The organism is Mammaliicoccus sp. N-M50 (assembly GCF_022386995.1).
GTDB classification, from domain to species: Bacteria; Bacillota; Bacilli; order Staphylococcales; family Staphylococcaceae; genus Mammaliicoccus; species Mammaliicoccus sciuri_A.
This window is the reverse complement of sequence record NZ_JAJNJA010000010.1, coordinates 1-115,343: the sequence shown is the minus strand read 5'-3', so window position 1 is coordinate 115,343 and position 115,343 is coordinate 1. Positions and strand designations below refer to the sequence as shown.

At 34.2% G+C, this 115,343-nt stretch carries 109 protein-coding genes, 3 tRNA genes, 1 other RNA gene, 3 riboswitches and 2 other annotated features (1 of these 118 running past the window's edge); of the genes, 58 read left to right on the top strand and 55 right to left on the bottom strand.

The genetic code is table 11. From position 1 onward, the window contains the following. The 5 genes from LQ622_RS13725 to LQ622_RS13705 all read right to left on the bottom strand — a co-directional run. On the bottom strand, nt 1-344 hold the 5' portion of the coding sequence (locus LQ622_RS13725) for a YycH family regulatory protein (protein WP_126476466.1). 979 nt of this gene lie to the left of the window's left edge; only the first 344 of its 1,323 coding nucleotides appear in the window; the start codon lies at nt 342-344; the stop codon falls past the left edge of the window. Further along, complete coding sequence (gene walK / locus LQ622_RS13720; RefSeq protein ID WP_037589684.1) at nt 337-2,178, bottom strand: cell wall metabolism sensor histidine kinase WalK; 1,842 nt, start codon at nt 2,176-2,178, stop codon at nt 337-339. Before walK ends, LQ622_RS13725 begins: the two co-directional genes overlap by 8 nt. A gap of 9 nt (nt 2,179-2,187) precedes the next feature. Further along, complete coding sequence (gene yycF, locus LQ622_RS13715; protein ID WP_025906262.1) at nt 2,188-2,889, bottom strand: response regulator YycF; 702 nt, start codon at nt 2,887-2,889, stop codon at nt 2,188-2,190. 167 nt (nt 2,890-3,056) lie between these two features. Beyond that, a tRNA-Asp gene (locus tag LQ622_RS13710) sits at nt 3,057-3,129 on the bottom strand. Between the two features lie 18 nt (nt 3,130-3,147). Continuing rightward, nucleotides 3,148-3,222, bottom strand: a tRNA-Glu gene (locus LQ622_RS13705). 107 nt (nt 3,223-3,329) lie between these two features. Between LQ622_RS13705 and LQ622_RS13700 the strand changes: the two genes are divergently transcribed. Next, a complete protein-coding gene (locus LQ622_RS13700; protein ID WP_025906261.1) occupies nt 3,330-4,214 on the top strand; it encodes a YitT family protein in 885 nt (294 codons plus the stop codon). Nucleotides 4,215-4,693: 479 nt separating this feature from the next. Here the strand turns inward: LQ622_RS13700 and LQ622_RS13695 are convergent, their stop codons facing one another. From LQ622_RS13695 to hutP, 15 genes are all read right to left on the bottom strand, one after another. Further along, nucleotides 4,694-4,867: a hypothetical protein gene (locus LQ622_RS13695; protein WP_161519710.1), complete on the bottom strand. Its 174-nt coding sequence runs from the start codon at nt 4,865-4,867 to the stop codon at nt 4,694-4,696. A 547-nt stretch (nt 4,868-5,414) separates the two neighbouring features. Further along, nucleotides 5,415-6,701, bottom strand: a complete 1,287-nt coding sequence (locus LQ622_RS13690) for an adenylosuccinate synthase (RefSeq protein ID WP_037589494.1) — start codon at nt 6,699-6,701, stop codon at nt 5,415-5,417. Between the two features lie 285 nt (nt 6,702-6,986). Then, nucleotides 6,987-8,387, bottom strand: a complete 1,401-nt coding sequence (dnaB, locus tag LQ622_RS13685; RefSeq protein WP_025906258.1) for a replicative DNA helicase — start codon at nt 8,385-8,387, stop codon at nt 6,987-6,989. Between the two features lie 99 nt (nt 8,388-8,486). Beyond that, on the bottom strand, nt 8,487-8,933 hold the full coding sequence (rplI, locus tag LQ622_RS13680; protein WP_037589493.1) for a 50S ribosomal protein L9: 447 nt from the start codon (nt 8,931-8,933) through the stop codon (nt 8,487-8,489). Continuing rightward, nucleotides 8,933-10,897, bottom strand: coding sequence for a DHH family phosphoesterase (locus LQ622_RS13675; protein WP_037589491.1), 1,965 nt, complete (start codon nt 10,895-10,897; stop codon nt 8,933-8,935). Before LQ622_RS13675 ends, rplI begins: the two co-directional genes overlap by 1 nt. Nucleotides 10,898-10,911: 14 nt before the next feature. Continuing rightward, the gene (locus tag LQ622_RS13670) at nt 10,912-11,829 is read right to left on the bottom strand and encodes a DUF2232 domain-containing protein (protein WP_232158594.1); all 918 of its coding nucleotides are present in this window, start codon (nt 11,827-11,829) and stop codon (nt 10,912-10,914) included. 81 nt (nt 11,830-11,910) lie between these two features. Further along, a complete protein-coding gene (gene metX / locus LQ622_RS13665; RefSeq protein ID WP_037589503.1) occupies nt 11,911-12,879 on the bottom strand; it encodes a homoserine O-acetyltransferase MetX in 969 nt (322 codons plus the stop codon). Nucleotides 12,880-12,949: 70 nt separating this feature from the next. Beyond that, a riboswitch (SAM riboswitch) is annotated at nt 12,950-13,051 on the bottom strand. 66 nt (nt 13,052-13,117) lie between these two features. Then, entirely contained in the window at nt 13,118-13,444 is a 327-nt protein-coding gene (locus LQ622_RS13660) for an AzlD domain-containing protein (RefSeq protein WP_159315755.1), read from the bottom strand. After that, on the bottom strand, nt 13,441-14,085 hold the full coding sequence (locus LQ622_RS13655) for an AzlC family ABC transporter permease (protein ID WP_049320762.1): 645 nt from the start codon (nt 14,083-14,085) through the stop codon (nt 13,441-13,443). The genes LQ622_RS13660 and LQ622_RS13655 overlap by 4 nt, the downstream gene beginning before the upstream one ends. Before the next feature lie 504 nt (nt 14,086-14,589). Beyond that, nucleotides 14,590-15,105, bottom strand: coding sequence for a YceI family protein (locus tag LQ622_RS13650; RefSeq protein ID WP_025906249.1), 516 nt, complete (start codon nt 15,103-15,105; stop codon nt 14,590-14,592). A gap of 125 nt (nt 15,106-15,230) precedes the next feature. Continuing rightward, the gene (gene serS, locus LQ622_RS13645; RefSeq protein WP_126476377.1) at nt 15,231-16,508 is read right to left on the bottom strand and encodes a serine--tRNA ligase; all 1,278 of its coding nucleotides are present in this window, start codon (nt 16,506-16,508) and stop codon (nt 15,231-15,233) included. Between the two features lie 63 nt (nt 16,509-16,571). Further along, nucleotides 16,572-16,767 (bottom strand) — a binding site (T-box leader). Nucleotides 16,768-16,815: 48 nt separating this feature from the next. After that, complete coding sequence (gene hutI, locus LQ622_RS13640) at nt 16,816-18,057, bottom strand: imidazolonepropionase (protein WP_239763089.1); 1,242 nt, start codon at nt 18,055-18,057, stop codon at nt 16,816-16,818. Further along, nucleotides 18,050-19,717 carry a urocanate hydratase gene (gene hutU / locus LQ622_RS13635; RefSeq protein ID WP_107576684.1) on the bottom strand — a complete coding sequence of 556 codons (1,668 nt, stop codon included), beginning with the start codon at nt 19,715-19,717 and terminating at the stop codon, nt 18,050-18,052. The genes hutI and hutU overlap by 8 nt, the downstream gene beginning before the upstream one ends. Nucleotides 19,718-19,786: 69 nt before the next feature. Further along, nucleotides 19,787-21,271: a histidine ammonia-lyase gene (gene hutH / locus LQ622_RS13630; RefSeq protein WP_037589485.1), complete on the bottom strand. Its 1,485-nt coding sequence runs from the start codon at nt 21,269-21,271 to the stop codon at nt 19,787-19,789. 94 nt (nt 21,272-21,365) lie between these two features. Beyond that, entirely contained in the window at nt 21,366-21,803 is a 438-nt protein-coding gene (gene hutP, locus LQ622_RS13625) for a hut operon transcriptional regulator HutP (RefSeq protein WP_037589484.1), read from the bottom strand. A gap of 222 nt (nt 21,804-22,025) precedes the next feature. Between hutP and LQ622_RS13620 the strand changes: the two genes are divergently transcribed. Then, a complete protein-coding gene (locus LQ622_RS13620; RefSeq protein WP_025906240.1) occupies nt 22,026-22,835 on the top strand; it encodes an NAD(P)H-hydrate dehydratase in 810 nt (269 codons plus the stop codon). A gap of 73 nt (nt 22,836-22,908) precedes the next feature. Here the strand turns inward: LQ622_RS13620 and gyrA are convergent, their stop codons facing one another. The 11 genes from gyrA to dnaA all read right to left on the bottom strand — a co-directional run bounded on the left by gyrA (nt 22,909) and on the right by dnaA (nt 35,523). Beyond that, nucleotides 22,909-25,509, bottom strand: a complete 2,601-nt coding sequence (gyrA, locus tag LQ622_RS13615) for a DNA gyrase subunit A (RefSeq protein WP_126476375.1) — start codon at nt 25,507-25,509, stop codon at nt 22,909-22,911. A 33-nt stretch (nt 25,510-25,542) separates the two neighbouring features. Further along, nucleotides 25,543-27,465 carry a DNA topoisomerase (ATP-hydrolyzing) subunit B gene (gene gyrB / locus LQ622_RS13610; RefSeq protein WP_037589482.1) on the bottom strand — a complete coding sequence of 641 codons (1,923 nt, stop codon included), beginning with the start codon at nt 27,463-27,465 and terminating at the stop codon, nt 25,543-25,545. 22 nt (nt 27,466-27,487) lie between these two features. Beyond that, nucleotides 27,488-28,603, bottom strand: a complete 1,116-nt coding sequence (recF, locus tag LQ622_RS13605) for a DNA replication/repair protein RecF (protein ID WP_037589481.1) — start codon at nt 28,601-28,603, stop codon at nt 27,488-27,490. 3 nt (nt 28,604-28,606) lie between these two features. Further along, on the bottom strand, nt 28,607-28,837 hold the full coding sequence (gene yaaA / locus LQ622_RS13600) for a S4 domain-containing protein YaaA (RefSeq protein ID WP_269750679.1): 231 nt from the start codon (nt 28,835-28,837) through the stop codon (nt 28,607-28,609). Between the two features lie 262 nt (nt 28,838-29,099). Beyond that, nucleotides 29,100-29,513, bottom strand: coding sequence for a disulfide oxidoreductase (locus LQ622_RS13595; protein ID WP_025906234.1), 414 nt, complete (start codon nt 29,511-29,513; stop codon nt 29,100-29,102). A gap of 15 nt (nt 29,514-29,528) precedes the next feature. After that, nucleotides 29,529-30,260, bottom strand: coding sequence for a DsbA family protein (locus LQ622_RS13590; RefSeq protein ID WP_037589479.1), 732 nt, complete (start codon nt 30,258-30,260; stop codon nt 29,529-29,531). 126 nt (nt 30,261-30,386) lie between these two features. After that, nucleotides 30,387-31,631, bottom strand: coding sequence for an ABC transporter permease (locus LQ622_RS13585; RefSeq protein ID WP_239763086.1), 1,245 nt, complete (start codon nt 31,629-31,631; stop codon nt 30,387-30,389). Continuing rightward, on the bottom strand, nt 31,624-32,523 hold the full coding sequence (locus tag LQ622_RS13580; protein ID WP_126476371.1) for an ABC transporter ATP-binding protein: 900 nt from the start codon (nt 32,521-32,523) through the stop codon (nt 31,624-31,626). Before LQ622_RS13580 ends, LQ622_RS13585 begins: the two co-directional genes overlap by 8 nt. Nucleotides 32,524-32,528: 5 nt before the next feature. Continuing rightward, the gene (locus tag LQ622_RS13575; protein WP_025906228.1) at nt 32,529-32,768 is read right to left on the bottom strand and encodes a helix-turn-helix transcriptional regulator; all 240 of its coding nucleotides are present in this window, start codon (nt 32,766-32,768) and stop codon (nt 32,529-32,531) included. Between the two features lie 114 nt (nt 32,769-32,882). Next, nucleotides 32,883-34,016 (bottom strand): DNA polymerase III subunit beta, encoded by a 1,134-nt coding sequence (dnaN, locus tag LQ622_RS13570; RefSeq protein ID WP_037589476.1) that lies wholly within the window; start codon nt 34,014-34,016, stop codon nt 32,883-32,885. 166 nt (nt 34,017-34,182) lie between these two features. Further along, entirely contained in the window at nt 34,183-35,523 is a 1,341-nt protein-coding gene (dnaA, locus tag LQ622_RS13565; RefSeq protein WP_239763084.1) for a chromosomal replication initiator protein DnaA, read from the bottom strand. 551 nt (nt 35,524-36,074) lie between these two features. On the opposite strand from dnaA, the gene rpmH reads away from it, so the two are divergent. From rpmH to LQ622_RS13525, 8 genes are all read left to right on the top strand, one after another. Further along, nucleotides 36,075-36,212, top strand: coding sequence for a 50S ribosomal protein L34 (gene rpmH / locus LQ622_RS13560; RefSeq protein WP_016999186.1), 138 nt, complete (start codon nt 36,075-36,077; stop codon nt 36,210-36,212). Nucleotides 36,213-36,309: 97 nt separating this feature from the next. Further along, a complete protein-coding gene (gene rnpA / locus LQ622_RS13555; protein WP_025906220.1) occupies nt 36,310-36,654 on the top strand; it encodes a ribonuclease P protein component in 345 nt (114 codons plus the stop codon). 29 nt (nt 36,655-36,683) lie between these two features. Further along, a complete protein-coding gene (gene jag / locus LQ622_RS13550; RefSeq protein ID WP_037589473.1) occupies nt 36,684-37,481 on the top strand; it encodes an RNA-binding cell elongation regulator Jag/EloR in 798 nt (265 codons plus the stop codon). Nucleotides 37,482-37,594: 113 nt separating this feature from the next. Beyond that, on the top strand, nt 37,595-38,974 hold the full coding sequence (gene mnmE, locus LQ622_RS13545; RefSeq protein WP_239763082.1) for a tRNA uridine-5-carboxymethylaminomethyl(34) synthesis GTPase MnmE: 1,380 nt from the start codon (nt 37,595-37,597) through the stop codon (nt 38,972-38,974). 15 nt (nt 38,975-38,989) lie between these two features. Then, nucleotides 38,990-40,864: a tRNA uridine-5-carboxymethylaminomethyl(34) synthesis enzyme MnmG gene (mnmG, locus tag LQ622_RS13540; protein WP_048542892.1), complete on the top strand. Its 1,875-nt coding sequence runs from the start codon at nt 38,990-38,992 to the stop codon at nt 40,862-40,864. A gap of 1 nt (nt 40,865) precedes the next feature. Next, the gene (gene rsmG, locus LQ622_RS13535) at nt 40,866-41,585 is read left to right on the top strand and encodes a 16S rRNA (guanine(527)-N(7))-methyltransferase RsmG (RefSeq protein ID WP_126476370.1); all 720 of its coding nucleotides are present in this window, start codon (nt 40,866-40,868) and stop codon (nt 41,583-41,585) included. A 40-nt stretch (nt 41,586-41,625) separates the two neighbouring features. After that, nucleotides 41,626-42,465: a nucleoid occlusion protein gene (gene noc / locus LQ622_RS13530; protein WP_025906213.1), complete on the top strand. Its 840-nt coding sequence runs from the start codon at nt 41,626-41,628 to the stop codon at nt 42,463-42,465. A gap of 150 nt (nt 42,466-42,615) precedes the next feature. Then, on the top strand, nt 42,616-44,070 hold the full coding sequence (locus tag LQ622_RS13525; protein ID WP_126476369.1) for a carbon starvation CstA family protein: 1,455 nt from the start codon (nt 42,616-42,618) through the stop codon (nt 44,068-44,070). A gap of 109 nt (nt 44,071-44,179) precedes the next feature. Here LQ622_RS13525 and LQ622_RS13520 read toward each other — a convergent pair whose 3' ends face one another. Genes LQ622_RS13520 through LQ622_RS13500 form a run of 5 tightly spaced genes read right to left on the bottom strand, consistent with a single transcriptional unit; the run spans nt 44,180 to nt 51,253 of the window. Beyond that, nucleotides 44,180-44,923 (bottom strand): cyclase family protein, encoded by a 744-nt coding sequence (locus tag LQ622_RS13520; protein WP_025906211.1) that lies wholly within the window; start codon nt 44,921-44,923, stop codon nt 44,180-44,182. Nucleotides 44,924-44,939: 16 nt separating this feature from the next. Beyond that, complete coding sequence (gene metE / locus LQ622_RS13515) at nt 44,940-47,189, bottom strand: 5-methyltetrahydropteroyltriglutamate--homocysteine S-methyltransferase (protein ID WP_239763091.1); 2,250 nt, start codon at nt 47,187-47,189, stop codon at nt 44,940-44,942. After that, nucleotides 47,183-49,021, bottom strand: a complete 1,839-nt coding sequence (locus tag LQ622_RS13510; protein WP_037589457.1) for a bifunctional homocysteine S-methyltransferase/methylenetetrahydrofolate reductase — start codon at nt 49,019-49,021, stop codon at nt 47,183-47,185. The genes metE and LQ622_RS13510 overlap by 7 nt, the downstream gene beginning before the upstream one ends. After that, nucleotides 48,978-50,150 carry a cystathionine beta-lyase MetC gene (gene metC, locus LQ622_RS13505; protein ID WP_037589456.1) on the bottom strand — a complete coding sequence of 391 codons (1,173 nt, stop codon included), beginning with the start codon at nt 50,148-50,150 and terminating at the stop codon, nt 48,978-48,980. Before metC ends, LQ622_RS13510 begins: the two co-directional genes overlap by 44 nt. Further along, a complete protein-coding gene (locus tag LQ622_RS13500; RefSeq protein ID WP_037589454.1) occupies nt 50,147-51,253 on the bottom strand; it encodes a PLP-dependent transferase in 1,107 nt (368 codons plus the stop codon). The genes metC and LQ622_RS13500 overlap by 4 nt, the downstream gene beginning before the upstream one ends. Nucleotides 51,254-51,324: 71 nt before the next feature. Then, nucleotides 51,325-51,635 (bottom strand) — a binding site (T-box leader). Nucleotides 51,636-51,815: 180 nt separating this feature from the next. Here LQ622_RS13500 and LQ622_RS13495 point away from each other — a divergent pair. The 7 genes from LQ622_RS13495 (at nt 51,816) to rpsR (ending at nt 56,196) form a co-directional block, all read left to right on the top strand. Then, on the top strand, nt 51,816-52,652 hold the full coding sequence (locus LQ622_RS13495) for a ParB/RepB/Spo0J family partition protein (protein WP_239763080.1): 837 nt from the start codon (nt 51,816-51,818) through the stop codon (nt 52,650-52,652). A 12-nt stretch (nt 52,653-52,664) separates the two neighbouring features. Continuing rightward, complete coding sequence (locus tag LQ622_RS13490; protein ID WP_025906205.1) at nt 52,665-53,549, top strand: mechanosensitive ion channel family protein; 885 nt, start codon at nt 52,665-52,667, stop codon at nt 53,547-53,549. A gap of 23 nt (nt 53,550-53,572) precedes the next feature. Further along, nucleotides 53,573-53,770 (top strand): DUF951 domain-containing protein, encoded by a 198-nt coding sequence (locus LQ622_RS13485; protein WP_025906204.1) that lies wholly within the window; start codon nt 53,573-53,575, stop codon nt 53,768-53,770. Between the two features lie 3 nt (nt 53,771-53,773). Beyond that, nucleotides 53,774-54,874, top strand: a complete 1,101-nt coding sequence (gene ychF, locus LQ622_RS13480; RefSeq protein WP_239763079.1) for a redox-regulated ATPase YchF — start codon at nt 53,774-53,776, stop codon at nt 54,872-54,874. Between the two features lie 171 nt (nt 54,875-55,045). Beyond that, entirely contained in the window at nt 55,046-55,339 is a 294-nt protein-coding gene (rpsF, locus tag LQ622_RS13475; protein WP_025906202.1) for a 30S ribosomal protein S6, read from the top strand. A gap of 27 nt (nt 55,340-55,366) precedes the next feature. Then, the gene (ssb, locus tag LQ622_RS13470) at nt 55,367-55,894 is read left to right on the top strand and encodes a single-stranded DNA-binding protein (protein WP_025906200.1); all 528 of its coding nucleotides are present in this window, start codon (nt 55,367-55,369) and stop codon (nt 55,892-55,894) included. A gap of 59 nt (nt 55,895-55,953) precedes the next feature. Beyond that, entirely contained in the window at nt 55,954-56,196 is a 243-nt protein-coding gene (gene rpsR / locus LQ622_RS13465; RefSeq protein ID WP_037589451.1) for a 30S ribosomal protein S18, read from the top strand. Between the two features lie 96 nt (nt 56,197-56,292). Here rpsR and LQ622_RS13460 read toward each other — a convergent pair whose 3' ends face one another. Beyond that, on the bottom strand, nt 56,293-56,760 hold the full coding sequence (locus LQ622_RS13460; protein ID WP_239775408.1) for a hypothetical protein: 468 nt from the start codon (nt 56,758-56,760) through the stop codon (nt 56,293-56,295). A 330-nt stretch (nt 56,761-57,090) separates the two neighbouring features. Here LQ622_RS13460 and LQ622_RS13455 point away from each other — a divergent pair, with 330 nt between their 5' ends. After that, complete coding sequence (locus tag LQ622_RS13455) at nt 57,091-57,639, top strand: nucleotidyltransferase family protein (RefSeq protein ID WP_239762988.1); 549 nt, start codon at nt 57,091-57,093, stop codon at nt 57,637-57,639. Nucleotides 57,640-57,679: 40 nt separating this feature from the next. Further along, a complete protein-coding gene (locus tag LQ622_RS13450) occupies nt 57,680-58,525 on the top strand; it encodes a DUF2785 domain-containing protein (protein ID WP_239762985.1) in 846 nt (281 codons plus the stop codon). Between the two features lie 121 nt (nt 58,526-58,646). On the opposite strand, the gene coaA is transcribed toward LQ622_RS13450, so the two are convergent. From coaA to LQ622_RS13435, 3 genes are all read right to left on the bottom strand, one after another. Beyond that, nucleotides 58,647-59,549, bottom strand: coding sequence for a type I pantothenate kinase (coaA, locus tag LQ622_RS13445; protein ID WP_037589445.1), 903 nt, complete (start codon nt 59,547-59,549; stop codon nt 58,647-58,649). A 115-nt stretch (nt 59,550-59,664) separates the two neighbouring features. Then, nucleotides 59,665-60,486 carry a YqiA/YcfP family alpha/beta fold hydrolase gene (locus LQ622_RS13440; protein WP_126476349.1) on the bottom strand — a complete coding sequence of 274 codons (822 nt, stop codon included), beginning with the start codon at nt 60,484-60,486 and terminating at the stop codon, nt 59,665-59,667. Between the two features lie 158 nt (nt 60,487-60,644). After that, nucleotides 60,645-61,520, bottom strand: a complete 876-nt coding sequence (locus LQ622_RS13435; RefSeq protein WP_126476348.1) for a hypothetical protein — start codon at nt 61,518-61,520, stop codon at nt 60,645-60,647. Nucleotides 61,521-61,730: 210 nt separating this feature from the next. Between LQ622_RS13435 and LQ622_RS13430 the strand changes: the two genes are divergently transcribed. Next, nucleotides 61,731-63,248 (top strand): DASS family sodium-coupled anion symporter, encoded by a 1,518-nt coding sequence (locus LQ622_RS13430; protein ID WP_037589435.1) that lies wholly within the window; start codon nt 61,731-61,733, stop codon nt 63,246-63,248. 505 nt (nt 63,249-63,753) lie between these two features. Here the strand turns inward: LQ622_RS13430 and LQ622_RS13425 are convergent. Both LQ622_RS13425 and LQ622_RS13420 read right to left on the bottom strand, forming a co-directional pair. Further along, nucleotides 63,754-65,094 (bottom strand): sodium-dependent transporter, encoded by a 1,341-nt coding sequence (locus LQ622_RS13425; RefSeq protein ID WP_204255241.1) that lies wholly within the window; start codon nt 65,092-65,094, stop codon nt 63,754-63,756. A 178-nt stretch (nt 65,095-65,272) separates the two neighbouring features. Continuing rightward, nucleotides 65,273-65,932, bottom strand: coding sequence for a nitroreductase family protein (locus LQ622_RS13420; RefSeq protein ID WP_206166552.1), 660 nt, complete (start codon nt 65,930-65,932; stop codon nt 65,273-65,275). Between the two features lie 100 nt (nt 65,933-66,032). Here LQ622_RS13420 and LQ622_RS13415 point away from each other — a divergent pair, with 100 nt between their 5' ends. After that, nucleotides 66,033-67,073, top strand: a complete 1,041-nt coding sequence (locus LQ622_RS13415; protein WP_239762982.1) for an NAD(P)H-dependent flavin oxidoreductase — start codon at nt 66,033-66,035, stop codon at nt 67,071-67,073. A gap of 28 nt (nt 67,074-67,101) precedes the next feature. Here LQ622_RS13415 and LQ622_RS13410 read toward each other — a convergent pair whose 3' ends face one another. Continuing rightward, complete coding sequence (locus LQ622_RS13410; protein ID WP_037589426.1) at nt 67,102-67,758, bottom strand: GNAT family N-acetyltransferase; 657 nt, start codon at nt 67,756-67,758, stop codon at nt 67,102-67,104. A gap of 137 nt (nt 67,759-67,895) precedes the next feature. Then, on the bottom strand, nt 67,896-69,521 hold the full coding sequence (locus LQ622_RS13405) for a DUF2382 domain-containing protein (protein ID WP_239762979.1): 1,626 nt from the start codon (nt 69,519-69,521) through the stop codon (nt 67,896-67,898). 255 nt (nt 69,522-69,776) lie between these two features. Next, nucleotides 69,777-69,879: riboswitch (purine riboswitch) on the top strand. A gap of 108 nt (nt 69,880-69,987) precedes the next feature. Here LQ622_RS13405 and xpt point away from each other — a divergent pair. From xpt to LQ622_RS13365, 8 genes are all read left to right on the top strand, one after another. After that, nucleotides 69,988-70,563: a xanthine phosphoribosyltransferase gene (gene xpt, locus LQ622_RS13400; RefSeq protein WP_037589423.1), complete on the top strand. Its 576-nt coding sequence runs from the start codon at nt 69,988-69,990 to the stop codon at nt 70,561-70,563. 1 nt (nt 70,564) lies between these two features. Then, a complete protein-coding gene (locus LQ622_RS13395; protein ID WP_037589422.1) occupies nt 70,565-71,833 on the top strand; it encodes a nucleobase:cation symporter-2 family protein in 1,269 nt (422 codons plus the stop codon). Between the two features lie 34 nt (nt 71,834-71,867). Continuing rightward, nucleotides 71,868-73,337: an IMP dehydrogenase gene (guaB, locus tag LQ622_RS13390; protein WP_037589421.1), complete on the top strand. Its 1,470-nt coding sequence runs from the start codon at nt 71,868-71,870 to the stop codon at nt 73,335-73,337. A 19-nt stretch (nt 73,338-73,356) separates the two neighbouring features. After that, complete coding sequence (gene guaA, locus LQ622_RS13385; RefSeq protein ID WP_037589419.1) at nt 73,357-74,901, top strand: glutamine-hydrolyzing GMP synthase; 1,545 nt, start codon at nt 73,357-73,359, stop codon at nt 74,899-74,901. A 311-nt stretch (nt 74,902-75,212) separates the two neighbouring features. Next, nucleotides 75,213-75,734, top strand: coding sequence for a hypothetical protein (locus LQ622_RS13380; protein ID WP_204189003.1), 522 nt, complete (start codon nt 75,213-75,215; stop codon nt 75,732-75,734). A 127-nt stretch (nt 75,735-75,861) separates the two neighbouring features. After that, the gene (locus tag LQ622_RS13375; protein ID WP_037589416.1) at nt 75,862-76,182 is read left to right on the top strand and encodes an antibiotic biosynthesis monooxygenase family protein; all 321 of its coding nucleotides are present in this window, start codon (nt 75,862-75,864) and stop codon (nt 76,180-76,182) included. 190 nt (nt 76,183-76,372) lie between these two features. Next, nucleotides 76,373-76,729 carry a hypothetical protein gene (locus tag LQ622_RS13370; RefSeq protein WP_239762976.1) on the top strand — a complete coding sequence of 119 codons (357 nt, stop codon included), beginning with the start codon at nt 76,373-76,375 and terminating at the stop codon, nt 76,727-76,729. Nucleotides 76,730-76,735: 6 nt separating this feature from the next. Then, nucleotides 76,736-77,155, top strand: coding sequence for a hypothetical protein (locus LQ622_RS13365; RefSeq protein WP_239762973.1), 420 nt, complete (start codon nt 76,736-76,738; stop codon nt 77,153-77,155). Between the two features lie 49 nt (nt 77,156-77,204). Here the strand turns inward: LQ622_RS13365 and LQ622_RS13360 are convergent, their stop codons facing one another. After that, on the bottom strand, nt 77,205-77,786 hold the full coding sequence (locus tag LQ622_RS13360) for an alpha/beta hydrolase (protein WP_239775405.1): 582 nt from the start codon (nt 77,784-77,786) through the stop codon (nt 77,205-77,207). Between the two features lie 36 nt (nt 77,787-77,822). On the opposite strand from LQ622_RS13360, the gene LQ622_RS13355 reads away from it, so the two are divergent. Both LQ622_RS13355 and LQ622_RS13350 read left to right on the top strand, forming a co-directional pair. Continuing rightward, a complete protein-coding gene (locus LQ622_RS13355) occupies nt 77,823-78,785 on the top strand; it encodes a VOC family protein (protein WP_037589398.1) in 963 nt (320 codons plus the stop codon). A gap of 106 nt (nt 78,786-78,891) precedes the next feature. Then, nucleotides 78,892-79,251: a hypothetical protein gene (locus LQ622_RS13350; protein ID WP_037589397.1), complete on the top strand. Its 360-nt coding sequence runs from the start codon at nt 78,892-78,894 to the stop codon at nt 79,249-79,251. 403 nt (nt 79,252-79,654) lie between these two features. Here the strand turns inward: LQ622_RS13350 and LQ622_RS13345 are convergent, their stop codons facing one another. Beyond that, nucleotides 79,655-79,999: a nuclear transport factor 2 family protein gene (locus LQ622_RS13345; protein ID WP_239762965.1), complete on the bottom strand. Its 345-nt coding sequence runs from the start codon at nt 79,997-79,999 to the stop codon at nt 79,655-79,657. Between the two features lie 142 nt (nt 80,000-80,141). Between LQ622_RS13345 and LQ622_RS13340 the strand changes: the two genes are divergently transcribed. Both LQ622_RS13340 and LQ622_RS13335 read left to right on the top strand, forming a co-directional pair. Further along, complete coding sequence (locus tag LQ622_RS13340; protein WP_126476332.1) at nt 80,142-80,324, top strand: hypothetical protein; 183 nt, start codon at nt 80,142-80,144, stop codon at nt 80,322-80,324. Between the two features lie 184 nt (nt 80,325-80,508). Further along, nucleotides 80,509-81,081 (top strand): helix-turn-helix domain-containing protein, encoded by a 573-nt coding sequence (locus tag LQ622_RS13335; protein ID WP_239762962.1) that lies wholly within the window; start codon nt 80,509-80,511, stop codon nt 81,079-81,081. Nucleotides 81,082-81,130: 49 nt separating this feature from the next. Here the strand turns inward: LQ622_RS13335 and LQ622_RS13330 are convergent, their stop codons facing one another. Beyond that, nucleotides 81,131-81,607 (bottom strand): SRPBCC family protein, encoded by a 477-nt coding sequence (locus tag LQ622_RS13330; protein WP_239762960.1) that lies wholly within the window; start codon nt 81,605-81,607, stop codon nt 81,131-81,133. A 170-nt stretch (nt 81,608-81,777) separates the two neighbouring features. Here LQ622_RS13330 and LQ622_RS13325 point away from each other — a divergent pair, with 170 nt between their 5' ends. Genes LQ622_RS13325 through LQ622_RS13315 form a run of 3 tightly spaced genes read left to right on the top strand, consistent with a single transcriptional unit; the run spans nt 81,778 to nt 83,442 of the window. Beyond that, complete coding sequence (locus LQ622_RS13325) at nt 81,778-82,101, top strand: PadR family transcriptional regulator (protein ID WP_025906145.1); 324 nt, start codon at nt 81,778-81,780, stop codon at nt 82,099-82,101. Then, a complete protein-coding gene (locus LQ622_RS13320; protein ID WP_232174547.1) occupies nt 82,094-82,654 on the top strand; it encodes a DUF1700 domain-containing protein in 561 nt (186 codons plus the stop codon). The genes LQ622_RS13325 and LQ622_RS13320 overlap by 8 nt, the downstream gene beginning before the upstream one ends. Then, entirely contained in the window at nt 82,651-83,442 is a 792-nt protein-coding gene (locus LQ622_RS13315) for a DUF4097 family beta strand repeat-containing protein (protein ID WP_239762957.1), read from the top strand. Before LQ622_RS13320 ends, LQ622_RS13315 begins: the two co-directional genes overlap by 4 nt. A gap of 50 nt (nt 83,443-83,492) precedes the next feature. Here LQ622_RS13315 and LQ622_RS13310 read toward each other — a convergent pair whose 3' ends face one another. After that, on the bottom strand, nt 83,493-83,837 hold the full coding sequence (locus tag LQ622_RS13310) for a helix-turn-helix domain-containing protein (RefSeq protein WP_224658833.1): 345 nt from the start codon (nt 83,835-83,837) through the stop codon (nt 83,493-83,495). Nucleotides 83,838-83,966: 129 nt separating this feature from the next. After that, nucleotides 83,967-84,066, top strand: a riboswitch (guanidine-I (ykkC/yxkD leader). Nucleotides 84,067-84,114: 48 nt separating this feature from the next. Here LQ622_RS13310 and LQ622_RS13305 point away from each other — a divergent pair. Then, nucleotides 84,115-84,438 carry a DMT family transporter gene (locus tag LQ622_RS13305; RefSeq protein WP_025906137.1) on the top strand — a complete coding sequence of 108 codons (324 nt, stop codon included), beginning with the start codon at nt 84,115-84,117 and terminating at the stop codon, nt 84,436-84,438. Nucleotide 84,439: 1 nt separating this feature from the next. Further along, nucleotides 84,440-84,754, top strand: a complete 315-nt coding sequence (locus LQ622_RS13300) for a DMT family transporter (protein ID WP_037589390.1) — start codon at nt 84,440-84,442, stop codon at nt 84,752-84,754. 12 nt (nt 84,755-84,766) lie between these two features. Here LQ622_RS13300 and LQ622_RS13295 read toward each other — a convergent pair whose 3' ends face one another. Next, nucleotides 84,767-85,219, bottom strand: coding sequence for a GNAT family N-acetyltransferase (locus tag LQ622_RS13295; RefSeq protein WP_037589389.1), 453 nt, complete (start codon nt 85,217-85,219; stop codon nt 84,767-84,769). Between the two features lie 85 nt (nt 85,220-85,304). Between LQ622_RS13295 and LQ622_RS13290 the strand changes: the two genes are divergently transcribed. From LQ622_RS13290 to LQ622_RS13280, 3 genes are all read left to right on the top strand, one after another. Then, complete coding sequence (locus LQ622_RS13290) at nt 85,305-86,201, top strand: TIGR01777 family oxidoreductase (RefSeq protein ID WP_107576834.1); 897 nt, start codon at nt 85,305-85,307, stop codon at nt 86,199-86,201. A gap of 136 nt (nt 86,202-86,337) precedes the next feature. After that, entirely contained in the window at nt 86,338-87,543 is a 1,206-nt protein-coding gene (gene rocD, locus LQ622_RS13285; RefSeq protein ID WP_239775403.1) for an ornithine--oxo-acid transaminase, read from the top strand. Between the two features lie 117 nt (nt 87,544-87,660). After that, nucleotides 87,661-88,731 (top strand): NAD/NADP octopine/nopaline dehydrogenase family protein, encoded by a 1,071-nt coding sequence (locus LQ622_RS13280; RefSeq protein WP_206166539.1) that lies wholly within the window; start codon nt 87,661-87,663, stop codon nt 88,729-88,731. Nucleotides 88,732-88,774: 43 nt separating this feature from the next. Here LQ622_RS13280 and LQ622_RS13275 read toward each other — a convergent pair whose 3' ends face one another. Continuing rightward, nucleotides 88,775-89,935: an MFS transporter gene (locus LQ622_RS13275; RefSeq protein ID WP_239762952.1), complete on the bottom strand. Its 1,161-nt coding sequence runs from the start codon at nt 89,933-89,935 to the stop codon at nt 88,775-88,777. Between the two features lie 128 nt (nt 89,936-90,063). On the opposite strand from LQ622_RS13275, the gene LQ622_RS13270 reads away from it, so the two are divergent. Both LQ622_RS13270 and LQ622_RS13265 read left to right on the top strand, forming a co-directional pair. Next, a complete protein-coding gene (locus LQ622_RS13270) occupies nt 90,064-90,822 on the top strand; it encodes a nucleotidyltransferase domain-containing protein (RefSeq protein ID WP_239762948.1) in 759 nt (252 codons plus the stop codon). 122 nt (nt 90,823-90,944) lie between these two features. Next, entirely contained in the window at nt 90,945-91,874 is a 930-nt protein-coding gene (locus LQ622_RS13265) for a VOC family protein (RefSeq protein ID WP_239762945.1), read from the top strand. Between the two features lie 471 nt (nt 91,875-92,345). Here the strand turns inward: LQ622_RS13265 and LQ622_RS13260 are convergent, their stop codons facing one another. The 4 genes from LQ622_RS13260 to gltC all read right to left on the bottom strand — a co-directional run bounded on the left by LQ622_RS13260 (nt 92,346) and on the right by gltC (nt 95,804). Beyond that, nucleotides 92,346-93,104, bottom strand: coding sequence for a YibE/F family protein (locus tag LQ622_RS13260; RefSeq protein ID WP_048540293.1), 759 nt, complete (start codon nt 93,102-93,104; stop codon nt 92,346-92,348). After that, on the bottom strand, nt 93,104-94,219 hold the full coding sequence (locus LQ622_RS13255; RefSeq protein ID WP_239762942.1) for a YibE/F family protein: 1,116 nt from the start codon (nt 94,217-94,219) through the stop codon (nt 93,104-93,106). The genes LQ622_RS13260 and LQ622_RS13255 overlap by 1 nt, the downstream gene beginning before the upstream one ends. Before the next feature lie 69 nt (nt 94,220-94,288). Then, complete coding sequence (locus LQ622_RS13250) at nt 94,289-94,900, bottom strand: DNA-3-methyladenine glycosylase (RefSeq protein ID WP_239762939.1); 612 nt, start codon at nt 94,898-94,900, stop codon at nt 94,289-94,291. 16 nt (nt 94,901-94,916) lie between these two features. Continuing rightward, the gene (gene gltC, locus LQ622_RS13245) at nt 94,917-95,804 is read right to left on the bottom strand and encodes a glutamate biosynthesis transcriptional regulator GltC (protein WP_037589378.1); all 888 of its coding nucleotides are present in this window, start codon (nt 95,802-95,804) and stop codon (nt 94,917-94,919) included. 142 nt (nt 95,805-95,946) lie between these two features. Between gltC and gltB the strand changes: the two genes are divergently transcribed. The 6 genes from gltB to LQ622_RS13215 all read left to right on the top strand — a co-directional run bounded on the left by gltB (nt 95,947) and on the right by LQ622_RS13215 (nt 105,684). Further along, nucleotides 95,947-100,440: a glutamate synthase large subunit gene (gene gltB / locus LQ622_RS13240; protein ID WP_239762936.1), complete on the top strand. Its 4,494-nt coding sequence runs from the start codon at nt 95,947-95,949 to the stop codon at nt 100,438-100,440. Between the two features lie 15 nt (nt 100,441-100,455). After that, complete coding sequence (locus LQ622_RS13235) at nt 100,456-101,913, top strand: glutamate synthase subunit beta (RefSeq protein ID WP_037589376.1); 1,458 nt, start codon at nt 100,456-100,458, stop codon at nt 101,911-101,913. Between the two features lie 60 nt (nt 101,914-101,973). Continuing rightward, nucleotides 101,974-102,066 (top strand) — tRNA-Ser (locus tag LQ622_RS13230). Between the two features lie 676 nt (nt 102,067-102,742). After that, the gene (locus LQ622_RS13225) at nt 102,743-103,666 is read left to right on the top strand and encodes a S66 peptidase family protein (protein WP_232194051.1); all 924 of its coding nucleotides are present in this window, start codon (nt 102,743-102,745) and stop codon (nt 103,664-103,666) included. Nucleotides 103,667-103,678: 12 nt separating this feature from the next. Then, nucleotides 103,679-104,779: a dipeptide epimerase gene (locus LQ622_RS13220; RefSeq protein WP_159315717.1), complete on the top strand. Its 1,101-nt coding sequence runs from the start codon at nt 103,679-103,681 to the stop codon at nt 104,777-104,779. Next, nucleotides 104,776-105,684: a C40 family peptidase gene (locus LQ622_RS13215; protein WP_239775401.1), complete on the top strand. Its 909-nt coding sequence runs from the start codon at nt 104,776-104,778 to the stop codon at nt 105,682-105,684. The genes LQ622_RS13220 and LQ622_RS13215 overlap by 4 nt, the downstream gene beginning before the upstream one ends. Here the strand turns inward: LQ622_RS13215 and LQ622_RS13210 are convergent. Then, on the bottom strand, nt 105,673-106,419 hold the full coding sequence (locus LQ622_RS13210; protein WP_037590594.1) for a serine hydrolase: 747 nt from the start codon (nt 106,417-106,419) through the stop codon (nt 105,673-105,675). The two genes, LQ622_RS13215 and LQ622_RS13210, sit on opposite strands and share 12 nt — an antisense overlap. A 119-nt stretch (nt 106,420-106,538) precedes the next feature. Between LQ622_RS13210 and treP the strand changes: the two genes are divergently transcribed. From treP to LQ622_RS13165, 9 genes are all read left to right on the top strand, one after another. After that, a complete protein-coding gene (gene treP, locus LQ622_RS13205) occupies nt 106,539-107,975 on the top strand; it encodes a PTS system trehalose-specific EIIBC component (protein WP_239740232.1) in 1,437 nt (478 codons plus the stop codon). A gap of 29 nt (nt 107,976-108,004) precedes the next feature. Further along, the gene (gene treC, locus LQ622_RS13200) at nt 108,005-109,648 is read left to right on the top strand and encodes an alpha,alpha-phosphotrehalase (protein WP_204188997.1); all 1,644 of its coding nucleotides are present in this window, start codon (nt 108,005-108,007) and stop codon (nt 109,646-109,648) included. A 28-nt stretch (nt 109,649-109,676) separates the two neighbouring features. Then, nucleotides 109,677-110,405 (top strand): trehalose operon repressor, encoded by a 729-nt coding sequence (gene treR / locus LQ622_RS13195; protein ID WP_107576850.1) that lies wholly within the window; start codon nt 109,677-109,679, stop codon nt 110,403-110,405. A 54-nt stretch (nt 110,406-110,459) separates the two neighbouring features. After that, an RNA gene (gene ffs, locus LQ622_RS13190) (signal recognition particle sRNA large type) lies at nt 110,460-110,728 on the top strand. Nucleotides 110,729-110,819: 91 nt separating this feature from the next. After that, entirely contained in the window at nt 110,820-111,356 is a 537-nt protein-coding gene (locus tag LQ622_RS13185) for a GNAT family N-acetyltransferase (RefSeq protein ID WP_239762926.1), read from the top strand. Nucleotides 111,357-111,425: 69 nt separating this feature from the next. Beyond that, nucleotides 111,426-113,117, top strand: a complete 1,692-nt coding sequence (dnaX, locus tag LQ622_RS13180) for a DNA polymerase III subunit gamma/tau (protein WP_204258843.1) — start codon at nt 111,426-111,428, stop codon at nt 113,115-113,117. A 91-nt stretch (nt 113,118-113,208) separates the two neighbouring features. Beyond that, nucleotides 113,209-113,529, top strand: coding sequence for a YbaB/EbfC family nucleoid-associated protein (locus LQ622_RS13175; protein ID WP_025906093.1), 321 nt, complete (start codon nt 113,209-113,211; stop codon nt 113,527-113,529). 2 nt (nt 113,530-113,531) lie between these two features. Beyond that, nucleotides 113,532-114,128, top strand: coding sequence for a recombination mediator RecR (gene recR / locus LQ622_RS13170; RefSeq protein WP_025906091.1), 597 nt, complete (start codon nt 113,532-113,534; stop codon nt 114,126-114,128). A gap of 81 nt (nt 114,129-114,209) precedes the next feature. Then, nucleotides 114,210-115,058: a patatin-like phospholipase family protein gene (locus tag LQ622_RS13165; protein ID WP_078354892.1), complete on the top strand. Its 849-nt coding sequence runs from the start codon at nt 114,210-114,212 to the stop codon at nt 115,056-115,058. The last annotated feature ends 285 nt before the right edge of the window (nt 115,059-115,343 follow it).

Genomic DNA, 115,343 nt, shown 5'->3' with positions numbered 1-115,343 from the left:
GTATATCGTTCAGATAAATCTTCAAGTTGAACGACTGACTCACTGCTTAGAATATCAACTTTCTTCACTTCTTTACTCAACAATTGGTCAGTAATCTTCTTGATGTCTTTCACGTTAGACGTCCCTTTCACGTCCGTGCCATTTCGATTAATCATTCTAAAAGGCATAATCACACTATCAATAGGCTTACTAATTTTAGGTCCAATAGAAGGTGTTTCTGTATTCACATCTGTTTCTAAATCTGTCAGTTCAGGTGTAAATGTCCATACGCGGTATGTCATAAACACACTGATAAGCACAAGGATTATGAGGATAGCAGATTTAATCAGTTCTCTATTACGCATCCCAATCACCAAACTCATCTTCCATGACTTCACATGGCAATGTTATATAGATGGATGTACCTTGACCTTCTTTACTGCTCGCCCATATTCTACCTTTATGTGCTTCTACGATTTCTTTAGTGATGGCTAAACCTAAACCTGTACCACCCATTTTACGTGCTCTCGCTTTATCTACTCTGTAGAAACGATCAAAGATTTTATCTACTTTATTCACTGGAATACCGATACCATTATCTTTAATTTGTATTGTCATTCGGTTATATAAAGTATTTTGTTTCACATGAAACTCTACACGTTTATGAGATTCTTGTGAGTATTTAATCGCATTTGTAATGACGTTATCAAACACTTGTGTCATCTTATCTGGATCAATTTCAACGAATAAACCTTTAACAGGTATATCTCTAATGAATGTCACGTTCTTACCTTGCGACATTTCGTGTCTGTTAATGATTTTGTTAATAAACATATTAAAATCAATCAATTCAGAGTTCATTTGATCGCTTGAACTATCCATTTTAGAAAGTTGTAATAAGTCATTCACAAGACGAATCATACGGTCTGTTTCTTCACGTGTAACATTTAAGAATGTCGGTGCAACTTCAGGATCACGCCAAGCACCTTCTTCTAATGCTTCTATATAACTTCTCATAGATGTTAATGGTGTACGCAATTCATGTGAAACATTCGCAACGAATTCGCGACGTTCATTTTCTAAAATGTGCTGCTCTGTAACGTCATGTAATACGGCAATATAGCCATTGATAAAGCCTGTATCTTGAATAATTGTACTGAAGTTAACACGCGCAATAATGCCTTCTTCACTATTAATATCAATAATGAAACTATCATTATTCTCTTGTAAGTCATCTAATGAATAATCATCATCAATATTTAGAATATCTAATATATGTTTCGCTTCTACATCGGCACGTTCTAGACCTAACATTTTAAGCGCCATTTCATTAATAATACGTACGCGACCACGTCTATCCGTGGCAAGGACACCATCGCTCATATGCGTGATAACCGAGTCTAGACGACGCTTTTCACTTTCCGTATTCGCTTGTGCTTCTTGTACACGTTTAGATAAGTTATTAAATGACAGCGCAAGTTCACCGATTTCGTCATTTCCGTATATCTTAACGCGCTGCGTATAGTTACCTTTAGACATCTCTAACGTTTGGTTACGCATGTCTGATATAGGTTTCGTAATTGTTCTCGCGATGAAGAAACCGAGCACGATTGTAATCAATAATGAGATTGCTGTACCGATGATGAAGATTTGGTTAATGTTGTTTAACTGCTCGTAAACAGAATCAATATCTGATTCAACATATATATCTCCGACAACTTCACCTTCGTATTCAACAGGTTTATTTTTGATCCATACTCTATTACTATCGGATGAATCATTTTTTAATACGATTTTATCATTAGCTTTTCCTAATGATAACGCCTTTTGTACAGAGCTATCGTTTACTTTTTGATTGACGGTATTTTGATTCGTAGCTTTAGATGTCGCCACAATAATTTGATCTTGATCAATAAACTTAATCTCATCAATTTCAGTTCTATTGGCATAATCATCTAATATATTTTGTATTTCTTTTTGGAAGTTCCGATTTGGATCTTCTGAGTTGTACGTTTTCTTTATGTTGTAATTAATCTGTTTCACGTGTTGTTCAATATTTGTCTTGAAGTTACGTGTCAGTTCTTTCTCAAGACTATTTGTAAAATATAATCCAATAATTTGCATACCAATAATGATTAATAAAACATAAATAACGACAAGTTTAATGTGTAAGGACTGAAACTTCTTTAGCCAATTCATAATATCAGCCTACTCTTGTGTTTGTAGGAAATAACCCACACCTCTACGCGTCACAATATATTCTGGATGTGATGCATCGTCTTCGATTTTCTCACGTAGACGACGTATCGTAACATCGACTGTACGTACATCTCCAAAATAATCATAACCCCATACAGTTTGGAGTAAGTGTTCACGCGTCATAACTTGTCCAATATGTTTTGCTAAATAATGAAACAATTCAAATTCACGGTGTGTCAATTCGATATCGACACCACGTTTTTTAATTGAATATGCATCAGGGTATACCGTAATATCTTTAATGACGATTTCATTTGTTTCTTCGTCTTCTGTTTGTGTTGGTTGAGAATAATGTCTACGTAAGTTTGCTTTTACACGCGCGATTAATTCACGTGTTGAAAAAGGCTTCGTCACATAATCATCTGCACCTAACTCTAACCCTAGAACTTTATCAATTTCTGAGTCTTTAGCTGTTAACATAATGATTGGCATTTCAAATTTCTTACGAACTTCTCTACATACTTCCATACCATCTCTACCAGGAAGCATAATATCTAATAATACGATGTCTGGTTCTTCTGCATATATCAAATCTACTGCGTCATTACCGTCATATGCGCAATAAACATCATAACCTTCTTTTTTTAAATTAAATTCAAGTATATCTGCAATTGGTTTTTCATCATCAACGACTACTATTTTTCTAGCCATACATTTACCTCATTTCTTTTTGAAAATAAGTATCTCTAAGCACACAATTGTGCATGATATCCTATACTATAATTTAACACTATTTGTCTATTAATTCTATTGTTTGACGTTAATCTATGATTGAACAACAAAAAAATGCTTATCGTTATTACGATAAGCATTAAAAGCGGTCCCGACGGGAATCGAACCCGCGATCTCCTGCGTGACAGGCAGGCATGTTAACCGCTACACCACGGGACCTTATGTATAAAATTGAGATGGTGACCCCTACGGGATTCGAACCCGTGTTACCGCCGTGAAAGGGCGGTGTCTTAACCGCTTGACCAAGGGGCCTCTGTTTAACACAAGATTGATTATAGCATGACTAATATACAGAAGACAAGATTTTATTTTAAATTTTTTATATAATAAATATAGAAGTACTAAAAAGGGATGATAATATGGAACAAGCACAAGTTATTAGAAAAGGACATCGTAAATTACGTAAAGGAGAAATCCTCAAACGATTCATATTTATCACCATCGGCAGTATATTAATGGGGGTAGGGTTAGAATTATTTTTAGTTCCTAACAATTTACTAGATGGTGGCATTGTCGGTATCGCAATTATTTTGAGTCATCTCACCAATTTAAAGCTTGGATTATTTATCTTTCTACTAAATATTCCGTTTTTCTTTTTAGGATACAAGCAGATTGGTAAGACATTCACGATTTCTACAATTTACGCAATTACAATATTATCTATTACAACAGCCTACTTACATCATTTTGATCCTTTTATTAAAGAAGCATTTTTAGTAACAATCTTTGGAGGCGCAATTATTGGTTTAGGCGTAGGTCTCGTAATACGATATGGCGGATCTTTAGACGGATCTGAAATCAGTGCTATCTTAATCAGCAGTAAAGCACCATTTTCAGTAGGCGAAATCGTCATGTTGATTAACTTCTTCATATTTACAGCTGCAGGATTTGTATTCAATTGGGAATCAGCGATGTTTTCCGTTATTGCTTATTTTATAGCTGCTAAAATGATTGACGTAACCGTTCAAGGATTTGATGAATCAAAAGCCGTATGGATCATTAGCGATACATATAGAGATATCGGAGAAGCCATCAATGACCGACTCGGTAGAGGTGTGACATATCTGAATGGAGAAGGCGCATATACAGGCGAAGATAAAAAAGTCGTATTCTGTGTCATCACACGATTAGAAGAATCCAAACTAAAAGATATCGTAACAGAAATAGATAACACCGCATTCCTATCAATCGGTGACGTGAGCGAAGTAAAAGGCGGACGATTTAAGAAAAGAGAAATACATTAATCAATCACAGTAACATGCATAAGAATTTATGATTTCAAAGTACAGATAGACGTCTATGATTGCGGACAGTCTTAATTAGGCAGACTGATTAAGTTAGTGTCTAGAGCGCAGTTGGTAGACAACCTTGAAATGATAAGTTTTTATGCTTTTTTTGTTGGGATGTGGTTGGGGATGGGTGAGGGAATGGATGTAGGTGGTTGAGGATGGTCGGCGATGTATGGGGGTGAGGATCGTTGAGGATGGTCGGCGATGTATGGGGGTGAGGATCGGGTTCAAGATGGGGTTGATAGGCGATCTCTTGGCTTTATTCAGGACTTAAGCCATGACTTAGGCGATCTCTTGGCTTTATTCAGGACTTAAGCCATGACTTGAGGCATCTCTTGGCTTTATTTAAAAGTTAAGCTATGACTTTGAACAGCACTCAAAAATATAAACCTTAATGAGTATATTATATGTTTCATGCAGTACATTAATGACCTTTATTTTTTCTGATTGTTGCTTCCATATATATCAGTCAAGGCCTGTAACTTTTTTTGATAGGCTATACCTTCTTTTAACGTCTCATTTTCTTTTCTAAGTCTTTCAAGTTCTTCGCGTTCATTTTCATTTAAAGGTAAATTTTTATTATTTGATTTAGTTCGTTTTTTAGCCATAGTTTAAGATCCTCCTTTTGTTTATGATCTTGTCTAAATTTTAAAACAGATACTTTAAATTCGCTAGTATAAACAGTATTTCTATTTTTTACTTCTAAAATTTTTACGATCTTGTGAGTTTATTACGCCTTTAACTCACTTCTTTTCTAATCTTGTGAGTTTACTACCTCTTTAACTCACATCTTCTCCAATCTCGTGAGTTTACTACCTCTTTAACTCACATCTTCTCCAATCTCGTGAGTTTATTCCACCTTTAACTCACATCTTTTTCAATCTTGTGAGTTTACCACCTCTTTAACTCACATTTTCACCAATCTCGTGTGTTTACCACCTCATTAACTCACATCTTCTCCGATCTGCCCCCAATCTGTTCCAGTTTCCCTAAACATCCCAACCCAACTCACCCCTCATCACCTTATATCAACGCTCAACACCCCCCAACCAACTCATCACCCCAACTCACCCCATCCCAAACCACACAAAACCTTCCCCTAACATGAAAAAACCAGCAGATACGCTACGTATCTGCTGGTTTCTCTTTATTTTATTAGTCCCATAAGTTTTCTAATAGGTTTGTTTGGTTTCTATCTGGTCCTACTGAGAAGATAGAAATTTTAACGTTACATAATTCAGAAATGCGTTCTAAATAACGGCGTGCGTTATCTGGTAATTCTTCTAGTGAACGGCATCCTGTGATGTCTTCTTCCCAACCTGGTAGTTCTTCAAAGATTGGTTTACAACGTTCTAATTCGTTTAAGTTTGCTGGGTATTCAGTGATTTCAACACCGTCAATTTCGTATGCTGTACAGATTTTAACTGTTTTTAATCCTGTTAATACGTCAATTGAGTTGATTGATAAATCTGTAATACCACTTACACGGCGTGAGTGACGTAGAACTACTGAGTCAAACCAACCTACACGACGTGGTCTTCCAGTTGTTGTACCGTATTCACGACCTACTTCACGGATATGGTGACCATCTTCATCAAATAATTCTGTTGGGAATGGACCGTCTCCTACACGAGATGTATAAGCTTTACATACACCAATTACTTTAGATACGTATGTTGGACCAACACCGCCACCTACTGTAACGTTACCTGCAATTGGATTACTTGAAGTAACGAATGGATATGTACCGTGGTCGATATCTAACATCACACCTTGAGCACCTTCGAATAATACTTTTTCATTGTTTACGAAAGCATCATCTAATAATTTAGCTGTGTCTGTTACATATTCTTTCAAACGTTGTCCTGCTGCATAGTAAGTTTCAAAAATTTCTTCAAAAGTGAAACCTTCTGCGTTGAACATTTTTTCGAATAATTCATTTTTATATTCAAGATTTTCTTTTAAGCGTTTTTCAAAAGTTTCTTTATCTAATAAATCAGCCATACGGATACCGATACGTTGTGCTTTATCTACATAAGCTGGACCGATACCTTTTTTAGTTGTACCAATTTTGTTGTCACCGCGTTTTTCTTCTTCTAATTCATCTTGTTTAAGATGATATGGTAAGATGACTTGCGCACGGTTTGAAATTCTTAAATTGTCTGTTGCAACTCCGCGTTCATTTAAAGCATCTAATTCTTTCAATAAAGCTACTGGATCAACAACTACACCGTTACCGATAACACTTGATTTCTCTTGATAAAAAATACCTGATGGTACTAAATGCAATTTGTAAGTTTCTCCATCAAATTTAATTGTGTGACCTGCATTGTTACCACCTGAAAAACGTGCAATAACGTTTGCATCCTCTGCTAAGAAATCTGTAATTTTACCTTTACCTTCGTCTCCCCATTGCGTCCCAACGACTACGATTGATGACATGTGAGCACCTCCGCTTTTTCTCATTAACCATTAAGTATTCTATCAGTACTATCCTTAAATTGCAAACTAAAAACGAACATTAATTACGAGTGTCAAATTACAATTCTTGTTCACGCAATAATTGCTAAAAAACACCTTAACCACAGTATTTAAAAGGATTACAACCATTTTATTCATTTTCAAAAACACAAACTTAAGCACATAAGTGTTACTTTACACAAAACAAAAGACGTACATTTTTGCATAATATACAATAAACGTACGTCTTTTAGCTTAAAAACTTTTTTATCCAAATTCCATTCCGGCATGTTGATAGTCAATATCGGTGAATTTGTTATATTGTTTCATGAAGTGTAGTTTAACGGTTCCTGTTGGGCCGTTACGTTGTTTAGCGATAATGATTTCAATTTCACCATTCTCGTCTTGTGCACCTGCATCGACCGCTTCTCCGTCTTCATCTTCGCCGCCTCTTGAGTAATAGTCATCTCTATATAAGAAGGCAACAATATCCGCATCTTGCTCAATCGAACCTGATTCACGAATATCACTCATCATTGGTCTCTTATCTTGTCGTTGTTCAACACCACGAGATAACTGACTTAACGCAATAACAGGACATTCTAATTCTCTTGCGATTGCTTTAAGCATACGAGAGATTTCTGATACTTCTTGTTGTCTATTATCTGAACTACGAGATCCACTACCTTGAATTAATTGTAAGTAGTCAATCATGATCATATCTAATCCATGTTCTTGTTTGAGCCTACGACATTTAGCACGAATATCCGTAATTCGGATACCTGGTGTATCATCGATAAATATTTTCGTTCTAGATAGTTTACCTACTGCAACTGTAAACCTGCTCCAGTCTTCTTCAGTCATTGAACCTGTACGCAATCTATTTGAATCGACATTTCCTGTACTACATATCATACGTGTAGCAAGTTGATCGGCACCCATCTCTAAAGAGAAAATACCGACTGAATATAAGTCTTGGTGCGTTGCAACTTGTTGTGCGATATTTAATGCGAAGGCAGTCTTACCAACTGATGGACGTGCCGCAATAATGATTAAATCATTTCGGTTAAATCCTGCTGTCATTTGGTCTAAATCTCGATAACCAGTTGGTATACCTGGTGTTTGTCCGTTATTTTGATCGAGCTGTTCAGCATTATCAAACACAATACTTAATACATCTTTAATATCTTTGAAGCCTTCCGTACCTCTTGAAGCAGAAATCTCTAAAATTCTCTTTTCTGCATCTCCTAACAATGATTCTAAATCAAGTTCAGGATTATACCCATCTTCAGCAATACTATCCGCCACACGAATGAGTTGGCGTTTCACTGCATGTTTAAACACAATATCTATGTAGAAATGTATGTTTCTTGTTGTTGGGACATTATTTGCTAATTCTGCTAAATAGGCTGGACCGCCTGCTTCTTCTAATAATGATTCTGCAGCCAACTGGTCCATCAATGTAACAGAGTCAATTTCTTTATTCTGTTCATTTAGCATTAACATCGCTCTAAATATGTGTTGATGATTTGCACGATAGAAAGCTTCAGGTATTAATGTTTCACCTGTTGAGTTAATCAGTTCAGGATCAATCAAGATTGCACCGATAACAGATTGTTCAGCCTCTATACTATGGGGCATTTGTTTTGGGTTCATCATATTATCCATACCATCCATACTGATTACTCCTTTCCATTTTTAATAATTTTTATTATAACGCATTAAAATAGGTCGGTAAATCAAATACCGACCATTTTATTGATGCCTTTATTCTTCAACAACATGTACTTTTAATGTACCAGAAACTTTGTTGTGTAGTTTTATTGGTACATTTGTATAACCTAAACTGTGAATACCATTTGGTAAGTCCATTTTACGTTTATCAACTTTGATTTTGTGTTGTTTATCTAATGCTTGCGTAATTTGTTTCGTACTTACTGATCCGAATAATTTACCGCCTTCACCTGTTTTAGCCGGAATTTTAACTTCTAATTCTTTAAGTTTTTCCGCAAGTGCTTTAGCATCTTCTATTTCTTGTTGTTTTAATTCTTCTTGACGTTTGTTTTGTTGTTCTAATTGTTTGAGGTTTCCAGGTGTTGCTTCTACAGCATAATTATTTTTGATTAAATAGTTTTGACCATATCCTACTGGTACGTCTTTCACTTCACCTTTTTTACCTTTACCTTTAACATCTTGTGTGAAAATAACTTTCATTATTCTTCCACTCCTTTATCATCTGATTCAACAACCTCAACTAATGCTTCGATTGCTTTTTCTACTGTTGTATTTTTAATTTGTGTTGCAGCATTGGATAAGTGGCCGCCTCCACCGAGTGCTTCCATCGTTAATTGTACGTTTACTTCTCCTAACGAACGGGCAGAAATACCAATTGTGTCTTCTGATCTTCGTGCTACTACATAAGATGCTTCTACACCTTCTAAGCCAAGCAATTCATCTGCTGCTTGAGCAACTGTAACAGGGTGATATGTTTCATGATCTTCACCATGCGCAATTGCGACACCACCGCGGAATAATTTAACTGTCTTAATTAAGTCTGAACGTTTAATATACGTATCAATATCGTCTTTTAAGAAGTGCTGACAAAGAATCGTATCTGCACCGTGACTTCTTAAAAAGCTCGCAGCATCAAATGTTCTTGATCCTGTTCTTAATGTAAAGTTACGTGTATCCACAATAATACCGGCTAACATAATCGTTGATTCGATTCTCGTTAAACGATGTTCTGTTGGTTGATATTCTAACAACTCTGTAACAAGCTCAGCTGTCGAACTTGCATAAGGTTCCATATAAACAAGTAATGGACTTGAGATAATACTTTCGCCTCGACGATGATGGTCAATAACGACTTTTCTGTTTGCTTTATTAAGCAAGTTCTCATCGATTACAAGTTCAGGTTTATGTGTATCCACGACAACGAGTGTTGTACGTGGTGTCATTTCATGCCAAGCTTCTTCTGATGTAATAAATCTTTCTTTCAAATCAGGCTTCTCGTCTATTTCAGCCATCACACGTTCTAATGTACTATCAATATCCGAATCGTTTAATACAATATATGATTCAAGATTATTCATCTTCGCAATACGTGATACACCGATTGCTGCACCGATTGCGTCCATATCTGGTGATTTATGACCCATAATGATCACTTTGTCACCTTCAATTAAGATATCTCGTAACGCATGAGATATCACACGCGCACGTACTCTTGTTCTTTTTTCCATCGGGTCAGTCTTACCGCCGTAGAATCTCACGTTACCATTACTATTTTTAATGGCTACTTGGTCGCCACCACGGCCGAGCGCTAAGTCTAAACTTGATTGTGATAGTTCACCTAGCTCAATTAAGTTCTCACTACCTTCACCAATACCGATACTCAATGTTAATTGGTGACCGATTTCTCTTGTCTTATCTCTTAAATCATCTAATAAGTTGAACTTCAACGTTTCGATATCTTCTAATATACTCTTGTTTAATAACGCGATAAATTGATCAGCACTATAACGTTTAATAAACAGTTGATAACGTGATGACCAGTCATCTATAACGCTTGTAATCAGACTATTGATTTCTGAACGTTGAGAGTCATTCATGTTCTGTGTAATTTCATCAAAGTTATCTAAGAAAATAGTTGCTATGATTGGTTTTTCATTTTCATATAATTCATATACACGGGAAGATTCAGTAATATCAAACAGATAAATAGACTGTTCATCTTCAGTATAAGTGACTTTATATTTGTATGATCCTTCTTCAATCTCTACTTCTGAAGTATTTTCTAATCTTTTTAAAATATTTGGAAATACTTCGTTAATTGGTTCGTCTAAAACGTCTCGTTCTAATCGTTTATTAGCAAAATTATTAATCCATTCGATATGATCATTTTTGTCTAATAATATGACGCCTATTGGTAAGTCACTGACTGCACTTGTTTTACTTTTCGTAATTCTACCGGCTAAACTCCCAATATATAAATCTAATTTCAAAAAGCTCTGTCTAACAAAAAATATGCTTACTGCAATTAGAATTATCGTAGCAACCGTCGAAATAATCGCCCAAAATATTGAATTAAAAAAACTGAATACGACTAGCACCAAAGCTAATATCATCATAATAATGTACGGAAATATTAGGGCTTTTTTAACAGATTGACGGTTCATAAACTCACCTCAATTTACTTTTTTATACGTTGTTTCAAGTTAAACCAAATGTCCATTAATCCGAATAAGTACGCAAACGGTTTAAATATAAATGCCATTACAAAGATGATGACACCTACTATAATTGGTAATTTTTTAACTTTTACAAATAAATGGAACAACGATAATGCTTGTATAAATATAACCCATTCTAACACAAATTGTAAGTTAGTGACTATGCCATACGCCACGACATTGTCTTGTGTAACAAACAAACTCACAAGCACTGTAATCACAAAAACAAATGCTACACTTCTATTGATTTGCCACATAAATAATGGTCTGAACACAGGTGTTGCGACTTTGAATTTTCTTAAAATCGGAAACGTCACAACTAAATTCACAAGCACTAATAAGAATACCCATAATACTATATACCCAGGAATGCTCGCTTGTAATATTTCTAATGAAACTTGTAATGATTCTTCGATTTCAGTTGTTATATTGCCACCCATTTGGAAATATGACAGTAATACATCATGGTACTGGCTAAAGAACTTGCTTGTTAAAGGTAAGTTTCCCGTAATTTGTAAAATTAACACACTACCTATCGTCAAAATACTCATAAATGTTGTCACTAAGTACAACATACGTTCTTTAGATGTACGCTCAATAAGTAACTGCCCAATAAATACACTCATAAAAATAACAAGTGTCATGGCAGTTAATAAGAATACATGATTAAATAAAACAGTTGCACATAACGTTATGACAACCGTCACAAAAAAGGACGGTTTAGAGCGATACCAAAGAATCGTTCCTGGTATCGTAATAAATGGTATGATCAATATTGCTAATAATGGTACAAAGTTTATAATAGCGGCACTTAGAACTAGTACAAGTGTTGCTATGATTGTCGCTTTTATATCGACTTTAAAAGACAAATTTTTCACTTCCCAATCTAAATTAAACATCTTTCTCTATTTTACAGATTTTTATCCTTTAAAACAATGTAGGTGACTTTTAAGTTGATATCAGCGTGCTTTAAATTTATATAATTTTAAGAAATGATAAACGTTCGGTGCCCAATCTCCAAAATTCAATAAAAAGCCATCATGGCCAACGTTGTCTTGTACATAGAAATGTCTATGATATTTAAAGAATCGACCTAAAGCTCTTACTTGGTCATCTGGATATAATAAATCATCCGCAAATCCTAACGTTAATACTTTCGTTTCTAATTGACGTAGACGCTCTTCAACATCATCTCGTCCTCTAAATATGTCATGACTGTCTAATACATCTAACAATGTTAAATAGCAGTCTTTATCGAATGCTTCTTTAAATTTATTGCCTTGATATTTTTGGTAGCTTACAACATCATCTGCAGAGAATCTTGATTCGTAATCTTTACTTGAACGATACGTTAAAAAGCCAAGTTGTCTTGCGATGCTTAAACCATCTTGTCCGTTCATATGAATAACTTGCCTAGCAATTTCATTAAATGCTCTACTATATGATGAAGTCTTCTCTGTCGCAGCTAATATGACTGCTTTTTTCACTTCAAACGAACCGTCATAAAGCATTTCTAACGTTTGCATTCCACCTAAAGAGCCGCCAATTAATACGTCTATTTTTTCGTAACCAAATTGTTTCAATCCTAATATATTTGCTCTCGCAACATCTCTCATCGTCAAATGTTCTGGAAAATTAGGTGTATTCAATCTTGAACTAGATCCATAAGGACTGCCAATTACATTAAATGTTATAAATTGATAATCATTAATTGAAAGGTAACCGCCATCTATAATTTCACGCCACCAACCTGCATGCTCATCATCACCATATGTTAAATGGTTGCCAGTTAACGCATGACAAACTACAACGAGTGGCTGGCCTTTATAACCCACATACTCATATTGAAGTTTCAAGTTATCAATCACTTCACCAGATTCTGTTTCAAAATGTCCAAGATCTACTATGCCTGTTTCTCGAGAAATAATCACATTAAAACCCCCTCTTATTTAAATTGAAAGACTTCTTACTCGTCAAAGAAGTAAGAAGTCCTCATCATCCTTATTATGCGAGTATACTCGTTGGTAGTAGCACCGTATCTGTTATGACCGGTTGCTGAAGTGTCGTCGGGCCAATTCCCTCAACTTCTCTGAATAAGCTTTGCTATGTAATTTATATTAAGAATACTAGAAATGAGCATTTCTTTCAATAAGTTAACGAATGAAATTAAAAGACTAATCTCACAATCGCCATAATAAACATACCGGCTATAACTGTAATCGTTAAACTTCTAAATATGAGCGCTATTAGAATCGTTGGTATCGCGACAATAATGCTCTCAAAATTAAGCGTAAATCCAGCATTGCCTTCTTGATTCAACATGCCTTCTAGTATTAATGCCGTAAAGAGACATACCGGCACATATTGTAACCACTTGATCACACTTTCAGGTAAATCCGCTTTTGATAACAATACAAATGGAGAAACACGGATAATCCAAGTTAAAACGAAACAACTTACCGTAATTAAAATTAAATACATCGATATACTCATTTATCAAACACCACCCCTACGACAGAAGCAATAATTGTCGACACAATAATAGATAAATAAGTTGGCATAAATAATGTCAGAATAAGCATGCATACAATCGTTAATAAAATTAAATAAAGATATACTAAGACTTTGCTTTTATGTATCGTTTCAAACTGAGCAATCAATAAAAAGATAAACATCGCTGTTAAAGCATAATCGAGGCCAAACATTTCAGGTTTAGGTATTAAGTTACCAACTAAACCACCAATTATAGATGTGACAATCCATAATAAATAAGCTGAAATATTTAAACCATGCATCCAAGTCGCATTGAGCGATTTCTCTTTCGCATATTTCGTAATCGCAACACCAAATGACTCATCCGTTACAAGCGTACCTATTCCTATATTCGACCAGAAACCATTACCTTTAAATGCTGGGACTAAAGCTAAACTTTGAAGAAACATTCTTGAGTTAACAAAAAATACCGTCAATAGAATTGCTGAAATAGGGGAGTGGATGGCGACCAACGCACATATAATAAATTGAGCAGCACCCGCATAGACAAAAATAGACAACAACGCAATTTCTAAAATAGATAAACCAGATGAAATACCGACAATACCAAACGCTAGCGCAACACTAAAGTACCCAAGCATAGTAGGTATACAGTCTTTCACACCTTGAAGAAACAAACCTTTATTCGTAATACTCGTACTTGTCACAACGATGCCTCCAATCTATAGTTATAGGTAAGTCTAACGTTTGTCTAACCTCAGTCTTACTTACCTCTAAAGAATTTTAATATGTATTAGTTTTATCATACCTATATTACTTTATCAATAACACTTGATTAAATATTCGGAAAATAATTAAATAATTTGATATTTGATTGATTATTTTGATTTAGGTGGTCAAGTCTTCGTGCGTTATGCCCTTATTTTGTACCCTAGCGCACGATATCTTGTAGTCTTCGTGCATTACACCCTTATTTCCACCTTAGCGCACGATATCTCTCTGTCTTCGTGCGTTACACCCTTATTTTCCACCCTAGCGCACGATATCTCTCAGTCTTCGTGCACTTATATTCATATCTCAAACCATATAAAAAAACAGCAGAAATTCAATTGAATGAATTTCTACTGTTTGATTATCTATATGAATTATTCACTTAAACCGAATTCAGCACTTGCTTCGAATTTAACATCTCTACCGATCATTACGCCACCAGTTTCTAATGCTTGGTTAAATGATACGCCGTATTTTTCACGGTCGATTTTACCAGTTACTGCAAAACCTGTTACTGTTTCACCGTTTAATGGGTTTTTACTTACGCCGTTGAAATCAACGTCGAATGTTTCTTCGTGTGTTACACCAGCGATTGTTAAATCACCTGTAATTGAATCTTCACTGATTGATTTTGTTTCAAATGTAATATTTGGGTTTTCATCTGCACTAAAGAAGTCAGCAGATTTTAAGTGAGCGTCACGGTCAGCGTTTTTAGTGTTAATTGAATCTGCTTTTATTGTAACTGTTGCTTTTAATGTAGAAAGGTCATTGATATCTCCTGATACTTCTACGTTATAATCTTCAAAAGTACCTTTAACGCGAGATACCATTAAATGTTTTACTGTAAATTCTAAACTACTGTGTGCTTTGTCAAAATTGAAATTTGTCATGTGTCAAAACTCCCTTTATTTATTTTGTATACTTAGTATATCAAATATAAAAAGTATATTCAAGCATTAAATCAAAAAAAAGAGTAACCAATATATGATTACCCTTTTTGAGAGATTTAACTCATTTATAATTTAATTGTTTTTAAGCCACCCATAAATGGTACTAATACTTCAGGTACAGTGATTGTACCGTCTTCGTTTTGGTAGTTTTCAACGATTGCAGCAAATGTACGACCTACTGCTAAACCACTTCCGTTTAGTGTGTGTACGTATTCTGGTTTCGCATCTTTGTTTCGTTTAAATCTAATATTTGCTCTTCGTGCTTGGAAATCTGTCATATTTGAACATGAGCTGATTTCTTTATAATCATTGTAACTTGGTAGCCATACTTCTATATCATATGTTTTAGAGCTTCCAAATCCAATATCTCCTGTACATAAATTCACAGTTCTGTATGGTAATTCTAAAGCTTGTAAAATATTTTCAGCGTGTTGAGTTAACTCTTCTAGCGCTTTAAATGAATCTTCAGGTCTTTCATATCTCACCATTTCAACTTTGTTAAATTGGTGTAATCTAATTAAACCTCTTGTATCTCTACCTGCTGATCCTGCTTCACTTCTGAAACATGCAGATTGTCCTGTAAATTTAATTGGGAATTGTTCATCTTGTAACACTTCATCACGATAGAAGTTTGTTAAAGGTACTTCAGCTGTTGGAATTGTATATAAGCCTTCTTTTTCTACTTTGAATAAATCTTCTTCAAATTTAGGTAATTGGCTTGTACCAAACATAGAATCTGCGTTTACAAGTTGAGGTACCATCATTTCAGTATAACCATGTTGCGTTGTATGCATCGTTACCATGAAGTTCATAAGTGCTCTTTCAAGTTGTGCACCTTGTCCTGTTAAGAATACGAAGCGTGCACCTGATACTTTAGCAGCTCTTTCAAAGTCTGCCATTTTAAGACTTTCAACTAAGTCCCAGTGCGCTTTAGATTCAAAATCAAATTGACGTGGTGTACCCCATTTACGTACTTCTACATTATCATCTTCATCTTTACCAACTGGTGTTTCATCACTAATTAAATTAGGAATTCTTACTAATCTGTACTTAACATCTTCATTTAATTGATTTAAATTTTGGTCGATTTCTTTAATTTGATCGCCAACTTGACGCATTTCTAAAATAACATCGTCTGCATTTTCTTTATTGCGTTTCTTCTGTGCAATTTCCCCGCTTACTTTATTACGACGTGATTTAAGTTCTTCTGTTTGAGCGATGAGTTCACGGCGCTTTTTGTCTAATTCTAAAATTTCATCGATGACCTTTGGATCGTCACCTCTTTTAGCTACTTTATCTTTAACAAATTCCGGTTCAGACCTAATTAATCTAATGTCTAACATAATATTTCCTCCCTCTTATACTATAATTGTTTAAGAAAAAAGCACCACGTTCCTCGTTGATACACAAGGGACGTGGTGCTTACGCGTTGCCACCCTATTTAACAGTTATTAAAAACTGCACTCTAAGTCATATAACGGTTTCTACCGATTGTTCTTCTTAAAAGGATAGATTCGTTTAAGTTTCATGACTTGTTTACACCAACCACAAGCTCTCTATACATGTACGCTTAAATTACTTATTCCTAAACAATATAGTTATTAAATTAACATAAATATATCAAATTGATATCATATTTTCAAGCTATACTTAAGATTCAGTCAAGAGACCTGTATTTTCATAAACTTTTTTACCGTTAATGATGACTGTTTCGGCATGGTTTACACCGTAATGATATGGTAAATATTCATGGTTCGGAATATCCCATACAACTACATCAGCTTGATCGCCAACTTCAAGTGTACCTGCTTCTGCATCAATTGCTTTAGCTGCATTAACTGTAACAGCATTCCAAATTTCATTAGGCGTCAGTTTAAGCTTTAATGCCGCAATGCTCATTACAAGTTGAAGGTTGTCTGTCACACAGCTACCTGGATTGAAGTCAGTCGCAATTGCTACTGCACCGTTATGATCAATCATACCTCTAGCATCTGCATATTGATCTTTACCTAAATAGAACGTTGTGCCTGGCAATAATACAGCTACAGTGTCGCTGTCTTTTAACGCTTTCTTATCTTCCTCACTAGAAGCTACGAGATGGTCTGCAGATATTGCACCTTCATCTATCGCTAACCCTAGTCCACCAAGTGGATCGATTTCATCAGCATGAATTTTAACTTTTAAACCTTTATCTTTTGCTGCTTGCATATAACGTCTTGATTCTTCAATTGTGAATACACCTGTTTCACAGAAGATATCCGCGAAGTCAGCTTTATCTTTCACATCATCTAATAAATCAATCATTTCTTGTAAGAATGTTGCATTGTCTTTCGCATCTTTAGGCACTGCGTGTGGTCCTAAAAATGTATGTTTCATTCGAATCGGTAAGTCTTGCGCTAATTGATGTGCCACATTTAATTGTTTTAATTCAGTTGCTTTATCTAACCCATAACCACTTTTAGCTTCTACAGTTGTTGTACCGAATTGAATCATTCTAATAATTTCTTTTTTAGATTTTTCGTATAGTGTTTCTTCACTTGATTCACGAGTCGCTTCAACCGTACTTAAAATACCGCCACCTTGTTTCAAGATATCAAGATAACTTACCCCTTGTTGTTTAAGTGCCATTTCATGTTCTCTAGACCCGCCAAACACTAAGTGTGTATGTGCGTCTACTAAACCTGGTGATACGACTTTATGAGTGGCATCTATCACTTCTTTAGCTTCAAATTCTTCAGTATGTTCACCTGCATAAACGACTTTACCTTCATTTATAACAACTGTGCCATTTTTGATAATATTTAATTCATTTAAAGCTTTCCCTTTAAGAGGTCCGTCAGTCTTCTTCGGCAAAATTAATTCGCCTATATGTTGGATGATGATATCATTCATGGTTATCTTTCTCCTTTAACATTGGAATATCTACGTTTCTTTCTTTTGCAGTATCAATTGCAATGTCATACCCTGCATCAGCATGTCTTGCTACACCCATACCTGGGTCAGTTGTTAATACTCTGCCTAGTCTTCTATCAGCACGTTCACTACCGTCTGCTACTACGACCATACCAGCGTGTAATGAGTAACCCATACCTACACCGCCACCATGGTGAACTGAAATCCAAGAACCACCTGCAGCTGTATTTACAAGTGCATTTAAGATTGCCCAGTCACCTACAGCATCTGATCCGTCTTTCATAGATTCTGTTTCTCTGTTTGGTGATGCTACTGAACCTGAATCTAAGTGGTCACGTCCAATAACGATTGGTGCTGATATTTCACCTTTTCTAACAAGTTCATTTAATGCTAATCCCATTTTTGCACGTTCGCCATATCCAAGCCATGCAATTCTTGAAGGTAATCCTTGGAAAGCAATTTTTTCACTTGCCATATCTAACCAACGCATTAATTTTTCATCTTCAGGGAAGAGTTCACGCATTAATTCGTCTGCTCTTTCAATATCTTTAGGGTCACCACTTAAAGCAGCAAATCTAAATGGTCCTTTACCTTCACAGAATAATGGACGGATATATGCAGGTACGAATCCTGGGAAATCAAATGCATTTTCTAAACCTTCATCGAATGCTACTTGTCTAATATTATTACCATAGTCAAATGCAACAGCACCATTTTTTTGGAATAATAACATTGCTTCTACATGTTTTTTCATAGATGCTGAAGATAATTCTACATATTTTTTAGGGTCACTTTCACGAAGTTTATCTGCTTCTTCAAGTGAATAGCCTTCAGGAACATAACCGTTCAATGGATCATGTGCAGAAGTTTGGTCTGTTACGATATCAATTTTAAATCCTCTATTTAAGATTTCATGATGAATTTCAGCAGCATTACCTACTAAACCTATTGATAAAGGTTTACCCGCTTTTTTAGCTTCTTCTGCTTTTTCTAAAGCTTCATCTAATGAATCTGTCATAACATCACAATATCTTGTTTCGATACGTTTTTCAATTCTAGACGGATCGACGTCTACACAGATAGCGACCCCACCATTCATCGTTACAGCTAATGGTTGAGCACCACCCATACCGCCTAATCCAGCTGTTAATGTAATCGTACCTTCTAATGATCCTCCAAAATGCTGGTTCGCACATTCAGCAAATGTTTCGTAAGTACCTTGAACAATACCTTGAGAACCAATATAGATCCAGCTACCAGCAGTCATTTGACCGTACATCATAAGCCCTTTTTTATCTAATTCATGGAAATGTTCCCAGTTAGCCCATTTAGGTACTAATACAGAGTTTGATAATAATACACGCGGTGCTTCTTCATGCGTTTTGAAAACAGCAACAGGCTTACCAGATTGAACAAGCATCGTTTCATCATTTTCTAATCTTCTTAACGTATCAACAATCGCGTCGAAACTTTCCCAGTTACGCGCAGCTTTACCAATACCACCATATACAACTAACTTCTCAGGATGTTCCGCAACCTCAGGATCAAGGTTGTTGTATAACATTCTTAGAACCGCTTCTTGCTCCCAACCTTTACACTCAATTTCCAAACCTTTTTTCGCTTTAATCGCTCTAGACATATCTCATTTCCCCTTTTCTAAAATATTAAATGCTTAAAATAGAATTGAACTTTATACGTATTTAGTTAACTATCTCAAATATTCACAAACTTTCTCTATATCATGATGGAATACTCTATCTTGTGTGATTGAAGGTACGATTGATCTTAGTTCTTCGTATTTTGCTTTTGTCTTCGGTGATAGTTTGTCTACACCTTTTATTTCTACTGCTTGCAGCGCGATAATACATTCTATAGAAATGACTCTTCGTACGTTCTGTATGATTTGATATGCGTGTCTTGCGCCAATTGTTCCCATTGATACATGGTCTTCTTGGTTTGCAGAAGATGGTATTGAATCCACACTTGCTGGATGTGCTAATGTCTTATTCTCTGATACGAGTGATGCTGCTGCGTATTGCATGATCATTGCACCGCTTTGTAAGCCTGGTTCTGGACTTAAGAATGCTGGTAATCCGCCATTGAGTTGTGGATTAACTAATCTTTCAAGTCTTCTTTCTGATACATTCGCTAACTCAGCGACACCAATTTTCAAGAAATCTACGGCAAATGCTATTGGTTGTCCGTGGAAGTTACCACCTGAGATTACGAGTGTTTCGTCATCGTTATCAAATATTAATGGATTATCATTTGCTGCGTTCATTTCTAATTCTAATTTTTCTTTTACATAATTTAATACTTGGAAGCTTGCGCCGTGTATTTGCGGTATACATCTCAATGTATATGCATCTTGTACACGGACTTCACCTTGTCTAGTTGTTAATTTAGAACCTTCTAACCAATTTCTCATACGCTCTGCAACTTCAACTTGCTCATTAAAGTTTCTTACGATATGCACGTGCTCATCATATGCGTCTACGATACCGTTTAATGCTTGATGTGTTAATGCAGCAATCCATTCTGCATGATATGCAATATTTTCAGCTTCAATATATGCAATTACACCTTGAGATGTCATCGCTTGTGTACCGTTTATAAGGGCTAATCCTTCTTTCGCTTGTAACGAATGTGGTTCCAATCCTACTTCGTGTAAGACTTCTTTCGCATTTCTTGTTTCGCCTTTATAATGGACATCTCCTTCACCAATTAACGCTAAAGCTAAGTGAGATAATGGTGCTAAATCTCCTGAAGCACCTAACGATCCTTGCTCAGGTATGACAGGAATGATTCTTCTATTAATAAATTCTACTAATAACGAAACAAGTTTTTCTGTTACACCTGAATGGCCTTTTAACATCGTATTTAACCTTAAGACCATCATGATTAATGACACATTATCTGGAAAAGGTTTACCCGTACCACATGAATGAGAACGGATTAAATTGACTTGTAAATCGTTATATTTTTCTTTTTCTATTAATACATCACTAAATAATCCGAAACCTGTCGTAATACCATAAATCGTTTCTTTATTTTTAATGATTTTTTCTACTGTTTCTCGACTTTTTCTGACATTAACTAACGCTTCTTCCGAAATAGATATTTGACCATCTTCTTTCAAGAATTGTTTAATGTCTTGAATTGTTAAATCTTTACCATTCAATACTAAGTTCACTGAAAACACTCCTTTTTAGGACACAAAAAAATACAACAAATCAAAATTTGTTGCACCTTTCTTATATCTAATATCTAGTAGGTGTTTCTATGTCTTATATATGATTGATACCTAACCCAATTGTTTCATGTTCTTTACCTTTTATAGGCGCTCCGATTGTACCGTACAAACTCACAGCTATCCATTCACCTTCTGCTTTATCTTGATAAGGATAACCTCTAACTATTGAAAACTTTAAGCCAACCGTTCGCATAATTTCACCAATAGATAATTCACCTCTTGTAATACCATTCACCGCTTCTAAAATCGCATGGTATAACGCGTGTGTTTCTCTATACTGACTTTCCGAAATAATCCCTTGTCTTCTAGCCGCTGTTTCAACAGATGCGATGATTTTATTTAATGACATTGTGCCAATTTTGCCTACAATAAATTGCATATCATGACATTGAGGCATTAATTGCTTTGCCGTTTGCTCATCTGTGATCGTTAATAACGTAGCGTACTTCCCAATTGATATTTGTTCAGTCATGTGAAAGCTCCTATCTCATCTAATAACTAATGTCTATATTTATATTAAGTATACGCTTTCAGAAATTTTCTGACAATACTTTTTAGCACATCCATAGCTCAGTGATTGATTAATATATTAGCCTGTTAAAGTAATTTGTTTGTTACGTTTTGGAAAATTCTCTGTTCAATTTCAACTTTAAGTGGCATAATAAATCGTACAATTATTTGAAGGTGGGTTAATATGAAGACTATTTCATCTGTCACAATTCCAAAAAGAGAACAAGAATCTCATAAAGGGGATTATGGTAGGATATTATTAATCGGAGGTAACGCTAATTTAGGTGGCGCAATTATTTTAGCAGCAAGGGCATGTGTATTTAGTGGTAGTGGACTTATAACTGTTTCTACACATTCATCCAATTTTGCTGCATTACATTCAAGATGTCCTGAAGCAATGGTTTCAGATATCACGGATTTAAAAAAGCTTTCTAAATTAATTGAGCAATCGGATTGTATTTTAATAGGTCCAGGTCTCGGTTTAGATTTTAAAGGGAATAACACATTAACATTTCTATTCCAAAATATTCAGCCACACCAAACATTAATTATTGATGGAGATGCTATTACGATTTTAAGTAAGTTAAAGCATACTTTACCTGAATGTGAGATTATCTTTACACCTCACCAAAAAGAATGGGAAAGACTGAGTAATATCCCGATTGAAGAACAAACTTATGAAAACAATAAAGAAGCGGTTGATGCGTTAAATGCAACTGTCGTATTGAAAAAACATGGTACTGAATTATTCTTTAAAGATCATGAATATAAATTATCTATCGGTACACCCGCAATGGCAACAGGTGGAATGGGAGATACGTTAGCAGGCATGATCACAAGTTTCGTTGGACAATTTGATTTAGAAGAAGCGGTTATTAACGCAACGTATATTCACAGTTATATTGGTGAAAAGCTTTCTAAAGATATGTATATCGTACCACCATCCAAACTTATAGATGAAATTCCATATGCTATGAAATCATTCGAAGCTTAAATATTCAAAATAAAAAAGCATATCACGCTACTGATGTTGATCAGTAAGTTCGTGATATGCTTCTTTTTATATATTATTCTTCGTCATTATCTTGTTCTTCGATGTCTTCATTTACACGTTCCATGAAGTCTTCTCTTAAATCTTCTTTACCTTCTTGAGCGTCAGTTTCAACAGCTTCAGTTTCTGTTGTTTCTTCTAACACTCCTTCAACAGGTGATTCTGCAATTTCATCTTCGTCTGGTTCAACTTTAGCTACTGTTGCAACATGTTGATTTTCACCTAAACGGATTAATCTTACACCTTGAGCACTTCTACCATTTTGAGAGATATCTGCTACGTGTAATCTAATGATGACACCTGAATTTGTAACAATCATCAAGTCTTCGTCACCGTTGACCGTTGTGATACAAACAAGGTTACCATTCTTCTCAGTTAGAGTGGCAGTCTTAATACCTTTACCACCTCTATTAGAGATACGATATTGATCAGCTGACGTACGTTTACCATAACCTTTTTCAGTTACGATAAGTATTTCATCTTGTTGATCTTCATCTGTAACATCTAATCCGATAACTTCATCATCTTCTCTTAATGTAATACCTTTCACACCCGCTGCTGTTCTTCCTAATGGGCGTAATTTAGATTCATCAAAGCGTATTAATGATGCATGTTTCGTACCAATAATGATTTCTTTCGTACCATCCGTCAGTCTAACCGCAATAAGCTCGTCGCCTTCTTTAAAGTTGATTGCGATTTTACCATTTTTGTTAATACGTGAGAAATTAGATAATTTAGAACGTTTAACTGTACCATGTTTAGTAGCAAAGACTAAGTAATCTTCTTCGCTTGATAAGTCTTTAACAGCTATCATCGTACTAATCATTTCATCTTTTTCGATTTCTAAAGCATTAACGATTGGTAAGCCTTTAGATTGTCTAGACATTTCAGGAATTTCGTAACCTTTAAGTTTGTAGACACGACCTTTATTCGTAAAGAATAAGACGTTATCATGTGTACTTAATGTTACGAGTTGGCTAACAAAGTCATCTTCTATCGTATTCATACCTTGTACACCACGTCCACCTCTATTTTGTGAACGATATGTAGATACTGGTAATCGTTTAATATAGTTGTTATGACTTAATGAAATAACGATTTGTTCTTCTGGGATTAAGTCTTCATCTTCAATTTGATCAAGACCTGCTGCCGTAATTTCTGTACGACGCTCATCACCATATTTATCTCTTATTTCAGTAATTTCTTCTCGAATGATTTCTAGTAATTTTTCTTCATCACGTAAAATCTCTTTTAATTCTTCAATAAGTTTAAGTAAATCTTGATATTCTTTTTCAATTTTGTCGCGTTCTAAACCAGTTAAACGACGTAAACGCATATCTAAAATCGCTTGCGCTTGTCTTTCAGATAAGTTGAAACGATTTTGTAAACCTTCCATCGCTTCTGAGTCACTTTGTGATTCACGAATTAATGTAATGATTTCATCGATATGATCTAACGCGATTCTTAAACCTTCTAGAATATGCGCTCTATCTTGAGCTTTTTTCAAGTTATATTTCGTACGTCTCGTTACGACATCTTTTTGGTGTTCTAAATAATGATATAGAACTGCACGTAAGCCTAATAATTTAGGTTTACCATCAACTAATGCAATCATATTCACACCAAATGATGTTTGTAATGGTGTTTGTTTGTATAGGTTGTTAAGAATAACATTAGCATTTGCATCTTTTCTAACTTCTATAACAATACGTACACCGACTTTTAAGCTTGTTTCATCTCTTAAGTCTGTAATACCTTCAATTTTCTTATCACGTGCTAATTCAGCAATTTTCTCGATTAATCTTGCTTTATTAACTTGGTAAGGTATTTCAGAAATGACGATACGTTCTTTACCATTTTTCATAACTTCGATTTCAGAACGTGCTCTCATTAAGATTGATCCACGACCAGTTTCGTATGCACGTCTAATGCCACTTCTACCCATAATTAAACCAGCTGTTGGGAAGTCAGGACCATGAACGATATCCATTAACTCATTTGTCGTAATTTCTGGGTTATGACTAAGCGCTAATACGCCGTCTATAACTTCATTTAAGTTATGAGGTGGAATATTTGTTGCCATACCAACTGCGATACCTGATGTACCATTCACTAATAAATTAGGGAATCTTGCAGGTAAGACTACCGGCTCTCTTTCATTACCATCGTAGTTGTCTTGGAAATCAATCGTATCTTTATTGATATCTCTTAATAATTCACTTGTAATTTTAGCCATACGTGCTTCTGTATAACGCATTGCAGCAGCACCATCACCATCCATAGAACCAAAGTTCCCTTGGCCATCTACTAATGGATATCTATAACTAAAGTCTTGTGCCATACGTACCATTGCTTCATAAATAGATGAGTCACCGTGTGGGTGATATTTACCCATTACGTCACCAACAATACGTGCAGACTTCTTGTAAGGTTTGTCTGAAGTCATACCTTGATCATTCATACCATATAAAATACGTCTATGAACTGGTTTTAAACCGTCTCTAACATCGGGTAATGCACGAGATACAATTACACTCATTGCATAGTCTAAGAATGATTCTTTCATTTCTTTACTGATGTTACGTTCACTAACTCTTGATTGTGGTATTTCAGCCATTAATCATATCCTCCTTAAATCGTAAATGATGCTTTATATATCTAACGTTGCGTATTCGGCATTTTCTTCAATAAATTGACGACGAAACTCAACAACATCTCCCATAAGCATTTCAAAAGTTTCGTCAGCTTCTATCGCATCTGTTAGTGTTACTTGAAGCATTGAACGATGTTCAGGATTCATTGTTGTTTCCCACAATTGATCAGCATTCATCTCTCCAAGACCTTTATAACGTGCTATAGACAATTTCGGTGTTGAGCTAAGTTCCTCTTTTAATTTATCTAATTCTCTATCGTTAAATACATAATATTTTTTCTTACCTTGTTCTACTTTGTATAAAGGTGGTTGTGCAATGTATACATAACCCGCTTCAATAAGTGGTCTCATAAATCTATAGAAGAATGTTAATAATAACGTTCTAATATGTGCACCATCGACATCGGCATCTGTCATGATAACTAATTTATGATATCTCGCTTTACTAATATCAAACTCTCCACCAATACCTGTTCCTAGACCTGTAATCATGGCACGAATTTCGTTATTACCTAAAATTCTATCTAAACGTGCTTTTTCAACGTTTAAAATCTTACCACGTAACGGTAGAATCGCTTGTGTCTTAGAGTCACGACCTAATTTAGCAGACCCCCCGGCAGAGTCACCCTCAACGATGTATAATTCACATTCTTCAGGTTTCTTACTTGAACAGTCTGCAAGTTTACCAGGTAAGCTTGATACTTCTAATGCTGATTTACGTCTTGTAACTTCTCTCGCTTTTTTAGCGGCAAGACGTGCTCTAGAAGCCATCACACCTTTATCTACAATGATTCTTGCCACGTTTGGATTCTCTAATAAGAAACGTTCAAAGAGTTCAGAGAATAATTTATCAACGATTTGACGCACTTCTGAGTTACCTAATTTAGTCTTTGTTTGACCCTCGAATTGAGGATCACCGTGTTTAACAGATACAACAGCTGTCATACCTTCACGTACGTCTTCACCAGAAAGCTTTTCTTCGCCTTCTTTAAGAAGCTTGTTCTTAATACCATAGCTGTTAATAACACGCGTTAATGCACGTTTAAATCCATCCTCATGCGTACCACCTTCATAAGTATGAATGTTGTTCGCATAAGTTAATAAATTCGTCGCAAAACCATTGTTATATTGAATGGCAATCTCAACTTCTACGTCATCTTTAGTATCGTGAATATAAATTGGCTCATCATATAGTACTTCTTTAGATTTATTTAACATTTCAACATAAGATTTAATACCGCCTTCATAGTGGTATGAATCTTCTTGAATGTTTTCGTCATCTCTTTCATCTCTCAATGAAATTTGGATACCTTTATTTAAGAATGCTAATTCACGAATACGTTTTTGTAATGTTTCATAGTCATATTCAGTTGTTTCAGTAAAGATTTCACCGTCAGCTTTAAAGCGTATTGTTGTACCTGTATGATCTGTGTCACCAATGACTTTCAAATCAAATGCTGGTACACCTCTTTCATACGCTTGGTGATAAATTTTATTGTTAAGGTGAACGTAAACTTCTAAATTAGAAGATAACGCATTTACGACAGATGAACCTACACCATGTAAACCACCAGATACTTTGTATCCGCCACCGCCAAATTTACCACCGGCATGAAGTACTGTTAAGATAACTTCTACAGCAGGACGTCCCATTTTCTCTTGAATATCAACAGGTATACCTCTACCGTTATCTGTTACTTTAATCCAATTGTCCTTTTCTATTACAAGTTCAACATGATCTGCATATCCAGCTAATGCTTCATCGATACTGTTATCTACAATTTCCCAAACGAGATGATGTAATCCTCTTACAGATGTAGAACCTATATACATACCAGGGCGTTTACGGACTGCCTCTAAACCTTCTAATACTTGTATCTGATCTGCACCATAACTTGAAGCGTTATTTTGTTCTGACACGTATTTCCACCTTCACTTTCATCTACTCAATAATATTGCCTTTAGATACGTTAAATACCTTGGCATCTTTCATAATCTCATGCTCTATTCCATCAACAGATGTTGTTGTTACAAACGTTTGTACCTTCTCTTGAATTGTACTTAATAAATGGGTTTGTCGATTATCATCAAGTTCACTTAGCACATCGTCTAACAGTAGAATTGGATATTCACCTACAACTTGATTAATCAACTCAATCTCAGCAAGCTTTATGGATAATGCTGTCGTACGTTGCTGTCCTTGAGAACCATAAGTTTGTACATTCATATCATTAACATGAAAACTAATGTCGTCTCTATGCGGTCCAAAGCGTGCACTTCCACGTTCAATCTCTTTATCCATTGAATCATTAAGCAACGAACAAAAAGCCTCTTTCAATTCAGTTACATCTTGATATGTTTCTGACAGTTTAATATTCGGCTCATATTGAACCTTTAAACTTTCTTTTTCGCTCGTAATGCCTTGATGAATCACTTCGGCAATCTTTTCTAATTCACGAATAAAGTGCGCACGTTTCAAAGTCACATTGGCTGCCGCTTCTGAAAATTGCTCATTGAATACTTCTAACATCGTTCGATCTTTCATTTTCCCAATTTGTAATTGTTTGAGGTAATGATTTTTTTGTTTAAGTAATCTTTGATAATTAGATAAATGATTTAAATAGACCGCAGACATCTGACCGAGTTCCATATCAATAAAACGTCGTCTGATTTGCGGGCTACCTTTTACAATATTTAAATCTTCTGGTGCGAACAACACCACATTTAAGTGACCAATATACTGCGTTAATCGACTCTGTTCTAGATGATTAACTCTCGCCTTTTTGCCTTTTTTCGTAATGATTAAAGAAATAGGCATTGAGCCATGGCGATAACTTAGTTCACCTTCTATTTTACCATACTCTTCACCAAACTGTATGAGTTCTTTATCATTCGAAGTCCTATGACTTTTAGCCAGTGCTAAAGTATAGATAGATTCTAATAAATTCGTCTTACCTTGCGCGTTCTCACCAATTAAAATATTAACATTGGAATTAAAATCAAGTGTACATTTATCATAATTTCTATAATGAGTTAAAGTAAGTTTCTGTAATATCATAATCTATTCACTGAGATGGTTAATACGAAATTGACCTTCAGAAGGAATTTCGACTAAATCACCATCATGTAATTTTTTGCCACGACGAGTTTCACGTTCACCATTTATTAATACTTCTTCATCTTGGAGGAACCATTTAGCCTGACCACCCGTTCCAATGACGCCTTCATTTTTTAGGAATTGACCTAAAGTAATATCGTCTTTTACTGAGATATCTTGTACCACTATCTTCACTCCAATCTTAATTAGTCATCTCTATATTATACCTTTTTTTCACCAAAAAATCATGCTTTTACGCACAATTCATTTTAAGATAAATTAATCTTCAAAATATTTATATTCTAAGTGAAAAATTAAGTCCGGAACTTAAACATTATTTTCATAATAAAATCAAAAAAGTATAGCTAACGAACATAGTGAGATACTATGACGCCCTATCCTTACACTTTCACACAAAAAAGCTGAGACAATGATTTTTGTCTCAGCTTTTCGAATATTATATTGCTTTATCTTTCTTTGTAAAAATTAAAATCAAACTGATTAACAGGAATGCTGTTCCTGCTAAAAATGGAATTGTGATGAATCCAAATACATTGATATATTCTGATGAACATGGAACACCTTGTGTACATGGTTTGATTTCAGCAAATCCTGGTACTTTTTGCTCTAAGTAATGCCATGTGGATATCAATAGTCCAATGATTGATAACGGTAGTGCTATTTTTTTAACATTAAAATCATTTTGGAATGAGCCTATTCCGAGTATTAACACGAGTGGATACATACAGATTCTTTGATACCAGCACATTGTACATGGGACAAATTGTCGTATCTCACTAAAGTATAAACTACCTAACATAGCTACTAAAGCTATTACCCAGGAAATAAATAGTGCATATTGTTGCTTCAAATATATCACCTATTTTTATTTATTTTTCTTTTCTATCGCTTGATCGATTGCTTTAGAAACTTTGTCGTAATCCATTGGATCTGATAGTACTTTACCGTCTACCACAATTGTAGGTGTAACATCTACATCGTATTTATTTGTTAAATCTGAATCATTTTTCATTTGTTTATAAGACTCTGAATTTCTATCTTTCACTAATTTCATGATTTGATCTTTTTTAGATTTATCAATATCTAATCCGTCTACTGCTTTTTGGACTACTTTAAGATCTAACCATTCATCGTCTGTTTCTGCATTATGGTCATCTGGTTGAGCTTCAAATAATGCTCTGTGGAAATCCCAATATGCATCAGGTGCGATTTTATAAACAGCATGTGCTGATGCACCACCAATTTCAGATCCTTCACCGTGGAATGGTGCGTTCACAAATCTATATTCCACTTTGTCTTTATCGATATAATCTTTTTCTATTTGATCCATGTAATTCGTTTCAAATGCTTTACATGCTGGACATTTAAAATCTCCAAATTCAACTATTTGAACTTTAGCTTTGTCTTTTTTATGTGTTGGATTATCTTTTGTATCTTTTGATAAGTCTGTGGCTTTAACAGTTCTATCAAATAGACTATCTTCTTTGTTGTCACTTCCGCTTCCACCAAACACAACAAGCAATACGATACCTACGACAACAACAAGTATTGCTATCATTAAAAACATAATATTACTGTTACTATTTTTATTCGCCATATTAATCCCTCAATCTCTTTTGTTGATAATATAAATTTTATACTATCACTTAAAGAAATTCTATATCATTCACTAAAAATTCATTAAGGTTTTGTGACAAAATGGTGATTAATATTTTCGTAAAAATTATTTAGTAATATTTAATGCATTTTTTAAATTTTTGATAACGCCTTTTTCATAAGTGAGCACGCTACCACGATACGTTTTCGCTGCAAACACCAGTAGAATGATACATGTAACAATTGAAATGACAATTCCTAAAAGTAAATGCCATTCAGGTGTTGATTCTGATGTAGTTCTTAATAACATGACCATTGGCGATAACATCGGAATGAAGCTTGTCACTTTTACAAGCATCGTATCTGGGTTTGAAATACTAAATATCGCAATATAGAATGCCGCTAATGAAATAAATGTAACTGGCATCATAGATTGAGCAAGATCTTCTATACGGCTCGTTAATGCCCCTAGAATAGCCGCTAATGAAATATAGGATACAACACCCAAAATTAAGTAAACTGCGCCATAAATAATGATTCTCGTCGTCTCAGGGCCATATTCTACTCCAGCTGACTCAAATAATCCTTTCAAATCAAATGCGAATATACTAATTACAATTGCCAGTATGATAAAGAATATTTGTGTAAATGCAACTGCGATGATTGCGAGAATTTTCGCTGACACATGAATCGACGGTTTAACACTTGTAACAATCATTTCAATCACACGTGTTGTTTTTTCAGTCGCAATTTCTGAACCAATCTGGTTAGCGTAATTGATTGTGATAAAGAACGATAAGAAAATGATGATGTAAACAACTGCTGAGTTTAATGCTTGAACTTTCGGATTAACATCACTAGATTGTTTTTCATCATTCGATTTAATTTCTTCTGTCTTCACATCACTTGGTGTATTTAATGTTTTTAAATCTTTTTCTGATAGATTTAATTTTTGAGCTGTTAATGATGATTGCATTTGGCTAAGCGTTGATTGTAAGGTCATTTTCTCACTTTCACTGACATTGCCTTTTTCATAAATTGTGCCATTTACTTTTTCACCGTTCACGTTTACTTGAATTAAACGTTTATACTTTTCGTCTTTAACACCTTTTTTACCTTTTTCGAGTGAAACTTTTTCTACTTTTTCAATATCGTCGTTTTGTTTATATTGCTTTTCTAATACTTTATAAATCATGTCGTTATCTGTTTGTATCGCGACAACTTTACTATCGTTATCAAAGAAATCAATAATTTTGTCGATGTTACTTAATGCAAAGATTAAAATCATAAAAATTGCAGTCATGATGATAAATGATTTACTTTTCACTTTTTGCATATACGTTAAATTAAATGTCGGCCAGAATTTATTCATGCTTATCACCTACCTTAGCTATAAAGATATCGTTTAGAGATGGTTCAGCAACTTGGAATCGTTTGAGGTAACCTAACTTCGTCACATTTTGATAAATATTTTCTGCATATTTTTCATCAGAAATTGTGATTTTAACGCCTTTTTTAGTCGTTTTAAATGCTTCTACACCTTCAAAGTCTTTTAAGAATCCTAAATCGTAGTCGCCTTCGATAAATACATCTTTCTTACCAAAGTCGTCTTTAACTTGATCAAGAGAACCAGCAACGACTGCTTTACCTTTATTCATAATGCAAATATAGTCACAAAGTTCTTCTACGTGTTCCATTCTATGCGAGCTGAATATAATCGTTGTGCCTTGTTCTTTTAAATCTTTAACAGCAGCTTTAAGCAATTCAACATTGACTGGATCAAGTCCACTGAATGGTTCATCAAGAATTAATAATTCAGGTTTATGAATGATTGCTGCAATCAGTTGAACTTTTTGTTGATTACCTTTCGATAATGCTTCGATCTTTTTTTCTTTATTTTCGAATGCATCAAATCGTTTTAACCAATAATCTAATGCTTCTGAAATATCTTTTCTTTTCATGCCTTTTAGCTCAGCTAAATATTGCACTTGCTCCCAAACTTTTAATTTTGGATGTAAGCCTCTTTCTTCAGGTAAATAACCAATCGTATTCGTCATATTATAGTCAATTGGCTTATCGTTAAACGTCACAACACCTGTTGTCTTTGGTAATAAACCTAAAATCATACGAAATGTTGTTGTTTTACCTGCACCATTTCCACCTAAAAATCCATACATCGTACCTTTAGGAACTTCCAAATTAACATCATGTACTGCCGTAAAGTCATTGAATTTCTTGGAAACATCTTTAATTAGTAATGTCATAATGTTTACTCCTTTTCTTTGGATTCTAATTCTGAAATATCTATATTCTCGTCTTCTTCAAAAATAAATAATTCATCAATAGATACTTCGAACACTTGAGAAAGCTTATGTGCTAATACTAACGTGGGATTGAATTTGTAACGCTCAATAGAATTGATAGTTTGTCTAGACACTTTAACCAATCGAGAGAGTTCACTTTGCGTCATGTTTTTCTGTGTACGATATTCATAAACTTTGTTTTTCAATTCATCACTTCCTGTCAAGTTAACTTTACATTATATGAATTTTTACACTATGTCAAGTAAACTTGACACAAAAAAAGCTGAGACCCAAATCGGGTCCCAGCCATTACATGCTGATTAATATGTTCTGATCGGTAAGATAAGTTGTACGACTGTTTCGTCGTCTTTAGGTTTAAGAATAAATGGTCTCATTGTACCAAAGAATTCTACTTGTACTTCATCGTTGTCGATAGCTTTTAATGCATCCATCATGTATTTAGAGTTGAATGAGATTTTTAATGACTCGCCTTCAACATTGTCTGTAGATACATCTTCTTTAACTGTACCGATTTCTGGTGAAGTAGATGATAATTCAACTTTATCAACATCCGTAGATAATTTAATGACGTTGTTACCACCTTCACGCGCTAATAATGATGCACGATCTATTGCGTGGTAGAACTCACTGTTATCTAAGATGATTTTAGTTTCATAGTTCTCTGGGAATAATCTTGTTGTATCTGGATAGTTCCCTTCAAGTAATCTTGAAATAAAGTTAATGTGACCAACTTTAAATAATACTTGGTTACTTGCAAAGAAGATATTGATGTCTTCTTCAGAATCAGAAACGATTTTGTTTAATTCAGATAAAGCTTTACCTGGGATAATCACATTTTTATCATCGATTTCTTCGTCTTCTAATTTTAATTTTCTTAATGCAAGTCTGTGTGAATCTGTTGCAGTACAGATGAGTTCATTGTTTTGAATAAGCCAGTTAACACCTGTTAATACAGGACGTGTTTCTGACGTGGACACTGCAAAGTTCGTTTGTGCGATAATGTTCTTTAATACTTTGATTGGTAATTTAATGGCATCGTCTTCAGATACTTGTGGTAATAATGGATATTGATCTGGATCTAAACCACTTACGTTAAATTCAGAATGTCCTGATGTGATAAGTGTTTTAAATTGATCATTCGTTGATAAATTAACAGTTTTACCTGGTAATTTTTTAACGATATCTACAAAGAAACGTCCTGGAAGTACTACAGAACCTTTTTCTTCAATATCTACAATTTTTTCACCATCAATATTTTGATTTATTGTTATTTCTATCGATATTTCAGAGTCTGATCCTGTTAAGATGATGCCTTTATCTGTCGCATCTATCTTGATTCCTGTAAGTATCGGTAATGTAGTTCTTGGTGAAATAGCTTTTAATGTATCATTCAATTGATTAAGAAAGTAATCTCGTTGAATTGTAAATTTCATAACTTATAAAACTCCTTCCAGTCGTTATATATTTAATTATATATCTTTTAAAATCATAGTAATAGTCATAGGGGCTGTGGATTGGTGGATAACCCGCTTTAAATAGCGATATAAAAGTTATTCACATGTTGATAAACTGTGTATGACTGTGCACAACTTATCCACATTATCCACGGATTTGTTTTTCTAGTTGTTCTAAATCATTTTTGAGTTCTGGATTATTTTCTAAATCTTTTTTAATTTTATCATGTGCATGGATGACAGTAGTATGATCTCGTCCACCAAATTCTTCACCAATTTTAGGTAATGAAAAATCAGTAAGTTCTCTTGATAGATACATAGCGATTTGTCTCGGATATGCAATTGATTTTGTACGTTTCTTAGCAGCAAAGTCTTCGATTCTAACGTTATACATTTTACTAACCGCTTGTTGAATGTCTTGAATCGTGATTTTAGTTGATCTTGGTGATGAAATAATATCTTTAAGCGCTTCAGCTACTAAATCTGTGTTGATCGGTTTATTTCTAAGTTTGGAGTATGCTAATACTCTCGTTAAAGCACCTTCTAATTCACGTATATTGGATTGAATAGAATTAGCGATATAAGTTAAAGCTTCAACAGGTATATCTAAATTTTCTTCTTCGATTTTCTTTTGTAAAATAGCCATTCTCGTCTCAAAGTCAGGAGGCGTAATATCTACTATTAATCCCCATTCGAAACGTGTTCTTAAACGATCTTCTAAAGTTGGAATTTCTTTAGGCGGACGGTCACTTGAGATGACAATTTGCTTTTTATTTTGATGTAAATCATTAAAAGTATGGAAGAATTCTTCTTGCGTTTGTTCTTTCTTTTGAATGAATTGAATGTCATCTATTAAGAGCACATCGATGTTTCGATACTTGTCTCTAAAGCTTTCCGTATCGTTCATACGTATAGACTTAATAAATTCATTTGTGAATTTTTCGCTAGATGTATATAGAACGTTCGCATTTGGATTTTGTTCAAGTACATAATGACCAATTGCATGCATTAAATGTGTCTTTCCTAAACCGACGCCTCCATATATGAAAAGCGGATTATAAGCATTGGCTGGTTCTTCGGCTACTGCTAGTGAAGCAGCGTGCGGGAACTGGTTACCAGGCCCAATAACGAATGTATCAAAAGTGTTATTACTGTTCAGCTGACTATTTGTAACTTCTTCATATGCTTCAGTTTCTTTAGGTTTTTCTGGCTGTTCAGTGAAATCTTCACTTTGTAAATCTTCTTCTGATATAAATTTAACTTGAACTTTGTCTCCAATCACTTCATAGATAAAGTTTGTGACGTGTTCATGATATTTATTGGTTAACCACTCAGCAACAAAAGGACTTTGTGCAACAACTATTGCGTGCTTACTATCAATTTGATGTAAGTAAGTCCCTTTGAACCATGTATTATAACCAGCAGAAGCGATTTGATCTTCAGCAATAGATAACACTTGCTCCCAAATTTCTTCTTTTGAATTCATAAAAGTCCTCTTTCTCATTTAAATTTATTGAGTTATACACATAAAATAAGATTGTTGATAAAGAAAATCACAGGCTGTGAATTATTATCCACAACTTACACACAAACGGTGGATAACTACACTTTATAATTCTCTTGTCCACAATCTTTACACGTAAATATTTATGAAATAATCACAGTAATATCAATGCTTTGTATAACTTATCCACACAATTATACTTTTAAACAAATCGAGTTGTCAAATACCTGTGAATATGTGCAGTTTGGTGAGATTATTTTGTGAATAAGAATAAATCTTAATCAATTTATCCACAAAAAGTTGGTTATGCATTGTGAATAAGTGGATAACTTAATAAATAGAAGTTGTAAATTTCTTCTTGATTTTTAAAATCTGATTTGTTATAGTTTAGTAGTTATTGAAATTGTGACAAATCACACGTATGGTATAAATAATTTTGAAACTAATCTTCTGATATATATAAATGAATATCATACAAATGATAATCTAATGTAGAATTAGATGTTAAGAATAATTAATGGAGGTGTTCTTAAATGGTAAAACGTACGTATCAACCAAATAAACGTAAACATAGTAAAGTACACGGTTTCCGTGCACGTATGAGTTCTAAAAACGGCCGTAAAGTATTAGCTCGCCGTCGTCGTAAAGGTAGAAAAGTATTATCAGCTTAAGATCACTGAAGAGCAGTGGTCTTTTTTTTGTTTTAATTGAAGGAATTGTTTTGTATAATAAACAATAATTAAGTGATGTATTGTGGAGTGGATGTTTGTGGAAAAGGCTTATCGAATAAAGAAAAATAATGATTTTCAAAGAATTTATAAAAAAGGTAAGTCAGTCGCTAATAGACAATTTGTTATTTACACAGCTGAAAATGATCTTGATCACTTTAGATTAGGTATAAGTGTTTCAAAGAAAATGGGTAATGCTGTTACAAGAAATAGAATTAAAAGGTCCATTAGAGAATGTTTTAAGAATCATAAAGAAAATATTATTCCTAAAGACATCATTGTTATCGCTCGAAACCAAGCTGTTGATTTAAAAGTCATTGAAACACAGAAGAGTCTAGAGCATGTATTGAAGATTGCTAAAGTTTTTAATAAACGTATTCCCTAAGTATTGATATATTACTAGGAGGTTGCAGCATGCTTAAATCGCGCTATGAAGGACAATCAGTAGAACAAGCACTACAACAAGGTTTAGAAGATTTAAATGTTCAAGAACAACAAGTAAGAATTGATGTTATTAATGAAGGTAAAAAAGGTATTTTTGGATTTATGAAACAAGATGCACAAATTGAACTAACTGTAATCGATCCAGAACTTAAACAGTTTGAATCAATTGAAGCATTAAAAAATCGTCACGCGTCGGTCGAAGAGGATAATAGCCCAATAACAGATGAAGTGACACATCAAGAAGACACAATAATAGAAGAAAAAGATATTCAGTCAGAAACAGGTATACGTGAAGATCGCAATCAGAAAAAAGATTCATTAAATGAAGTGGCACAAAACACTTTAGATTATGTACTTAATATCATAAGAGAAATGAATATTGATGTAGATGGTTCATATGAGATTAAGTCTAATACAATTTATATTAATATGACTTCCAACAATGCTGCTTATATAATAGGTAAGCGTGGTCAAATTTTGAACGCCTTACAAATAGTAGGTCAAAATTATATGCATCAATTTGTTAAAGGTTATTATACGCTTATATTAGATATCGAATCGTATCGAGAAAAGCGTAAAGAAACGTTAGAGAAGTTGGCACTTAATATGGCTAAGAAAGCAACTCAAACAAAGAGACCAGTTAAATTGGAACCTATGCCAAACTTTGAACGTAAAATTATGCATCAAGCAGTCAGTAAAATTGAAAATATCGAAACATACTCTGAAGGAAGAGAACCACATCGATATTTAGTCATTAAGAATAAATAAAAATAGTCGGAGTGAGTCATCTCGCTCCGCATTTTTTCGAACAATATATTCGAAAAATATTACAAAACCATTTACAATCAATAGAATAGTTATTAATGGTGGAGGAGAATATCATGGATTTAGATACAATTACAAGTATCTCAACGCCTATGGGTGAAGGTGCAATAGCAATCGTACGATTAAGTGGTCCGGATGCCTTAAATATTGCTAATCGTATATATAAAGGTAAGAAAAAAATTACTGAAGTAGCATCACATACAATTAATTATGGTCATATTATTGATCCTGAGACTGATGAAGTCGTAGAAGAAGTTATGGTAGCTGTCATGAAAGCGCCTAAGACTTTTACGAGAGAAGACATCGTTGAAATAAATTGTCATGGTGGTTTAGTAACGGTTAATCGCGTACTTGAGTTAACGTTATCTAACGGTGCTAGAATGGCAGAACCAGGTGAGTTTACGAAACGAGCATTCTTACACGGACGTATTGACTTGTCTCAAGCAGAAGCGGTTATGGATTTCATCCGTTCTAAGACGGAACGCGCATCGAAGGTAGCCTTAGGTCAGATGGAAGGACGTCTAAGCAGCCTTATTAAAGGCTTAAGACAGTCCATATTAGAAATACTCGCTCAAGTAGAAGTGAATATTGATTATCCTGAATACGATGATGTAGAAGAAGCGACGACTAAATTCTTATTAAAAGAATCAAGGCATATTGAAAATGAAATCGATCAATTATTAAGAACTGGCCAGCAAGGTAAAATTATGCGAGAAGGTCTATCAACAGTCATTGTTGGGAAACCGAACGTAGGTAAGAGTTCTATGCTTAACAACTTGATTCAAGATAATAAAGCGATTGTTACTGAAGTAGCCGGTACAACAAGAGATGTATTAGAAGAATACGTCAATGTTCGTGGTGTACCATTAAGGTTAGTGGATACTGCAGGTATTCGTGAAACAGAAGACATCGTAGAAAAAATAGGTGTAGAAAGATCGAGAAAAGCTTTATCAGAAGCAGATTTAATTTTATTTGTCCTTAATTATAATGAAGCATTAACGGAAAATGACTATCAGCTATTTGATGTCATTAAAGATGAAGATGTGATTGTGATTATAAACAAAATGGACTTAGAACAGAAGTTAGATATTGATGAATTAAAAGCAATGATAGGTGACCATCCTTTAGTTCAAACTTCTATGGTTGAACAACAAGGTATCGAAGAACTTGAACAGAAGATTTCAGAGTTATTCTTTGGTGGACAAGTACAAGCACAAGATATGACATATGTCTCAAATTCAAGACATATTGCATTATTAAAAGACGCTAAGACATCTATAAATGATGCAATACAATCTGCTGAAGACGGTGTGCCTATAGATATCGTACAAATAGATTTAATCAAAACTTGGGAATTGCTCGGTGAAGTAATTGGTGAAGAAGCAAGTGATTCACTAATTGACCAACTGTTTAGTCAATTCTGTCTCGGAAAATAAAAAGGAGGAAAAATTTTGACACAAAAATATGACGTTATTGTTGTCGGCGCTGGACATGCAGGTGTAGAAGCTGGTTTAGCTTCTGCAAGACGTGGTGCAAAAACATTAATGCTTACAATTAACCTTGATAGTGTAGCATTTATGCCATGTAATCCATCAGTTGGTGGTCCAGCTAAAGGAATTGTTGTAAGAGAAATCGATGCACTTGGTGGTCAAATGGCTAAGACAATCGATAAGACACACATTCAAATGCGTATGTTAAACACTGGTAAAGGTCCAGCTGTAAGAGCGTTACGTGCACAAGCAGATAAAGTATTGTATCAAGAAGAAATGAAACGTGTGATTGAAGACGAACCAAATCTTGATATTATGCAAGGTATGGTTGAACGTTTAATTATAGAAGATAATAAAGTTAAAGGTGTAGAAATGGTAATCGGCTCAACTTATGAAGCAGATGCTGTTGTATTAACGACAGGTACATTTTTACGTGGTGAAATTATTTTAGGTAACTTGAAATATTCAAGTGGTCCAAACCACCAAATGCCATCGATTAAATTAGCTGAACACTTGAAAGAATTAGGCTTTGATATCGTGAGATTCAAGACTGGTACACCTCCACGTGTTAATGGTAATACAATAGATTACAGCAAAACAGAAATTCAACCAGGTGATGAAGTAGGGCGTGCGTTCAGTTATGAAACGACAGAATACATTTTAGATCAATTACCTTGTTGGTTAACATATACAAATGAACAAACGCATAAAGTAATCGATGACAACTTACATTTATCTGCTATGTACTCAGGTATGATTAAAGGTACAGGTCCAAGATATTGTCCTTCAATTGAAGATAAGTTTGTAAGATTCAATGATAAACCAAGACACCAATTGTTCTTAGAGCCAGAAGGACGTAAGACACAAGAAGTATACGTACAAGGTTTATCAACAAGTTTACCTGAACATGTTCAACGTAAAATGTTAGAAACAATTCCAGGTCTTGAAAAAGCAGACATGATGCGTGCAGGTTACGCAATTGAATATGATGCAATTGTACCAACACAATTATGGCCAACACTTGAAACGAAAGTCGTTACAAACTTATTTACTGCTGGTCAAATCAATGGTACTTCAGGATATGAAGAAGCGGCTGGACAAGGTTTAATGGCAGGTATCAACGCTGCTGGTAAAGTATTAGGTAAAGAAGACGTTATATTACGTCGTTCAGATGCTTATATTGGTGTGTTAATTGATGATTTAGTTACAAAAGGTACAAACGAACCATACCGTTTATTAACTTCTAGAGCGGAACATCGTCTATTATTAAGACATGATAATGCAGACTTAAGACTGACAGATATCGGTTATGAAATTGGTATGATTTCTGAAGAACGTTACGCTAAATTTAATCAAAAACGTGAAGCAATTTCAGCTGAACAAGAAAGATTAAGAGGTATTCGTATTAAACCGAATGCACATACACAAAGTGTTATCGAAAGTCGCGGTGGAACAGCGCTTAAAGATGGCATATTAGCTTTAGATTTATTACGTAGACCAGAAATGGATTACGCAGCTATTATGGAAATCTTACAAGAAACTTCACCAGTAGATGAAGACGTACAAGAACAAGTAGAAATTCAAACGAAATACGAAGGTTATATCCAAAAATCATTAGCACAAGTTGAAAAAATGAAACGTATGGAAGATAAAAAAATTCCTGAAAATATCGATTATGATGCAATCAATAGTTTAGCGACTGAAGCACGTCAAAAACTTAAAGAAGTTAAACCACTTGATATTGCACAAGCTTCTCGTATTTCAGGTGTAAACCCTGCAGATATTTCAATTTTACTTGTGTACATTGAACAAGGTAAAATTCAGAAGGTGAACTAACATGAATGAACAAACTTTTATTGATACGTTAAAAGATTCAGGTATAACATTAACAGATAAACAAATTAAGCAATTCGAAACATACTTTGAGATGTTAGTAGAGTGGAACGAAAAAATTAACTTAACAGCAGTTACTGAAAAAGAAGAAGTGTACTTGAAACACTTCTTTGATTCAGTGACACCAAGCTTTTATATAGATTTTAATGAAATTGAAACGATCTGTGATGTAGGGGCAGGCGCTGGATTTCCGAGCATCCCTTTAAAAATCGTATATCCACACTTGCAAATTACAATAGTGGATTCATTAAATAAAAGAATTAAATTTTTAAATGAATTAGCTGCATCATTAGACTTAGATCAAGTAAACTTTGTACATGATAGAGCAGAAACATTCGGTAAATCACAACAGTATCGTGAAAGCTTTGATCTTGTAACTGCAAGAGCAGTAGCACGATTATCTGTATTAAGTGAATTATGTCTACCTTTAGTGAAAAAGGGCGGTCAATTTGTCGCATTAAAAGGCTCACAAGGTAATGAAGAGTTAGAAGATGCACAATTTGCAATTTCTGTATTAGGTGGAGAAGTAAAAACAGTACATGAATTTACGCTACCTCTTGAAGAAAGTATGAGACAGATCATTACGATAGATAAATTAAGACAAACACCTAAGAAGTATCCAAGAAAGCCAGGAACACCAAACAAAGAACCTTTAACAAAATAATTCCTGGGAAATATGTATGAACGAAAGTAGGTATATTGAGATGAAAAAGCCTTTTTCTAAATTATTTGGACTTAAAGACAAAGAATTAGAACACATAGAAGAAGCACGAGCTGAAGGTAATGTGGCAGTCGTATCAACAGAAAGAATAGTGCCAAACCGTTATCAACCGAGAAAAGTATTCGATGAATCTAAAATTAAAGAACTCGCACAATCTATAAAAGAACATGGATTATTACAACCTATTGTTGTTCGTCCAATTGAAGAAGGTATGTATGAAATCATAGCAGGTGAGCGAAGATTTCGTGCAATGAAATATAACGATTTACCAGAAACTGAAGTTATTATTAAACCATTAAATGACAAAGAAACAGCAGCCGTTGCACTGATTGAAAATATACAAAGAGAAAATTTATCAGCTATAGAAGAAGCGGAAGCCTATAAGAAATTGTTGGATTTAGAAGACATTACACAACATGACTTAGCAGTTAGTATGGGTAAGAGCCAATCATTTATAGCCAATAAATTAAGACTGCTCAAATTATCAGAGCCTATTATTATTTCATTACAAAAAGGTGAAATAACAGAAAGACATGCAAGAGCATTGTTAGGTTTAGATGATGAAGGGCAGCAAGAAGTCTTAACATCCATACAATCTCAGAACTTAAACGTTAAACAAACAGAAGATCGCGTTAAGAAAATACGCGGCTCTGAAAAAGTAAAAGCAAAACAATTTCAATTCGAACAAGACATCACAGAAGCACTTGATACACTCGGACAAAGCATTAAAAATGTTGAAAAAGAGGGCATTAAAATCAAGCGAATTGATGAAGAACATAAAGACTTCTATGAAATTACGATTAAAGTTTATAAGAAGAAATAAAATATAGAGTTTGGGATATTAAACAATATCCTGAACTCTTTTTTATGTTTCTATATAGAATTTCTGTAAATTTCCGAGATATTATTGTTATTTGTAAAAAAGTCATTTATACTTTTCTGTAAACGTTTTCATTTAAAAAGGGGGATTTTAATGATTACATTTTTAGTTTCTATCGTTTTATTAGTTATAGGTTATTTTACATATGGCAAATATATTGAAAAAATGTTTGGTGTTAAGGATGAACGTCCGACGCCTGCTCATGATCAAAGGGATAATATTGATTTTGTTCCGATGTCGACAAATAAGAACTCATTGATTCAATTGTTAAATATTGCAGGGGTTGGGCCGATATTTGGACCGATTATGGGTGCTTTATATGGACCAGTTGCTTTTATTTGGATTGTATTAGGGTCTATATTTGCTGGTGCTGTTCATGATTATTTAACAGGTATGATTTCTATACGTAATAAGGGGGCTCATTTACCTGAATTAGCTGGTAAGTTCTTAGGTAATGTGATGAGACACCTTGTGAACGTATTTACACTATTACTATTGTTATTGACAGGTACTGTATTTGTTACGAGTCCGGCATTATTATTACATTCTTTAATGGATGGTAGAGTAGCTTTAGGTATTATTATTTTTGTTATTTTCTTATATTATTTCTTATCTACAGTGTTACCTATCGACAAAATTATTGGTAAAGTTTATCCGGTATTTGGATTTATCTTGATGATTTCTGCAATAGGAATCTTTGTACGATTAATTATGACTGGTGCGGAAATACCAGAATTAACATTGAAAAATATGCATCCTGATTCGGCGCCAATTTTTCCTTTATTATTCTTTACGATTACTTGTGGTGCTTTATCTGGTTTCCATGCGACACAATCGCCGATTATTTCTAGAACGACGAATAATGAGAAAAATGGTCGTAAAATATTCTACGGTATGATGATTGCTGAAGGTATTATTGCGATGATTTGGGCTGCGGCTGCTATGAGTTTATTCGGTGGCTATGGTGGTCTACAAGAAGTGTTAGCGAAAGGTGAAGCGGCGCTTGTAGTGAGTGAGGCTTCTACAATGTTATTAGGTTCTGTATTTGGAACATTAGCGATTCTAGGTGTTATTGTATTACCTATAACAAGTGGTGATACTTCATTTAGAAGTGCGAGAATGATTTTAGCTGATTATTTTAATTTCGGTCAGAAGAAAGTAATGAATCGCTTCGCAATTGCGATACCGATGTTTGTTATTAGTTTTATTTTAACGAGAGTAGACTTCACAATACTTTGGAGATACTTCTCTTGGGCAAACCAAACAACAGCTGTTATTGCACTATGGATAGGCGCTATGTATTTATTACTATCTAAAAAGAATTTCTATGTCGCTTTAATACCTGCTTTATTTATGACATGGAATATATTCACATATATATTAAGCCAACCAATAGGATTTGGGATGGATTTATCACTTAGTTATTGGTTATCAGCTGGTTTGACGATTTTATGGTCTATGTATTTCTATTATTTATATCGTAAAAATAGTGAAAATGCGATAGAAATAGATTATCAAATCGGAGGATCACCCGTATCTAAATATTAAACAGTAAAGCACCTTTCGATGGAGATCGAAAGGTGCTTTTTATATATTTAATATAGGGAAGGTAGTCTGCCATACGATACTCGCTCAAAAATATCATATGGCAGTGCTATTATTTAGGGGTAATAGCAAATGCTCGGACAGGGAATCCGGGTGCATTTTTAGGTTTAGGGCTAATGGCTAATATAACTGAACCACGTGTTGGTAGTTCATCTAATCCGGTTAACAGTTCTATTTGAAAAGTATCTAAACCAAGTACGTATCGTTCACCGACAATGTCATTGTTTTTACGGATGTCTACTGAAGCATCAGTATCAAATGTTTCATGTCCGATTGACTTGATCTTTCTCTCTTCAAACAAGTATTTAAGTGCGTCTAATGACCATCCTGGGAGATGTTCATGACCATCTTTGTCTTTATTCTCAAATTGCTCTTTATCTGGCCATTTCTTTGACCAGTCACTTCTAAATGCGACAAACGTTCCACTTTCAATTGGTCCATTTTCAGATTCCCATTGAAGGATGTGTTCTTTAGTTAGTCTGAAATCTGAATCTTGGGCTACTTCTTTTGAAAAATCTAACACGATTAAAGGTAAGACTGTTTCTTGTAAACCGAGTTCATGTAAATATCGCTTATGCTCTACAAAATGTATAGGTGCATCTATATGCGTTCCATATTGTGTAGGAAATTGCCATGATTGGGCAAAGAAACCGTCGTCTTTAACTTTATACAATGTTTTTGTTTCTGCATTTTCAAAAGCTGAAAAGTGTGGAGATTCTGAATCAAATGTATGCGTTAAATCTACCCATTTATATTCTTTCAGTTGATTTAGCGTGTTCCATAATGGATATGACATAACATCACCTCATTTATTAGTTAGGTTGTTTAACTGTATTGTCTTGACGTAATTTTTCTACTGAATTGACTAATACTGTTAAAGCTTGTTTTACTTCTTCTTCTTGTCTTGTCTTCAATCCGCAGTCAGGGTTTACCCAGAATAGAGAACGGTCAATTTCTTGAAGTGCTCTATTGATTGCAACTGTAATCTCTTCTTCTGTAGGTATACGAGGGCTATGAATATCATATACACCTAAACCGATACCTAAGTCATATGTGATATCTTCGAAGTCTTTGATTAAGTCACCATGACTTCTTGAAGTTTCGATTGAGATAACATCAGCATCTAATGATTTGATCGCATGGATGATTTGACCAAATTGTGAGTAGCACATATGTGTATGAATTTGTGTTGAATCTTGTACTGAAGAAGTTGATAATCTGAATGAATGTACAGCTTTATTTAAATAATCTTCATGGTATTCAGAACGTAAAGGTAAGCCTTCGCGCAATGCAGGTTCGTCTACTTGGATGACTTTAATACCCGCTTCTTCAAGTGCTAGAACTTCTTCATTAATCGCTAATGCGATTTGATCTTGAACTTCGCTACGTGGGATATCCACACGTTCGAATGACCAGTTTAAGATTGTAACTGGACCTGTAAGCATACCTTTAACAGGTTTGTCAGTTAAACTTTGCGCATATAATGTCTCTTTAACTGTTAATGGTGCTGTCCATTTAACATCTCCGTAAATGATTGGTGGCTTAACGGCACGAGAACCATATGATTGAACCCAACCAAACTTAGTTACTAAGAATCCGTTTAGCTTTTCACCGAAGAATTCAACCATGTCATTACGTTCGAATTCACCGTGTACTAATACGTCTAATCCAATTTCTTCTTGAATTTCAATCCAACGTTTAATTTCATTTTGTACGAATTCTTCGTATTTTTCATCTGAAATACGATTGTTTTTCCAAGCAGCACGGTATTTACGTACTTCTCTTGATTGAGGGAATGAACCAATCGTTGTTGTTGGTAAGTCTGGTAAATTTAATACTTGATCTTGTAAGACTTTTCTTTCTTTAAATGGTGTAGTACGTTCTGATTTAACTGAATCATAGTCATATTCTAATTGTTTGAATGATTGACTTTCAAAGCGTTCATATTGTGCTTTTAATTCGTTATATAAAGTGTCATCATTTTCGTTAAATAATTGTTTTAAAGCATATAGTTCGTCTAATTTTTCAGTCGCAAAGCTTAAGCCTTCACGAACTGAGTCGTCTAATGTTTCTTCTTCTAAAGTAACTGGTACATGTAATAATGAAGAAGATGGTTGAATCACTAATTCATCTGTATAAGATTGTAATGTTTCGATTAAAGCTTTCTTCTCTTCAATATTAGTTGACCAAACATTTCTACCATCAACGATACCAGCGAATAAAGCTTTTTCTTTAGGGAATAAGCCATCTTTGATTTGTTGTAAGTTAAAGCCATTGTCATGTACAAAGTCTAAACCGAATCCATAGACTGGTAATTGACCAACAAAGTTTAAATCAACGCGTTCGAAATATGTTTGTAAGACAAGTTTCGCAGCTGGTGCCGCTTCGTTAAAGAATTCATATGCTTCTTTCGTAATATCTTGAAGATCAGCTGCACCGTCTGTTACGAGAATTGGCTCATCTACTTGGATGTATTCAGCGCCTGCTTCAGTTAATTGCTCGAATACTTCTTTATATAATGGTAAAAGTGTTCTTACTTTTTCGTCGAAACTTTGGTCGCCACCTTTAGATAATGCTACGTATGTAACAGGACCAAGAATAACTGGATGAGATGTTACACCAACTTCTTTAGAGAAATTGAATTTCTCAAGTAACACATTGTTATTTAATTGAGGTGACACGTTGTCCCATTCAGGTACGATGTAGTGGTAGTTTGTGTTGAACCATTTGATTAACGCACTTGCAACATGATCTTTGTTACCACGTGCAATATCGAATAATAAATCATCATCTACAGGACGTCCTTGGAAACGTTCTGGAATGATGTTGAATAGTAATGATGTATCTAACACGTGGTCATATAGTGAGAAGTCACCAGTAGGGATATGATCAACATGATGGTCTTTCTGAATTGTTAAAATTTCTTTGTGTAAATCCTGCAACGTTTGATCTAATTCGGCTTTATCTATTTTTTTAGCCCAGTAACTTTCGATGGCTTTTTTCCATTCTCTTTTCTTACCTAGTCTTGGGAATCCTAAATTTGATGTTTTAATTGTCATAATATTGCCTCCTTGGTTTGTGTTCCAGTTTTTAGTTGTGAATAATTTGCTAATTCAACTGTTAAATCATATTTTAAAAATGGTGTAACTAAGTACAAGCCATTAAAATATTGGTGTACTGCATCAATCAATTGTTTACTCAAATTAATACTGAGTTCTCTTGTAGCATCTCTGTCGTCTTTGACTTTTTCAAAGGCGTTAAGCACCGTATCTGATAGTTTAATACCAGGTACTTCGTTGTGTAAGAAGAGTGCGTTATTGTAATTCGTAATTGGCATAATACCAATGAAAATCGGGGCGTCTATATGTTTAGTTGCTTCATATATTTCTTTAACTCTTTCAGGTTCATAAATCGGTTGTGTAATAAAGTATTCCATGCCAGATTCAATCTTTTTTTCTAATCTTTTGACTGCTGGTTCTAGTCGTCTTACATTTGGATTGAATGCACCTGCAACTGAGAAGTTGGTATTGCTTCTCAATGTATCTCCATCGGCGTTTATACCTTGATTGAACTGTGTAATGATTTCAGCTAATCCACTAGAGTTAACATCGAATACACTTGTTGCGCCTGGGAAATTACCCACTTTAGAAGGGTCCCCCGTAATCGTTAATATGTCATTAATGCCAAGTAACGAAAGTCCCATTAGGTGAGATTGCAAGCCGATTAAGTTTCTATCACGGCAAGCTAAGTGTACGAGTGGTCTAATTTTATACTTTTGTTTAATGATACTAGCTGCGGCAATGTTAGAAATCCTCACGCTTGCTAGGGAATTGTCAGCAAGTGTGACTGCATCTACACCTGCATCTTCTAGGGCTTGTATGCCATCGAAAAATTTATTCGTATCTAAATGTTTAGGTGTATCTAATTCAACAATAACGGTTGGTCTTTGTTGAACGAGCTCTTTAATACTAGGTTCTTCTTTATTTTGCTTTTTGTACTGTTTTGTTTCGATTGGTATAACATTTTTGTGTTTGATAGGCTTTAAATCTTTGACGACATTCTTTATTTTTTTAATATGTTCTGGTGTTGTACCACAACATCCACCTATTAATCTCACGCCTTGATTAACGAGCTCTTTCGCTGCATCTGAAAAGTAATCTGAGTTGTTATTGTATTTCAAGTCGTTGTCTTCTAAATCCAGCAAACTTGCATTTGGATAACATGAAAGGTAAGCATGATCAGGTAAGTCAATATGTTTAAATGTCTTAATCATATGGTATGGACCGTGATGACAATTTAAACCAACGACATCTGCACCGGCTTTCACTAATGTTTCTAATGCATCTGGTATAGGTGTACCATTTCTCAAATAATTTGTATTACTAGCTGTTAGTTGAGCAATAATCGGAATGTCGTATCTTGCTTTTGTATCTTTTAAGACAGCAAGTAATTCTTCTAAATCGTAGTATGTTTCAAATAAAATACCATCTACACCTTCATTAACAAGTGTTTCAATTTGAATCTCTGTATGATATTGAATGGCTTCAATTGATAAGTTACTCTTTTTGATATTACGAAAACCGCCTACCGTACCTAGAATAAACGTATGATCGTTGCTCGCTCTTTTAGCGATTTGTACAGCTTCACGATGAATTTCTTTTACGCGATGTTCTAAATTAAAATCTTGAAGCTTCTCAAAATTTGCACCGTACGTGTTTGTTTGAATAATATCTGCACCAGCTTCAATATAAGAACGGTGAATTTGTTCTATCTTGTTAGGGTGTGTCAAATTATAACTTTCTGGACAAGTATCCAATCCTTCAGAGTAGAGGATGGTTCCAATTGCTCCGTCAGCTACTAAAATTTGGTTCTTTAACGCTTCTTTTAGACTCATATGTAGCCTCCTTTAATGCCCAATCGATATCTGTGATCAATTCTTTGACATCTTCTAAGCCGACTGACAATCTAAATAATCCGTTAGTGATACCACGTTCAGCTCTCACTTCTTCAGGAATAGCTGCGTGACTCATTGTAGCTGGGTGAGAAAGAATCGTTTCTACACCACCTAAGCTTACAGATACAAGAGGGATATTAAGATGGTCAACAAATGCTTGTGCTTTTGATTCATCTTTAAGTCTGAATCCGAGCACGGCACCGCCATTTTTAGCTTGTCTTAAATGTGTGTCATTTGTGATTGGATAATAGACTGTTTCAATTGCTTCATTATCGATTAAATATCTATAAATTTGTTCTGTGTTATAAACAGATTGTTTAAATCTAATTGGTAATGTCTTTAAATGTTTAGCAAGTGTCCAAGAATCATAAACGCTTAATCCTGAACCTGTACCATTTTGAATAAGGTAAATTTCATTTTTAAGTTCTGGGTCATTCACGACTACTGCGCCAGCTATGAGGTCACTGTGACCGCCTAAGAATTTTGTAGCTGAATGAACTACGATGTCAGCACCTAGTTTCAATGGTGATTGTCCTAACGGTGTCATAAATGTATTATCGACAGCTAATAGTGCGTCGTGTTTACGTGCAATTTGGCTAACACCATCAATATCTGTCACTTTAAAGAGTGGGTTAGAAGGTGTTTCAACATAGATTAGTTTCGTATTTTCTTGAACAGCTTCTTTGATATTTTGTAAGTCTGTTTGATCGACAGTTGTAAATTCTATTTCGAATTTCTTAAGAATTTGCTCTGTTAGTCTGAACGTTCCGCCGTAAACATCATCTGGAAGAATCACGTGGTCTCCTGGTTTCAATGTTAAGAAGACAGCTGTTATTGCAGCAATTCCTGAACTAAATGCAAATCCGTAATTACCGCCCTCTAAATCTGCTAACTTTTCTTCAAGTAACTTTCTATTAGGGTTACCACTACGTGCATAGTCAAATTCTTGATTGCCACCTAAAGTTTCTTGATGATAAGTGGATGAATAATATAATGGTTGATTGCTTGATAAGTGCTCGTTACCTCTAGTGGAATCCAATATTAAAGACGTTTCTTTTGAATAGCTCATATTGACACTCCTTCTTTTCTTGAATTTTTTAAGGCTTGTAGTATGTCTTCGTAAATATCTTCATAATCTTCTATTCCAATAGATAAACGGAGTAAATATTCATCTATACCGCGTTTATCTTTTTCTTCATCTGCCATATCTACATGTGTTTGTGTATAAGGGAATGTGATAAATGTTTCAGTACCGCCAAGACTTTCTGCAAATATACATAATTTAATATTTTGTAAGAAGCTATCAACGCTATATGCATTGTTTAAACGAATACTTAACATTCCGGTTTGACCTGAGTAAAGAACTTCATCAATGCTTTCAACAGATTGTAGTGATTGTGCTAACTTTTGAGCATTTTCAGTAGAACGGTCAAGTCGTAAATGTAATGTCTTTAAGCCTCTCAGTAATAAATAACTATCGAATGGTGAGAGTGTTGCACCGATCATATTATGAAACTGGCCAAGCACTTCACCTAAGTAATCATCTGATACAGTGACAATGCCAGCTAACACATCATTATGACCACTTATGTACTTTGTAGCAGAATGTAAGACGATGTCAGCACCGTCTTTTAATGGTGTTGATAAGTATGGTGTTAAGAACGTGTTATCTATAATCGTTAATATATTTCTTGCTTGTGCAATTTCATATAAAGGATTTAAGTCCACTGAGAACATTAACGGATTTGAAATAGGTTCAATAAAGAATGCACGTGTATGTTCATTAATCGATGCGTTTACTTCATCAATATTTGAAAAATCAATGTACTTAAATTTGATGTTGTATTGCTTTTCGTAAAATTCAAATAGTCTAAATGTGCCGCCATATAAGTCGAATGACACTAAGATTTCATCATTTGGTTTAAATAAGTTACAAACTAATTGGATGCTAGCCATACCGCTTGAAGTTGCAAATGAGTATTTACCACCTTCAAGTTTGGCAAATGCCTCTTCAAAGTTTGAGCGAGTTGGATTTTTCGTTCTTGTATAATCAAAGCCAGTTGAACAACCTAATTTTTCATGTTGATAGGCTGTTGAAAGATAAATTGGGTTTGTCGTTGCCCCGGTATGGTCTTTAGTTAATGAAATTTGAGCGAGTTGAGTAGATTTCATAATAGCCTTCCTCCCTAATGAATTTAAAAATAAAAAAAGCTTCCGTCCTTTAAACCCGAAATAAATCGGATGTAAAGGACGAAAGCTTAGCTCGCGGTACCACCTTTGTTCGCAATGACATTACTGACATTACCTCTATAAGTACGAGTCTCCTACAAGAAGATATAATGGCAGTAAAATTGGTGAACAAATTCCAGTACGCCATCATCACTAAAGAGACTTTAATACTGTATCGCTATAACGGGCGATCCCGTTGACACCTCAATATCGATGCCACCACTCCAAGGCCATTTTCAATCTTTCTTTCAATGTTCCCTTTCAGCAAATGGGAACTCTCTGATGATTGCAGTGTAAGATTTACTTTCCTTTTTATCGTGATTTTATTTGTTTTCGTTGTTGATATATTACACAATACTATGCGTATATTTTTTTGTCAACAACTTTTCTGAATATTTTAATTTATCGCTCAACTTTTCTTTTGTGCATATCCCTTTCAAAATTGTTATAATCTAATTTGGATGTTTTACGTGAAACATACGAGAATAAATAACGTGGTGATGAAATGAAAGAAAGAAATCAAGCATTAACAGATAAGATTTCTTATAACCATAGTCATGATAAAATTGTTGAACTTCCTTTAGAAAAATTAAGAAGGAATCCATATCAACCGAGAGATTATTTTGATGAAGAAGCTTTGAGAGATTTAACGCAGTCGATTTCACAACATGGTGTGTTGCAACCTATCGTCGTAAGAGAAACGATAAAAGGTTACGACATCGTTGTAGGTGAAAGAAGATTTAGAGCGAGTCAATTAGCTAACAAAGATTCAGTACCGGCAATCATTAAAAATTTAACCGATGAAGAAATGTTAGAACTTGCTATTATAGAGAATCTTCAACGTGAAAATTTAAAACCTCTAGAAGAAGCAAAGAGTTATGCAACGATGATGGAAGAACTGAACTTAAAACAACAAGACGTTGCAGATAGATTAGGGAAATCAAGATCATACATTGCAAATGTCTTAAGGTTGCTGAAGTTGCCACCAAGTGTAAAAAAACTAATCAACGAAGAAAAAATATCAAGTGCACACGGTAGAACATTACTTGGTTTAGATAAGAAACATCAATTAGATCAAGTGGCTAAAAAAGTTGTAAAAGAACATATGAGTGTTAGAGCATTAGAAGAATATATTAAACAGTTAAATACTCAAGGCCAAGAAAAGAAAAAGAAAACGAAACAACCGAAACCTAATTTCTTAGTCAAACATGAATATCAATTAAAAGAAAAGTTTGGAACGAATATTGATATTTCTAAGACTAAAAAAGCAGGCAAAATTTCTCTTGAATTTAATTCTGAAGATGAATATAAGAGAATATTAGAATTATTGTTAGAAAAATAAGAGGTGTAAAAAGTGAATAAGATTATGAACATCATTCATAAATTGATTGACCCATTTATGGATCCAGAAAATTGGCAAAAGTGGATAGAACAAATATTAATCGGCATATTCTACATTGTATTAGCTTACGTCATTATTAAAGTACTTCATAAAGTGGTAGAGAAATTCTTTACTACGAAATACGGAACTAAGAGGGTAGGGAAGTCTAACAAGCGCGCTAAAACAATGGTTAACTTACTACAAAATGTTATTTCCTATGTCGTATGGTTTATAGTTGCGACAACCATTTTAAGCAATTTAGGCATAAGAGTTGAAAGTATTATTGCTGGTGCCGGTGTTGTAGGGTTAGCAATTGGTTTCGGCGCACAAACCTTAGTAAAAGATGTCATCACAGGCTTCTTTATCATTTTCGAAAATCAATTTGATGTTGGCGATTATGTGAAAATTAATACAACAGGTACCACTGTTGCGGAAGGTACTGTACAATCAATAGGAATGAGATCTACAAGAATATTATCGTTTGCTGGTGATTTAACGATACTTCCTAATGGTACAATGAATGAGATTGTAAACTTCTCAATTCATAACGGTATGGCTATCGTAGAAATTCCTGTATCTATTAAAGAAGATTTAGATGAAGTTGAAAGTAAGTTAAATGAATTTTTACCGACAGTTAAAGAAAGATATGAAATATTCATTAAAGATCCTGAAATTTTAGGTGTAGAAACTGTGACAGCAGGGGAAGCAACAATTAAAATAGCAGGTGAAACAGAACCAAATGAACATGCATCAGGTGCTAGAATCTTGAGAAGAGAAGTGAAATCTTTCTTCGATAAAGAAGGTATTCAAGCGCCAATTCCAACAATGGTTTCTTATAATCCAAATAACATTCAATAATCATCTAATCGGGAGGCAAAAATATGATCAAATCATATGAGTTAAATGATATCGTTGAAATGAAAAAACAACACGCATGTGGGTATAATAGATTTAAAATTATAAGACTCGGTGCAGATGTTAGAATAAAGTGTGAAGAATGTTCTCGTAGTATCATGCTACCAAGACAAGAGTTTAATAAAAAAATTAAAAAAATATTAGTAAAAGGACAAGGTGAATAAAATATGGCATTAACAGCTGGCATAGTAGGATTACCAAACGTAGGTAAATCAACATTATTTAACGCAATTACGAAAGCAGGAGCACTTGCAGCGAACTATCCTTTCGCAACAATCGATCCTAACGTAGGGATTGTAGAAGTACCAGACCATCGTTTACAAGAATTAACGAAATTAGTAAAACCTAAGAAAACTGTACCAACAGCATTCGAATTTACAGATATTGCAGGTATCGTTAAAGGTGCATCTAAAGGTGAAGGATTAGGAAATAAATTCTTATCACATATCCGTGAAGTAGATGCGATTTGCCAAGTCGTACGTGCATTTGTTGATGAAAATGTTACACACGTATCAGGAAAAGTAGATCCAATCGATGATATTGAAGTTATTAATATGGAATTAGTATTAGCTGACTTAGAATCAATAGAAAAACGCTATGAAAGAGTAGCAAAAATGGCAAAACAAAAAGATAAAGATGCCGTAGCTGAAGAAAAAGTATTAGCAAAAATTAAAGAAACTTTAGAAAACAATAACCCAGTAAGAAGTTTAGAATTTACACCAGAAGAAAAAGCAATCGTGAAACATTTAAGCTTACTTACTTCTAAACCAATGTTATATGTAGCAAACGTAGCAGAAGATGAAGTAGCAAGCCCAGAAAATAACGAATTCGTACAAAAAATTGAAGAATACGCAAGTAACGAAGGTTCACAAGTTATCGTGATTTCAGCAAAAATCGAAGAAGAATTAGCAACATTAGATGACGAAGACCGCGAAATGTTCTTAGAAGATTTAGGCGTAGAAGAAGCAGGATTAGACAAATTAATCCGCGCATCATATAACTTATTAGGATTAGCAACATACTTTACAGCAGGTGAACAAGAAGTAAGAGCATGGACATTTAAAGAAGGCATGACAGCACCACAATGTGCCGGAATTATCCATACAGACTTCGAAAGAGGCTTTATAAGAGCAGAAACCGTTAGTTATGACGATTTATTAGCAAATAACGGCATGAACGGTGCTAAAGAAGCGGGTAAAGTAAGATTAGAAGGTAAAGAATACCTAATGAAAGACGGAGACGTTGTACACTTTAGATTTAATGTGTAAGATAAAGGCCAGTAGTGTTTATGCACTATTGGCTTTTTCTTTGATATCAATGAGAAAAAGATTGTAAAAAGTAATACTCTATGCTATAATTCTTGATTGTGAGTAATGAAAATTATTCCTTGCTTAATACTGAGTTATTAGGCCGCATAGACCACAAGGAGGTGTAAATTGATGAGAACATATGAAGTAATGTACGTAGTACGTCCAAATATCGAAGACGAAGCTAGAAAAGCTGTCGTTGAGCGTTTTAAAGGAATCTTATCTTCAAACGGTTCAGAAATCATCGAAGAAAAGGATTGGGGTAAACGTCGTTTAGCTTATGAAATCCAAGACTTCACAGAAGGTTTCTACAACATCGTTAGAGTTAAGTCTGAAAATGACGAAGCTATCAGTGAATTTGATCGTTTAGCAAAAATCTCTGATGATATCATTCGTCACATCGTAGTACGCGAAGAAGAAAAATAATTTAACTTATAAAATGGGGGAGATTAAATGATTAATCGTGTTGTATTAGTCGGTCGATTAACTAAAGATCCGGAATACAGAGTAACACCCTCAGGCGTTCAAGTTGCTACTTTTACTTTAGCTATTAATCGTACTTATACGAACCAGCAAGGTGAAAGAGAAGCTGACTTTATCAACTGTGTTGTATTTAGACGTCCCGCAGAGAATGTAAACAATTACTTATCTAAAGGTAGTCTGGCAGGAGTTGAAGGTCGTCTACAATCTCGTAGCTACGAGAACCAAGAAGGTCGTCGTGTTTATGTAACTGAAGTTGTTTGTGACAGTGTTCAATTCCTTGAACCAAAAGGCGCAAATCAACGTCAATCTGGTAATGATAATCAATCATATAACCAAAATAATAACGAATTCCAAAATTATGGACAAGACTTTGGTGGTAACCAACAACAAGGACAAAAAGCACCTTCAAATCAACAGTCAAATAATCAACAATCAAGTAATCCATTTGCAAACGCTAATGGCCCAATTGATATCAGTGATGATGATTTGCCGTTCTAATAGTTGATTGAAACGAATATAAATTGATAAAGATTTAACGAGAAGGGAGGAACACAATCATGGCAGGTGGACCAAGAAGAGGTGGTCGTCGTCGTAAAAAAGTTTGTTACTTCACAGCAAACGGTATTACACATATCGACTACAAAGATACAGATTTACTTAAAAAGTTTATCTCAGAAAGAGGTAAAATCTTACCACGTCGTGTAACAGGTACTTCAGCAAAATACCAACGTATGCTTACTGTAGCTATCAAACGTGCACGTCACATGGCTTTATTACCATACGTTAAAGAGGAACAATAAGAGTTAGCGTATAACATAACCCTCTAGCAATCAGGCTAGAGGGTTATTTTTGTGTTTGGAATTATAGAAAAGATGTTATTTATGATGGCAACGATATTATTGTAAATAATTTGGAATTATTAAAAGCATAAATAGTATAAACATTGCTAGTGCGCTGAAGTAAATAGACGTCTTATTTCTTATATATACTTTAGATATTGTTTCACAAATTAATAATTGAGTTAAAAAGCTAAATACAAACAAGAATAATAAACTAAAGATTAGATTTAATAAATTAATATTTGTTAAATCAATAGACATAATCATAAACATAGATAGAAATAAAATTATTGTATAAATAAAGTATTGGAAAAGAATGTTTATTTTATCTAATAATCTTCTAATAAATTCAAAGTCAAAGATGTATTTTAGTAAAAATATGTTTACTGAAATAGAGAAAATAAATTGTAAAAATAGCAAAGACGTTAAATTATTAAAAAAAGATGCCTTTTGATCCAAGAACGTCATTATTATAGATAATAATAAAATGAGAAATACGATGAATAAATTTGTTTTTCTATACATAAAAAAAGCTCCAATAAATTAATTGATTTTTACTGCATTTTGAAAGCTATCAGGTGCATCTTTCTTATTGTTTATAATATCAATATAATCAAGTATAACATCTTCGCCAATACCTGTAGTGTATACTAAGTATGATTCATTGCAAGATAAAAAAAGAGGCGACCGTCGCAACAGTCAACCTCAAGTACACTCCGCAGATATGTACCACTATTTGATAATTATTATATTATGCAGTTTTAAAATTATCAATACCTTTATATGCCCACGCATTTCATTCATTGTAAAAATACAATATAATAATGAGTAATAGAATTTATGGGATGTGTGTTTATGAAGGCTATTTATGACCTTATTAAAAGTGATGCGGATATGATTTATATTTTAGAAGTTGTAGAAAGCATGAATTTAAATGATTCTTGGGTTAGCGCGGGTTTTATAAGAAATAAAATTTGGGATACGATTCATGGTTATACAGATAAGACACCATATAATGATGTTGATGTTATATTTTATAATGCTGACTGTCTAGATGAATCTATTGAGAAGCGATATGAAGAGCAATTAAGAGATATTGATTCTAGCATACCTTGGTCAGTAAAAAACCAAGCTAGAATGCATTTGAAAAATGATTTTAATCAATATATTGATTCGAAGGATGCTGTAGATCATTATCCAGAAGCGCCAACCGCTATTTGTGCTAGGATAAAAAATGGTGAGTTAGAAGTACATTATAACTACAGTGTTCTAGATTTGTTTAATGGTATTGTTTCACCAACTCAATATTTTAATCATGACTCTGGTAGATATGACGTTTATTTGGATAGAATTAATCAAAAACAATGGCATAAGCAATGGCCAAATTTAACATTTGATAATTAGAATTGAAATAAAGATTTAATTCTTAAAGGATGTGTTCTTAATGACTATCGAAGGATTAATTGAAAGATATAAAAATGAATTGCCTAACAAACAAGTACCAGAAGAAGAATTTAAATTAATGATATCCAATATTGGAAATCCTAATGCCAATATTCGTGAAGATAATTTTGATTTAATTGCGCGTTTAATTATAAGCGGTAAACTGGATAACCATCAAATGTTACAGTTACTTGAGCATTGTGAATTTGTTTTAAGAAGTGTTAACCAAAGTGATTCTGAACATCTTGTGCTCGATAGAAGTTTCAGTGCACTTATTATTGGAATCATTGTTGAATATTTAGAAGAACATGATCAGTTATCTAAGGATGTTTACGCAAAGATTATAAACTTAGCGATTGATTATATGGATAAGGAAACTGATGTCAGAGGATATGTACATGGGACAGGATGGATGCATAGTGTTGCGCATGGATCAGATTTACTTGCAACTTGTGTTAGATCTAAATATTATTCAGGTGACTGTAATAAAGTGATCTTAAAGGTCATCGCTAAAAAACTTTATCAGTTAAATACTGATTTATCTTGCTATATAGATGATGAAGATGAGCGACAAGCATTTATCATTGAAGCATTACTTGAAAAAGGACTTACAGATCAAGAATTGAGTAATTGGGTAAGCGAGCTATTCGTGACAGTTAATCAAACAGATTTAAATCAATCTGAAGAAGCATATTTAAGTTATTTTAGAATAAGGAAAAATATAAAAGATTTCTTGAAGACATTGTATTTTAGACTAAAATTTAATCAAAAATGTCAGGTAACTCAAGATGAAATAGAAGAAATCCTTAAAAAGTTATACTTAGAATTAACACAACAAGGAGAATAAAAATGGGAATAAAATTTTATGTAGCAGGTAGTTTTGGGAAATAATATATTTGTTATTATTTAGACTGCCGGAACACTAAAACCCTCTCTAGACAAGGACTAGAGAGGGTTTAATGTATAACTTAAAATTTATTAAATTTCAGTTTTTCTATAACATGGTCGTGATTTTTATATAGTACGAGATCTGCTCTGTTTTTAGTTGGCAAGATGTTTTTGATTAAATTGACTTCGTTGATATTGTCCCATAGATCTGTTGCTATTTTTAAGGCTTCGTCTTTTGGGATGTCTCGATATTTATAGAAATGTGAGTCTGGCTTCTGGAAGGCTTCTTCTTGAAGTAGTAAGAAGCGGTTAAGATACCATTTCTTCATATTTTCTATTGTTGTGTGTAAATATATTTTGTAATCAATATAATCACTAACGAGTTCTTCTTCATGTGGACTTACTTGGAAGATGTTCACACCTTCTATAATAAGTATGTCCGGACAGTTTATGTTGTGATACTGGTCTTTAAGACGGTCGTATGTGATATGTGAATACGTATATGTTGGTATGTTAGGCTCGTTGTTCTTAATTTGTTTTAAGTGACTGATTAATGTTTTTGTATCATAACTTTCAGGAAATCCTTTTTTAGAAAGTAAGTCTTTATCGATGAGTTCTTGTTTAGGCATGATATAACCATCAGTCGTAATCAGATCAACTTTCCAGTCCGCGTTATATTCTTGCAGTAAGTTTAAAAGCAGTCTTGAGACAGTGCTTTTCCCTACAGAAACCCCTCCTGATATTCCAATAATAAAAGGTGGTGTATTATTTTTGTTATGTAATTTGTTGTTAATGTTAGATGAATAATCTTTATGGAACTTAACTTTGTTTGTCAAAAAATTAATGAGTGGCAAATAGAGTTCATTAATTTCTGAATTTGTTAAGTTATCATTTAAACTGATAATTTCTTCTAAGTTTAAATGACTTGTATCCATATCTAATTTAAAATTTGTGTTTTGCCATTCTTCTTTTGTGAATTTCATAATGAGTTCCTTTACTTAAGAATTTTTCACTTTTTACAGTACTCGTATAGGGTAACATAAATAGTCATGAAAGTGCTTTATTAATTTAGAAAAATTCTTATATAAGGTAAGACATTTAAAATTCTGCTATGACAAGTTTGCCTTCAAGGACTTGGTTTACAAAGTTTACGGTTGCTTCTCTTGATATAGGGTTATGTCCTAGCTTTTTATTGTTGTATAATATGAACTTTATGTTTGAACTGTTTATTTCGTATTTATCTAAGAAACTACAAAATGGATCGAAGTGTCTAGTCATATCAGTCTCACATAATCTGTTTTGGATGTAGTAAATTTTAGGCACATATTTTTGTTTGCGGAATAAGCTTGTGATCGACAGTCTAAGTGCGTATTGTTTTTTGATATAATCGCGTGAACGGTTGGGAAATATTTTAGTGTATAATTTTTCGACGTTCACTTTATCGTAACGATCTACGTAACATTGTGGATTGTTCACTACAGCAGTCGAGCCTTTATGCAATGTTGCTAAATACATAGACATAAAGCCACCTGCTGATGAGCCACAATAGACGACATTTTGAGATTCTATTTGGAGTGCTTGTGTGACTTGTTGCGCAATCTCAGAATAGTCTTTTAAGAAATGACGTTCTTCTCTTCCTACACCCCAACCTATACGTAATTGTTTATAATGGACAGTTCTGTCATCTATATAAAGACAATTTGCATTGAAATCTTCATGCCATTTACTTCTCATAAAGACAGGCGGTTTACTTTTAGACGGATCAATCGCGCCATTCGAAAATACAACTAATTTATGATTATCTTCTTTAAGATTTAATTTGATATAGATGTCTAAATCATCTTTCATGATTTTCACAACTTGATGATTATGCGCCCATAAAAGGTCATTGTTCAAATCTTCGTAATTTAATGTTTCCATGATGTGAAACACTCCTAATGGTTAATATTCATTACAAATACTTAATATAAAATTCAATATAACAAAGTACTCTAGCAATTAACAATTATATAGTGGAAATTTACAAAAACTTAACAAAAAAGAGGCTAGGCCTCATGCCCAACCTCTTCTTAAAGGGATTAAATATTGAATAATCTTTGGAAGAATCCTTTTTTCTTAGGTTCTTCTTCAGTTTCTGATTTGATTTCTTCTTTTACTTCTTCTTCTTTGTTTTCTGAAGGCGTTGAAGTTTGTTCTAATGTCGTTTCAGGTGCTTTTTCTTCAGTAGATGCTGCTTTGTCAGTCGTTTCTTCTTTAGATGTAGTTGCATCTGCTTCTTTCGTTTCTGCTGCTTTATCAGTAGTCGTTTCTGGTTTAACAGCAGTTTCTTTATCTTCTGATTTCACATCAGCTTGAGTTTCTGATTTAGCTGGCTCTTCAGCTACAGCAACTTTTGTTTCTTCTTTTTCTTCTTGTTTGTTCGTTTCAACTGATTCACTAGAAGTCTTATCTTCTGAAACTGCTTTAGAACTTTGTGATTGTTCAGCTTGTTTCGTTTCAACTTTAGTATCATTCTCTTGAGCAGTAGCCTCTGATTGTTGAGGTGCTTGTAATGCTAAAGTTTGTTCTAGTTTCTGTTGTTGAATATGTACTTGTTGCAACATTTCACCAAGCATTTGTCTTTCTCTACGCATATGTTGAACTTCTAATCTTAATTCTTCAATTAAATGTTGTAGTTCAGGTGTTTGATTAGCAGGTTCGTCTTTAACAAGAACTTGTAAAAAGTCTTTCTCTTGTTCTAGTGTTTCGAATGCTTGGTCATAACTATTTGTTTCTTTAACCTTTTCCGCTATTTCTTGGAAAAGTTCAATATCTTCTTCTTGGAAGTCTGTCGCTTCTCTTCCACGATATTCTGTCTTAGAAAGTTGATATCCTCTGTCTTCTAAGTGCTGTACAATTTTTCTAACTTGCTTTTCACTAAGACCTACTTTAGTTGCGAATTCTTTAGTTAACATATTATAAATCATCCTTTATTTGACAGTAATTTAATAGGTAGGGTTGTCTGTCGGCAGACAACCGTCACACTTCCCTTTATACATTACATGTTAATAACAGAAAGTTCAAGTATTTATTGTATTAATTGTGAAAAGTATTATATGCAAAAAAGAAATATGTTATTATTTAGGAGATTAGAACAATAAAAATTAATATTGGAGCTGTTAGATATGTCTAATAATACTGAGAAAAAAGCTTTTAAACCAATTTGGATTATTGTTAGTTTTGTTGTATTAATTGGAATATTGTTATTACCGACTTCAAACGATTTACCTGTTATGGCAAAATGTGCGCTAGCGATTTTAGCTTTTGCAGTTATTATGTGGGTAACAGAAGCCGTAACTTATCCTGTATCAGCGGTCATGATTGTTGGCTTGATCGTTGTACTCATTGGATTTAGTCCAGTTCAAAATTTAGGAGATGCTTTAGGTAATCCGTCAGCAAATGGAAAAGCTTTAGAAGGGGATGCATTACTAGGTACAGGCAATGCATTAAAAATGGCTTTAAGTGGATTTTCAGGATCGGCAGTGGCACTCGTTGCAGCAGCATTATTCTTAGCTACAGCGATGCAAGTGACTAATTTACATAAACGTCTAGCATTACAAGTACTTTCTATTGTAGGAAACAAAACAAATAGAATTGTTATCGGTGCAATTGTAGTTTCTATTATTTTAGCATTCTTTGTGCCTTCAGCTACAGCAAGAGCAGGTGCTGTTGTACCCATATTATTAGGTATGATTGCTGCATTTAACACATCTAAGAACAGTAAATTAGCAGCATTATTGATTATTACAGCCGTGCATGCCGTCTCAATATGGAATATAGGTATTAAGACTGCCGCCGCTCAAAATATCGTTGCGATAGGATTTATTAATAAATCAATGGGACAAGATGTCTCTTGGGGTGAATGGTTCTTATATGCAGCACCATGGGCGATTATCATGTCAGTCGTCTTATACTTTGTGATGATTACTGTCATTAAACCTGAGGAGAAAGAAATAGAAGGTGGAAATGAATTAGTTAAAGCACAATTAAAAGAATTAGGACCAGTTTCAGCAAGAGAGTGGAGACTCATTACGATTTCTGTCTTATTATTATTTTTCTGGTCTACTGAAAAAGTGCTCCATCCGATTGATTCATCGTCTATAACAATCATCGCGTTAGCAATTATGTTAACTCCTAAAATCGGTGTCTTTACTTGGGAAGATGTTGAAAAGAAAATTCCTTGGGGTACAGTTATCGTATTTGGAATTGGTATCTCACTAGGAACAGTATTGTTGGAAACAACAGCGGCACAATGGTTAAGTGATAAAACATTTGGATTGATGGGACTTAATCACATGCCACTAATCGCAACCATTGCACTCATTTCAATATTTAATATTTTAATACATTTAGGATTTGCGAGTGCAACGAGTTTATCTTCAGCATTAATCCCTGTGTTTATAGCTTTAACACAAACATTAAATTTAGGAGATCAATCTATCGGCTTTGTACTTATACAACAATTCGTGATTAGCTTCGGTTTCTTATTGCCAGTTAGTTCACCACAAAATATGCTGGCTTACGGTACAGAAACATTTACCGTTAAAGACTTTATTAAAACAGGCGTACCACTCACAGTTATAGGATACTTATTAATTATCTTGTTCAGCATGACATATTGGAAGTGGATAGGATTGATATAGAGGAGAAGATGTGAGTTAACGGCCAAGTAAACTCACAAGATCGTAAAACATGTGAGTTAAAGGTGAAGTAAGCTCACGAGATTGTAAAAGATGTGAGTTAAAGAAGTAATAAACTCACGAGATTGTAAAAGATGTGAGTTAAAGAGGAAGTAAACTCACAAGATCGTAAAACATGTGAGTTAAAGAGGAAGTAAACTCACGAGATTGTAAAAGATGTGAGTTAAAGAGGAAGTAAACCCACGAGATCGTAAAACATGTGAGTTAAAGAGGAAGTAAACCCACGAGATCGTAAAACATGTGAGTTAAAGAGGAAGTAAACCCACGAGATCGTAAAACATGTGAGTTAAAGGCGAAGTAAACTCACGAGATAGCAAAAGATGTGAGTTAAAGGTGAAGTAAACCCACGAGATAGCCAAAGACGTGAGTTAAAGGCCAAGTTAACCCACAAGATTATAAAAAAGCCGTTCAATTCCCAAAAAATTGAACGGCTTCTTCTTTTCTCTATTTAAATTAATTGTCCGATAAATACGGCGATGATGATAATTGGAAGTACAAATTTAACTAAGAAATACCATGTATTTACAAAGAGTCTTCCTTTTTTAGTATCGCTCATATTTAATTCTTTCATAATGATTTCTTTATTGAATATATGACCAACGAAGAGGGTTACACCTAATGCACCTATTGGCATTAAGATGTTCGCGACTAAGTAATCCATATTATCAAAGAATGTACCGACACCAAATGTAAAGTCTTGGAGTAACCCGTTTGAAAGTGCTGATGGTATCCCGAATATAAAGACTAATATACCAATGATATATGACCATTTCTTTCTATTATCATTATTATTTTTAGTAATGTTTGAGATGTTCAATTCTAATAACGAAATTGAAGATGTAATGGCTGCGAATAAAAATAATATTAAAAATAGTAAATAGAACAATTGCCCGACAAACATTTGATCAAATACTTGTGGAAGGACGATAAATAATAATCCTGGCCCTTGGTTAGGTTCTAATCCAAATGCGAAAATAGCTGGGAAGATGGCTAACCCGGCTGCTATTGATACAGCTATGTTCATCCATACTATGGCATTCGCACTTTTGACGATGTTTGTTTTACGATCTAAATATGAAGCGTATGTCATCATACCACATGTACCCAGTGATAATGCGAAGAACGATTGTCCTAAGGCATATAGTATACCTTCAGCACTTAAATCTGATACTTTTGGTTGTAAGAAATATTGAATTCCGTCTAAAGCACCGTCTAAAGTGATCGATCTAATAATGACAATTACGAACGATATAAATAACAGTGGCATCATGACTTTTGAAGCTTTCTCGATACCTTTTTCTACACCTTTACTGACAATAACTACAGTGAAAAGTATAAAAGCGAATTGACTCGCTAATGAATAAAATGGGTTAGATATATAATCATTAAAGATGTTCCCGTAATTATGTGATTGCGTTAATCCAAGGCTGTCTAAAAGTGTACGTATAATATATAGAATGATCCAACCACCGATAACACTATAGAATGAAAATAGTACAAAGACTGTTAGATTTCCAAGCCAGCCTACTAAATTCCAAGATGATTTACCAGATACTTTTTTGAAGATGTTAGTAGAATACGTTCTACCGTAGCGTCCCAATACAAAATCACTTAAAAGTAGTGGTAAGCCGACAAGCAATGTGAAAATAATAAATATTAATAAAAATGCGCCACCACCGTATGTTCCAGCCATGTATGGAAATTTCCATACAGCACCAATTCCTATAGCTGACCCGGCACTTGCTAGAACGAAGCCGATACTGGACGACCATTGAGATAAATTTTTCATATATATTCCTTCTTTTAATTTGATATTCACTTTAAAGCGGTAAAGCTTTTAAGTAAAAAAATAAAACTCACAGCAATGAATTTTACACTATATTTTTGGATAATGCAATATTAAAAAATATCGGCAACATAAGTTAGTTGCCGATAGGGTATTATAATTATTAGAACGAATAAATTACTTATTCGCCGATTGAACCGTTACTTTCATCATTCCAAGCGATGATTCTATCTACTGGTAATCTACTTGAATCATGTGGTGGTTTAACACCTTTACCAATAGCAATTAAATGAGCTGGTACATATCTAGAAGTATCAATGTTTAATGTTTCTAATACAGCTGTTTTATCAAATCCGCCAATAGGGTTAGTATCATAACCGTGATCAGTCGCAATAAGCATTAATTGCATAGAAGCTAAGTTTGCATCCATTAAACCTTGTGCATTAAAGTAACTTTCGTCAGCACTGCTAATTAAATTTGAAATTGTTTCAATAAAGTAATCTTTTGAATTTTCATCCATATAACCAAGTTCAACATTCTTCTCATAAATATCGCTCACGTATTCAGCGTGTTTTAAATCTGCAAGTACAAGAATAATTGCACTTGATGAATGTAATTGTCTTTGGTTGAACTGTACAAGATGGTCTAATTTTTGTTTTGTTTCTTCAGAATCGATGATAACAAAGCGCCATGGTTGTAAGTTGATTGATGAAGGTGCTTTAGTAGCAAGTGCTATCATTTCTTTTATTTCTTCTCTTGGAATTTTGAAGTTTGGATCGAACTCTTTAACTGATTTTCTTTTATTAATAATTTCAGTTAATGAAAGCTTTGAGTGTGTCATTTTATTTCTCCTTTTAGTATGATGTCATTATAATGCACCAATTAACTAAAAAAATAAAATGATTAGCTTACGAATTAAATTTTTTTAGGAGGGATTGTCATTGGAATCGAAAAAATTAATCTCAGAACTGGATAAACCGATTTTTCTAGCGGGTATGGCTGGAGGTATTACAACTCCTGACTTAGTGGCTTCAGTTTGTAATGAAGGCGGCTTTGGACAAATCGGTGCTGGATATATGACGCCTGATACTTTAGCTAAAGATATAGACCAAATTAGACAAATGACGTCTGAACCGTTTGGCGTCAATCTATTTGTGCCAGAGTATCCGGCTATTGATCAAGAAAAAGTTGATTTTATGAATAAAATATTACATCCCATAACTGAAAAATTAAACAGCAAACAAATACAAGATGTTTCAATAGATGTGAATTTTGAGGACATGTTAAACGTGATTATAGATAAACATGTTGAATATGTAAGCTTTACATTTGGTAAGCCTTCAGAAAGTCTCGTTCGCACATTACATGGCCATCATATTAACGTAATAGGGACTGCAACAGATTTAAATGAAGCTCAAGCTTTGGAATCCATAGGTATAGATGCGATAGTGATTCAAGGTAGTGAAGCGGGTGGTCATAGAGGTTCATTTGAACAATCATTGCCAGAAAATAGTCTTTCAACTGAGCAATTGTTTAATCAAACTTATCCTTTAATTAACGTGCCATTAATAGTAGCGGGCGGTATCACGACACCAGAATTAGCGAAACGTTATATTCAAAAAGGTGCTCATGCAGTTCAACTTGGGACAGCATTCTTAACGACACATGAAAGTGGTGCACCAGATGTGCATAAAGCGCATATATTAAAAGCACACCCAGATGATATTATATTAACGAATACGTTTAGTGGGCGTTATGCAAATGGTATTATAAATCCATTTATACAGTATATGGAACAATTTAAAGATGATATTTGTCCGTATCCGATTCAAAATATATTAACACAACCTTTAAGAGGGCAGTCTAAAAAGTTAAATAATCCAGATTATATGAATTTATGGTGTGGTACAAATCCAGAAGGTGCTAAAGATGAAAGTGTCCAGGAATTAATGGAAAGATATCATAAAGCAATAAAAAGCTGACATCACAATCGATGTCAGCTTTTCTAATTTATAAATCCATAGATTCTAATAATTCATATACAAATTCACGATCGTTTTCATTTCCGTGTATGTACTTGTTGATGTAACAAGAACGAATACTCGGTGAGATAACGTCTTTTTGAAGCGGCAAGTATTGCTTAATATATAAATCTATTGGCGTAGGTGCTAATGATTTTTGTGGATTCGGTTGTATATAAGGGATGTCTTGTTGAACTTCATAACCATGTCTATTAAAGAAGTTCTTACGCAGAATCGCTTCTTCTTTACCACTGTTGTTCTCGTATGATTCTTCTCCAAACGATTCCAACATAATCATGTTAGCATCTCTTCCATGAACATCTTGAGCATGTTTATGCAGTTCTGCTTCAATTCTTTCCAACGTTTGTCCGCCAACACGCTGATTGCGGTATTCAGGATGTGTCATTAAATAAATAATAAAAGCTGAATTTGTTGTAGGTTCATAATGACCTGTAGACAAACTTACGACTGTGTCATCAATTAAACCAACTAAAAATATATAATGTTTCTTTATGTACTCAGATGTAAGCGAATGGATGAAGACGTGGCGGTCTTCTCGCACCTCTGCCTTGAAAATATCTTCATACATTTCTAATGCTTTTTTGAATAATGGATCATCGATAGATGTGACAACTTCAAAATTCATAGTTATGAACCCCTCATAATCAATATTTTATAATATTATAACATAAGATTTTAATGGTAGTACTATCGTATTGAGTAAATAAAAAGAGAGACCAGGACATTACATTATGTCCTAGCCTCTTAAGTTATTATATTGTCTTATTTAGGGTTATCATCTGTAGGGTTATTGATATCTGCTTCTTCATGTCTGACTTTTTCAGAGACATGTTCAGTATCTTGAACTTTATTTTTCTTAATGACGATTTCTTCAGATACGACATTTTCTTTTTCTACTTTTACACGTTCTTCGTGTAATGGAATGTGTACAGAATCATCATCATTAGCGTTAAAGTCTTCGTCTACTTTCTCATTAACAGGTCTACGTTCGATTGTTACTTCTTCACGTTCAACCGGTACATCAAATTCTTGTTCTTCTTCAACAACATGTTTATCTACAGATGCTTCACCTGTTTCAACATTCTCTTTGTCTACATTTAGACGTTCTTCATGAAGTTGAACAGATTCTTCATCTACATTGTTATCTTGCGTTTCATTATTGTAAGATGTTTCACCTACATTATTATCTTGTGTGACGTTGTTGTATGAATGCCCAGAAGTGTGAACATTTGTATCTTGCTCATCTTGGCTAGTAGAGAAGTTAGATTCACGTGTTGTTGTTTCATCTGATGTTGGTGGTTCAACACTTTCATTTGGTTTATCGTAGTTTAAGCTAGAACGTTCTCTTTCTACGTCGTCATCATGCACTCTTGAGAATGATGATTCATCTTCTCTTGTTAGATCTTGTTGATCTTTAACATTATCTGTTTCACCATATTGAGCAGTCGTATTTGTAGTTTCACGATTATTTAAGTCTTCTAAGTCTCTTTCATTATCGCTAGAGTAGACTCTTCTATCGTCTTGTACGTCATCTTCTGTTTCTTGTTGTTCTCTATGTTCATTCGCATATCCAGCAGCGCCAAGACCAGAAGCACCTGCTAAATTAGCTGAAGTTGATGTTTCTTGATGGTCGATGTTTGAATCATCCACATCATCGTGCGCTACATCTTCTTCATTAATATTATTGCCATATCGATTTGTATTAACATCTCGATCTGTTTCAGCTTCGTTATCGAATGATGGTGCATCTGTTTTTTCTGTATCTGCATTATCCACATCTTGAGTTAAATCATTTTCAGATACTTCATCTTGCTGATTAAATTCATCTTCTCTTTCAGCTTTATCAAAATCAGAAGTTTCGTTCACATCTTCCTCTTGATCTGAAGATGAATGCGCAGCAGCGGCACCAGCGCCCGCAGCACCTGCACCTAATCCAGCACCAGCAGCTGTACCTTTAGATACGCCACTTTCTTCGCTCTCATCACTAGAAAATGGTTTTGTATTATCGTAATGCTCATTTCCTGTTTGAGAGTCCTTAGGGTGATTTGAATCATAGTTTTCAGTATCACTTATATTGTCGTTATCAACATATAATAGTATTTTTCCGTTATTAAGTTCTTGTTTATAGCCATCTAATTCTTCTTCTGGAACATTTAAACTAGATAATACACGTTCTTCAGCACTTTCACCTGAGAATAGTGCAGTAATCTTGTCGCTAAATGAACCTCTAGAGTTCTTCACTTTAACATCCGTGTAGTCTAAAGAGTTATCATCTAACTTGTCTTCGGAAATAACTTGTAAGTCACTTTCTCCGACACCTTCTTCTTTCAATTGATCAATACGTTGCAGTAAATCACTTTCGTTACTAAACTTTTCTATTTTACCCATACTAAAACCTCCATAAATTTGTAATGTGTAAAAATCTTATCAACAGTGATTATGCTCTAGGTGTTTACATACTTAATAAATATTGTCTACGTTAATACAATATAATTCTCAAATACCCTTGTGGAGGAGAATCAAACAAAATTCAATCAACTTTCTAATTATTTAGATTTTTCAGTTTATTTAAAACCTCTTAAAATAGCGCTAACATAAGGTTTTGCCTATTGTAAAAGTACTGATATTTTGTTATTATCAATGAATAATTTATTACTAAAAACTCATATAATCTGAAGAATATGGCTTTGGAAGTTTCTACCGTGTTGCCTTAAACGACACGACTATGAGTAAATGAATAACACTGGAATCAGACTATCCAAAATGGTGTGGTTTTATATTATTTTTTACTCATCTTACCTATTTTTTAGGATTAAGGTGTGTTTTTTTTAATCTAAATGAGGAGGCGAGTAGTGTGAGGACACTACAAGATAGGGTTAAAGAAGATGGTGTAGTCATCGATGAAAAGATTCTTAAGGTTGATTCATTTTTAAATCACCAAATTGATGCAAAGTTAATGTATGAAGTTGGTCAAGTTATTACGGAACATTTTAAAGACAAGAAAATCACGAAAGTACTTACGATTGAAGCGTCAGGTATCGCACCTGCAATAATGGCATCTTTACATTTAGACGTGCCATGTTTATTTGCGAAAAAAGCAAAACCATCTACAATGACATCTGAATTTTATCAAACAGATATTCACTCATTTACGAAAAATACAACGAGTACAGTGGTTATTGCGAAACAATTTTTAAATGAAGACGACCATGTATTAATTATTGATGACTTTTTAGCGAATGGCGAAGCATCATTAGGATTACATCGTTTAGTTCAAGCAGCAAACGCAACAACATCTGGAATTGGAATTGTTATAGAAAAAAGTTTCCAACCGGGCAGAGAGAAGTTGGAATCTGAAGGACTAGAAGTCTTATCTCTATGCCAAGTTGCTTCATTATTAGGAAATACAGTCAAACTGGTAGGAGAATAACATGAAAAATTTCATCTTAAGTGTTCAACATTTACTTGCTATGTATGCGGGTGCCATAATGGTACCTATTATCGTCGGATCTGCTTTAAAATTCACACCTGAAGAAGTGGCTTACTTAGTCGCAATTGATATCTTTATGTGTGGTGTAGCAACATTTTTACAAGTATATAAAGGAATAGGAATTGGACTGCCGGTAGTCTTGGGATGTACATTTACAGCTGTAGCACCAATGATTCTAGTTGGTAATACACATGGTATCGGTGTGCTATACGGTTCTATATTTCTTTCAGGGATTATTGTAGTCTTAATTTCTCCATTTTTCTCGTATTTAGTAAAATTATTTCCACCTGTTGTTACAGGAAGTGTTGTTACAATAATCGGTATTACGTTAATGCCAGTTGCCATGAATTATTTAGCAGGTGGTCAGGGTGAAAAGAATTACGGAGACAGTAAAAATATATTCTTAGGTTTATTTACATTAGTGATCATCTTATTAATACAAAGATTATCTAAAGGGTTCATTAAATCTATAGCGATATTACTCGGTTTATTAATAGGTACAACAGTCGCTTCCTTCTATGGATTAGTGGATACATCGAATTTAAGAACATCGAATTGGTTGGAACTACCTAGACCATTCAGATTTAGCGGGTTTGAATTTGAATTTGGTACAACGATTGTCTTTGTCATTATTGCAATCGTTAGTTTGATTGAATCAACAGGCGTGTACCATGCTTTAAGTGAAATTACGAAACAACCTATATCAAGAAAAGACTTATCAAAAGGCTATAGAGCTGAAGGGATTGCGATTATAATTGGTTCAATCTTTAATGCATTTCCTTACACAGCTTATTCTCAAAACGTTGGACTTGTGTCATTGTCTGGCGCTAAAAAGAATCAAATTATGTATATGATGGTTGCATTATTAATCGTTTGTGGTTCAATACCTAAACTCGGTGCTTTAGCAAGCATGATTCCATTTCCAGTATTAGGTGGTGCGATGATTGCGATGTTTGGAATGGTTATGGCATACGGTGTGAAAATGCTTGGTGGCATAGACTTTAACAAACAGAACAATTTACTCGTGATTGCCGTATCGGTCGGGATTGGTGCAGGTATTACAGCAGTACCTCAAGCGCTTGAAACTTTTGGAGAAGAATATGCTTGGTTAACACAAAATGGTATCGTATTAGGTACTTTCTCAGCTATTATATTAAATTTATGTTTTAATGGATTAAACAATCAACAAAACAGTGAAAATGTGAAATAATAAATATGAAAATAAATTAGTGGAGGTTATATTCATGTGGGAAAACAAATTTCAAAAAGAAGGCTTAACGTTCGATGATGTATTATTAGTACCAGCAAAATCAGAGGTATTACCAAGTGATGTAGACTTAAGCGTATCTCTTTCAAAAAATATTAAGTTAAATATTCCAATCATTTCAGCTGGTATGGATACAGTTACTGAAGCTAAAATGGCGATTGCTATGGCAAGACAAGGTGGCTTAGGCGTTATTCATAAGAACATGTCTATAGAACATCAAGCAGATGAAGTACAAAAAGTTAAACGTTCAGAAAATGGCGTTATTACAAACCCATTCTTCTTAACACCTGATGAGCAAGTGTACGCAGCAGAAGCATTGATGAGTAAATACCGTATTTCTGGTGTTCCAATCGTTAATAACGAAGAAGATATGGAACTTGTCGGTATTATTACAAACCGTGACTTAAGATTTATCGAAAACTTCTCAATTAAAATTTCTGATGTTATGACTAAAGAAGATTTAGTAACAGCACCAGTCGGCACAACGTTAGAACAAGCAGAAGAAATTTTACAAAAATATAAAATCGAAAAACTTCCATTAATTTCTGAAGAGGGTAAACTTAAAGGGTTAATTACAATTAAAGATATTGAAAAAGTAATCGAATTCCCATATGCAGCTAAAGACAGTGAAGGACGTTTACTTGTTGCAGCGGCATTAGGTATTGCTAAAGATACACCAATTCGTGCTCAAAAATTAGTAGAAGCTGGCGCAGATGCACTTGTTATTGATACTGCACATGGTCACTCTAAAGGTGTCTTAGATGTCGTTAAACATATTAGTGAATCATACCCAGAAGTTACAATTATCGCAGGTAACGTTGCTACAGGTGAAGGTACTAAAGCATTATTTGAAGCGGGAGCAGACGTCGTTAAAGTTGGTATTGGACCAGGTTCAATCTGTACAACACGTGTCGTTGCAGGTGTAGGTGTACCTCAAATTACAGCTATTTATGATTGTGCAACAGAAGCACGTAACTATGGTAAAGCAATTATTGCTGACGGTGGTATTAAATTCTCTGGTGATATCGCGAAAGCTTTAGCAGCAGGTGGAAATGCAGTTATGTTAGGTAGCTTACTTGCTGGTACAGAAGAAAGCCCTGGACAAACAGAAATCTTCCAAGGTCGTCAATATAAAGTTTATCGTGGTATGGGATCACTTGGTGCGATGGAACAAGGTTCTAAAGACCGTTACTTCCAAGAAGATACTGCAGCTAAGAAATTTGTACCAGAAGGCATTGAAGGTAGAATTGACTTTAAAGGCCCATTACAAGATACAATTTATCAATTAATTGGCGGTATTAAGAGCGGTATGGGTTATACAGGATCAGCTAACCTAGAACAATTAAGAGAAGAAGCTCAGTTTATTAGAATGACTGGCGCAGGCCTTAAAGAATCACATCCACATGATGTTCAAATTACTAAAGAAGCACCAAACTACTCATTTTAATTAAAGGAGAACGACAATTATGGAAATGGCTTTTGAACAAGAGTTAATTCTTGTATTGGATTTTGGTAGTCAATATAATCAATTGATTACACGTCGTATAAGAGAAATGGGCGTATATAGTGAGTTACACGACCATGAAATCTCAATCGAAGAAATTAAAAAAATGAATCCTAAAGGTATTATACTTTCAGGTGGACCAAATTCAGTATACGAAGAAGGATCATTCACAGTTGATCCTGAAATCTTTGAATTAGGTATTCCTGTTTTAGGTATTTGTTACGGTATGCAATTAATGACTAAATTATTAGGTGGTTCTGTAGAAAGAGCTAACGAACGTGAATACGGTAAAGCAACATTAAACGTTAAATCAGATGACGAGTTATTCTTCAGCTTACCTAATAGTCAAACAGTTTGGATGAGTCACAGTGACAAAGTAATCGATATTCCTGAGAACTTTGAAATCATTGCAGACAGCCCAAGTTGTCAAAATGCAGCAATTGAAGATAAATCAAGAAAATTATACGGTGTACAATTCCATCCAGAAGTAAGACATACTGAATACGGAAATGACTTATTAAGAAACTTCATTCGTCGTGTTTGTGAATGTACTGGAAACTGGACAATGGAAAACTTTGTTGAAATCGAAGTAGAAAAAATTAGAGAACAAGTTGGCGATCGTAAAGTATTATGTGCGATGAGTGGTGGCGTTGATTCATCAGTTGTAGCAGTATTACTTCATAAAGCTATTGGTGATCAATTAACTTGTATTTTCGTAGACCATGGATTGCTTAGAAAAGGTGAAGGCGACATGGTAATGGAGAACTTTGGTGAAGGCTTCAATATGAACATCATTAGAGTAGATGCCAAAGACCGTTTCATGAGTAAATTAGCTGGCGTTTCAGATCCTGAGAAAAAACGTAAAATTATCGGTAATGAATTTGTATATGTATTTGATGACGAAGCATCAAAATTAGAAGGCGTAGATTTCCTTGCACAAGGTACGCTTTATACAGATATCATTGAATCAGGTACAAAGACTGCACAAACAATTAAATCACACCATAACGTAGGTGGATTACCAGAAGACATGCAGTTCCAATTAATTGAACCAATTAATACACTATTTAAAGACGAAGTACGAGCATTAGGAATCGAATTAGGCATACCAGAACATTTAGTATGGCGCCAACCATTCCCAGGCCCAGGTTTAGGAATTCGTGTATTAGGTGAAATTACTGAAGAAAAATTAGAAATCGTAAGAGAATCAGACGCAATTCTAAGAGAAGTCGTGCGTGAAGAAGGTCTAGAAAGAGATATTTGGCAATACTTCACAGTATTACCAGATATCCGTTCAGTAGGTGTTATGGGAGACTACCGTACATATGACTACACAGTCGGCGTACGCGCAGTAACATCAATAGACGGCATGACAAGTGACTTCGCAAGAATTGACTGGGAAGTCTTACAAAAAGTATCAAGCCGTATCGTAAACGAAGTAGACCACGTAAACAGAGTTGTCTATGACATTACATCTAAGCCCCCAAGCACAATCGAGTGGGAGTAAGATAATAGTAAATATTAAGGCTAGAAACACCGTAAATTTGGTGTTTCTAGCCTTTTTTGATTAATATATTATAGAGTCGTTTAGAATGTAAGTGATAATGAAGACACAATATACTATAGGTGGTTGTAATTTGAGGGGTGTATAAGTAGTGTTTTTACTAACTTAGTGATCCTCATAAAAAGGGGTTAAATAAAAAAGATAAAGTTGTAATTCGAATTTTCTTATAGGGTAATTATCTAGGAACACCTAGGATATCCAAATAAAATGTTAAAAAATTGAAGTTAAAACTTATTATATAAGGAGTTAAAAGTATGGGGAAAACTAGAGGATTAAAGAGGAAATTTAATGAAGCTTTTAGCGATTATAAAACGCGATTAACACATTATGATGGCTATGCAGCGTTATATGTTCCGCAGATAACCTATAAAGAAAATAGAATAAACGGTTACAAAGTATCAAAATTTCTTGTAGAAAATACAATAGAAAACATGCCGAATGAAGCCTATTATCTTTATGTATTTGATGAAAATAATGCTTTAAATAATCATGTAATAATAGCTGATGAAAAAGAAACATTAGATTTAGGATTATTTAAAGATAGTAATGGTAAAAAGCCAGAGTATATTAAAAATTTAGAGGAAAATTACAAACTTAAGTTTGAGAGACATTTAGCAACTTGGGAAATGGATAAAATAGAATATTTTAATTTAGATAGTGAAGATAAAGAAGGTATACTATACACTGAAAAAAAAGATCAGAAAGTAATAGCAGTCACAAATATTTTATGGATAAGTGATGCTATTGTAAATAAGTATATTTTATCTAGTAAATAGCAATAACTAGAATGATAAACGAATATCATATTTGAAGTTATTCATTCATTAATTCATTTAAGCGTTTCATATGTTTGTAATTTTTATTTTTGATATATTGGAATATATAGACAAGGAGGCGTTATGAATGTTTGTTGCACAAGCAATTTTTTCTACTAAAGATGAGGCATCTAAGGCTATATTAGATAATAAAGCTAGTCATGCTAAACAAGATTTTGAAGGCTTTGAGGGCTTTATTGATGCACAAGTTTGGAAGTCTGAAACGGGAAGCAAGTTAGAATACGCGATTGTTTCTAAATGGAATGATAAGAAAGATTTTCAAGCTTGGATTTCTAGACCTTCTCATGTTGAAGAACATAAAAACATGAGTAAAGAAAAGAAAGAAAACGAAGAAGCGAAAGTTTCAAAAATCGAAAAGCAAATTAAAAAATACGAACTTGTAGATTAATAAGTAAGTTATTTTAATGAGCTTTATAAAATAAAAATCACGAGTGATTTTAGGTGGATGTACCTTTAGTCACTCGTGATTTTTTTGTAGAAGTCATCCTTTTTACTGGGAATTTTTGTATAATAAAAGAGAACTTAAGTATATACAAATACATTCCTAAGTTATAATTTGAAACGTTTATTAGGAGGGAGTGGCGATTAAAAAGTTACTAGTATTATTATGTATATTTATCGTAGTTGTGGTCTGTGTGATGTTGTTTATATCAAATAGAACTGATAGTGATCATGATATTCGGAATTTCACTTCAAAAAATGGAACAGAAGGTGAATATTTAATTTATCCTGTTAAGAACGCTAAGGGAATATTAGTGTGGTTACATGGTGATGGTGCTTATGAGTTTCATCATCCTGATTCAGAAGTCTATTTAGCTGGGAAAGATGGCATCCGTCAAGTTGCTAAAGAAAAAGAGTTAACTTTAGTTGTGCCGAAGTCTGTTAACGATGAAGAGCAGTGGTGGAAGAATGGAGAAGCCAATGTGGAATATTGAGTTGAATTGATTGCTTCTTTACCAAATCATGAAAAATTATGGATAGGTAGCTTTTCAGGTGGTGCAGAAACAACAGCATATTGGGTGCTGGATAAATTACCAGAACTAAATGTTCAATCTGGTGGTGCAATAATGTTTGGAGGAGGAGGTTCTCCAAAGAAAGAAGGGATTGCCACTCATATTGAAAAGTCACAACATGTAAAAGGATCATTCCCGTTAACATGGATTGTTGGAGAAAATGATCACGTAGGTGGAAAGACTGAAGATGACCCATTTGATGCTTTCTTTACAAGTAAAGAAGGGGAAGCATTTTACGCTCAAGAAGGCTGGGAAACGAAGAGGGTTGTCTTAAAACATTACAGTCACGTATTGGCGAATGGAGAAGTCGGACTGTATGGGAAATATTTAAGAGAATATATTCAGTGAAATTTGTTGAATTATATATAAAGAATAGACAATCCTCTAAACTTTTGGTTTAGAGGATTGTTTTAATATGTTCAATTTCTGGTTCTTCTAGTTCGTGGGCGCCGTCGAGTAGTTCGAATTGAACGTTTTTAAATAATGGTTTGAGTTGTTCTGATAGTGCTTTTACTTTACCGGGTATTGTTAAATAATCATTTGAACCTGTCGTGATAATGACGGATGTTTCTTTATAAGTTTCCGTAATATGATAGTCGAGGTCTGATGGGTGCAGCAATAAGATTTGGTCAACTTTAATAAGGTGTTGTTCCAGTAATCCTAATATGAAATTCGCACCGTTTGAATAACCTAAAAATATGACTTTTTCATAATCGTGTTCTTTGATAAATGTATTCCAAAAATCTATAAAAGATTTGGTTTGTTGCTCGAAGTCATGTCGGTCTAATGTGTTGTTCTGAAGCGCTGCAAAGAAACGTCTTTCTTGTCCTTGGCCAACACTACCTTGTAAGCCTAAAATGTTAGCTTCAGGGTTTAATATACTTGAAAAAGGAAGAAGTTGGTATTGATTGCCACCTGTTCCATGAAAAAGTACAATTAAAGTATTGTTATTGGGATTTTCTTGTAAGAAATATTCCATTTTATCTCCTCCATAAATGTGAAAGGGCTGTTGTTTATGAATCACAATTCGATTATACATCATGTATCTATTATAAATCATGATGCAGAAGAATCATTCAATTTTTATCGTAATATATTAGGTCTTAATTTACTAATGAAGACTGTTAATCAAGAGAACTATGAAATGTATCATGTTTTCTTTGCGGATAAATATGGGCGACCAGGTACAGAAGTGACACTTTTTGAAATGAAAGAAGGTAAAGATAATCAGTTTGGTGCTAATGCATTTGATCGATTACTTTTTAAAGTGCCTTCTGTAGAATCGTTGAAATATTGGGAAGCACGGTTTGATGAATATGAAGTATGCCATTACGGCATTGAAGTTTACACTGACCGCAGTCTAATTCGCTTTGAAGGACCGGATAATACGCCACTCGGTTTAATCGTTATTTCTGATCAAGAAGATGTCCATCAATTTAATACAGATGAACAAAGTACCGTGCCAGTAGAGTATCAAATACTTGGTCTAGATTCTATACATGCACGTGTCAGATATCCTAAAGCAAGTATAGAACATTTCCAATCATTATATAATTGGACATCAGCAGGTCAGCAGACATTCTTTGATACAGATTTAAATGTAGAGATTTTGCATAATCGTAATCAAGATATGTATCATGAAATACATTTTATTTATGACACATTTAATCCACTTGAAGATCAAGGATTTGGTGGAATACATCACGTTGCTATTTCAGCTGAAGACGAAAGTGAATTGCAAGAAATTGAAACAGCTTTAGATAAATTAAATATGGTCCATTCACCAATTAAAAATCGAGGATTCTTTAAATCCATTTACTATAGAGATCCGAATCAACTGCTATTTGAAGTTGCGACTTTAAAGCTTAATATGAAAGAAATTACCTTTGAAGACAAAGCATTTCAAGACATCCCGTTATACTTACCAGAACATTTAGAAGAGAAGCGCGGATATATAGAAAAGCAATTACAAAAATAGAATTGAGCAAAATAAGGAATCATTAATATTAGAAGTGTTTGAAATATGATATGTATAACCATATAATATAATTAACATTGAAAATTATATTTGAGGGTTGATATTTATGGACATATTCACTAAAATTTTTGTAGAAAAACCATTTCAAGTTTTCCTTTGCATTCTTATTCCATGGTTATTGCTAGTGATCATACTGTGGGATGAGCCAAACACAAAATCAACAGTATTAAAATTTAGTATAGTAGTGATACCACAATGGGTATTTATCTTTAATACTATGTCAAAAAACTTAGATAAAGAACTTAATGAAATAATTAAGAAGCATAATATTTCGAAAGAGAAATTGTTTCAAATAACAAGATTAACAAACTATGAATTAACAGAAAACGAAGGTCAATTTAAGTTTCATGTTTCACCAAGAAGAAAGAAAAAGTATTTAAATATGTTGAAAGAATATTATGAGTGAATAATAAAACCAGCAAAAATCACAAGCGATTTGTGAATCTTTGCTGGTTCTTTTTGTGGAATAAATCAAGTGTAGGCGCACGAAGACTGAGAGATATCGTGCGCTAAGGCATAAAATCAGGGTATATCGCACGAAGACTTTGAGATATCGTGCGCAAGGGTACAAAATCAAGGTGAAACGCACGAAGACTGAGAGATATCGTGCGCTAAGGCATAAAATCAGGGTATATCGCACGAAGACTTCGAGATATCGTGCGCGAGGGTACAAAATCAGGGTGAAACGCACGAAGACTTCGAGATATCGTGCGCTAAGGCATAAAATCAGGGCATATCGCACGAAGACTTTGAGATATCGTGCGCAAGGGCATAAAATCAGGGTATATCGCACGAAGACTGAGAAATATTTATTTATTCTCTATACAATATGACTGTATTTTTATAATTTTATCTTCTCTAAATGTGTATATGTCACATGCATCTATCTTGTTTATTTGAATACCTTCTTTATAAAAATAACCAGTACCTATAACGACAATTTGGTGGTCACTTTTAATCGTATCGTGAATTTCAAATTGCGTTGTTACGGTTTCAAAATAATGTGCGACTTGGGTGCAATAATTTGCAACTTCTTCATAACCTTTCAATACTGTATCGCCAACAATATGCCATTCAATATCTTGATCTAAATAAGCATTACATTTATCAAAATGTCCTTTAGAAAAACTTTCTGCAACTGACGAATTAGACAATGAAGTTCACCTCATTTTAGATAAATTATAACAACGCGCGTGTAAAATAACAATTTGGAGGCGAAATATTGTCAAAATTGTTACAATATTTTATAATAATTACAAATATTAACATTATCGTTATGTGAAAGGGGCAATCAACATGCAATTTATCATCACATTAATCGCTGCATTAATAGTTGGTCTGTATATGTATAAGAAGAAAGTTCCTGTTAATGCTAAGAGCTTATTTTTTATGGTTGTATTTGGAATATTTATGCATGCATTATCAGATTTTATTGCTGGATTTATAGAAGGTATTCAAAGCTCCATGAATAGTAGATAACACATGATGTTAAAGAAGCTTACACAGTTTTTCAAAGTGTAAGCTTCTTTTTATAAATCCCTTCATATCAACGATGCAAAATATCTTTGGCAAAGTTTTTTCTGGATTTTTAATGCAATGACAACGATGTTTGATACACTGTTTTTGAATCTTTTATTAAGGTGATGACAAGGAGGACATCGATATGAATTTAAGTAAGCAAATTATTCATTTAAGAAAAGAATATAACTTATCTCAAGAAGATCTAGCTGAAAAAGTCTTTGTGAGTAGGCAGTCTATTTCTAATTGGGAAAGGGGTAAGAGTTACCCCGATATTGAATCTTTATTGCTACTAAGTAATATATTTGATGTCTCCTTAGATCATTTAGTAAAAGGAGATGTAAACATGATGAAAAGAGAAATGGATAGAAAAGTATTTGATAAGTGGACTTGGTTAATGATGATCTTTATGGGACTTGCTGCTATTCTACTTATACCGAGTATGATGTTAATGGGCATGTATGGATTATTTGTACCTTTTGTTCTTTGGTTAATCGGTATGTACTTTGCTTATAAAGTAGATAAATTTAAAGAAGTCCATAATATTAAAGCATATAGTCAAATTATGGATTATATGAATGGTAAAGATGTAAAAACAATTCGTGAAAGAACAAGGAAAGATAAATTTAAAGATAGAGTCGTTGCCATTGTAACGCCAATTATATTTGCACTTATCGCATTTATAGTTGCTTATTATGGAATGAAATTAATAGATTGATCAATAAAAAAGCCAAATCACATGTTACTCATGTGGTTTGGCTTTTTTACTAATTTAAGTTTAAAGTTTGTTCTATTTCGTCGGTCTTTGATTTAAAATCAAATGCTTCTTTCGATAATGGTTGTCCTGATTCGGCTAATTTTTTTACACTTTGTATTTGAAAATACCAACCTGTAAAATCATTCGCAATGGTTTCAAAAGTGAATGGTAATGATTCTTTAAATGTTAACGTCACAGTGTCCCCATTTTCTTCTAATGAAAAATCTACATGACCTTGGTCCCAGTCATATCCAATATGATCGTTTGGATGATAGTCTGTAATCTTCGCATATTCATATTCACTATTACCGAGGTCGAAGATTAATTGACTACCTGCTCGTTCTTCTTCAAAAGATAATTCAGGAAACCACTGTTTAATGCCTTCAGTCGTTCCTAAAAGTTTGAATACATGTGACTTATGAGAATGTATGGATACATCAATCGTTTGATGAGCGTGCGTTTCGTCAGTTCTGTAATTTACGTTCATTCTAATCCCCCTTATTGTTAGTTGTACTTAATATACCAATAAGTTAGCTAAATATAAAAAATTTATAGCATAGTATAATTTAGTACCTTGCAATGTATAATAGTGTGTGTTATATTTTCATCAAGAGCTATTATACATTGTATAGTACTGGGTTAAGTGGAGGAAAAAATATGAACATACAATTTAAAAAAGGCGCACTCGAATTTATTGTATTGCTTATTATTAAAGGCGAAGATCAATACGGTTATTCATTAATTCAAAAAATCACACCTAGAATCACGATTTCTGAAGGAACGGTTTATCCTTTGTTAAGACGTCTCGTAAAAGAAGCATATTTAACAACATATTATGAGCCATCTACTGAAGGACCAGCTAGAAAGTATTATAAGATCACAGATTCAGGTAATGAGCGATTAGAGCAGTTGTTAAAAGAATGGCAAAGTTTCACAGATGCGGTGAATTTGTTTTTAGAGGAGAGTGAAAGTAATGAGTAAGAAAGAATACTTAAATTTGTTAAATAAGTATTTAAAGAATATATCTGAGGAAGATAAACAAGATATTCTAGCTGAATATGAAACGCACTTTATAAGTGGTGTTGAAGATGGACAAACAGAAGAGAATATTGCTAAAGAACTCGGACATCCGAGAGATATTGCCAAGGAAATAAATGCAACTTTAGCGATAGATAGAGCAGAATCTCATCATAAAGTAGGTAACGTGTGGCAAGCGATTATATCTGTAATGGGACTAGGTTTATTGAATTTCTTTGTTATTTTGATTCCTTTTGTCATTATGATTTCGGTGCTATTTGGTTTTATGGCGACAACACTATCTTTACTCGTTACGCCAGCGATGTTGATTGTAAAGGGTGTTTATAATGGCTTTGATGCAGTGCATCAATTAGATGTATATATTGTGTTAGCCAGCTTTGGTTTAGGACTCGTGCTGTTTGTGGTCACTTATTTATTAACAAAATGGTCATATCAATTAACGGTTAAATATTTACGTTGGAATATTTCTATCGTGAAAGGGAGTGCTAAATCATGAAGAAATTATTATGGATATTGTTTAGTGTAGGACTTATTCTATTTATCGTATTTGGTACATTGACATTTGCTGTCGGGAAAAAAGAAGCAGATAATACGAAACAAGAAACGATCTTAAATAAGACTTATCAAGAAGACATTAAACATATAAATGTTAATGCAAGTGATGCTGCTGTAACAATCAAAAAAGGCGATCAATTTAAAGTGACATCTGTAGGGAATAAAGATGAATTTGATATAACTTCTAAAGTAAAAGACGAAACATTAAACGTCAATTTAAAAGAACAAAATTTGATGATTAATTTTAATTTCTTTAAGAATGCATATAATGAAATTGAAATTACAGTACCTAAAAATCTTGAGCAACTAGATGTAACGACTGACACAGGTAAACTGAATATACGTGATATTAAAGCGGATAACACTTCATTAGTTGTAGATACGGGCATGATAAACATTGATGATTCGGATTTAGGGAATTTTGAAGCATATTCAGATACAGGAAAAATTTTAACTAATAAGACAAACTTTAAGAATGGTAAAATTCAAAGTGATACAGGTACCGTTAGATTAAATGATGCACCAGCTGATACACCATTAGACATTGAAACGGATACAGGGTCTGTGACATTGGTTTATAATAAAACGTTAAAAAATACGTTACTAGATATCGAACAAGATGTAGGAAATACACAAATTAACCGCACTGAATTAAAGAATAAAAAAGTAGGTTCAGGAGATAACTTAGTCAAAATTAGAAGTGATGTTGGCTCTGTTCAAATAGATTAATAATAAAACGCTAACGAGTCGACTCGTTAGCGTTTTATTTAATTTAAACTTTATGATTTTTGAGATATTTCTTGTATATATGCTAGTGCTTGTCTTTTTTTCTCTTTGTTTAAACCACGTAATAATTGAATGGCATCATTAATAATTTGTGAATCTTCTTCATCTTCGTATGCTTCTGGTACGTTTACCCAGCCCATAATATAAGCGGGTGTTGTAGACAGTGCGATTGATAATTTTTCAACTACTGATGGTGTTAATTTAGATGTTTGACCTGTTTCATATCTGGAAATGGTCGACTGATTGACGTTAATCAGTTTAGCTAATTTATACGTGCTAAATCCGAGTTCTTCTCTTCTTTGTTTAATTCGATATCCTGTTTGATTCAATGCTTTCACCTCAATCACTTCAAATGATGATCTATTAATTCTATTATATCTGATTTAAGTTGTGATTTGTAATTTTCAGATACGAATGATACTTTATTGACCAACAAAAATTCATTTGCTATAATTCGAACTAATCGAATAAAAGCTTTCTAGGGTTCCGTAACTGAGTGGTTAGTCTGGACCGAGAGAAAGCCGCAAGTTGATACTTGTGACACGGAGGGATAAAAGCCTGGGAGACTTATTAAATAAGTTTCCCGGGCTTTTTAATTTAAGGAGGAAAATATAAATGAACTGGATAAAAATTATCATTGGCGCAATATTTGAAGTTGGTTGGGTAGTCGGCTTAACACATGCAAATAATACATTTGAATGGATTCTGACAGTTATCGCGATTGTCGTAAGTTTCTATTTATTAATTAATGCATCTAAATATTTACCAGTAGGCACTTCGTATGCTGTATATGTTGGATTAGGTGCAACCGGCGTAACCATTGTAGATTTCGCATTATTTGGTGAACCTGTTGTTATCGGAAAAGTTATTTTAATCGTGACGTTAATTATAGGTGTCATTGGATTGAAACTTGTAACACGTGAAGAGGAGGGTGCATAACATGGCATGGATTGTATTGATTTTGGCAGGTTTATTTGAAATGTTAGGTGTATTATTTATGAACATTTATGCAAAACGTAATAATATCCCATCGTTATTAGGACTAGGGTTATTCTTTGTATTAAGCTTTATTTGTTTATCCATCGCAATGAATACAATACCTATGAGCACGAGCTATGCAATATGGACTGGTATCGGTGCTGTCGGCGGTGCGTTATTAGGTATTATATTCTACGGGGAGTCTAAAGAATTTAAACGTATATTATTTATCGGCATTATTCTAGCAAGCACGATAGGTTTGAAGTTAATCAGTTAACTATTTAATAGCTTATAAATCATAGTTGATTTCCATCCATTCATTGACTTCTTTGAAACCAAGCTTTTTGTAAACTGGTTTACCTAAAGTAGAAGCGGCGAGGAAGATTTTTTTGATATTTCTTGATTCAACATCTTGAATGAGTTCAGTAATGATTTTTTGGGCGATGCCTCGGCCTCTAAAATCTGGGTGTGTATAAATATTAGTGACGTATGCTCTTTCACCTGAAGGGTTTGTGAATGATGGTGGAAATGGGTAATAGATAATCGCACCACTTGCGATAATTTTATCATCAACAATGGCTAATAATTGATAAAGCGATTTGTTCGTTAACATGTCCGTGAAAAATTGTTCTAGTTCAACATCTATATTGGGTGTTGGGTTAGAACCTTCATCAATTAATTGCGCTTTGCGTAATTCGACTAATTCACTTAAATCTGAAATGGTTGCTTGTCTAATAAACATATTTAACCTCCTTAATATCTATATAAATGGGTATATATTATTATAGATGATTTTTTACAACAACTTAAATTAAAGTGGGGATAAAATGAAAAAAATATTAATGACAGGTGGAACGGGTTTAGTTGGATCAGCTTTAGTTGCACATTACTTAAATACAGATAGTGAAATTTATATATTAACAAGAAGTGATAGAACGTCAGATGAACCATTTGTGCATTATATTAATTGGTCTGAGGATGGTTGGGAAGAGTATTTACCTCAAATTGATATCGTGATAAACCTGGCTGGTGCTAGTCTCAACAACCGTTGGACACCAGAGCATAAAGAAGCCATTATGAAGAGTCGTATTGAATCGACTAAGCGACTATACGATTATTTTGAAAAGCAAAATTATGCACCAAAAGTATTATTTAATGCAAGTGCAGTTGGATACTACCCGCCGTCTAAAGTGGTATCTTACGATGAGTATGATCAGTTTCTGTCACATGACTTTCTATCGACTGTCGTAGAAAGATGGGAACAAACAGCATGGCTATTTGATAAATTAGGAACGAGAGTCGTTATAGGTCGATTTGGTGTTATATTATCCAGTGAGGGTGGTGCGCTACCTACAATGGTTAAACCGTATCAATTCTTTGTTGGCGGTCCACTTGGTTCAGGTAAGCAATGGATGAGTTGGATTCATATTGATGATTTAGTAAAAGGTATCACTACGCTCATTCAAAATGAACAATTTAAAGGTGTTTATAACTTATGTAGTCCTCATCCAGTCCAACAAGATGAATTGGGCAAATCTATTGGGAAAGCGATTCATAGACCACACCTATTGCCAGTACCTAAATTTGCATTGCGCTTGTTATTGGGAGAGCAGTCTACCGTTATTCTAGATGTACAAAAAGTATTCCCTAAAAAGTTGCAAGAACAGAACTTTGAATTTGAGTATCCATATATAGATGATGCCATTAGTCATTTATTAAAATAAATACTAATTAAAGAAGTGGCTGGGACATAATGTAGTGTCTCGGTCGCTTTTTTCTTTTGACTTATATACAAAACAAATGTATGATTATGAATATTAATCCGAATTATAGTATATTTATTATAAAGGTGGGTACTCAATGAATCAGTTTATCGCATTAACAGAAAAGTATAGCCCGAATAATTATAGTCCATTAGATATTGTTTTGACTGAAGGTAAAGGTGCACATGTTAAAGATTCAGATGGTAATACATATATTGATTGTGTTTCTGGATTTTCGGTTCTAAACCAAGGGCATGGTCATCCTAAAATTATTCAAGCATTTTTAGATCAAAGTAAAAAGATTACAATGACTTCTAGAGCTTTGTATAGTGATAATTTAGGCATTTGGGAAGAGAAGATTTGTAAGTTAGCCAATAAAAATAAAGTATTACCTATGAATACTGGAACTGAAGCGGTAGAGACTGCCATCAAAGTAGCAACGAAATGGGGTCAAGATATCAAAGGTATTAATGCGCTTGATGCTGAAATTATTGCGATGGAAGGTAATTTTCATGGCCGAACAATTGGTTCGCTATCCTTATCATCAAACGATAGTTATAAAGAAGGCTTTGGTGTACTAGCAGGCAATATTAAATACAGTGAATTTGGCAATGCTGAAGAAATTGCTTCTCTTATCACACCCAATACAACAGCGATCATCTTAGAACCTATACAAGGAGAAGGTGGCGTTCATATCCCTCCTGAAAATTTCATTAAAGATGTTAAAGCTTTGTGTGAGCAACATCAGATTCTGTTGATTGCAGACGAAATTCAAGTAGGATTAGGTCGAACAGGTAAGATGTTTGCGATGGAATGGGAAGGCGTTGAACCTGATATTTATTTATTAGGGAAAGCTTTAGGCGGCGGTCTCTATCCTATTTCTGCAGTCGTAGCGAATGATGATGTCATGCAAGTATTGACGCCAGGTACACATGGTTCAACATTTGGCGGAAATCCATTAGCATGTGCTGTTTCAATTGCAGCTTTGGATGTACTTATAGATGAGTCGCTTCCTGAACGTTCGCAACAACTTGGTGAAAAATTATTAAATGGTTTGAAAAAAATAGATAGTCCAATTATAAAAGAAGTGAGAGGACGTGGGTTGTTTATCGGTATTGAACTTAATGAGCAAGCACAATCAATCGTATCAAGTATTAATGAACAAGGTGTCTTATGTAAAGAAACAAAAGGCAATATTATACGTTTAGCACCACCACTCGTTATTGAAGAACAAGACATTGATACTATTGTTAATGTCATTACACAAACAATAGAAGAAAAATCAAAACAATATCAATCATAGAATTTTTATAAATAGTGAGTAAGGCATAAATCGATGTCTTACTCACTTTTCTTTTATGTTAAAATTTCCTGGGTATATATTTATATATACTAATTTTTCAATGAAGGGAAGGATAATATGAAAATAGCAATAGTAGGTTCAGGTAATGGTGCCGTAACCGCTGCTCTAGACATGATATCTAAAGGGCATGAAGTAAAATTATATTGTCGTAATCAATCTATTCATAAATTTGATAAAGCTTTTGAACGAGGTGGCTTTGATTTTATAAATGAAGGTGACAAGACGTTTGTTAAGTTTACTGACATAAGTGATGACATGTCGTATGTATTAAAAGATGCAGAAGTGATACAAATGATTATCCCTTCATCATTCATCGAACATTATGCGAAAACGATGGCGCCTCTTATTAATAATGATCAATTGATCTTATTCAATATCGCAGCAGCTATGGGATCTATTAGGTTTATCAATGTGTTAGAGAAACAACATATTGAAACAATGCCGAAGTTTGCTGAATTGAATACATTAACGTACGGGACACGTGTAGATTATGATAAAGCAGAAGTGAATTTATCTCTTAACGTTCAGAAAGTACACTTCTCAACATATGATAAAAGCTATTTAACAGAAAGCTTTAAAACGATTAAAGAACTATATCCGTATATCGTTAAAGAAGAAAGTCTTTGGAAGACAAACTTAGAAAACGGGAATCCAGAAGTACATCCGGGTCCAACATTATTAAACGTAGGTAGAATAGACTATGCAGATGAATTTGCCTTATATAAAGAAGGCATTACAACTCATACTGTAAAGTTATTGCATGCAGTCGAATTGGAAAGATTGTCACTAGGTAGAAAATTAGGTTTCGAACTTAATACAGCAAAAGGTGCACGAATAGAACGCGGTTACCTATCAAATGATGATGAAGACGAACCACTTAATAAATTATTCAATACAAGTCCAGTATTTTCACAAATCAACGGACCAAACGAAGTAGAAAATAGATACTTAACAGAAGATATCGCATATGGTTTAGTACTCTGGTCAAGCTTAGGAAAAGTAATCGGTGTACCAACACCAAACATAGATGCCATAATCGTAATCGCATCAACAATATTAGAGCGAGATTTCTATACAGAAGGTTTAACAGTAGAATCATTAGGATTAGAGAAATTAGGATTGGAATAAAAAAACGCTTAGCTCATTCGCGAGCTAAGCGTTTTTCGATATATTAAGCGACATTTTTAAATAATGATCTACTAATTATTGCTGCTATTACTGTTAATAAGAGTGTTAAGATACCGATACCTATCCATGCGTATTGTACGAATACGTATCCGCCTAATATGGTTAATAAACTTGATCCTACATAATAACCTAATAAATATAAAGTTGAGGCGTGTGATTTGCTTGATTCGGTTAATGTGGCGATATAACTGCTTTGAATGGAATGTGCGCCAAAGAATCCGAATGTCATTGCGGCGATTCCTAATATATCAAGTGGTAAGTATGTTATGAATGTAAGAATAATACCTACAATCATGATTGTTATGGCGATTGCATATGCTTTTTTTATACCAAGTTTATAACTGAGTTTTCCAAAGTTAATGGAGCTATACGTACCTATTAAATATAAAATAAATATAAAGGCAATCGTAGACTCACTAAGTGAAAATGGTGGATGTTCGAAACGTACCGTTATATAACTGTATATTGTGACAAAGGTACCCATTAATAAGAATGCTAGTGACATCGTTTTTAAAACGGCTGAGTTCTTTAATAGTTTTCCATATTTAATGAAATGTTGTTTCGGTGATACCCATTGTGGTGTTTGAACTGTTGAAGTTGGTAATAAAATAACCATTAATATTGCGAGTATTAAATTAAGGATGCTGAGCGATGCGATCGCAACTTGCCAATTTGCGATGTCTGTTAGAATACCAACAACTACACGACCAGACATACCCCCAAATGTCGTTCCTGCTACATATAAACCCATTACTTTACTGACTCTATCTTTATGTACTTCATCAGCTATATATGCCATTGCGATAGAAGGCACACCACTTAAAGCTAATCCCATCAGACCACGAATGATGAGAAATATATGGAAGTTCGTGACGAAAACACTGATGATAGATAATACACTTACAAGTAATACAGAAATAGACATCATACGTTTCTTCTCAATATTGTTGAGCATAGGCACTAAAATTAAACCAATACCAAGCATAAAAGTAGAAACGGATAAAGTTAAACTGATATCAGATAGCGACACGTTAAAATATTGACTTAGCCCATTAAATATTGGTTGCGTAACATAAAGGCTAGAAAAAATGATGAATCCTGCTAATAATAATGAAATAGATCTCTTTTTCTGTTCACTTGTCATATTGTATCTCTCCCTACAACAATAATCATAACGCTAAAAAAATCATTTTTCGAAAAATATGCATATATTATTCAATTGTAATTGTGATATATTATAATAATCTGAATTTTTAAGTAAGGGGTGGGAATATGAGATACGAAATAGCTTTAAAGAAAATTGTACCGGCTTTGAAAAAGGTAAATGGAGTTTTATCAATATTTTTAAAGGGGTCTATTGCTAGAGGGGAAAATGATGCCTATTCTGATTTAGATATTTATGTCATGTTAGAACGCGAGGTACAAGTTGAAGAAGTATATGACAGTATTGTAGATGCACTAGAGCAATATCAACCGCTGTTATATAAAGAATTAGTGGAAATTATATGCCCTCAAATCGTTGGTGTATTTGAAGATATGTTACATATAGATTGTTATATTGTTCATGAACATGATTATCCTCAAACAGATGATATAAAAGTGATATATGACCCTAACGGTAGATTGAAGGAATATGATAAAAAAGATTTAAGTATAACTGAAGAGGTATTCATAGATTCAGCATTAGATAGTTGTTGGTTTATCTTTCAATATGATCATATAGTTGGAAGAGGGCAATATTTATGGACGACTCAAATGATTGATAATGCACTTAATCATGCAATTAAAGTATTGTTATATAAATATTATCCTGAGAAAGCAGTACTAGGTAAAAAAGCTGCACATCATCTGCCTGCTGATATTTATTCAAAGTTAAATCATATAAATGATTGTAATAATTCTATAAAGCATAGAGAAGCGGTTACTCAATATATGAATCTATACCAAGACTATATTAAAGACATGGTTGAGGAATATTGGGTTGAAGGATTCGAAAAAATATACGACTATTTATATAAAAAATATGCATAACTAGACACCAGTCATAGTGACGTCACTATGACTGGTGTCTTTATATTTACATGTGAGTATAATTTTTGTAATGATGAATCTGATGCGCGTATAATGTAGTTAAATTAATGGGAGGTACGATTATGATAGAAATTTTAGGGCACCACCATATTTCGATGCTTACGAAAGATGCTAAGTTAAATAAAGAATTTTATGTAGAAAAATTAGGGCTACGTTTATATTTAAAAACAGTGAATCAAGATGACCCTTCTATGTATCATTTGTTCTATGGTGATGAGGTTGGTTCGCCTGGTACTTCTTTAACATTTTTCGAACTTAAACCGATGGGACAAACTTATAAAGGTACGAACTCGATTTCAAGAATTGGATTGTTAGTACCAAGTGAAGAAAGCTTAAATTATTGGAAAGATCGTTTTGAAAAGCTTGATGTTGATCATGACGCTATTGGTATTTATAACGGTATGACAGCTTTACATTTTAGAGATCACGAAGGATTGGAAATGGTATTATTACCTAATGGTGAACGTAAGGTGCCGCAAAGTTGGCGTCATAATAGATACACAGATGTACCAGAAGAACATCAAATTATGGGTATGGGTCCTGTAGAATTTAAAATTGATGATGTTTCAGAAATGAAAAATTTCCTGGAAAATGATTTGCATTTTGAGTTAGTAGATTCTGAAAGTGAATTATTATATACGATTGATTTTGAAGGATTGTATAGCGATATTATATTGAAAGAAGTAGAAGGTGAAAGAGAAAGACCTGGTAAAGGAAGTATTCACCATCTTGCATTATCCGTAGCAGACGAAGAAGAATTAAATAAAGTGAAAGAATTATTAGATGAAAAAGGCGTTGTACATTCTGGAATAGTGGATAGAGATTTCTTTAAAAGCTTATATTATAGACATTCACATATATTGATTGAATTTGCGACAGAAGGACCAGGTATGCCATATGATGATGTGTCGGAACTTGGACAACAGCTAGACTTACCAGGATTTTTAGAATCAAGAAGAGCAGAAATTGAAAGTAATTTAGAACCTATTTAATAGTAGAATATAGGGTTTCTAACGCTCAAGAAACACAGACAAGATCGTTAGAAATTCTAACGCTCAAGAAACACAGACAAGATCGTTAGCGGACAAAAAAATTAAAAAAATGAGAGAAAACCTGGCGCTAACGTTCAAGAGTGAAAAACAAGATCGTTAGAAATTCTAACGCTCAAGAAACACAAACAAGATCGTTAGCGGACAAAAAAATTAAAAAAATGAGAGAAAACTAGGCTCTAACGCTCAAGAATGAAAAACAAGATCGTTAGAAATTCTAACGCTCAAAAAACACAAACAAGATCGTTAGCGGACAAAAAAATTAAAAAAATGAGAGAAAACTAGGCGCTAACGCTCAAGAATGAAAAACAAGATCGTTAGAAATTCTAACGTTCAAGAAACACAAACAAGATCGTTAGCCCTTCATATATACAAACAAAAGCACCTTTTGACCGAGTCAAAAGGTGCTTTCTTCTATATTTTATGTTGCTGTTTTTTTATTAATCTCACTGTGATAAATGAGGTGATTGGGATGGCGATACTTACAGCGATACCGCCTAATAAAATGGTTATGATTTCAGCTGCAAATATTTTAGCATTGATTATTTCGCCAAAGGTGTAATTTAATTTACCAAACCAGAAAAATAACGTGATTTGTCCGCCTATATAGGCGAAGTAAATTGTATTAGTTGTTGTTGATAGGATGTCTCTTCCTATTGTTAAGCCAGACTTGAATAGTTGTTGCAATGATATTTTTGGATGTGCTTCATATAGTTCGTACATTGGAGAACTAATGGATATTGTTAAATCAATCACAGCTGCGATTACGGCTAATACAACTGTAAATACCATGAGTTCGGCATAATTTATACCTACATTCATTGAAAATATATACGTTTCATCTTGTTCTTCTTCAGTGAACCCTTGCAACATTGAAATATCTACAATGAAATAGATTAATCCTATTAAGATAAGCGTAGATATAATGGTCGCGAAAAAGGCAGCAACTGTCTTAGTATTATAAGCATTAATATAGAACAAGTTAATACACGTAATAATTAAACAGAAGATGATTAATACGATGAATATAGGCGCTTTATAAATGATGAGTAATAACGCAATAAACAACGTCAGCAAGTTTAAAAATAACGTTACAAACGATCTAAATCCTTTCTTACCACCAACGATGATCATAAGAATGAGTAATATACTGGCTAAAATAAATGTCGTCATTATTTAGCCTCCTCTCTTTGCATGAACATCATTGCAACAAATATTGTGATAGGTATCGTAATCACAATACCAATGCCGCCCATTAGTGCTCTTGTAATTTCTAATGACCAATTCATGGATAAGGTATACGTGATTGTATTGCTATTTTTAAAGTAAAGAATAATCATCGGAATGCTACCAGATAAATAAGCGAAGAATAAGATATTCGTCATTGTACCCATAATATCTTTACCAATGTTTGTGCCAGATTGACGCAATTGTTTCAATGAAATTTCGGGATGTTGTGCTTTAATCTCATATAAGGAACTTGTTAACGTAATAGCAACATCCATAACCGCACCAAGTGAACCTATGAGCACAGACGCTAGGAATATTTGTGTCGGTTGAATCGTTAAGAAACTCATCGTTTCATATTTAACACCGTCACCATTCGTAAACAACATGACAAGTTGAGCGATACCAATACTTAAAAATGTACCTAATAAAGTTGAAATTATCGCAACAAAAGTTCTCCGCTTAAAGCCACTAACGAGCAATAAGGATACGATCGTTGAGAATATAACTGTTGCCGTCATTAATATAAAGAAGTGATGATTATTATGTTTCATGAAATAATCAATCATCAATAGTAGAACTGTGACATTAATAATAAGTGAAATAATGGAATATAGTCCTGATTTTCTACCGACGATAAGTAAAGTTAATAAGAATAAACCAGTCATTAATGTGACAGCGCCATCTCGTTTTAAGCCTTTTATAATAGTGGTGTCTTCTTTACCTTTATAGGATAAGAGGACTTGGTCGTTTACATGGTATTTCTCAGAATCCGTTAAAGAATCCGTGTATTTATGAGGGATCGTAATTCGGTCTCCTTTATGCTGACCGTTCTGAATCTCTAAATGGATTTGTTCTTTATGTAACGTATCTTTATTTTTATTTTGGTCAATCGTTGTTTGTGAAGATTGATGTGTAATATCCGTAATCTGACCAATTGGTGTTTTGTAATATTGCGCATTATGTTGGGTGAAAATATAGGCTATTATAACGCATGCAATAAATATGAGTATCGCAACATTAAATGGTTTCGTTAATTGTTGTTTGATTTTGTCATTCATGTTTTGCCACCATCATTTTTCTTTGATTTGAACATACTATAGTATACGTACATAAGAGGTGTACTTCAATTATTTCCATGTTTCAGCACAAGGTAGTGAATCGCGTTTTCTAGCTTTTGAGACATACGGATGTCCTGCTACTGTGAAACGTAAAGGTTTATCAGTCCAGATGCCTTTATTTGGTACGCCGATTCTTGCTGATCGTTCGATTTGTTTAGGGTATCTTCTATTTGTTGTATCAATTTTTAAGCAATTGGCATTAAGTTTAGTGCCATCTAATGCTTTAGATATTTGCATCGCTTGCGTGAATTTGCCAGGTCCATTAGTTAATTCTATACCTGTTTTGCCGTTACGGTTCAGAGACATTTGTTCAATACCATGTTCAGGTTCTATCGCTCTAATTAAGACACCTTGAGGTTCACCTTCAACTTGCGTAACAAAGTTAATCAGTAGTTGTTTGTGCATAGAATGTGCATAGATCGTTCCACCCTCGCAATACAAAGATTTCACGCTTTTAGTATTTCTGCCATTGAACGAATGAGCAGCTTGATCGTGTTTACCAACATAAGCTTCCGTTTCAACGATATAACCTGTATATACGATATCGTCTGTTTCGTGAATGATTTTGACGCCAAGTAAGTCGGCAGCAATTTCTTCAGTCGTTCTATTGATAAAATCCATTTTGAAAATATCCTCCTTAATGATACGTTGCTTGTCTTTGCAATAAAGAACGTGTATGTTCAATAAAAGTCTTCAATTTACTGTTTTGATTATTGTCTTGATAAACAATGTTAATCGTTCTTTTAAGTTCGGTATGTGTTAACGGGATTTTTGTGAGTTGTTCATTTTCAATACCATTACTTAAATAATCTGGCACGATGAGTACGCCTTTTTCAGAAAGTAATGTTTGTCGTAATAACGCAAAATTTGAAATCGGGTAAGTCTTCTGTGATGCATGTTTACGTATTAATTGTGATATTTGATCAGGTAATGTGTTGAAATGGTAAATGTATTGCTGGCTCAATTGTGATAAAGGCGGTTTAGGGTTCATTGATAAATCGTTGTTATTATGAACGTATAAATTATATGTTTCTTCGAATAGTGTATGTTTAATAGTATGTTTATTGTTTGTAAGTTTCGGTGTAAGTTCGCATAACGCGACATCTATTTGGTGAGATAATAAGCCTTCTTCAATTTCTAAGGGTGTCATCATCATAGGTCTAACTTCTATTTTGAAATCTCGCTCGTAAGTCTTAATAATAGCCGGTAAAGCTTGTGATACATAACTTTCTGTATAAGCGAGTTTAATAGAACGTCTATCTGAATGTTCTTGGTGTATAAATAAATCTTTCGTTTCTTCTATTAAGTTTAAAATTCTATTTGTCTGTGTAAGTAAGAGTTCGCCACTGTCCGTTAATTTTACATTTCTGCCTTCTCTTAAAAATAACGTCGTGTTTAATTCTTTTTCTAAATTCGCGATTTGTCTACTGACCGCAGATTGGGCAATCTCTAGCTCGAGCGCAGCCTCTGAAATATGCTCTCTTAAAGCAACTTCTCTAAAATAAATTAATTGTTTTATCTCCATATTCAACACCTCATTATTTATATTATCTAATTTTTAGATATATTTCATCTATTTTATATATTGTTAAGATAAGTCCTTGTAAAGTATGATATAGACTATCAATTATTGAAGATTCTGAAATTTATTGTTGAGGTGATGTCGTATGTCATTTAAGAAAGATAGAAGACAACTTGGCCTATATGATTCGATGGACGAGCATGATGCTTGCGGGATTGGCTTTTACGCCAATATGGACAACAAAAGGTCACATGAAATTGTACTAAAATCAATTGAAATGCTTTGTAGGCTAGATCATAGAGGTGGAGTTGGAGCTGACGGAATTACTGGTGATGGTGCTGGTATTATGACAGAAGTCCCTCACCTCTATTTTAAACAAAAATTAAAATTAAATTTACCTGAAGAAGAACATTACGCAGTAGGTATGTTCTTCACTGATGAAAAAATAGCTGGCAGTGAACATGAAAAGAAGTTTAATGCGTACTTTGAAGAAGAAGGATTAAAAGTTATTGGATACAGAGATGTTCCATTAGATACATCAGTATTGGCAGAACATGTTGAAGCGACAATGCCTTGTATTCAACAAGTGTTTGTTGAAAATCATTCAAGTGAACACTTTGATCGTTCGTTATTCATTGCGCGTAAACAAATTGAAAGATATGGCGATGAACAAGATTTAGATTTATACTTTGCAAGTTTATCTAGACGTACAATCGTATATAAAGGCTGGTTGCGTTCAGACCAAATTAAAGGTTTATATATTGATTTGTTAGATGAAGATTATGTTTCTAAATTTGGTTCTGTACATTCGAGATTTAGTACGAATACATTTCCAAGTTGGAAAAGAGCGCATCCTAATAGATTATTGATGCATAATGGTGAAATTAACACGATTAAAGGTAATGTTAACTGGATGCGTGCAAGACAAGATAGATTAATTGAAACGATTTTTGGTGATGTAAAAGATAAGATTGGAACAGTGCTAGATGAATCAGGAAGTGACTCATCAATCGTTGATAATGCACTAGAGTTCTTAAGTTTAAGCATTCCTCCAGAACAAGCAGCAATGTTATTGATTCCTGAACCGTGGTTATATAACGAAACACAAGATCCTAAAATTAGAGCATTCTATGAATATTACAGTTATTTAATGGAACCTTGGGACGGTCCGACAATGATTAGTTTCTGTGATGGAGATAAACTTGGCGCATTAACAGACCGTAATGGTTTAAGACCTGGTCGTTACACAATTACAGATTCAAATGAAATTATATTTTCTTCAGAAGTAGGCGTTATTGACGTTGAAGAAGAACATGTTGTTTATAAAGGGCAACTCAACCCAGGTAAACTTTTATTAGTGGATTTTAAAGAGAATAAAGTTATCGAAAATGATGAATTAAAACAACGTATCGCAAGTGAATATCCTTATGATGAGTGGGTAAGTCATAAAGCGTTAAACGTAAATGATACAGTGGCGACACCTTCACATGTTGAAGAAGAAAAATTATTCCAATTACAACGTCGTTTCGGATATACAAAAGAAGAAATTAATAAATATATGTCAGAACTTGTGAGTGAGAAGAAAGATCCAATTGGTGCGATGGGCTTTGATACGCCAGTTGCCGTGTTGAGTACGAGACCAGAATCATTGTTTAACTACTTTAAACAACATTTTGCTCAAGTAACGAACCCGCCAATTGATTCATATAGAGAAAAAATCGTTACAAGTGAATTGGTTTACTTAGGTAAAGAAGGTAACTTGTTACAACCACATCAAGATAACACGAGAAGAATTCAATTAAATCATCCAGTATTATCGAAAGCGCAACTTGAGCAAATTCAAGAAAGTGAATTTAATGTTGCGGTGATTCCGACGACTTACACAGGTTCACTTAAAGAAGCTCTAGATGACTTAGGGCAAACAGTTTCAAAAGCCGTTAAAAATGGTGCTGAGATTATTGTCTTAGAAGATGAGTCTGTTGAAGATTTAGAAGCGGCGTTTGCAATGCCGATATTATTAGCGGTTAGTCACATTCATCAACACTTGATAAGAACGGGTCAACGTTTAGACACAAGTATTGTGGCATATTCTGGTGAGTGTCGTGAAGTGCATCATTTAGCTACATTAATAGGTTATGGTGCCAATGCTGTTGTGCCATACTTAGCACATTATACGATTGAAGACTTAACTGCTGCGGGACGTCTTGAAGGTACAGTTGAACAAAATATTGATACGTTTAGTCAAACGTTATCAGCTGGTGTCATTAAAGTAATGGCTAAAATGGGTATTTCAACTGTTCAAAGTTATCAAGGTGCACAAATCTTTGAAGCAATTGGCTTAGGTAAAGATGTTATCGATCAATACTTTACAGGTACTCCGTCTAAACTTTCTGGTATATCAATTGATACGATTGATAAAGAGAATAAAGCGAGACAATCTGAACAGATTAAATATTTAAATTCAGGTAGTACTTTCCAATGGCGTCAACAAGGTGAATATCATGCATTCAACCCTAAAACAATTCATTTATTACAACATGCATGTAGAGATAATAATTTTGAAATGTTTAAAGAGTATTCTGAAGCTGCAGATAGTGAACGTATGAGTCACTTAAGAAACTTACTTGATTTTAAATCAGATCGCACAATTGATTTAAAAGACGTAGAATCTGCTGACCAAATTGTGAAACGCTTTAAGACAGGTGCAATGAGCTTCGGTTCTATTTCTCAAGAAGCGCATCAAACTTTAGCAGAAGCAATGAATAGAATTGGTGGACGTAGTAATAGCGGTGAAGGTGGAGAAAATCCAGAACGCTTTATTATTAAGCCGGATGGCACTAATTATATGAGTGCTATTAAACAAGTCGCATCAGGTCGCTTTGGTGTAACGAGCGATTACTTACAACATGCTAAAGAAATTCAAATTAAAGTCGCACAAGGTGCTAAACCTGGTGAAGGTGGACAATTACCTGGTACAAAAGTTTATCCGTGGGTAGCTGAAGTACGTGGTTCAACACCGGGGGTGGGATTAATTTCACCACCACCTCACCATGATATATATTCTATTGAGGACTTAGCACAACTGATTCATGACTTGAAGAATGCAAATAGAAAAGCAGACATCAGTGTTAAGCTCGTTTCTAAATCTGGCGTAGGTACAATTGCAGCAGGTGTTGCAAAAGCTTTTGCCGACAAAATTGTCATCAGTGGATATGATGGCGGTACAGGTGCATCACCTAAGACGAGTATTCAACATGCTGGGTTACCGTGGGAGATTGGTTTATCTGAAACACATCAAACACTTATGTTAAACGGTCTTCGTTCACGTGTAACGTTAGAAACTGACGGTAAATTAATGACTGGTCGTGACGTTGCGCTCGCTTGTGCGTTAGGTGCAGAAGAGTTTGCGTTTGCGACCGCACCATTAGTCGTGCTTGGCTGTATTATGATGAGAGTATGTCATAAAGATACATGCCCAGTTGGTATTGCAACTCAAAATGGCGACTTACGAAAATTATATACAGGTAAAGCAGATCACATCGTAAACTTCATGTATTTTATTGCCGAGGAAATAAGAGAGATTTTAGCTTCATTAGGCTTAAAAACAATGGATGAACTTGTAGGTAGAACGGACTTGTTATCAGTATCAAACAGATATTACTCTCATCCTAAAGCGAGAGAACTTGATTTAGAGGCACTTTTATTTGTAAATGAAGGTGAAAGATACCGCTCTATGAATCAAAATCATCACCTTGATGTCGGATTCGACTTAACGAAATTATATGAAGATGCAAAAGCATCAATTGATCATGGTGAAAAATTTGTTGGTAGTTATAACGTTCGAAATACTGAAAGAGATGTTGGTGTTATTACAGGTAGTTATATTACAGAAGTGCACGGTGAAACTGGTTTACCAGAAGATACAATTAGTGTTAAGACGTTTAAACATGCTGGACAAAGTTATGGTGCATTCACGCCTAAAGGTATGACGTTACATCATACGGGTGATGCTAACGATTACTTTGGTAAAGGTTTATCCGGAGGTAAATTAATCTTAAACGCACCTAACGAAGATAGAGAAGACAATATTATCGTCGGTAATGTTTGTTTCTACGGTGCGACAAGTGGAACATCTTATATTAACGGTAGAGCTGGTGAACGTTTCTGTGTAAGAAATAGTGGCGTTAACGTCGTTGTTGAAGGTGTCGGCGACCACGGATTAGAATACATGACTGGTGGACGTGTCGTCATCTTAGGTGATGTAGGACGTAACTTCGGTCAAGGTATGAGTGGTGGTGTATGTTACGCATTGCCAACAGATGTTGAAGCATTCAAAAAAGATAATGAACTTGACACTTTAGAGTTTGAAACATTAAAAGATTCAGATGAAATTGCGAATTTAAGACACATGTTAGAAGAACATGTTCGATATACAAATAGTAAAAAAGCACAAGCAGTGCTAGCGTCATTTGACACAATTGTAGACAAAGTGGTTAAAGTGATTCCGAAAGACTACAAACTTATGATGCAGAAGATTTCACTACACAAATTAGAAAACGAAGAAGATGCACTGTTAAATGCATTCTTTGATGATCGAAAATCTATTGGTGATGAAGAAGAACTGGCTTCGGTATATTAAGAAGGAGGGCATATTATGGGTGAATTTAAAGGTTTTATGAAGTATCCTAAGCAACAACTTGATGAGTTGCCGTTAAAAGATAGAATTAAAGGATATGACGCATTCCAACAACGTTTTACTAAAGAAGATGCAGCTACACAAGGTGCGCGTTGTATGGATTGCGGAACACCATTTTGTCAAACAGGCTCATCATTCGGTAGAGATACAATAGGTTGTCCAATAGGTAACTATATACCAGAGTGGAACGACTTAGTGTATCGCAAAGATTATGAAGAAGCATATGCAAGATTATCAGAAACAAATAACTTTCCTGAATTTACAGGTCGTGTATGTCCAGCACCATGTGAATCTTCATGTGTCTTAGCGATTAATAATGATTCAGTCGCTATCAAAGGGATAGAGCGTACAATAATAGATGAAGCGTATGATATGGGACTTGTGAAACCTAAGTTTCCTGAGCAGCGCTTAGAAGAAAAAGTAGCCATTATCGGTAGTGGTCCAGCAGGCTTAACAGCTGCAGAAGAATTAAATTTACTTGGCTATAATGTGACTGTATATGAGCGTAACCATCGTCCAGGTGGTTTGCTTATGTACGGCATACCAAGTATGAAATTAGATAAAGAGGTTATCGAACGTCGTGTGAAATTAATGGAAGAAGCGGGTATCGTCTTTAAAACAGATGTTAATGTGGGGAAAGACATCACGAAAGAGGAACTAGATGAACAGTATGATGCAATTATTGTTTGTACAGGCTCACAAAAAGGACGAGACTTACCATTGGAAGGACGTATGAGCTTCGGTATACATTTTGCGATGGAATATTTAACAGAGCAAACACAATTACAAATGGGAGAAATTGACGAACCAACTATAACAGCAAAAGGTAAAAATGTGATTGTAATCGGTGCGGGTGATACAGGTGCTGACTGCGTAGCAACAGCATTAAGAGATGACTGTAAATCAGTCGTTCAATTTAATAAATATGTAAGACTAACAGATAAAATGGAACAAAATACAGCATGGCCATTACCAATGCCAATTTTCAAGTTAGACTATGCGCATAAAGAATATCGTGAAAAATTCGGATTCGAACCAAGAGCATATGGTATTCAAACTATGCGTTACGATGTTGATGAAAATGGTAATATTCGCGGTCTTTATACGCAAGTGTTAGAAGAAACTGAAGACGGCATGGTGATTGTCGAAGGTACAGAACGTCATTGGCCAGCAGATTTAGTCCTATTATCAATCGGTTTTGAAGGTACAGAACATTTAGTACCACATTCATTCAACTTAAAGACTGAACGAAACAAAATCGTAGCAAATGAAAAAGATTTCAGAACAAATCAAGATAAAGTATTTGTAGCTGGAGATGCAAGAAAAGGTCAAAGTTTAGTCGTTTGGGCAATAAAAGAAGGTCGTGCAGTTGCAAAAGCTGTAGATGAATCCTTAAAGAAAAAAATTACAATTTAAATTTTGTGATTTTTGTTGACATCAGTAATGGCATGTTATAAGATAAATAATGTCTTATTTGGAGGAATACCCAAGTCCGGCTGAAGGGATCGGTCTTGAAAACCGACAGGGGCTTAACGGCTCGCGGGGGTTCGAATCCCTCTTCCTCCGCCATTATTTTAAAATATCCAAGACTATATATATAAAGAACACTGTCCACTTTTGTGGGCAGTGTTTTTTTGTTGTGAAAAAATATAATAGTTGGATGTGGAATTGGGCGCGGAGTGGAGATTGAGTTGTAGGGTGGAAATATAGGGGATATAGATATAAGGGGTGCTGTTAGGGACAGAATTCTGAGAAATGTCCGTAAGAAGTGTCGTTAGGGACAGAATTCCGAGAAATGTCCATAAGAGGTGTCGTTAGGGACAGAATTCCGAGAAATGTCTCTAAGAGGTGTCGTTAGGGACATAATTCCGAGAAATGTCTCTAAGGATACGAGTTCTAACTACCAGAATTCGAAATAATGGAAGTAAGCGGATTCTAATTACCAGAATTCAGAATAATGGAAGTTACAGCGTTCTAATTACCAGAATTCGAAATAATGGAAGTTACAGCATTCTAACTACCAGAATTCGAAATAATGGAAGTTAGCCAATTCTAATTACCACAATTCAGAATAATGACAGATACTCGGACCGGGATCCAACCTAACTCCAACCTAAATCCAACCTAACTCGCGCATATGTCCAACCTCATATACTCATGCGTTTGTGACAATTTCTTTTGTTTTCACAAATGGATAACAACTTTGCTATAATATAAGAATATTCTGATAAAAGGTCGTGTCTTAATGAAAGCAAAGGGATTAAATAGAGGGGATGTGGTGGGTGTTGTAGCATTAGCGAGTCCGCCGAACCAAAAGCATTTAAAGAACGGGTTGAAACTTTTAGAAGAGAAATATGGTATTCGGTTTAAACTAGCGAAAAATATAGACCGCATTCATGGTCATTTAGCGGGAACGGATGATGAACGATTAGATAGTTTGCATGACATGTTAGAAGATGATGAAGTGAAAGGTATTATATGTGCTTGCGGTGGTTATGGTACACCTAGAATTGTAGAACGTATTGATTATAATCTTGTAAAAGCACACCCTAAAATTATATGGGGATATAGTGATATAACATGTTTACATAATGCTATTAGACAACAAACGGGATTGGTGACGTTTCAAGGTCCTATGATCGCATCTGATATAGGCGATACTTATAATGAAATTTCTATTGGGAGCTTTGAGCAGTTATTTAATGGTGAAGCTGTGTCTTATCCTACAGATCAATTAACGTTTAAATCGCTAGTTGGTGGTCACGTTGAAGGAGAAATTGTTGGTGGTTGTTTATCTTTACTTGTTTCAAGTTTAGGCACACCATATGAAATCGACACTAAAGATAAAATTTTATTTATAGAAGATATTGGTGAAGTGCCTTATAAGGTAGATGGATTTTTACAACAACTTAAATCTGCTGGCAAGTTAGATGATGCTTCTGGATTTATTTTCGGACCATTCACAGATAGCGAGCCTAAAAATCCGGAAAAATCTTTAACGATGAAAGAAGTGTTAGATGATTTTGTAACGCCATTAAATAAACCAGCAGCATATGATTTGAATATTGGGCATTGCACACCACATTTTGCGATACCGTTTGGAACAGAAGCTACATTAGATGTGGACAATAAAATATTAAATATTGCGTCAGGTGTAATTATAGAATAAAGGGGAAGTTATATGTTTATAACAGATATAAAATACTATAGATATGAAACACCTTTGAAGAAACCTTTTAAAACAGCACTGAGAACAGTAGAGGTTATTGAAAGTATATATGTATTTATTGAAACGAATTATGAAGATGTTATAGGTGTTGGTGAAGCTGTACCTACATATGTTATTACCGGTGATACAAAAGGTGGTATAGAAGCTGCGATTGAAGAAGTCTTTAAGCCACTATTAATTAATCGACCATTAACGAAAGACTTACTAGATGAAATTCATCAAGTCATCGTAGGTAATACAAGTGCTAAAGCTGCAATAGATATCGCACTTTATGACTTATTAGCTCAAGAAGCAGAATTGCCTTTATATCAATATATCAAGCATAACCCGGGAAATAAATCGTTAGAAACGTGTTATACCGTGAGTCTAAATGATGCTGACGAAATGGTAGAAGATGGTTTGCGATATGTAGAAGATGGCTTTAACCATTTGAAAATAAAAGTGGGTAAAGATGATGTCTCTACAGATTTAAATAGATTACAAGCATTACGATCTTCTTTGCCAAGTGAGGTTATTTTAAGTGCGGATGCAAACCAAGCATGGGATGAAAAAGGTGCGCGTCATGCATTGAAACATTTTGATGAAGCAGATTTGAATATTGAAAGTATTGAACAACCTGTTGGAAGATATGAGTATAAGGTACTAGGTGAGTTATCTCAAGCATTCAAAATACCTTTAATGGTAGATGAAGGATTATTTAGTATACATGATGCCGAGAGACTTGTAGAAGTTGGTGCGACAAATATATGGAATATTAAACTGATGAAGACTGGTGGTATTCATCAAGCTTTAAAAATACATGATATTGCTAAAGGTGAAGCGATACCTTGCATGGTTGGATGTATGATGGAAACACATGTATCTGTAACGGCAGCTTTGCATTTTAGTTTGGCAGCAGAACAAGTGAATCGTGTTGATTTTGATGCACCTTTAATGGTAGTTGAGCGACAAGTTGATGGTGGTATTACTTATGAAGGTGCTAAAGTAACCGTTTCAGAAGGTACAGGGTTAGGAATAGATCGTGAATCTTTATATAAGAAGGTGAGCTCATGATTAAATATTGCAGAGTAAATGTCGGGACAATATGGAGAAGCTTTGATAAAGCTAGAGAAATTGATAGAGACGGTATCATGTATCCAGCAGATATTCAACGTTGGTTACTTGAACTTAATTTAGAACAGAAATTATCTTTTACGGAAGATAGTAGAATAGATACGCAAATTCTTTATGGCGAAAAAGTAGAAGTCGTAGAAGAACAAGATGGCTGGAGTTACGTTATCTGTTTAGAGCAACCGTCTAAACAGAATCCAAAGGGATATCCAGGGTTTATTCCGACGAGTCAATTAGGTGAGATGAAGGCGTACGATACACATCCACGCCTTCGTGTTAATGTACCTAAGACGACATTGTTTAATTTAGATTTTACTACGAAACAAATTCTGTCATTTAATACGATTTTACCTATTATTAAGCAAGATGAGCCTTTTATTGAAGTTGATACACCTGAAGGCAAGGGTCTTATTAGTGCGAATGATGTAGAATTCAGTGATGAATCTGGTGCATTCGAAATTGGCACGATGACAGGTGTCATTGAAAATGCGAAGCGCTTTTTAGACTTACCTTATTTATGGGGAGGGATGTCTAGTTATGGTTATGATTGTTCGGGATTATGTTTCCAAATGTACAAAAGTCAAAACTTCCACATCCCCCGAGATGCTGATGAACAATATGAAGCAATGACGGATATTTCAATAGCATCACATGACTTTTTGCCAGGTGATTTACTGTTCTTCAGTAAACCAGAAGATAAAGGCTTTTTATCACATGTTGGTATATACATGGGAGAAGACATGATGATTCATGCACCACATACACCGAAAAGTATCGAAATCATTAAGTTATCAGGTAGTTATTATCAAAAGATATTAGCTAAAGCTGCACGTTTATCAAATATCTAATATAGATTGAATAATATATGACCCAAATTGGTGAGAGAAATCGATCGCCTTTTTGGGTTTATTTGTGTTGGATAAGAAACAATAATAATATAACTCGCCTTCATGTTGGATAATACCTACATCATTGACAACGTTGTCGTACTCCCCTGTCTTAGAGTGGAAATTAAGTGTATCTTCGTAAAATGATCGATAGATTGAAACTTTATCGTTTAAATGTTGGTCATTCATGATGTTCATCATGTCTTGATGATGTTTATGCTCTGCAATAAAGCGTAGTATATGAATCATATCTTGAGAAGACGTTGTATTCTGTTTCCCTTCACTTATTGCTTCTGCATCCATCATATAACGATTTAACTGCGTTTGTTCACATTGCAATGTTTCTTGAATAAATAAGTTAATATGTTGAAGTCCGAAATGATCGATTAATGTATTCGTTGCCGTATTGTCTGAAACAACGATCATTAAGTAGATTAAATCTTGAATGCTCAGTTGATCGATATCCATATTTTTTAGAACACCACTGCCGCCAACTTTATCATTGATTTGAACGAGTGCTTTTCTATCTTCTTGAGTCGTGCTTTCATAAATATAAATCATAATAGGCAATTTAATTAAACTTGCTGATTCAAATATTTTTTCGTGATGATGGTTTGTGAAAATGATGGAATCTCCTTTTGCAAAATCGAGTGCAACGTTGTCATGATCGATATATTCATGTGTTAAAAAAGACATATGAAAAACCTCCTTTACACAATCATACTACATTATTTATATAATATTAATTGTAAGCCTTTACATACTTGTATATACAAGTTATAATTCAACTAAATAAAGTTAGGGGAGTGAGTTTAATGGCTGTGAATAGAGAAGATGTAAAGCAGATTATTGATGCTATTGGTGGGCAAGACAATGTAAATGCCGCAACCCACTGTGTCACACGGTTAAGACTTGTATTAAATGATGAAAGTAAAGTTAATAAAGATGCATTAGATCAAATAGATTTAGTGAAGGGGTCCTTCTCAGCAAACAACCAATTTCAAATCGTAATTGGACCGGGAACTGTTGATGAGGCGTATAAAATTTTTCAACAAGAAACAGGTGTTGAAGAAAGTTCGAAAGATGACGTGAAGAAAGCTTCTGAACAGAAGATGAATCCATTTCAACGTTTAATTAAATTGTTGGGTGATGTATTCATTCCAATCTTACCTGCAATCGTAACAGCAGGTTTACTATTAGGTTTAAACAATGTATTAACAGCAGAAAAATTATTTGGTGCTAAGTCACTTGTTCAACAATATGCATGGCTTGCTGACTTTGCAAACATCATTAACGTTATCGCAAGTACCGCATTTATCTTCTTGCCGGCTTTAATTGGTTGGTCAGCTATGCGTGTATTTGGTGGTAGCCCAATTCTAGGTTTAGTATTAGGTTTAATCTTGTTACATCCGCAGCTTGCTTCTCAGTATGATTTAGGTGGCGGCAAATCGAGTGAAATTCCTGTATGGCACATATTTGGTTTAGAAATTAAGCAATTAAACTATCAAGGTCAAGTATTACCGATATTATTTGCAACATGGGTATTATCTATTATTGAGAAATTCTTAGCTAAACGTGTACATGATTCTATCAAAATGCTCGTAGTAGGTCCTGTAGCGTTATTAATTACTGGATTTTTAGCATTTATCGTTATTGGTCCATTAGCGTTAGAGTTAGGTACGTTAATTACGAACGGTATTAAAGCAATTTTCGAAAGTGCTGGCTGGTTAGGTGGCGCAGTGTATGGATTATTCTATGCACCACTTGTTATTACAGGATTACATCATATGTTCTTAGCAGTAGATTTCCAACTCATAGGAAGTCCTTTAGGCGGCACGTACTTATGGCCAATCGTGGCAATATCTAATATTTGTCAAGGTTCAGCAGCATTCGGCGCTTGGGTAGTATATAAACAACGTAAGATGATTAAAGAACAAGGTTTAGCGGCTACATCTGGTATTTCAGCATTCTTAGGTGTAACTGAACCAGCAATGTTCGGTGTCAACTTACCATTGAAATATCCGTTCTTTGCAGCAATTATTTCGTCTAGTATACTAGGCGCGTTTATAGGAGCTGCAGGTGTTATCGGTAAAGTTGGTGTAGGTGGCGTTCCTGCAATTATTTCTATTGAAAGAGAATATTGGGGTGTGTTCGGTATTGCGACATTGATTGCGGTAGTGTTACCAGCTATACTAACGATTGTGCTTTCAAACTTTGCTAATGAAAAAGCTAAAGAAATGGTTCAAGAATAATATATATATAAATAAAGGAGTATACCTATATGGCAGTTTCAGATTGGAAGAAGTCCGTTGTTTATCAAATTTATCCAAAGTCATTCAATGATACGACTGGAAATGGACAAGGTGATATACCAGGTATTATAGAAAAATTACCTTATTTACAAACGTTAGGTGTAGATTACATTTGGTTAACGCCAATTTATCAATCACCAATGAACGATAATGGATACGATATTAGTGATTATTATCAAATTAATCCTGATTTTGGTACAAAGGAAGACGTCAAAACATTACTAGATGAAGCGCACAGTTTAGGTATTAAAGTGATGCTCGATATTGTGATTAATCACACTTCGACATCACATCACTGGTTTGTAGAATCTCGCAAGTCTAAAGATAATCCGTATCGTGATTATTATATTTGGAAAGAAGGCACTAAAGAAGAGCCGCCAACGAACTGGGAGTCTAAGTTCGGTGGTAACGCTTGGACTTATGATGAACAAACAGAAAGTTATTATTTAAGATTATTTGATGTTTCTCAAGCTGATTTAAATTGGGAGAATGACAATTTAAAGGCTGAAATATATGAAATGATTAATTATTGGATTGATTTCGGCGTAGATGGTTTCAGATTTGATGTCATTAACTTAATTTCCAAAGGTGCTTTCGAAAATTCAACAGCAATCGGTAAAGAATTTTATACAGATGGACCAAAAGTCCATGAGTATTTACAAGAGTTGAACAAACAAACATTTGGCAATAAAGATATTATGACGGTTGGAGAAATGTCATCAACAACGATTGATAATTGTATTAAATATACAAATCCAGAACGTCATGAGTTAAGTAGTGTATTTAATTTTCATCATTTAAAAGTAGATTATAAAGATGGTGAAAAGTGGTCAGATATGAAATTTGATTTTCTTGAGCTGAAACGTATATTGATGGATTGGCAAGTGAACATCGCAAAAGGTAACGGATGGAATGCTATTTTCTGGTGTAACCATGATCAACCTAGAGTCGTAACGAGATTCGGTAAAGATGATACAGAAGCAGAAAGAGTTAAATCTGCTAAGATGCTCGCGATATCATTACACATGCTTCAAGGTACGCCATATATTTATCAAGGTGAAGAAATTGGCATGACAGATCCAGGTTTCACGGATATTGATCAATATAAAGATGTCGAATCGCTTAATGCATACAAATTATTGAAAGAACGCGGTATGGATGAACAAATGATTATGAAAGTAATAGGTCAGAAATCTAGAGATAATTCTAGAACGCCTATTCAATGGAATGCGCATGCTGAGGCAGGCTTTACAACTGGAGAACCATGGATTGGTATCCCGGAAAATTATAAGCATATTAATGTTGAAGCGGCATTGGAAGATAAAAATTCTATTTTCTATACGTATCAAAAGTTAATACAATTACGTCATGAACACGATGTGATAACGTATGGAGAAGTTGAACCACTTCATATGGAGCATCCAGAGCTGTTCGTTTACAAGAGACATTTAAATAATGAAACTTGGTTAGTTGTTGCAAACTACTCTGATCAAATCGTTGATATCCCAGAAGATATCGATTTAGAGGGTGAAATCATGATTGCAAATAATGATTTAAATGGTAACGCTTTGCAACCATTCGATGCTTTTGTCGTAAAAGTAAGTGGTGACTAATTGATGTTGAAGGTATAGAGGTGAACGCATGAACAAGTATATGAAAATCTACCAATCTATTTGTGAAAAAATTTTAAATGGTGAATATGCTCATTTACAGCAACTACCTTCAGAAAATGAATTAACAAAGATATATTCAACTTCTAGAGAGACTGTAAGGAAAGCTTTAAATTTATTGCAAGAAAAAGGTTATATTCAAAAGTTAAGAGGCAAAGGGTCTGTCGTTATATATGAAGATGTTATTCAATTTCCAATATCGGAAATGGTGAGTTTTCAAGAAATTAATAAACGTTTAGGACTTGATTATGAAACTAAAGTTGAATTACTTGAGGTCATAGATGCTAAAGACGTTCCTGTCGTTCAACATGCTCTTGAATTAAGAGATCAAGATAAGTTGTGGCATGTCATTAGAACAAGAACAAAAGATGACGCTGTGCGTATAATGGATGAGGATTACTTTATATGTCAGGTTATTCCTCAACTCACTAAAGAAGTTGCAGCTGAATCTATCTATAAATTTATTGAACAAGAAATGAATGTAGAAATCAGTTACTCGAATAAGTCTATTACATTTGAAGAGATGACTGAGAATGAAATATTATATTTTGGAAAGTTGAACCCGCCTTATACAGCAACGGTTAGAGGTACTGTGTATCTTAATAATGCAGAAAAATTTCAATATAATATTTCAAGGCATATCGCGACGGAATTCAAGTTTGTAGATTTTTCTCGCAGGGTGATTCATAAAACACTTTGATTGAAGTAGTTTTTTCTTGCCAAATCGTAACATTTTGTTGTAGTATATATATTGCCGTGCTAAGTGGGGAGGTAGCGGTTCCCTGTACTTGAAATCCGCTTATGCAAGACTGAATTCCTTTGCCGCGGACATATTATTGTGAGGTCTGCCCTCAGCACGTGGTGTCTGAAGACGTCGGTCCTATGCAATACAAACCCATGAATCATGTCAGGTCCGGAAGGAAGCAGCATTAAGTGGATCATTGTATGTGCCGTAGGGTAGCCGAAGTTTAGCTAACGACTGAGGTAACGCTTGTGATGTTTGTTCAAAGCAAAGGTGCACGGTTTTAAATTTTATAAACTTATCAAATTATATATAAATTCAAAAGGGTGACCGCGGTCACCCTTTTTCTAATATCAGGGGGATATTTTATACATGACGCAATTACTAATTGGAACGATTATAGAATCGGAATATGAATTAGCTAAAGAAGTCGTTAAATCAGCATTCGAAAATGAACGTTATTCTGATGGAACAGAACACGAATTAATCGGTAAAATACGAAAATCAATGAATTATAATGCAGAACTTGAAGTTGTAGCGAAGACAGAATCAGGCAAAATTCTGGGTCATGCTATGATGTCAGAAGTGACCGTTAGTTCTGATGAAGAAACGCATACAGTATTAGCGCTTGCACCTGTTTCCGTTTTGCCAGAGTATCAAAACAAAGGAATAGGGAAAGCTTTAATAGAAGCTTTAGAATATAGAGCTTATGAAAATGGCTATGTCGGTGTAGTCGTGCTAGGTCATGCTGCTTATTATCATAAATTAGGTTATCATGCAGCTTCAGAGTTTAATATATACCCACCATTTGAAGTGCCAGATGAAAATTTCATGTTTAAATATTTATGGGATCACCCAACAAAAGAAATTAAAGGCACTGTTCACTACCCAGAAGCTTTTGATAATTAATAATAGGGTGTACCTATTGATTCATGATATAATATAGCCAATATCTTATTAAATTTTGGAGGTGCCACTTTGAACTACCAGGCTTTGTATCGAATGTATAGACCACAATCATTTGCGGATGTTGTCGGTCAAAAACATGTCACAAAAACATTAAGAAACGCCATCCAAAAAGAAAAGCAATCACATGCTTACTTGTTTAATGGCCCACGTGGAACTGGTAAGACAAGTATTGCTAAAATCTTCGCTAAAGCAATTAACTGTACAGAGAATACGAATGGGGAACCTTGTAATGAATGTGCGATTTGTAAAGGCATTACACAAGGAACAAATTCAGATGTCATTGAAATTGATGCTGCCAGTAATAACGGTGTAGATGAAATACGTAATATTAGAGATAAAGTAAAATATGCACCAAGTGAATCTAAATTTAAAGTCTATATTATTGATGAAGTGCACATGCTTACAACAGGTGCTTTCAATGCACTTTTAAAGACACTTGAAGAACCACCAAGTCATGCTATTTTTATACTCGCAACTACTGAACCTCACAAGATACCACCTACTATTATATCTAGATGTCAGAGATTTGATTTTAAAGCCATCCATTCTGGTGAAATAGAAAGTAGACTCGCGTTTGTCGCAGATGAGCAGAACATTACCTACGAAGAAGAAGCTTTGGCATTTATCGCTCAAGTTTCAGAAGGTGGTATGCGAGATGCATTAAGTATCATGGACCAAGCAATCGCGTTTGGAGATGGTCATTTATCACTTGAACATGCTTTGAATGTAACGGGTAGTGTAGATAAAGCGGCTTTAAATGCTTTGTTTAAAGACATGGTGGCTAAAGATATTAAACAAGCTTTTACTAGATATCATGAATTTATAGCTGCTGGTAAAGAAGTGAATAGACTTGTAAATGATATGATTTATTTCATAAGAGATTCAATTGTCGCTAAGACTACTGAACAAGTTGATGACGACCACGCACTGAATCAAGTAGACTTAAATACAATGTACAAAATGATTGATTGTATTAACGACACATTAGTTTCAATGAGATTTGCAATTAACCAGAATGTTCATATAGAAATACTCATCGTTAAGTTAACAGAATTAATTGATCAGAATAATAGTGGACAAACAGCATCTGTCAGTTCAAACCAAAACGCTGGCTCTAGTGAAGTGATGGATAAAATCCAACAGCTTGAAGCGACGATTCAGCAACTAGCTCAAAACGGCGTCAGTCAAAAGGCTAAACCAGTTGAAAATAAACAAAATATCGCTCGTAAACAATCTAAGCATGTCTTCTCAATTCGACAAATCGAACGTGTGCTTGACCACGCTAATCGTGATGATTTGAATTTACTTAAAGAAAAATGGCAAGCAGTGATAGAATCGGTTAAAGAGAAAGAACAAAGAGCGCTAGTCAGTCTGCTCTTAAACTCGGAACCTGTTGCAGCAAGTGAAGATCATGTGCTTGTGAAATTTGATGAAGATATTCATTGTGAAATCGTGAATAAGAATGATGAAAAAAGAAATCATATCGAAGCGATTGTATGTGAGATTGTTAATAAGAATGTAAAGGTCGTTGGCGTACCAAATTCACAATGGTTACAAGTTCGTCAACAGTATATTCAATCTAAAAAAGCGAATACGGCTCAAGGTGAAGTTGAGCAAGAAGAAAAACCAGAAGAAGCGGATGTTGTAAAGAAAGCTCAAGAGTTGTTTGGTGAAGATACCGTACATGTTACGGATGAGTAATACATGACATCGCCTCTAAAGGCATGTATAATAAATATGACAAAAATTAATAACCTTAAATGTATAAATTAGAAATTAGGAGGACGTAATTATGCGCGGTGGCGGAAATATGCAACAAATGATGAAACAAATGCAAAAAATGCAAAAGAAAATGGCTGAGGAACAAGAAAAGCTAAAAGAAGAAAGAATTGAAGGAACAGCTGGTGGCGGAATGGTTACAGTTGTTGTTTCTGGTCATAAAGAAGTATTAGACGTTATCATTAAAGAAGATGTAGTAGACCCTGAAGATATTGAAATGCTACAAGATTTAGTATTAGCAGCAACAAATGACGCTTTATCTAAAGCAGATGATGTAACAGCAGATCGTTTAGGTAAACATACAAAAGGTCTAAACATTCCTGGAATGATGTAATGATGTTCTACCCAGAACCAATATCTAAACTCATCGATAGCTTTATGAAATTGCCGGGAATAGGTCCGAAGACTGCACAACGTTTAGCTTTCCACGTATTAGATATGAAGGAAGACGACGTTGTACTTTTTGCCAAATCTCTTGTAGATGTTAAGAGAGAACTGACTTATTGTGAAACTTGCGGACACATTACGGATGTTTCGCCTTGTCATATATGCCAAGATAAACAAAGAGACCGTTCAGTTGTGTGTGTTGTTCAAGATTCTAAAGATGTCATAGCTATGGAAAAAATGCGTGAATATAAAGGGTTATACCATGTATTACATGGTGCGATATCTCCAATGGAAGGTATTGGACCTGAAGATATTAATATTCCTTCATTATTAGAACGATTGAAGAATGATGAAATCGAAGAAATTATATTAGCGACTAATCCTAATATAGAAGGTGAATCAACAGCAATGTATATATCTAGACTCGTTAAACCGATTGGCATTAAGACAACTAGACTAGCACATGGTCTACCAGTAGGTGGAGATTTGGAATACGCTGATGAAGTAACACTTTCGAAAGCTATAACTGGAAGAACAGAAATTTAATAATTATAATTGAGGCTGGGACAATGAAGAATGTCTCAGCCTCGCTTTCATTCAACTAATAATATAGAAAGAAGTGTAACTATGATAAAAGACACAGCATTAATATTAGAAGGTGGCGGAATGAGAAGTATGTACACAGCAGGTGTGCTAGATTTCTTCATTAAGAAAGATTTGTATTTTAAATATAATATTGGCGTTTCTGCTGGCGCATCTATGGCTGCAAGTTATATATCTCGACAATTTAGACGCAATCATCGTGTTACAACTAAATACATTAAAGATAAGCGCTATATTTCGCTATCAAATTATGTAAAAAATAAAGAGATATTTGGTATGGACTTTGTGTATCATCATATACCAACTTACTTGGAACCTTTTGACTTTGAAAAGTTTGATCAAGCAGAGGAAGAGTTTGTTGTTGTAACGACAGACTGTGACACAGGAGAAGCGGTTTATTTCAATAAGAAAGAAACAGAAGGTTCTATATTGACTGCTCTAGAGGCAACAAGTTCTTTACCAATGATGGCCAACCCAGTTCAATATAAAGGTCATACTTTATTAGATGGTGGTATCGTCAATCCTATTCCAATTGATAAAGCAATTGAAGAAGGCTATAAGAAAAATGTTTTGATTTTGACAAGACCGAAAGGCTATCGCAAAAAACAAAGTAAATTTTCAAAAGTATTCAGATTGAAAGCATATCCTAAAATAAATCACTTAATGGCAATTAGATATAAACATTATAATCAGACTTTAGAATGGATAGAAGCGGAAGAAGAGAAAGGTAATTTGTTTGTTATCAGACCTTCTGATTCATTATCTGTTGATAGAATCGAGAAAAATCCTAGAAAATTAGATGCTTTATACAAACAAGGATATAAAGATGCTGAAAAAATATACGAAAAACTAAAAGAATATGTTGAGAATTAAGTATAATTGAGAGTATTGAGTGTTTTGGTGTAATTTTTATACTTGAGTAAAGGGTATTTAGCGTGTATAGTTATATCTTGTGAGCGAGAGATAAATAAAACATCAAAACACTTTGAAAATTAATTTTAAAAAGTTGTTGACTTCGAATTAAGAAGTGTGTATAATAGTTTCTTGTGAGACAAAATGAACATTGAAAACTGAATGACAATATGTCAACGTTAATTCCAATAATTGAGTACTGAAAGTACTTCAGAGTGATTGGCTTAACCAATCAAAAATGAGCTT

Bases quoted from the DNA above. Each gene is read 5' to 3' on its own strand.
- walK (WP_037589684.1), bottom strand. From the start codon at position 2,178: ATGAATTGGCTAAAGAAGTTTCAGTCCTTACACATTAAACTTGTCGTT.
- yycF (WP_025906262.1), bottom strand. From the start codon at position 2,889: ATGGCTAGAAAAATAGTAGTCGTTGATGATGAAAAACCAATTGCAGAT.
- LQ622_RS13700 (WP_025906261.1), top strand. From the start codon at position 3,330: ATGGAACAAGCACAAGTTATTAGAAAAGGACATCGTAAATTACGTAAA.
- LQ622_RS13695 (WP_161519710.1), bottom strand. From the start codon at position 4,867: ATGGCTAAAAAACGAACTAAATCAAATAATAAAAATTTACCTTTAAAT.
- LQ622_RS13690 (WP_037589494.1), bottom strand. From the start codon at position 6,701: ATGTCATCAATCGTAGTCGTTGGGACGCAATGGGGAGACGAAGGTAAA.
- dnaB (WP_025906258.1), bottom strand. From the start codon at position 8,387: ATGGATAATATGATGAACCCAAAACAAATGCCCCATAGTATAGAGGCT.
- rplI (WP_037589493.1), bottom strand. From the start codon at position 8,933: ATGAAAGTTATTTTCACACAAGATGTTAAAGGTAAAGGTAAAAAAGGT.
- LQ622_RS13675 (WP_037589491.1), bottom strand. From the start codon at position 10,897: ATGAACCGTCAATCTGTTAAAAAAGCCCTAATATTTCCGTACATTATT.
- LQ622_RS13660 (WP_159315755.1), bottom strand. From the start codon at position 13,444: ATGAGTATATCGATGTATTTAATTTTAATTACGGTAAGTTGTTTCGTT.
- LQ622_RS13655 (WP_049320762.1), bottom strand. From the start codon at position 14,085: ATGCTTGGGTACTTTAGTGTTGCGCTAGCGTTTGGTATTGTCGGTATT.
- LQ622_RS13650 (WP_025906249.1), bottom strand. From the start codon at position 15,105: ATGACAAATTTCAATTTTGACAAAGCACACAGTAGTTTAGAATTTACA.
- serS (WP_126476377.1), bottom strand. From the start codon at position 16,508: ATGTTAGACATTAGATTAATTAGGTCTGAACCGGAATTTGTTAAAGAT.
- hutI (WP_239763089.1), bottom strand. From the start codon at position 18,057: ATGAATGATATCATCATCCAACATATAGGCGAATTAATTTTGCCGAAG.
- hutU (WP_107576684.1), bottom strand. From the start codon at position 19,717: ATGTCTAGAGCGATTAAAGCGAAAAAAGGTTTGGAAATTGAGTGTAAA.
- hutP (WP_037589484.1), bottom strand. From the start codon at position 21,803: ATGACTGAACAAATATCAATTGGGAAGTACGCTACGTTATTAACGATC.
- LQ622_RS13620 (WP_025906240.1), top strand. From the start codon at position 22,026: ATGAAGACTATTTCATCTGTCACAATTCCAAAAAGAGAACAAGAATCT.
- gyrA (WP_126476375.1), bottom strand. From the start codon at position 25,509: ATGGCTGAAATACCACAATCAAGAGTTAGTGAACGTAACATCAGTAAA.
- recF (WP_037589481.1), bottom strand. From the start codon at position 28,603: ATGATATTACAGAAACTTACTTTAACTCATTATAGAAATTATGATAAA.
- LQ622_RS13590 (WP_037589479.1), bottom strand. From the start codon at position 30,260: ATGGCGAATAAAAATAGTAACAGTAATATTATGTTTTTAATGATAGCA.
- LQ622_RS13585 (WP_239763086.1), bottom strand. From the start codon at position 31,631: ATGAATAAATTCTGGCCGACATTTAATTTAACGTATATGCAAAAAGTG.
- LQ622_RS13580 (WP_126476371.1), bottom strand. From the start codon at position 32,523: ATGACATTACTAATTAAAGATGTTTCCAAGAAATTCAATGACTTTACG.
- dnaN (WP_037589476.1), bottom strand. From the start codon at position 34,016: ATGAAATTTACAATTCAACGAGATTACTTTCTTAATCAATTGAATGAT.
- dnaA (WP_239763084.1), bottom strand. From the start codon at position 35,523: ATGAATTCAAAAGAAGAAATTTGGGAGCAAGTGTTATCTATTGCTGAA.
- rpmH (WP_016999186.1), top strand. From the start codon at position 36,075: ATGGTAAAACGTACGTATCAACCAAATAAACGTAAACATAGTAAAGTA.
- jag (WP_037589473.1), top strand. From the start codon at position 36,684: ATGCTTAAATCGCGCTATGAAGGACAATCAGTAGAACAAGCACTACAA.
- mnmE (WP_239763082.1), top strand. From the start codon at position 37,595: ATGGATTTAGATACAATTACAAGTATCTCAACGCCTATGGGTGAAGGT.
- rsmG (WP_126476370.1), top strand. From the start codon at position 40,866: ATGAATGAACAAACTTTTATTGATACGTTAAAAGATTCAGGTATAACA.
- noc (WP_025906213.1), top strand. From the start codon at position 41,626: ATGAAAAAGCCTTTTTCTAAATTATTTGGACTTAAAGACAAAGAATTA.
- LQ622_RS13525 (WP_126476369.1), top strand. From the start codon at position 42,616: ATGATTACATTTTTAGTTTCTATCGTTTTATTAGTTATAGGTTATTTT.
- LQ622_RS13520 (WP_025906211.1), bottom strand. From the start codon at position 44,923: ATGTCATATCCATTATGGAACACGCTAAATCAACTGAAAGAATATAAA.
- LQ622_RS13510 (WP_037589457.1), bottom strand. From the start codon at position 49,021: ATGAGTCTAAAAGAAGCGTTAAAGAACCAAATTTTAGTAGCTGACGGA.
- metC (WP_037589456.1), bottom strand. From the start codon at position 50,150: ATGAGCTATTCAAAAGAAACGTCTTTAATATTGGATTCCACTAGAGGT.
- LQ622_RS13500 (WP_037589454.1), bottom strand. From the start codon at position 51,253: ATGAAATCTACTCAACTCGCTCAAATTTCATTAACTAAAGACCATACC.
- LQ622_RS13495 (WP_239763080.1), top strand. From the start codon at position 51,816: ATGAAAGAAAGAAATCAAGCATTAACAGATAAGATTTCTTATAACCAT.
- LQ622_RS13485 (WP_025906204.1), top strand. From the start codon at position 53,573: ATGATCAAATCATATGAGTTAAATGATATCGTTGAAATGAAAAAACAA.
- ychF (WP_239763079.1), top strand. From the start codon at position 53,774: ATGGCATTAACAGCTGGCATAGTAGGATTACCAAACGTAGGTAAATCA.
- rpsF (WP_025906202.1), top strand. From the start codon at position 55,046: ATGAGAACATATGAAGTAATGTACGTAGTACGTCCAAATATCGAAGAC.
- ssb (WP_025906200.1), top strand. From the start codon at position 55,367: ATGATTAATCGTGTTGTATTAGTCGGTCGATTAACTAAAGATCCGGAA.
- rpsR (WP_037589451.1), top strand. From the start codon at position 55,954: ATGGCAGGTGGACCAAGAAGAGGTGGTCGTCGTCGTAAAAAAGTTTGT.
- LQ622_RS13460 (WP_239775408.1), bottom strand. From the start codon at position 56,760: ATGTATAGAAAAACAAATTTATTCATCGTATTTCTCATTTTATTATTA.
- LQ622_RS13455 (WP_239762988.1), top strand. From the start codon at position 57,091: ATGAAGGCTATTTATGACCTTATTAAAAGTGATGCGGATATGATTTAT.
- LQ622_RS13450 (WP_239762985.1), top strand. From the start codon at position 57,680: ATGACTATCGAAGGATTAATTGAAAGATATAAAAATGAATTGCCTAAC.
- coaA (WP_037589445.1), bottom strand. From the start codon at position 59,549: ATGAAATTCACAAAAGAAGAATGGCAAAACACAAATTTTAAATTAGAT.
- LQ622_RS13440 (WP_126476349.1), bottom strand. From the start codon at position 60,486: ATGGAAACATTAAATTACGAAGATTTGAACAATGACCTTTTATGGGCG.
- LQ622_RS13435 (WP_126476348.1), bottom strand. From the start codon at position 61,520: ATGTTAACTAAAGAATTCGCAACTAAAGTAGGTCTTAGTGAAAAGCAA.
- LQ622_RS13430 (WP_037589435.1), top strand. From the start codon at position 61,731: ATGTCTAATAATACTGAGAAAAAAGCTTTTAAACCAATTTGGATTATT.
- LQ622_RS13425 (WP_204255241.1), bottom strand. From the start codon at position 65,094: ATGAAAAATTTATCTCAATGGTCGTCCAGTATCGGCTTCGTTCTAGCA.
- LQ622_RS13420 (WP_206166552.1), bottom strand. From the start codon at position 65,932: ATGACACACTCAAAGCTTTCATTAACTGAAATTATTAATAAAAGAAAA.
- LQ622_RS13410 (WP_037589426.1), bottom strand. From the start codon at position 67,758: ATGAATTTTGAAGTTGTCACATCTATCGATGATCCATTATTCAAAAAA.
- LQ622_RS13405 (WP_239762979.1), bottom strand. From the start codon at position 69,521: ATGGGTAAAATAGAAAAGTTTAGTAACGAAAGTGATTTACTGCAACGT.
- LQ622_RS13395 (WP_037589422.1), top strand. From the start codon at position 70,565: ATGAAAAATTTCATCTTAAGTGTTCAACATTTACTTGCTATGTATGCG.
- guaB (WP_037589421.1), top strand. From the start codon at position 71,868: ATGTGGGAAAACAAATTTCAAAAAGAAGGCTTAACGTTCGATGATGTA.
- guaA (WP_037589419.1), top strand. From the start codon at position 73,357: ATGGAAATGGCTTTTGAACAAGAGTTAATTCTTGTATTGGATTTTGGT.
- LQ622_RS13380 (WP_204189003.1), top strand. From the start codon at position 75,213: ATGGGGAAAACTAGAGGATTAAAGAGGAAATTTAATGAAGCTTTTAGC.
- LQ622_RS13375 (WP_037589416.1), top strand. From the start codon at position 75,862: ATGTTTGTTGCACAAGCAATTTTTTCTACTAAAGATGAGGCATCTAAG.
- LQ622_RS13360 (WP_239775405.1), bottom strand. From the start codon at position 77,786: ATGGAATATTTCTTACAAGAAAATCCCAATAACAATACTTTAATTGTA.
- LQ622_RS13355 (WP_037589398.1), top strand. From the start codon at position 77,823: ATGAATCACAATTCGATTATACATCATGTATCTATTATAAATCATGAT.
- LQ622_RS13350 (WP_037589397.1), top strand. From the start codon at position 78,892: ATGGACATATTCACTAAAATTTTTGTAGAAAAACCATTTCAAGTTTTC.
- LQ622_RS13340 (WP_126476332.1), top strand. From the start codon at position 80,142: ATGCAATTTATCATCACATTAATCGCTGCATTAATAGTTGGTCTGTAT.
- LQ622_RS13335 (WP_239762962.1), top strand. From the start codon at position 80,509: ATGAATTTAAGTAAGCAAATTATTCATTTAAGAAAAGAATATAACTTA.
- LQ622_RS13330 (WP_239762960.1), bottom strand. From the start codon at position 81,607: ATGAACGTAAATTACAGAACTGACGAAACGCACGCTCATCAAACGATT.
- LQ622_RS13325 (WP_025906145.1), top strand. From the start codon at position 81,778: ATGAACATACAATTTAAAAAAGGCGCACTCGAATTTATTGTATTGCTT.
- LQ622_RS13320 (WP_232174547.1), top strand. From the start codon at position 82,094: ATGAGTAAGAAAGAATACTTAAATTTGTTAAATAAGTATTTAAAGAAT.
- LQ622_RS13315 (WP_239762957.1), top strand. From the start codon at position 82,651: ATGAAGAAATTATTATGGATATTGTTTAGTGTAGGACTTATTCTATTT.
- LQ622_RS13305 (WP_025906137.1), top strand. From the start codon at position 84,115: ATGAACTGGATAAAAATTATCATTGGCGCAATATTTGAAGTTGGTTGG.
- LQ622_RS13300 (WP_037589390.1), top strand. From the start codon at position 84,440: ATGGCATGGATTGTATTGATTTTGGCAGGTTTATTTGAAATGTTAGGT.
- LQ622_RS13295 (WP_037589389.1), bottom strand. From the start codon at position 85,219: ATGTTTATTAGACAAGCAACCATTTCAGATTTAAGTGAATTAGTCGAA.
- LQ622_RS13290 (WP_107576834.1), top strand. From the start codon at position 85,305: ATGAAAAAAATATTAATGACAGGTGGAACGGGTTTAGTTGGATCAGCT.
- rocD (WP_239775403.1), top strand. From the start codon at position 86,338: ATGAATCAGTTTATCGCATTAACAGAAAAGTATAGCCCGAATAATTAT.
- LQ622_RS13280 (WP_206166539.1), top strand. From the start codon at position 87,661: ATGAAAATAGCAATAGTAGGTTCAGGTAATGGTGCCGTAACCGCTGCT.
- LQ622_RS13275 (WP_239762952.1), bottom strand. From the start codon at position 89,935: ATGACAAGTGAACAGAAAAAGAGATCTATTTCATTATTATTAGCAGGA.
- LQ622_RS13270 (WP_239762948.1), top strand. From the start codon at position 90,064: ATGAGATACGAAATAGCTTTAAAGAAAATTGTACCGGCTTTGAAAAAG.
- LQ622_RS13265 (WP_239762945.1), top strand. From the start codon at position 90,945: ATGATAGAAATTTTAGGGCACCACCATATTTCGATGCTTACGAAAGAT.
- LQ622_RS13260 (WP_048540293.1), bottom strand. From the start codon at position 93,104: ATGACGACATTTATTTTAGCCAGTATATTACTCATTCTTATGATCATC.
- LQ622_RS13255 (WP_239762942.1), bottom strand. From the start codon at position 94,219: ATGAATGACAAAATCAAACAACAATTAACGAAACCATTTAATGTTGCG.
- LQ622_RS13250 (WP_239762939.1), bottom strand. From the start codon at position 94,900: ATGGATTTTATCAATAGAACGACTGAAGAAATTGCTGCCGACTTACTT.
- gltC (WP_037589378.1), bottom strand. From the start codon at position 95,804: ATGGAGATAAAACAATTAATTTATTTTAGAGAAGTTGCTTTAAGAGAG.
- gltB (WP_239762936.1), top strand. From the start codon at position 95,947: ATGTCATTTAAGAAAGATAGAAGACAACTTGGCCTATATGATTCGATG.
- LQ622_RS13235 (WP_037589376.1), top strand. From the start codon at position 100,456: ATGGGTGAATTTAAAGGTTTTATGAAGTATCCTAAGCAACAACTTGAT.
- LQ622_RS13225 (WP_232194051.1), top strand. From the start codon at position 102,743: ATGAAAGCAAAGGGATTAAATAGAGGGGATGTGGTGGGTGTTGTAGCA.
- LQ622_RS13220 (WP_159315717.1), top strand. From the start codon at position 103,679: ATGTTTATAACAGATATAAAATACTATAGATATGAAACACCTTTGAAG.
- LQ622_RS13215 (WP_239775401.1), top strand. From the start codon at position 104,776: ATGATTAAATATTGCAGAGTAAATGTCGGGACAATATGGAGAAGCTTT.
- LQ622_RS13210 (WP_037590594.1), bottom strand. From the start codon at position 106,419: ATGTCTTTTTTAACACATGAATATATCGATCATGACAACGTTGCACTC.
- treP (WP_239740232.1), top strand. From the start codon at position 106,539: ATGGCTGTGAATAGAGAAGATGTAAAGCAGATTATTGATGCTATTGGT.
- treC (WP_204188997.1), top strand. From the start codon at position 108,005: ATGGCAGTTTCAGATTGGAAGAAGTCCGTTGTTTATCAAATTTATCCA.
- treR (WP_107576850.1), top strand. From the start codon at position 109,677: ATGAACAAGTATATGAAAATCTACCAATCTATTTGTGAAAAAATTTTA.
- LQ622_RS13185 (WP_239762926.1), top strand. From the start codon at position 110,820: ATGACGCAATTACTAATTGGAACGATTATAGAATCGGAATATGAATTA.
- LQ622_RS13175 (WP_025906093.1), top strand. From the start codon at position 113,209: ATGCGCGGTGGCGGAAATATGCAACAAATGATGAAACAAATGCAAAAA.
- recR (WP_025906091.1), top strand. From the start codon at position 113,532: ATGTTCTACCCAGAACCAATATCTAAACTCATCGATAGCTTTATGAAA.
- LQ622_RS13165 (WP_078354892.1), top strand. From the start codon at position 114,210: ATGATAAAAGACACAGCATTAATATTAGAAGGTGGCGGAATGAGAAGT.